110 protein-coding genes (1 of these 110 running past the window's edge) are annotated in these 112,742 nt (G+C 59.7%); 41 read left to right on the top strand and 69 right to left on the bottom strand.

What is annotated here, in order from left to right:
• The 6 genes from infB to pip all read right to left on the bottom strand — a co-directional run.
• Window positions 1-1,650 carry the 5' portion of a translation initiation factor IF-2 gene (infB, locus tag AC2FEE_RS12625; RefSeq protein ID WP_496865673.1) on the bottom strand. The gene continues 825 nt to the left of window position 1, outside the view, so 1,650 of the gene's 2,475 nt are visible here — the first part of the coding sequence; the start codon lies at window positions 1,648-1,650; its stop codon lies beyond the left edge, outside the window.
• A gap of 8 nt (window positions 1,651-1,658) precedes the next feature.
• Window positions 1,659-2,282 (bottom strand): RNA-binding protein, encoded by a 624-nt coding sequence (locus tag AC2FEE_RS12620; protein WP_496865672.1) that lies wholly within the window; start codon window positions 2,280-2,282, stop codon window positions 1,659-1,661.
• A gap of 23 nt (window positions 2,283-2,305) precedes the next feature.
• Window positions 2,306-3,919, bottom strand: coding sequence for a transcription termination factor NusA (gene nusA, locus AC2FEE_RS12615; protein WP_496865671.1), 1,614 nt, complete (start codon window positions 3,917-3,919; stop codon window positions 2,306-2,308).
• The gene (rimP, locus tag AC2FEE_RS12610) at window positions 3,919-4,509 is read right to left on the bottom strand and encodes a ribosome maturation factor RimP (protein WP_496865670.1); all 591 of its coding nucleotides are present in this window, start codon (window positions 4,507-4,509) and stop codon (window positions 3,919-3,921) included. The genes nusA and rimP overlap by 1 nt, the downstream gene beginning before the upstream one ends.
• Window positions 4,510-4,667: 158 nt before the next feature.
• Window positions 4,668-5,489 (bottom strand): ABC transporter substrate-binding protein, encoded by an 822-nt coding sequence (locus tag AC2FEE_RS12605; protein ID WP_496865669.1) that lies wholly within the window; start codon window positions 5,487-5,489, stop codon window positions 4,668-4,670.
• A complete protein-coding gene (gene pip / locus AC2FEE_RS12600; protein ID WP_496865668.1) occupies window positions 5,486-6,463 on the bottom strand; it encodes a prolyl aminopeptidase in 978 nt (325 codons plus the stop codon). The genes AC2FEE_RS12605 and pip overlap by 4 nt, the downstream gene beginning before the upstream one ends.
• A 48-nt stretch (window positions 6,464-6,511) precedes the next feature.
• Between pip and ubiG the strand changes: the two genes are divergently transcribed.
• Window positions 6,512-7,258, top strand: a complete 747-nt coding sequence (gene ubiG / locus AC2FEE_RS12595; RefSeq protein WP_496865667.1) for a bifunctional 2-polyprenyl-6-hydroxyphenol methylase/3-demethylubiquinol 3-O-methyltransferase UbiG — start codon at window positions 6,512-6,514, stop codon at window positions 7,256-7,258.
• A gap of 84 nt (window positions 7,259-7,342) precedes the next feature.
• The gene (locus AC2FEE_RS12590; protein ID WP_496865666.1) at window positions 7,343-7,603 is read left to right on the top strand and encodes a hypothetical protein; all 261 of its coding nucleotides are present in this window, start codon (window positions 7,343-7,345) and stop codon (window positions 7,601-7,603) included.
• A 54-nt stretch (window positions 7,604-7,657) separates the two neighbouring features.
• Here AC2FEE_RS12590 and AC2FEE_RS12585 read toward each other — a convergent pair whose 3' ends face one another.
• From AC2FEE_RS12585 to AC2FEE_RS12570, 4 genes are read right to left on the bottom strand one after another with little or no spacing between them, the layout of a single operon-like run.
• A complete protein-coding gene (locus AC2FEE_RS12585; RefSeq protein ID WP_475212401.1) occupies window positions 7,658-8,098 on the bottom strand; it encodes a MarR family winged helix-turn-helix transcriptional regulator in 441 nt (146 codons plus the stop codon).
• Window positions 8,095-8,943 carry a carbon-nitrogen hydrolase family protein gene (locus AC2FEE_RS12580; protein WP_496865665.1) on the bottom strand — a complete coding sequence of 283 codons (849 nt, stop codon included), beginning with the start codon at window positions 8,941-8,943 and terminating at the stop codon, window positions 8,095-8,097. The genes AC2FEE_RS12585 and AC2FEE_RS12580 overlap by 4 nt, the downstream gene beginning before the upstream one ends.
• Window positions 8,943-9,200, bottom strand: coding sequence for a glutaredoxin 3 (grxC, locus tag AC2FEE_RS12575; RefSeq protein ID WP_496865664.1), 258 nt, complete (start codon window positions 9,198-9,200; stop codon window positions 8,943-8,945). Before grxC ends, AC2FEE_RS12580 begins: the two co-directional genes overlap by 1 nt.
• A gap of 37 nt (window positions 9,201-9,237) precedes the next feature.
• A complete protein-coding gene (locus tag AC2FEE_RS12570) occupies window positions 9,238-9,966 on the bottom strand; it encodes a double zinc ribbon domain-containing protein (protein ID WP_496865663.1) in 729 nt (242 codons plus the stop codon).
• A 16-nt stretch (window positions 9,967-9,982) separates the two neighbouring features.
• On the opposite strand from AC2FEE_RS12570, the gene AC2FEE_RS12565 reads away from it, so the two are divergent.
• Entirely contained in the window at window positions 9,983-10,813 is an 831-nt protein-coding gene (locus tag AC2FEE_RS12565) for a methyltransferase domain-containing protein (protein WP_496865662.1), read from the top strand.
• Between the two features lie 57 nt (window positions 10,814-10,870).
• Window positions 10,871-11,920 carry a ferrochelatase gene (gene hemH / locus AC2FEE_RS12560; RefSeq protein WP_496865661.1) on the top strand — a complete coding sequence of 350 codons (1,050 nt, stop codon included), beginning with the start codon at window positions 10,871-10,873 and terminating at the stop codon, window positions 11,918-11,920.
• A 296-nt stretch (window positions 11,921-12,216) separates the two neighbouring features.
• On the opposite strand, the gene AC2FEE_RS12555 is transcribed toward hemH, so the two are convergent.
• Both AC2FEE_RS12555 and AC2FEE_RS12550 read right to left on the bottom strand, forming a co-directional pair.
• Complete coding sequence (locus AC2FEE_RS12555; RefSeq protein WP_480656504.1) at window positions 12,217-12,399, bottom strand: hypothetical protein; 183 nt, start codon at window positions 12,397-12,399, stop codon at window positions 12,217-12,219.
• Window positions 12,400-12,539: 140 nt separating this feature from the next.
• Window positions 12,540-13,139 carry a L,D-transpeptidase gene (locus AC2FEE_RS12550; protein ID WP_496865660.1) on the bottom strand — a complete coding sequence of 200 codons (600 nt, stop codon included), beginning with the start codon at window positions 13,137-13,139 and terminating at the stop codon, window positions 12,540-12,542.
• Between the two features lie 168 nt (window positions 13,140-13,307).
• On the opposite strand from AC2FEE_RS12550, the gene dalA reads away from it, so the two are divergent.
• From dalA to AC2FEE_RS12535, 3 genes are all read left to right on the top strand, one after another.
• Entirely contained in the window at window positions 13,308-13,823 is a 516-nt protein-coding gene (dalA, locus tag AC2FEE_RS12545) for a divisome-associated lipoprotein DalA (RefSeq protein ID WP_480594448.1), read from the top strand.
• A gap of 659 nt (window positions 13,824-14,482) precedes the next feature.
• Complete coding sequence (locus AC2FEE_RS12540) at window positions 14,483-14,827, top strand: hypothetical protein (protein ID WP_496865659.1); 345 nt, start codon at window positions 14,483-14,485, stop codon at window positions 14,825-14,827.
• Between the two features lie 144 nt (window positions 14,828-14,971).
• A complete protein-coding gene (locus tag AC2FEE_RS12535) occupies window positions 14,972-15,298 on the top strand; it encodes a hypothetical protein (protein ID WP_496865657.1) in 327 nt (108 codons plus the stop codon).
• Between the two features lie 199 nt (window positions 15,299-15,497).
• Here AC2FEE_RS12535 and AC2FEE_RS12530 read toward each other — a convergent pair whose 3' ends face one another.
• The 8 genes from AC2FEE_RS12530 to AC2FEE_RS12495 all read right to left on the bottom strand — a co-directional run bounded on the left by AC2FEE_RS12530 (window position 15,498) and on the right by AC2FEE_RS12495 (window position 22,788).
• Complete coding sequence (locus AC2FEE_RS12530) at window positions 15,498-17,435, bottom strand: pentapeptide repeat-containing protein (protein WP_496865655.1); 1,938 nt, start codon at window positions 17,433-17,435, stop codon at window positions 15,498-15,500.
• A gap of 568 nt (window positions 17,436-18,003) precedes the next feature.
• Window positions 18,004-18,468, bottom strand: a complete 465-nt coding sequence (locus tag AC2FEE_RS12525) for a PTS sugar transporter subunit IIA (RefSeq protein WP_496865653.1) — start codon at window positions 18,466-18,468, stop codon at window positions 18,004-18,006.
• 62 nt (window positions 18,469-18,530) lie between these two features.
• Entirely contained in the window at window positions 18,531-19,094 is a 564-nt protein-coding gene (gene hpf, locus AC2FEE_RS12520; protein ID WP_496865651.1) for a ribosome hibernation-promoting factor, HPF/YfiA family, read from the bottom strand.
• A gap of 252 nt (window positions 19,095-19,346) precedes the next feature.
• A complete protein-coding gene (lptB, locus tag AC2FEE_RS12515; protein WP_496865649.1) occupies window positions 19,347-20,105 on the bottom strand; it encodes an LPS export ABC transporter ATP-binding protein in 759 nt (252 codons plus the stop codon).
• On the bottom strand, window positions 20,105-20,563 hold the full coding sequence (locus tag AC2FEE_RS12510; RefSeq protein WP_496865647.1) for an LptA/OstA family protein: 459 nt from the start codon (window positions 20,561-20,563) through the stop codon (window positions 20,105-20,107). The genes lptB and AC2FEE_RS12510 overlap by 1 nt, the downstream gene beginning before the upstream one ends.
• 36 nt (window positions 20,564-20,599) lie before the next feature.
• On the bottom strand, window positions 20,600-21,181 hold the full coding sequence (gene lptC / locus AC2FEE_RS12505) for an LPS export ABC transporter periplasmic protein LptC (protein WP_496865645.1): 582 nt from the start codon (window positions 21,179-21,181) through the stop codon (window positions 20,600-20,602).
• A gap of 33 nt (window positions 21,182-21,214) precedes the next feature.
• Complete coding sequence (locus tag AC2FEE_RS12500; RefSeq protein ID WP_496865643.1) at window positions 21,215-22,177, bottom strand: KpsF/GutQ family sugar-phosphate isomerase; 963 nt, start codon at window positions 22,175-22,177, stop codon at window positions 21,215-21,217.
• Window positions 22,174-22,788: a ribonuclease D gene (locus tag AC2FEE_RS12495; protein WP_496865641.1), complete on the bottom strand. Its 615-nt coding sequence runs from the start codon at window positions 22,786-22,788 to the stop codon at window positions 22,174-22,176. Before AC2FEE_RS12495 ends, AC2FEE_RS12500 begins: the two co-directional genes overlap by 4 nt.
• A 198-nt stretch (window positions 22,789-22,986) precedes the next feature.
• Between AC2FEE_RS12495 and AC2FEE_RS12490 the strand changes: the two genes are divergently transcribed.
• From AC2FEE_RS12490 to AC2FEE_RS12460, 7 genes are all read left to right on the top strand, one after another.
• Entirely contained in the window at window positions 22,987-24,219 is a 1,233-nt protein-coding gene (locus tag AC2FEE_RS12490; RefSeq protein ID WP_496865639.1) for an MFS transporter, read from the top strand.
• Window positions 24,220-24,254: 35 nt separating this feature from the next.
• Window positions 24,255-24,683, top strand: coding sequence for an Lrp/AsnC family transcriptional regulator (locus AC2FEE_RS12485; protein ID WP_496865637.1), 429 nt, complete (start codon window positions 24,255-24,257; stop codon window positions 24,681-24,683).
• Window positions 24,684-24,756: 73 nt separating this feature from the next.
• Window positions 24,757-25,449 carry a lytic transglycosylase domain-containing protein gene (locus AC2FEE_RS12480; protein WP_496865635.1) on the top strand — a complete coding sequence of 231 codons (693 nt, stop codon included), beginning with the start codon at window positions 24,757-24,759 and terminating at the stop codon, window positions 25,447-25,449.
• Between the two features lie 69 nt (window positions 25,450-25,518).
• The gene (flhA, locus tag AC2FEE_RS12475) at window positions 25,519-27,546 is read left to right on the top strand and encodes a flagellar biosynthesis protein FlhA (RefSeq protein ID WP_496865712.1); all 2,028 of its coding nucleotides are present in this window, start codon (window positions 25,519-25,521) and stop codon (window positions 27,544-27,546) included.
• Window positions 27,543-28,316: a flagellar biosynthetic protein FliR gene (locus AC2FEE_RS12470; RefSeq protein ID WP_496865633.1), complete on the top strand. Its 774-nt coding sequence runs from the start codon at window positions 27,543-27,545 to the stop codon at window positions 28,314-28,316. Before flhA ends, AC2FEE_RS12470 begins: the two co-directional genes overlap by 4 nt.
• Window positions 28,313-29,401, top strand: coding sequence for an EscU/YscU/HrcU family type III secretion system export apparatus switch protein (locus AC2FEE_RS12465; RefSeq protein WP_496865630.1), 1,089 nt, complete (start codon window positions 28,313-28,315; stop codon window positions 29,399-29,401). The genes AC2FEE_RS12470 and AC2FEE_RS12465 overlap by 4 nt, the downstream gene beginning before the upstream one ends.
• Window positions 29,398-29,781, top strand: coding sequence for a hypothetical protein (locus AC2FEE_RS12460; RefSeq protein ID WP_496865628.1), 384 nt, complete (start codon window positions 29,398-29,400; stop codon window positions 29,779-29,781). The genes AC2FEE_RS12465 and AC2FEE_RS12460 overlap by 4 nt, the downstream gene beginning before the upstream one ends.
• A 22-nt stretch (window positions 29,782-29,803) precedes the next feature.
• Here the strand turns inward: AC2FEE_RS12460 and AC2FEE_RS12455 are convergent, their stop codons facing one another.
• The 9 genes from AC2FEE_RS12455 to AC2FEE_RS12415 are packed head-to-tail and all read right to left on the bottom strand — an operon-like array spanning window position 29,804 to window position 34,362.
• On the bottom strand, window positions 29,804-30,319 hold the full coding sequence (locus AC2FEE_RS12455) for a flagellar basal body-associated protein FliL (RefSeq protein ID WP_496865626.1): 516 nt from the start codon (window positions 30,317-30,319) through the stop codon (window positions 29,804-29,806).
• A gap of 12 nt (window positions 30,320-30,331) precedes the next feature.
• Window positions 30,332-31,063 (bottom strand): flagellar basal body L-ring protein FlgH, encoded by a 732-nt coding sequence (gene flgH, locus AC2FEE_RS12450; protein ID WP_496865624.1) that lies wholly within the window; start codon window positions 31,061-31,063, stop codon window positions 30,332-30,334.
• Window positions 31,063-31,479 carry a flagellar basal body P-ring formation chaperone FlgA gene (gene flgA / locus AC2FEE_RS12445; protein ID WP_496865622.1) on the bottom strand — a complete coding sequence of 139 codons (417 nt, stop codon included), beginning with the start codon at window positions 31,477-31,479 and terminating at the stop codon, window positions 31,063-31,065. The genes flgH and flgA overlap by 1 nt, the downstream gene beginning before the upstream one ends.
• Window positions 31,479-32,264 (bottom strand): flagellar basal-body rod protein FlgG, encoded by a 786-nt coding sequence (gene flgG, locus AC2FEE_RS12440; RefSeq protein ID WP_496865618.1) that lies wholly within the window; start codon window positions 32,262-32,264, stop codon window positions 31,479-31,481. The genes flgA and flgG overlap by 1 nt, the downstream gene beginning before the upstream one ends.
• A 22-nt stretch (window positions 32,265-32,286) precedes the next feature.
• Window positions 32,287-32,997, bottom strand: coding sequence for a flagellar hook-basal body complex protein (locus AC2FEE_RS12435; RefSeq protein WP_496865617.1), 711 nt, complete (start codon window positions 32,995-32,997; stop codon window positions 32,287-32,289).
• Window positions 32,997-33,269, bottom strand: coding sequence for a flagellar biosynthetic protein FliQ (locus AC2FEE_RS12430; RefSeq protein ID WP_170405833.1), 273 nt, complete (start codon window positions 33,267-33,269; stop codon window positions 32,997-32,999). Before AC2FEE_RS12430 ends, AC2FEE_RS12435 begins: the two co-directional genes overlap by 1 nt.
• 4 nt (window positions 33,270-33,273) lie before the next feature.
• Complete coding sequence (gene fliE / locus AC2FEE_RS12425; protein WP_496865615.1) at window positions 33,274-33,564, bottom strand: flagellar hook-basal body complex protein FliE; 291 nt, start codon at window positions 33,562-33,564, stop codon at window positions 33,274-33,276.
• 12 nt (window positions 33,565-33,576) lie between these two features.
• The gene (gene flgC, locus AC2FEE_RS12420) at window positions 33,577-33,963 is read right to left on the bottom strand and encodes a flagellar basal body rod protein FlgC (protein WP_170405843.1); all 387 of its coding nucleotides are present in this window, start codon (window positions 33,961-33,963) and stop codon (window positions 33,577-33,579) included.
• A gap of 12 nt (window positions 33,964-33,975) precedes the next feature.
• Complete coding sequence (locus AC2FEE_RS12415; protein WP_496865711.1) at window positions 33,976-34,362, bottom strand: FlgB family protein; 387 nt, start codon at window positions 34,360-34,362, stop codon at window positions 33,976-33,978.
• 105 nt (window positions 34,363-34,467) lie between these two features.
• Between AC2FEE_RS12415 and AC2FEE_RS12410 the strand changes: the two genes are divergently transcribed.
• The 6 genes from AC2FEE_RS12410 (at window position 34,468) to AC2FEE_RS12385 (ending at window position 41,689) form a co-directional block, all read left to right on the top strand.
• Window positions 34,468-35,787: a FliI/YscN family ATPase gene (locus tag AC2FEE_RS12410; protein ID WP_496865710.1), complete on the top strand. Its 1,320-nt coding sequence runs from the start codon at window positions 34,468-34,470 to the stop codon at window positions 35,785-35,787.
• Window positions 35,788-35,872: 85 nt separating this feature from the next.
• Complete coding sequence (locus tag AC2FEE_RS12405; protein ID WP_496865613.1) at window positions 35,873-36,709, top strand: flagellar motor protein MotB; 837 nt, start codon at window positions 35,873-35,875, stop codon at window positions 36,707-36,709.
• 98 nt (window positions 36,710-36,807) lie between these two features.
• A complete protein-coding gene (locus AC2FEE_RS12400; protein WP_496865611.1) occupies window positions 36,808-38,103 on the top strand; it encodes a flagellar hook protein FlgE in 1,296 nt (431 codons plus the stop codon).
• A 33-nt stretch (window positions 38,104-38,136) separates the two neighbouring features.
• Window positions 38,137-39,588, top strand: coding sequence for a flagellar hook-associated protein FlgK (flgK, locus tag AC2FEE_RS12395; protein WP_496865609.1), 1,452 nt, complete (start codon window positions 38,137-38,139; stop codon window positions 39,586-39,588).
• Window positions 39,589-39,590: 2 nt separating this feature from the next.
• Window positions 39,591-40,598, top strand: a complete 1,008-nt coding sequence (locus AC2FEE_RS12390; RefSeq protein ID WP_496865607.1) for a flagellin — start codon at window positions 39,591-39,593, stop codon at window positions 40,596-40,598.
• On the top strand, window positions 40,595-41,689 hold the full coding sequence (locus tag AC2FEE_RS12385; protein ID WP_496865605.1) for a flagellar basal body P-ring protein FlgI: 1,095 nt from the start codon (window positions 40,595-40,597) through the stop codon (window positions 41,687-41,689). Before AC2FEE_RS12390 ends, AC2FEE_RS12385 begins: the two co-directional genes overlap by 4 nt.
• Before the next feature lie 47 nt (window positions 41,690-41,736).
• Here the strand turns inward: AC2FEE_RS12385 and AC2FEE_RS12380 are convergent, their stop codons facing one another.
• Genes AC2FEE_RS12380 through AC2FEE_RS12345 form a run of 8 tightly spaced genes read right to left on the bottom strand, consistent with a single transcriptional unit; the run spans window position 41,737 to window position 48,863 of the window.
• Window positions 41,737-42,384, bottom strand: coding sequence for a DUF1523 family protein (locus AC2FEE_RS12380; RefSeq protein WP_496865603.1), 648 nt, complete (start codon window positions 42,382-42,384; stop codon window positions 41,737-41,739).
• Between the two features lie 11 nt (window positions 42,385-42,395).
• A complete protein-coding gene (locus AC2FEE_RS12375) occupies window positions 42,396-42,662 on the bottom strand; it encodes a hypothetical protein (protein WP_480594416.1) in 267 nt (88 codons plus the stop codon).
• Window positions 42,663-44,000 (bottom strand): DUF6638 family protein, encoded by a 1,338-nt coding sequence (locus tag AC2FEE_RS12370; RefSeq protein WP_496865601.1) that lies wholly within the window; start codon window positions 43,998-44,000, stop codon window positions 42,663-42,665.
• A gap of 57 nt (window positions 44,001-44,057) precedes the next feature.
• The gene (locus AC2FEE_RS12365; protein ID WP_496865599.1) at window positions 44,058-44,411 is read right to left on the bottom strand and encodes a hypothetical protein; all 354 of its coding nucleotides are present in this window, start codon (window positions 44,409-44,411) and stop codon (window positions 44,058-44,060) included.
• Window positions 44,408-46,339 carry an AAA family ATPase gene (locus AC2FEE_RS12360; protein WP_496865597.1) on the bottom strand — a complete coding sequence of 644 codons (1,932 nt, stop codon included), beginning with the start codon at window positions 46,337-46,339 and terminating at the stop codon, window positions 44,408-44,410. Before AC2FEE_RS12360 ends, AC2FEE_RS12365 begins: the two co-directional genes overlap by 4 nt.
• A 22-nt stretch (window positions 46,340-46,361) precedes the next feature.
• Window positions 46,362-47,480, bottom strand: coding sequence for a hypothetical protein (locus AC2FEE_RS12355; RefSeq protein ID WP_496865595.1), 1,119 nt, complete (start codon window positions 47,478-47,480; stop codon window positions 46,362-46,364).
• A complete protein-coding gene (locus tag AC2FEE_RS12350; RefSeq protein ID WP_496865593.1) occupies window positions 47,480-47,764 on the bottom strand; it encodes a hypothetical protein in 285 nt (94 codons plus the stop codon). Before AC2FEE_RS12350 ends, AC2FEE_RS12355 begins: the two co-directional genes overlap by 1 nt.
• A gap of 19 nt (window positions 47,765-47,783) precedes the next feature.
• The gene (locus tag AC2FEE_RS12345) at window positions 47,784-48,863 is read right to left on the bottom strand and encodes a hypothetical protein (RefSeq protein WP_496865591.1); all 1,080 of its coding nucleotides are present in this window, start codon (window positions 48,861-48,863) and stop codon (window positions 47,784-47,786) included.
• A 272-nt stretch (window positions 48,864-49,135) separates the two neighbouring features.
• Here AC2FEE_RS12345 and AC2FEE_RS12340 point away from each other — a divergent pair, with 272 nt between their 5' ends.
• The 3 genes from AC2FEE_RS12340 (at window position 49,136) to AC2FEE_RS12330 (ending at window position 53,431) form a co-directional block, all read left to right on the top strand.
• On the top strand, window positions 49,136-50,611 hold the full coding sequence (locus tag AC2FEE_RS12340) for an NAD-dependent succinate-semialdehyde dehydrogenase (protein ID WP_496865589.1): 1,476 nt from the start codon (window positions 49,136-49,138) through the stop codon (window positions 50,609-50,611).
• Window positions 50,612-50,745: 134 nt separating this feature from the next.
• Window positions 50,746-52,929 carry an esterase-like activity of phytase family protein gene (locus AC2FEE_RS12335; RefSeq protein ID WP_496865587.1) on the top strand — a complete coding sequence of 728 codons (2,184 nt, stop codon included), beginning with the start codon at window positions 50,746-50,748 and terminating at the stop codon, window positions 52,927-52,929.
• 160 nt (window positions 52,930-53,089) lie between these two features.
• A complete protein-coding gene (locus AC2FEE_RS12330) occupies window positions 53,090-53,431 on the top strand; it encodes a hypothetical protein (protein WP_496865585.1) in 342 nt (113 codons plus the stop codon).
• A gap of 215 nt (window positions 53,432-53,646) precedes the next feature.
• Here AC2FEE_RS12330 and AC2FEE_RS12325 read toward each other — a convergent pair whose 3' ends face one another.
• The 6 genes from AC2FEE_RS12325 to AC2FEE_RS12300 all read right to left on the bottom strand — a co-directional run bounded on the left by AC2FEE_RS12325 (window position 53,647) and on the right by AC2FEE_RS12300 (window position 59,854).
• A complete protein-coding gene (locus AC2FEE_RS12325; protein WP_496865583.1) occupies window positions 53,647-54,114 on the bottom strand; it encodes an Hsp20 family protein in 468 nt (155 codons plus the stop codon).
• Window positions 54,115-54,236: 122 nt separating this feature from the next.
• On the bottom strand, window positions 54,237-55,052 hold the full coding sequence (locus AC2FEE_RS12320; RefSeq protein WP_496865581.1) for a trypsin-like serine peptidase: 816 nt from the start codon (window positions 55,050-55,052) through the stop codon (window positions 54,237-54,239).
• A complete protein-coding gene (locus AC2FEE_RS12315; protein ID WP_496865579.1) occupies window positions 55,049-55,840 on the bottom strand; it encodes a trypsin-like serine peptidase in 792 nt (263 codons plus the stop codon). Before AC2FEE_RS12315 ends, AC2FEE_RS12320 begins: the two co-directional genes overlap by 4 nt.
• A gap of 118 nt (window positions 55,841-55,958) precedes the next feature.
• Window positions 55,959-57,275 carry a glycolate oxidase subunit GlcF gene (gene glcF, locus AC2FEE_RS12310; RefSeq protein ID WP_496865577.1) on the bottom strand — a complete coding sequence of 439 codons (1,317 nt, stop codon included), beginning with the start codon at window positions 57,273-57,275 and terminating at the stop codon, window positions 55,959-55,961.
• 4 nt (window positions 57,276-57,279) lie between these two features.
• The gene (locus tag AC2FEE_RS12305; RefSeq protein ID WP_496865575.1) at window positions 57,280-58,380 is read right to left on the bottom strand and encodes an FAD-binding protein; all 1,101 of its coding nucleotides are present in this window, start codon (window positions 58,378-58,380) and stop codon (window positions 57,280-57,282) included.
• The gene (locus tag AC2FEE_RS12300) at window positions 58,370-59,854 is read right to left on the bottom strand and encodes an FAD-linked oxidase C-terminal domain-containing protein (protein WP_496865574.1); all 1,485 of its coding nucleotides are present in this window, start codon (window positions 59,852-59,854) and stop codon (window positions 58,370-58,372) included. The genes AC2FEE_RS12305 and AC2FEE_RS12300 overlap by 11 nt, the downstream gene beginning before the upstream one ends.
• Window positions 59,855-59,935: 81 nt before the next feature.
• On the opposite strand from AC2FEE_RS12300, the gene AC2FEE_RS12295 reads away from it, so the two are divergent.
• Window positions 59,936-60,646 (top strand): DUF599 domain-containing protein, encoded by a 711-nt coding sequence (locus AC2FEE_RS12295; RefSeq protein ID WP_496865572.1) that lies wholly within the window; start codon window positions 59,936-59,938, stop codon window positions 60,644-60,646.
• A gap of 35 nt (window positions 60,647-60,681) precedes the next feature.
• Window positions 60,682-61,029 (top strand): hypothetical protein, encoded by a 348-nt coding sequence (locus AC2FEE_RS12290; RefSeq protein WP_496865709.1) that lies wholly within the window; start codon window positions 60,682-60,684, stop codon window positions 61,027-61,029.
• 3 nt (window positions 61,030-61,032) lie between these two features.
• Here the strand turns inward: AC2FEE_RS12290 and AC2FEE_RS12285 are convergent, their stop codons facing one another.
• The 4 genes from AC2FEE_RS12285 to AC2FEE_RS12270 all read right to left on the bottom strand — a co-directional run bounded on the left by AC2FEE_RS12285 (window position 61,033) and on the right by AC2FEE_RS12270 (window position 63,911).
• Window positions 61,033-61,518, bottom strand: a complete 486-nt coding sequence (locus AC2FEE_RS12285; RefSeq protein ID WP_496865570.1) for a flavodoxin family protein — start codon at window positions 61,516-61,518, stop codon at window positions 61,033-61,035.
• 1 nt (window position 61,519) lies between these two features.
• Window positions 61,520-61,990, bottom strand: a complete 471-nt coding sequence (rlmH, locus tag AC2FEE_RS12280) for a 23S rRNA (pseudouridine(1915)-N(3))-methyltransferase RlmH (protein WP_496865568.1) — start codon at window positions 61,988-61,990, stop codon at window positions 61,520-61,522.
• A 44-nt stretch (window positions 61,991-62,034) separates the two neighbouring features.
• Entirely contained in the window at window positions 62,035-62,394 is a 360-nt protein-coding gene (gene rsfS / locus AC2FEE_RS12275) for a ribosome silencing factor (protein WP_496865567.1), read from the bottom strand.
• A 164-nt stretch (window positions 62,395-62,558) separates the two neighbouring features.
• Entirely contained in the window at window positions 62,559-63,911 is a 1,353-nt protein-coding gene (locus AC2FEE_RS12270; protein WP_496865565.1) for a mechanosensitive ion channel family protein, read from the bottom strand.
• 240 nt (window positions 63,912-64,151) lie between these two features.
• Here AC2FEE_RS12270 and leuC point away from each other — a divergent pair, with 240 nt between their 5' ends.
• From leuC to AC2FEE_RS12240, 6 genes are all read left to right on the top strand, one after another.
• Complete coding sequence (gene leuC / locus AC2FEE_RS12265) at window positions 64,152-65,555, top strand: 3-isopropylmalate dehydratase large subunit (protein ID WP_496865563.1); 1,404 nt, start codon at window positions 64,152-64,154, stop codon at window positions 65,553-65,555.
• Window positions 65,556-65,592: 37 nt separating this feature from the next.
• Window positions 65,593-66,138 carry an HdeD family acid-resistance protein gene (locus tag AC2FEE_RS12260; protein WP_496865561.1) on the top strand — a complete coding sequence of 182 codons (546 nt, stop codon included), beginning with the start codon at window positions 65,593-65,595 and terminating at the stop codon, window positions 66,136-66,138.
• Between the two features lie 42 nt (window positions 66,139-66,180).
• Complete coding sequence (gene leuD / locus AC2FEE_RS12255) at window positions 66,181-66,786, top strand: 3-isopropylmalate dehydratase small subunit (RefSeq protein WP_496865560.1); 606 nt, start codon at window positions 66,181-66,183, stop codon at window positions 66,784-66,786.
• Window positions 66,787-66,921: 135 nt separating this feature from the next.
• Window positions 66,922-67,101 (top strand): hypothetical protein, encoded by a 180-nt coding sequence (locus tag AC2FEE_RS12250; protein WP_496865558.1) that lies wholly within the window; start codon window positions 66,922-66,924, stop codon window positions 67,099-67,101.
• 44 nt (window positions 67,102-67,145) lie between these two features.
• Entirely contained in the window at window positions 67,146-67,976 is an 831-nt protein-coding gene (locus tag AC2FEE_RS12245; protein WP_496865557.1) for a hypothetical protein, read from the top strand.
• Window positions 67,973-69,001 carry an endonuclease/exonuclease/phosphatase family protein gene (locus AC2FEE_RS12240; protein WP_496865555.1) on the top strand — a complete coding sequence of 343 codons (1,029 nt, stop codon included), beginning with the start codon at window positions 67,973-67,975 and terminating at the stop codon, window positions 68,999-69,001. The genes AC2FEE_RS12245 and AC2FEE_RS12240 overlap by 4 nt, the downstream gene beginning before the upstream one ends.
• Before the next feature lie 6 nt (window positions 69,002-69,007).
• Here the strand turns inward: AC2FEE_RS12240 and AC2FEE_RS12235 are convergent, their stop codons facing one another.
• Window positions 69,008-69,898 (bottom strand): Rossmann-fold NAD(P)-binding domain-containing protein, encoded by an 891-nt coding sequence (locus tag AC2FEE_RS12235; RefSeq protein WP_496865554.1) that lies wholly within the window; start codon window positions 69,896-69,898, stop codon window positions 69,008-69,010.
• An 83-nt stretch (window positions 69,899-69,981) separates the two neighbouring features.
• Between AC2FEE_RS12235 and AC2FEE_RS12230 the strand changes: the two genes are divergently transcribed.
• Both AC2FEE_RS12230 and leuB read left to right on the top strand, forming a co-directional pair.
• Window positions 69,982-70,875, top strand: coding sequence for a LysR family transcriptional regulator (locus AC2FEE_RS12230; protein WP_496865552.1), 894 nt, complete (start codon window positions 69,982-69,984; stop codon window positions 70,873-70,875).
• Between the two features lie 121 nt (window positions 70,876-70,996).
• Window positions 70,997-72,100: a 3-isopropylmalate dehydrogenase gene (gene leuB / locus AC2FEE_RS12225; RefSeq protein WP_496865550.1), complete on the top strand. Its 1,104-nt coding sequence runs from the start codon at window positions 70,997-70,999 to the stop codon at window positions 72,098-72,100.
• 63 nt (window positions 72,101-72,163) lie between these two features.
• On the opposite strand, the gene AC2FEE_RS12220 is transcribed toward leuB, so the two are convergent.
• Entirely contained in the window at window positions 72,164-74,353 is a 2,190-nt protein-coding gene (locus AC2FEE_RS12220) for a transglycosylase domain-containing protein (RefSeq protein WP_496865548.1), read from the bottom strand.
• Between the two features lie 257 nt (window positions 74,354-74,610).
• Between AC2FEE_RS12220 and AC2FEE_RS12215 the strand changes: the two genes are divergently transcribed.
• The 3 genes from AC2FEE_RS12215 to AC2FEE_RS12205 all read left to right on the top strand — a co-directional run bounded on the left by AC2FEE_RS12215 (window position 74,611) and on the right by AC2FEE_RS12205 (window position 76,780).
• Entirely contained in the window at window positions 74,611-74,949 is a 339-nt protein-coding gene (locus AC2FEE_RS12215) for a P-II family nitrogen regulator (RefSeq protein WP_496865546.1), read from the top strand.
• A 34-nt stretch (window positions 74,950-74,983) separates the two neighbouring features.
• Window positions 74,984-76,309 carry an ammonium transporter gene (locus tag AC2FEE_RS12210; protein WP_496865545.1) on the top strand — a complete coding sequence of 442 codons (1,326 nt, stop codon included), beginning with the start codon at window positions 74,984-74,986 and terminating at the stop codon, window positions 76,307-76,309.
• A gap of 102 nt (window positions 76,310-76,411) precedes the next feature.
• Window positions 76,412-76,780, top strand: a complete 369-nt coding sequence (locus AC2FEE_RS12205; protein WP_496865543.1) for a hypothetical protein — start codon at window positions 76,412-76,414, stop codon at window positions 76,778-76,780.
• A gap of 22 nt (window positions 76,781-76,802) precedes the next feature.
• On the opposite strand, the gene AC2FEE_RS12200 is transcribed toward AC2FEE_RS12205, so the two are convergent.
• From AC2FEE_RS12200 to AC2FEE_RS12185, 4 genes are all read right to left on the bottom strand, one after another.
• Window positions 76,803-77,987, bottom strand: a complete 1,185-nt coding sequence (locus tag AC2FEE_RS12200) for an amino acid aminotransferase (RefSeq protein WP_496865542.1) — start codon at window positions 77,985-77,987, stop codon at window positions 76,803-76,805.
• Entirely contained in the window at window positions 77,987-78,841 is an 855-nt protein-coding gene (gene sseA, locus AC2FEE_RS12195) for a 3-mercaptopyruvate sulfurtransferase (RefSeq protein ID WP_496865540.1), read from the bottom strand. Before sseA ends, AC2FEE_RS12200 begins: the two co-directional genes overlap by 1 nt.
• Window positions 78,842-78,922: 81 nt before the next feature.
• Entirely contained in the window at window positions 78,923-79,192 is a 270-nt protein-coding gene (locus AC2FEE_RS12190) for a CBU_0592 family membrane protein (protein ID WP_496865538.1), read from the bottom strand.
• A 30-nt stretch (window positions 79,193-79,222) separates the two neighbouring features.
• Window positions 79,223-79,786 (bottom strand): helix-turn-helix domain-containing protein, encoded by a 564-nt coding sequence (locus tag AC2FEE_RS12185; protein ID WP_496865536.1) that lies wholly within the window; start codon window positions 79,784-79,786, stop codon window positions 79,223-79,225.
• A gap of 107 nt (window positions 79,787-79,893) precedes the next feature.
• On the opposite strand from AC2FEE_RS12185, the gene ilvD reads away from it, so the two are divergent.
• The gene (gene ilvD / locus AC2FEE_RS12180; protein WP_496865535.1) at window positions 79,894-81,726 is read left to right on the top strand and encodes a dihydroxy-acid dehydratase; all 1,833 of its coding nucleotides are present in this window, start codon (window positions 79,894-79,896) and stop codon (window positions 81,724-81,726) included.
• A 196-nt stretch (window positions 81,727-81,922) separates the two neighbouring features.
• Here ilvD and AC2FEE_RS12175 read toward each other — a convergent pair whose 3' ends face one another.
• Window positions 81,923-82,741, bottom strand: coding sequence for a sulfotransferase family protein (locus AC2FEE_RS12175; protein ID WP_496865534.1), 819 nt, complete (start codon window positions 82,739-82,741; stop codon window positions 81,923-81,925).
• Window positions 82,742-82,882: 141 nt separating this feature from the next.
• On the opposite strand from AC2FEE_RS12175, the gene AC2FEE_RS12170 reads away from it, so the two are divergent.
• Window positions 82,883-84,460 carry a DUF5928 domain-containing protein gene (locus tag AC2FEE_RS12170; RefSeq protein WP_496865533.1) on the top strand — a complete coding sequence of 526 codons (1,578 nt, stop codon included), beginning with the start codon at window positions 82,883-82,885 and terminating at the stop codon, window positions 84,458-84,460.
• 36 nt (window positions 84,461-84,496) lie between these two features.
• On the opposite strand, the gene amaB is transcribed toward AC2FEE_RS12170, so the two are convergent.
• From amaB to AC2FEE_RS12155, 3 genes are read right to left on the bottom strand one after another with little or no spacing between them, the layout of a single operon-like run.
• The gene (gene amaB, locus AC2FEE_RS12165) at window positions 84,497-86,008 is read right to left on the bottom strand and encodes an L-piperidine-6-carboxylate dehydrogenase (protein WP_496865531.1); all 1,512 of its coding nucleotides are present in this window, start codon (window positions 86,006-86,008) and stop codon (window positions 84,497-84,499) included.
• Between the two features lie 3 nt (window positions 86,009-86,011).
• Complete coding sequence (locus AC2FEE_RS12160) at window positions 86,012-87,169, bottom strand: saccharopine dehydrogenase family protein (RefSeq protein ID WP_496865708.1); 1,158 nt, start codon at window positions 87,167-87,169, stop codon at window positions 86,012-86,014.
• A 58-nt stretch (window positions 87,170-87,227) separates the two neighbouring features.
• Window positions 87,228-87,653, bottom strand: a complete 426-nt coding sequence (locus AC2FEE_RS12155) for a hypothetical protein (RefSeq protein ID WP_496865529.1) — start codon at window positions 87,651-87,653, stop codon at window positions 87,228-87,230.
• Between the two features lie 459 nt (window positions 87,654-88,112).
• On the opposite strand from AC2FEE_RS12155, the gene AC2FEE_RS12150 reads away from it, so the two are divergent.
• Window positions 88,113-91,703, top strand: coding sequence for a flavoprotein (locus tag AC2FEE_RS12150; protein ID WP_496865527.1), 3,591 nt, complete (start codon window positions 88,113-88,115; stop codon window positions 91,701-91,703).
• Here AC2FEE_RS12150 and AC2FEE_RS12145 read toward each other — a convergent pair.
• The 12 genes from AC2FEE_RS12145 to AC2FEE_RS12090 form a co-directional block, all read right to left on the bottom strand.
• The gene (locus tag AC2FEE_RS12145) at window positions 91,700-92,863 is read right to left on the bottom strand and encodes a hypothetical protein (RefSeq protein ID WP_496865525.1); all 1,164 of its coding nucleotides are present in this window, start codon (window positions 92,861-92,863) and stop codon (window positions 91,700-91,702) included. The two genes, AC2FEE_RS12150 and AC2FEE_RS12145, sit on opposite strands and share 4 nt — an antisense overlap.
• Window positions 92,864-92,873: 10 nt before the next feature.
• Window positions 92,874-96,143, bottom strand: coding sequence for an adenylate/guanylate cyclase domain-containing protein (locus AC2FEE_RS12140; protein ID WP_496865523.1), 3,270 nt, complete (start codon window positions 96,141-96,143; stop codon window positions 92,874-92,876).
• A gap of 117 nt (window positions 96,144-96,260) precedes the next feature.
• Window positions 96,261-97,970, bottom strand: coding sequence for an ABC transporter ATP-binding protein (locus AC2FEE_RS12135; protein WP_496865521.1), 1,710 nt, complete (start codon window positions 97,968-97,970; stop codon window positions 96,261-96,263).
• A 4-nt stretch (window positions 97,971-97,974) separates the two neighbouring features.
• Entirely contained in the window at window positions 97,975-98,925 is a 951-nt protein-coding gene (locus AC2FEE_RS12130) for an ABC transporter permease (protein ID WP_496865519.1), read from the bottom strand.
• Window positions 98,922-99,899: an ABC transporter permease gene (locus AC2FEE_RS12125; protein WP_496865517.1), complete on the bottom strand. Its 978-nt coding sequence runs from the start codon at window positions 99,897-99,899 to the stop codon at window positions 98,922-98,924. Before AC2FEE_RS12125 ends, AC2FEE_RS12130 begins: the two co-directional genes overlap by 4 nt.
• A gap of 83 nt (window positions 99,900-99,982) precedes the next feature.
• Complete coding sequence (locus AC2FEE_RS12120) at window positions 99,983-101,548, bottom strand: ABC transporter substrate-binding protein (RefSeq protein ID WP_496865515.1); 1,566 nt, start codon at window positions 101,546-101,548, stop codon at window positions 99,983-99,985.
• 102 nt (window positions 101,549-101,650) lie between these two features.
• A complete protein-coding gene (locus AC2FEE_RS12115) occupies window positions 101,651-103,231 on the bottom strand; it encodes an ABC transporter substrate-binding protein (protein WP_496865514.1) in 1,581 nt (526 codons plus the stop codon).
• Window positions 103,232-103,390: 159 nt separating this feature from the next.
• Window positions 103,391-104,674 (bottom strand): amidohydrolase family protein, encoded by a 1,284-nt coding sequence (locus tag AC2FEE_RS12110; protein WP_496865513.1) that lies wholly within the window; start codon window positions 104,672-104,674, stop codon window positions 103,391-103,393.
• A gap of 8 nt (window positions 104,675-104,682) precedes the next feature.
• Window positions 104,683-105,624 (bottom strand): ABC transporter permease, encoded by a 942-nt coding sequence (locus AC2FEE_RS12105; protein ID WP_496865707.1) that lies wholly within the window; start codon window positions 105,622-105,624, stop codon window positions 104,683-104,685.
• A complete protein-coding gene (locus tag AC2FEE_RS12100; RefSeq protein ID WP_496865706.1) occupies window positions 105,624-106,694 on the bottom strand; it encodes an ABC transporter permease in 1,071 nt (356 codons plus the stop codon). Before AC2FEE_RS12100 ends, AC2FEE_RS12105 begins: the two co-directional genes overlap by 1 nt.
• Complete coding sequence (locus tag AC2FEE_RS12095) at window positions 106,694-108,205, bottom strand: ABC transporter ATP-binding protein (RefSeq protein ID WP_496865511.1); 1,512 nt, start codon at window positions 108,203-108,205, stop codon at window positions 106,694-106,696. The genes AC2FEE_RS12100 and AC2FEE_RS12095 overlap by 1 nt, the downstream gene beginning before the upstream one ends.
• A gap of 39 nt (window positions 108,206-108,244) precedes the next feature.
• The gene (locus tag AC2FEE_RS12090) at window positions 108,245-109,234 is read right to left on the bottom strand and encodes a BMP family protein (RefSeq protein WP_496865509.1); all 990 of its coding nucleotides are present in this window, start codon (window positions 109,232-109,234) and stop codon (window positions 108,245-108,247) included.
• A 502-nt stretch (window positions 109,235-109,736) separates the two neighbouring features.
• On the opposite strand from AC2FEE_RS12090, the gene AC2FEE_RS12085 reads away from it, so the two are divergent.
• Window positions 109,737-110,423 (top strand): sugar transferase, encoded by a 687-nt coding sequence (locus tag AC2FEE_RS12085; RefSeq protein ID WP_496865507.1) that lies wholly within the window; start codon window positions 109,737-109,739, stop codon window positions 110,421-110,423.
• Window positions 110,424-110,519: 96 nt separating this feature from the next.
• Entirely contained in the window at window positions 110,520-112,655 is a 2,136-nt protein-coding gene (locus AC2FEE_RS12080) for a polysaccharide biosynthesis tyrosine autokinase (protein ID WP_496865505.1), read from the top strand.
• Window positions 112,656-112,742 lie beyond the last annotated feature (87 nt).

The raw sequence follows: 112,742 nt of genomic DNA, 5'->3' as shown, positions 1-112,742 counted from the left end.
GACGCGCTCACCCTTGTCGTTGATCAGCGCACGGACTTTACCGTACTGCTCACCCACAACGAAGATATCGCCCTGATGCAGCGTGCCGTTCTGAACCAGAACAGTGGCCACAGGGCCGCGGCCCACGTCCAGCTGCGCCTCGATCACGGCACCTTGGGCGGCACGATCGGGGTTGGCTTTCAGTTCCAGAATCTCGGATTGCAGCGCGATGGCTTCCAGCAACTCGTCCAGACCCTGACCGGTGATGGCGGACACTTCGACGTCCTGAACCTCACCCGACATTTTCTCAACGATCACTTCGTGCTGCAGCAGATCGGTGCGGACTTTATCCGGGTTTGCGTCCGGCTTATCGACCTTGTTGATCGCTACGATCATCGGGACCTCAGCCGCCTTGGCATGATTGATCGCCTCGATGGTCTGCGGCATCACTGCATCGTCGGCTGCAACGACCAGAACAACGATGTCCGTGACCTGAGCACCGCGCGAGCGCATTGAGGTAAAGGCCGCGTGGCCAGGCGTGTCCAGGAAAGTCAGCGTTGTGCCGCCATCGGTTTTAACCTGATAGGCACCGATATGCTGAGTGATACCACCCGCCTCGCCCGCCACAACGCGCGCATCACGAATCGCATCCAGCAACGAGGTCTTACCGTGGTCAACGTGACCCATGATGGTGATGACCGGCGGACGCGGCTGCAGATCGCCTTCGCTGTCTTCGACCTCTTTGATGACGTCTTCGACATCCGAATCAGAGACACGGGTGACCTTGTGGCCAAATTCTTCGATGATCAGCTCGGCGGTATCGGCGTCGATGGTCTGGTTCTGCGTGACCATCATGCCCATGTTCATCAGCGATTTGACCACATCAGCCACACGCTCGGCCATACGGTTGGCCAGTTCCGAGACCATGATCGCCTCGGGCAGCTGAACGTCGCGGATGACCTTTTCCCGCTCGACCGGGCCGCCCATGGCTTTTTGACGCGCACGCTCCTGCTTGCGCTTCATCGACGCCATCGAGCGTTGGCGGTTGCCTTCGCCACCGGTGGCCTGACCCAGTGTCAGTTTGCCGGAACGGCGGTTGTCATCACGCCCTTTGCCACGACCGCGCTGTTCGCGTTCACGATCCTGCTTGCGCGGCGTCGCCGCAGGTGCCGGCTTGCTGGCCGGTGCACGGGCGGCTTTGGGTTCTTCGGGGGCCGGAGCGGCAGCAGCGCGTTTGGCAGCTTCTTCTGCCTCTTGGCGCTTGCGTTCTTCTTCTTCGGCCTTGGCGCGGGCGCGTTCTTCGGCCTCACGCTGCTCACGTTCCTTGGCTTCCTGCTCGGCACGGCGACGGGCGCGTTCTTCTTCACGCGCCTTTTCAGCAGCCTCGCGGGCGGCGGCCTCTTCGACCTCGCGCGCTTTGGCGGCCTGCAGCGCCTTCATCCGGCGGGCCATTTCCGCGTCGGAAATCCCGGCAGGGCGACGCGACGGATCACCCGAGGGCGTCGCTCCGCCACCCGGTTTGCCGGCGCCCGGCTTGGGAACCACCACGCGTTTGCGTTTGGTTTCCACCACGACATTCTTGGTGCGTCCGTGGCTGAAACTCTGTTTCACATTACCGGGGCGTGCCCCGCCACGAAGACCCAATGTCTTTTTGCCGTCATTATCGCTCATAAAGCTTCTTACCCTTCCGCGCGGCCCCTGCCGCCGTCATCCGTTTCGCGCAAGCCACGCAGGCGCTGCGCTTCCTCTACAACACGTTTGGCGAGTCCACCAGAGGCCAAGGCCGCATGAATCACCGTTTGGCGCCCAAATGCCTGTCCTAACTCGTCCGCAGTAAGCCATCCGATGTATTTCCCGAAGTGCGGCGTGCTGAGTTTCGACTTGCCGCGCCCCGATCCATCTGTGGCCTGAATCAGCACCTGGGCCTCTTCCCGGTCCAGCCACGTCTTGACCTTTTCGTACCCGGCGACCGCGTCACCGGACTTGCGCGCAAGGCTCAACAACTCGATCACCCGGCGCGTAACCTGCTTTTCGACCTCGTCCACCAGGTCCTGCGGCACGTTCACCTGCGCCTTGAACCCACGGGCAAACAGTTTCTTGCCCACCGCCTTGTTCAGCGCAGCGCGGTCCGCCGCTACATAGACCCCGCGCCCCGGCAATTTCGCCGCGACATCCGGATAGACCTGACCGTCCGGCCCCGTCACAAAGCGGATCAACCCGTATTTTGGCTGAACCTCGCCCGTGGCGATGCACTTGCGCTCAGGTCCGTCAGACCGATCCTTATGGACGCCACCGCGACTCATATGCGCACCCCGAGGCCCTGAGATCAGGCCTCGGCCTCCTCTTCAGCGACTTCGCTGTTTTCTTCGGCTTGCTCCAGCTCGGCCGGATCAACCCAACCCAGCATGATGCGGGCGGTCATGACCAGATCCTGCGCCTCTTCCAGCGTTACGCCGAAAGGCTCAAGCACACCGTCATCCTTGATACGCTCACCGTCGACCGTGGTCCAGCCACCGGCCAGTTCCCAGTCGGCGCAAGTGGCAAAGTCTTCCAACGTCTTCACGTCGTCCTTTGCCAGAGCTTCTACCATTTGGGGTGTCAGACCTTCGAATTCAATAAGGCTGTCTTCGGCACCCAAGGCACGGGCGCTGTCCAGTGCCGCTTTGGCCTGAGCTTCCAGGAACTCACGGGCACGGGTCTGCAGTTCCTGCGCAGTGCCTTCGTCAACACCGTCGATGACCAGCAGTTCGTCGATCTCGACATAGGCCACTTCTTCCAGGTTTGTGAAACCTTCCGACACCAGCAACTGCGCGAAGAACTCGTCCAAATCCAAGCTGTCCATGAACAGCTTGGTGCGGGCTTCGAACTCTTTCTGACGGCGGGCCGATTCTTCGGCCTCGGTCATGATGTCGATATCCAGACCGGTCAGCTGGCTGGCCAGACGCACGTTCTGACCGCGGCGACCGATGGCGAGGCTCAGCTGCTCCTCCGGTACAACCACTTCAATCTTGCCGGCTTCTTCATCCAGAACCACCTTGGAGACCTCTGCGGGCTGCAACGCGTTCACCAGGAAGGTCGGCTGATCTTCGTTCCACGGGATGATGTCGATCTTTTCGCCCTGCAGCTCGTTTACGACGGCCTGCACGCGGCTGCCGCGCATACCAACGCAGGCACCGACGGGGTCGATCGACCCATCATACGAGATCACGGCAATCTTGGCGCGCGAACCAGGGTCACGGGCCACGGCCTTGACCTCGATGATGCCGTCATAGATTTCCGGCACTTCCATCTTGAACAGCTCGGCCATGAATTCCGGCGCGGTGCGCGACAGGAAGATCTGGTGGCCACGAACTTCGCGACGGACCTCTTTGATATAGGCACGCACACGGTCATTCGGGCGATAGCTTTCGCGACCGATCTTGTCATTGCGGCGCAGAACAGCTTCGGCACCGCCCAGATCGACGATGACGTTACCAAATTCTTCGCGCTTGACCGCACCGTTGATGATGGTGCCCGCACGATCCTTGAACTCTTCGTACTGACGATCCCGCTCGGCTTCGCGAACCTTTTGAAGAATCACTTGCTTGGCGGATTGCGCCGCGATCCGGCCCATTTCGACCGGCGGAACTTCTTCGACGAAGACGTCACCAACCTCGGGCGCTTCCATATACTGTTTGGCCTGCTCGACGGTCATCTCGGCCTGATAGTTTTCCAGCTCTTCATCCTCGACCACGGTGCGGACGCGGGTAAAAGTCGCCTTACCGGTCTTGCGGTCAATGCTTACGCGGATGTCCATTTCGGCGCCGTAACGGCTCTTGGCGGCACGCGCGAGCGATTCCTCCATCGCTTCGACAACCAGACCGGGGTCGATCATCTTTTCGCGGGCCACGGCCTCGGCGGTCTGCAGCAGCTCCAGCTGGTTGGCTGAGGTGATTGCCATCAGTTCGTCTCCTCTTCGGACCCTTCGGTCTCAATCTCGTCGAAAGCGTTTTCGTTCAGGGCACCGGCGTCCTTGCGCTGGCGCAGCATTTCCTTGATCAGATCATCGGTCAGGACCAGCTTGGCATCGCTCAGCCAGTCGAATTGCAGACCAATAGTGATCGTCTCGTCCCCTTCGGGGATGTTGATCAGAACCTCTTCGCCTTCTATCCCGGCCAGCTCACCCTTAAAGCGGCGGCGGCCGTCGATCAGCTCGGCGGTTTCAATCTTGGCCTCATACCCTTCGAACATCTCAAAATCCTTGAGACGGGTCAGAGGGCGGTCGATGCCAGGGCTGGACACTTCCAGCGTATAGGCGTCCAGGATCGGGTCCTCGACGTCCAGCGTGGCGCTGACCGCATTCGAGATTTCGGCGCAATCATCCACCTCAATCCCGCCATCGGGCTTGTCGGCCATGATCTGCAGTGTGGTCTGCTTACCGCTCATCAGGCGAATGCGGACAAGCTCATAGCCCAGATCCTCGATCACCGGGATCAGGATCTCGGCCAGTCGCCGGTCGATTGCTGCTTTGGCTATCAGGTCGTTTGTCATCTGGTCTCTACCCTGTCAGTCGGGCACAAAAAAACGGGCGCGCGGCCCGTCGAAATTTCCGGTGGAGCCCCGGACCGAAGCCCGACACGCCGCTGTTGAAACTGCATATACGCAGGGTTTTTCGAAACTGCAACCCCCGGCAGGATTCGTGAACGGATTTACACCCGCCACCACCGCTCGGCGATGCGTCCGTCATCCAGCGCGCGTCTTGCGCCGATCTGGCGCGGCATTCCCACATGCGGGGCCACGGCCAGCGCCAGATCTGATTCGCTGGGGTGATAGCGCAGACCGCGCTGCCCCTTCAGATCATCGCCTTCGGGCAGGGCCGCTACATCCACATAACCATCCCGCAAGGCCTCGGCCCGAACGCGGGCGTCCGGGATCACAATGATCTCGAAAGATTCGGCCCACCCGGCGGTGCCGTCCTTGTAGTGTCCGGCAACCTTGTGACCCAGGAAATGGCGATCATCCTCGGCCCGTTCGACGCGGTAACACCCGGTACCATTGGCCGCGTGCAGAGGTGTTACACCCTGCCCGTTGCGCGTTATGACAAAGCGGCTGTTGGCCAGCAGGAAGGGCAGTCCGGGGTTTGCCTCAGCCAGTTCCAGCCGCACCGAGTCCACTGTCAGCGCCTCGGCCTGCCCGACCTCACGCAGCACCGAGACCACGTCGGCCACATCCAGCGCCGCACCATCGTGGAACGCCACGTCGGTGCGCAGGTCAAAACGCCAGACGCGCGCGTCGGACTGGGTTTGCCAGCCAGTCGCCAACTCGCCCCGCAAGGTGCCGTCGGGCGCGATCTCGGTCAGGGTGTCGAACACGGCGCCACGGGCCACCTGTTCCAGACTGTCATCGCGCGGCACCGCCAGCCGCAGCGTGCCGCCCGCTTTTGGGGTATCCGAAAGTGACGCCCCGGTGGCCGCCAGCAGCGCGGCAGCAGCACCCGAGGCAAACAGAGCACGGCGGTCAATCCGGGTCATGCCACCCCCTCGGCCACGCGGTCCATGATACGGACCAATTCGGCACTGATACCGGGCTCAGAAAGGGCGTGACCTGCGTTGCGTACCATTTTCAACTCGGCGTTGGGCCAGCGTTCGGCAAGATTCCAAGCAGCCTGCGGCGGGCAGATCATATCATAACGTCCCTGCACGATATGGCCGGGGATATGGGCGATCTTCTCGACCTGGTCCAGAATCTGCCCGTCTTTCTCAAGGAAGGCCGCATTGATGAAGTAGTGATTCTCGAGCCGCGCAAAGGCACGCGCATATTCGCCGGGGCTTTCCCCTGTCGCACCGTTGGTGTGGATCGACGCCAGCGCGTTTTCCCATGCCGACCACGCCCGCGCGTAGAGAATTTCAGTTGCGCGATCCCCCGAGAACAGGCGCTTGTTATAGGCCCCGATGGTATCGGACAGCTCTGCCTCGGTCAGCAGGGCGGTGAATTTCGCCCACGGCTCGGGCCAGAACTTGCCTGCGCCGCCGCCATAGAACCAGTCCAGCTCTGCCTTGGTGGCAAGGAACACACCGCGCAGCACCAGACGGTTCACACGGTCAGGATGGGTTTGCGCATAGATCAATGCCAGGGTCGCCCCCCAGCTGCCGCCGAACACCGTCCAGTCGTCGATATCGACCAAAACCCGCAGCCGCTCGATATCCTCGACCAGATGCCATGTAGTGTTATCGGTTACTGATGCATGGGGCCGCGACCGGCCGCAGCCGCGCTGATCAAACAGAATCACCCGGTAAACGGCCGGATCGAAATAGCGCCGCATCGCGGGGCTGCAGCCGCCTCCGGGACCGCCATGCAAAACGACAACCGGCAGCCCATCAGGATTGCCGCATTGTTCCATATAAATTCGGTGCCCGTCGCCCACATCGACCATACGCTGATCGAAAGGATCGATCGGCGGGTACAGATATTGAACTGCGCGCTTTTGGTCCGGGTACTTGTCCATTATGGCCCTATATAGTCCTTAAACGTAAAAGAGCATACGGAGACAGGAATGCAAGCGCATCCGAACACGGTGGACCCATCCGAGATCGCAAAATTCGAAGCGATGGCGGCGGAGTGGTGGGACCCTCATGGGAAATTCAAGCCTCTGCACATGCTGAATCCGTGCCGCTTGGACTATATCACACAACAGATCGCGGGCGAATTTGACCGTGATCTGAAGGCCCCGCGTCCGTTAGATGGCCTGCGCCTGCTGGATATCGGTTGCGGCGGAGGGCTACTGAGCGAACCCATGGCACGCCTCGGCGCCGAGGTCGTAGGTGCCGACGCCGCCGAGGGCAACCTGCCCGTCGCCCGCATCCACGCCGAGCAATCGGGGCTGAACATCGACTACCGCCACACCACCGCCGAGGCGATGGCAGCCGATGGCGAGCAGTTTGACGTGGTGCTGAACATGGAGGTGGTCGAACACGTTGCCGATCCGTTGTCTTTTCTGACTGCGACACAACAGTTGCTGAAACCCGGCGGGCTGGAGGTTTGTTCCACCATCAATCGCAACCCAAAATCCTACGCCATGGCCATCTTTGGCGCCGAGGTCGTCATGCGCTGGCTGCCGCGCGGCACGCATGAATGGAACAAGTTCATCACGCCTGATGAACTCTTTGACCTGCTGCGCCAGGCCGGGCTGGAGCCGGTGGACCGTAAGGGATTCGTCTTCAACCCGATCCTGTGGAGCTGGTCGATCTCGGACCGGGATTTGAGCGTGAATTATGTGACAGCGAGTGTGAAGCCGGGTTAAACTCAACACACGACAAAAATGATAAAGAAATGGACAAATAAGTGGTTTCTTCCGCTCTATGATCGAAACCCGCTTCTCGGGAGCATGTTCGGTCTTGCAAGCATGCTTTTCACGTTCTTCCCAATTTGCGTTTTCATGCTTTTGCTTGAAGAGATCGTCGGAATACCACTTTCGATTATTGCATTTGTGCTTGCGCCTCTTTTCATCATGTTGATGAAACCAGTGATAATGATGATTTTCCTGGCAAGCGAGTTTCTGTGGGAAACTTTTGGAATTTACTCTCTTTTGAAAGTTGAAGGCCGCCCCATTCGAAACAGTTATGAGCCTGAAAAGAGTAGTGGATGATAAACTTTTGTTTCTTCAAACCTTTGCATGGACACTGAATTGCGTTTCTCGCCCCTATTCCCCCTCCAACTGCAATCGCAAATCCCGCAGCACCGGCAGGGTGCTGCGCACGCGCTCCAGCCCCAGTTCTCCGACCACGCGGTTGATCAGCGGCGCAATCGACGAAATTGCCTGATCGCGTGCCCTGCGACCGGCGGGGCTGATTGCGACCATCTTGCGACGGGCGTCGTCCCAGTCGGGGCGGATGTGGATGTAACCGGCCCATTCCAGCTTGGCCAAGGTATTGGTCATCGCTCCGCGCGTGACGTGGAAGGTGCTGGCCAATTGCGCCGGGGTGCGCTCATCGCCCACAAACACCAGATGGTTCAGCACCGAGAAATGCGAAATTTCCATGCCCTTGGGCAGCACCCGGCTGAGCCGGTTCCGCAACAGTTGGTCGGCGGTCAGGATCTCGCTGAACAGCGCGACCGCAAGGGCATTGTGTTCGTCAGTCATGTCTCGGTTCTGGATCCGGGCCCGTCGAAAGGCCGCACGTGAGTCACTGAGGGCACGCGGCGGCGCGCCTCTGTCACAGAACTATCATCCAAATCGAAAATGTGAATGCCCGGATCGGTGCCTGCGTCGATGACGACATCACCCCACGGGGCCACAACCATGCTGTGCCCGTAGGTGTGGCGGGTTCTGCCGCGGGTTTTCGGGTGTTCTCCGGTTTGCGCCGGGGCCAGTACCCAGCAGCCGTTTTCAATCGCCCGCGCCCGCAGCAGCGATTGCCAATGGGCCGCTCCGGTGACCGGCGAAAACGCCGCCGGGACGGTCAGGACACGCGCGCCCGCCTGCGCCAAAGCCGTATAGAGATGCGGAAACCGGATGTCATAACAGATCGTCATTCCGACCGCGCCAAAATCGGTCTGAGCCATCACCGCCTTGTTCCCAGCGCGATAGTTTTTGGATTCGCGGAAGGTCTCGGATTCCGAGACCTGTACGTCAAACATGTGAATCTTGTCGTACCGCGCCACGATCTGCCCCTGCGGGCCGATCATGAAAGAGCGGTTGGCAAAACGCCCATCGGCATCATGGGTCTTGATTCCCAATGAGCCGATCAGCAACCACACGCCCAGTGCGGCGGCCTGATCTCGCAGGCCGGCCAACGTCTGGTCATCCTCTTCGTGCTGTAAAACCTCACGCTGACGTGTCGTGCTGGTGGACACGCAGTTCGTCACCTCGGGCGTCAGGATGAAACGCGCACTCAGCCCGGCCGCCTCGGCCATCATAGCGCGGACAGTTGCCAGATTCTCGGCCGGATCATCCGACGAAGTGAGCTGCAGCAGCGCGGTTTTCATCAGGCCGCCAGCAGACGATCCAGCTTGCCCTGACGCTCCAGCTCATAGAGGTCGTCGCAGCCACCCACGTGCTGCGTGCCGATGAAAATCTGTGGCACGGTGCGTTTGCCGCCAGCGCGCTGGATCATCTCGGGCTTGCGTTTGGGATGCAGCAAGACATCGATCTCCTTGAATTCGACGCCTTTCTGTTTCAGCAACCGCTTAGCCGCGTGGCAGAAACCGCACAGCGGCGAGGTGTAGAGTTCAACCGGCTTCATATTCCGTCCCTTCGGGTTTCGCACAATCCTGAGCGAATTAGGCATCCTTGGCAACGCGCGCCAGAGCCAACACGAAAATATGATTTGCACCCGCGGCAAGACAAACACGCGCACAGGCCGCCAGCGTTGCGCCCGAGGTCATGACGTCATCCACCAGCAGCACATCCCGCCTCTGCATCCGTTGACGCCGTTTGGGGTGCACCACGATGGCGTCCGACAGCGTTTCAGCCCGTTCGGCAGCGGTTTTGCCATCCAGCACCGGGGTCCGCACCCGTCGCACCAGCAAGTCCGGGCAGACATCCAAACCGGTCTGATGCCCTAAATGCTGCGCCAGAAGGGCCGACTGGTTGTAACGCCGTTTCAGCAGCCGCGACCAATGCAGGGGCACCGGTGCGATCAGCATGTTGTCGCGAAACAAGTCCTGCCCGGCCTGTGCCATCCAGCGGGCCGCCGGTTTCGCCAGTTCCGGCCGGTCCCCGTGTTTCAGTGCCAGAACCAAGGCCCGCGCCTTGCCGTCATACAAAAGCGCCGCACGCCCATCCTTCCACGGGCGTGGCGTTTTCATGCAATCGTCACATTCGATCCGGTGACCGTCCACCTCGCCCGGCAGTGGCACGCCGCAGCTTTCGCACACCACCCCGCCGATAAAGGGTGTGTCGCGCCAGCAATGGCCACACAAACCGAAATCCGCTTCGGTCAACTCGCCGCATCCCAGACAGCGCGGCGGATAGATCAGTTGAACAGCGGTTTGAATCCGCTGCCACATGCGGTAATTGCGCCTTATGAAGTTGCCTGACTCCAACGCACCCTCTCTGTTCGACCGCCCGGCCCTGACCCGGCACCGCGCCCGCGCGCTGGATGACGCGTTGTTTCTGCACCATGCCGCCGTGGACGAGGTGCAGGATCGGCTCTCCATGGTTAACAAAACCTTTACGGCACCCGCAGCGGTGACGCCGTTTGCGCAGATTTGGCGGGATGTGCTGCCCGGGGCACAGATCATCGCAGATGACGAAGTTCTGGCTCTCACGCCCGGGGGACATGATCTGGTGATTCACGCCATGGCGCTACACTGGGCCAATGACCCAGTGGGCCAGTTGATCCAGTGCCACCGCGCCTTGCGACCTGACGGGCTGCTGCTGGTGGTTTGCCTGGGTGGTGAAACCCTGCACGAACTGCGCGCCGCCCTTGGGCAGGCCGAGATCGAAGTCACCGGAGGTCTCAGCCCGCGCATCGCACCGATGGCCGAACTGCGCGATCTGGGCGGCTTGCTGCAACGTGCGGGTCTTGCGCTGCCGGTGGCCGACACCGCGCGTCTGACGGCGGAATACCGCGACCTGACCCACCTGATGCGCGATCTTCGGGCGATGGGAGAGACCAACAGCTTGTCTGGCCGCGTAAGTCACCCCACAAGACGGCAGGTATTTGCCCGGGCGCAGCAGATCTATGCCGACCACTTCACCACCCCTCAGGGCCGTCTGGCCGCCACGTTTGATCTGATCTGCCTGACTGGTTGGTCACCCGACGAAAGCCAACAGAAACCCTTACGCCCCGGATCGGCTCAGGCACGTCTTGCCGATGCGCTGGGTGCAAAAGAAGGCAAACTGCCCGATTGACGGCCGGGTTTTTCCGGTTATCTCAGCTTGGCACAGAGAAATCTCAGGAAGTTCGACATGCTTGATGCCACTCGCCCATCCCACGCCCCCGCAGATCATCCCAAGGTCAAAATGGGCCGAATCGGCATTCTTCTGGCCAATCTGGGCACGCCGGACGATTACAGCTATTGGCCGATGCGTCGCTATCTGAACGAGTTTCTGTCGGATCAGCGCGTCATCGACTATCCGAAATGGAAATGGCAGCCGATCCTGCAGGGTATCATCCTGACCAAGCGCCCCTTTAGCTCGGGCGAGGCTTACAAGTCGATCTGGAATCACGACAAGGGCGAAAGCCCGCTGATGACGATCACCAAGGACCAGACCGCCAAGCTGCGAGATGCGATGCAGACCCGCTATGGAGATCGCGTGCTGGTCGATTTCTGCATGCGTTACGGCAACCCATCGACCAAGTCAAAAGTACGAGAGATGGTGGCTGCGGGGTGCGACCGTATTCTGTTTTTTCCGCTTTATCCGCAATACGCGGGCGCGACGACAGCCACCGCCAACGACCAGTTCTTCCGCGCATTGATGGACGAAGCCTGGCAACCGGCCTCCCGCACCGTGCCCGCCTATTTTGATGAGCCGGCCTATATCGACGCTTTGGCCGGGTCGGTGGAAACGGCCTATGCCGCGATGGAGACCAAGCCAGACATTCTGGTAGTCTCTTACCACGGAATGCCGGAACGCTATTTGAAGCAGGGTGACCCCTATCACTGCCAATGCGCAAAAACCTCACGGTTGCTGAAAGAGCGGCTGGGCTGGTCCGACAACCAGCTTGTTTCGACCTTCCAGTCCCGATTCGGCCCCGAGGAATGGCTAAAGCCCTACACCGTTGACCACGTGGCCGAGCTGGCAAAACAGGGTAAAAAGAACATCGCGGTAATCGCCCCGGCGTTTTCTGCCGATTGCATCGAAACGCTGGAAGAGATCAACGAAGAGATCAAGGAAAGCTTCGAGGGAGCAGGCGGCGAGAGCTTCACTTATGTCCCTTGCCTCAATGACGATGATTCGCATATCGCGGCTTTGGGCAAGGTGATCGAAGACAATTTGAAGGGCTGGCTGGACTAAGCTACCGAAAAAACTGTTTAGCCAGCACCAACTACAACCAACAGTAACAGTGGCAATAAAGTTCCTTGGGATGAACTCTGAGTATGGTCAACCAACAGAGGCCAACTGACCGTCGGTTCTTCCAAGTTTCCAGCGTATGAAGTTGTAGAGTCGTTCGTCAGAACAGCGGCGAGAACGAGTTTCTTCAAGAAACCTCCGGAATCTACGCGGCTTCTGAAACTGCTTTTGTCTGGAGCTAGACATGAAAAAAGGCGGTGGATTGCTCCACCGCCTTTTCTCTAGATAGTTCTGTCGAATTAGCTTGCTGCAACAGCTGCGGCAACCACGACCAGCAGGATCAGCGGCAGGATGATGCCCTGCGACGAACCTTGAGTCTCCTCAACAACAACCGGCGCTTCAACGATCGGCTCTTCCAGGTTACCGGCATAAGCGGTAGAAGCAGCAGCGGTCAGTGCAGCGGCGAGAACGAGTTTCTTCATATTAACCTCCAGAATTTGCACGGTTCCAAATAGCGAAACCGCACATCCAAGACTTACCTCGTAGGTTTTTTCTAATCAGCTATCCAACTGGAATGCAATTGCAACTTGCGCCGCAAGCGGGTTCGTGCGCGAAAATGTCGTCAAATAAGCAACACTTGCGTGCCGACCTGCGCCATCGAGAACAGTTCCGCGATATCTTCGTTGAACAGGCCGATGCAGCCGTTTGACGAGCGACGCCCGATTTTACGCGTATCATGGGTGCCATGGATGCGATAGTATTTCCAACCCAGATACAAAGCGTGTGTTCCCAACGGGTTATCCGGCCCCGGCGGGATATAGTCAGGCCATTCCGGGTTGCGCTTTTTCATCGACGGCGTTGGTGACCAGCTGGGTCCTTCAACCTTGCGAACCACACTGGTACGGCCACGACGGGTCAGCTCTTCGGTCAAAGGTACCGAAGACGGATATAATTTGTACATCCGCTGATCATCGGACCAGTAGTGCAGGGCGCGCGATACGGTATCGACCAGAATGGCTCCGTTGTTTGTGTTCGAAAAATAGGGCTGCCAGTCCAAGGCACGGAACCCCGAGATATTGCGGCGCACATCTGGTTCCGGTTCGGGTGCCGGGCGCAGCGGGTCGCCGGGAATGTACTGGGCAACCGCAGGCGAGGCCAGCAGAGCTGACGCTCCAGCCAGAAATCCCCGGCGGGAAGGCGCGAAGTTGATTTTTTTGACCATGCGGGCGGTCCTTTTCTAAGGCCAGTCTGAATTTCAGGCTTATTTTATGGCCAGAATGCTTCAGTCGCAAATCAAACCGGCAGAATCATGCGAAACTTGGCTATTGCACGTTTGCCCAAGGCGGTCTGTCGCGCTATGCCCTAGTTTAAACTAATCATCAGGTCGATCATGACGCGTATCCTTTCTTTACTAATTGCCTGCTTTGTCGCGCTGTCCGCATGTACCCCCGGCAGCACTCCGACATATGGATCTGACGGGCGGCCGCTGCCGACGGTCTACAAAATCCGAGGCAACCCCGAAAAGCTGCAGTTCCGCATGCTTGATTCGGTCAACGCGCTGCGCCAGGCACAGGGGTTGCAGGCGGTGCAGCTGAATTCGCAACTGAACGCCGCTGCGGCCACGCATGCCAAGGACATGGCGCGCCAGAACCGCCCCTGGCACTTTGGGTCGGATGGCTCATCGCCGATCGATCGGGCTCAGCGCGTGGGCTATTACGGCACTTTCCTGGGCGAAGCGATTTCCGAAACCTATGAAACCGAGACCGAAACTCTGGCCGCCTGGATGCAGGAACCAGGCCCGCGTTCGGTGATCATGGACCCCAAGGCTTCGCAGATGGGCTTTGCCTGGCATCAGGAGGGTGGCGGTAAAATCTGGTGGACACTGGAAATGGGCGCGGGCGGGTAACCGCAGCGCCATCAGAAAACACAAACACCCCGGAGAACCTGACGCAATCCCTGCGGTGGGGGTCTGGAAGACACAACCCTGTCGCACGACGCACAGCAGGTATTTTCTATTATTCGAAAAATCGCGGCAGTCATAGCCGGAGAAAGTTGCCGAAAACCCGAGAGTTTTATCGGATTTGGGACCTACGCGCCTGAACGAAGAGAATCCGAAATCTCAGCCATTTCTTCTGCTGTTCTCAGAAATGCGGCCAATATCCTTTGACCACGAGCTTGATCTTCGCGAACGGTGGAGATCGCGGACGAATGTCCGTATCGACTTCAATCCATGCAGCTTTTCTGGTTTTTTGGTCGGAAAACGACTCAAGGCAGGATTGCGAATATACGAGGTTCTGATGGCAGGCTTGGCGACCTTCGACTGCAAGCTCTCACAGCTCTAGCCGGGCTCGGGCAACATCGCACAACTCATGCGGGAACCCGGACTGAGCGAACTTTGGACAGCCGCTGACCGATCGTTGCACACGCAAGTCCGCATGCGAGAAAAGAGACCGGACCTGACGCCGGAACAGATGAAGCTCGTTGAAATGCACGGGCCGGGTGCCTGCAAGCTCGCCGGCACTAACGGGAAGCATCGCCGTGCCTCACGCGTATTTGCTTACCAGAATGATCCGCATGTCTGGTCCGATCAACGCACGGTCCAATGCCCGGGGTATTCCAGAGAAGCTCGGCAAGGTGAAGGAATACGGCAAGGCGCGGATGCAGATCCAAAACAACGGCATGTACGCCGGGCGCTTCGACCCAACGACGGATGCGCAGACGGTGACCGAGGTGTTTTTCATCGACCGTATGGAGCTACCCTCCGGGGAACCGCCGTGGCGTTCCGGATCTAGAATTATCAGTCCGCGGTCTTTCCTGCGCTCTGGGCTCGGTCCTCGACCGAGACGAGCGGAGAGATCGACAAAACTGTCGGTTTTCCCATCCTACCGCGACATCCACGCAGGACGCTGAAAAACTGCCCTTCGCCCAGAGAGAGCTGAGTCTGGACCTGGGCGAGAGGACGAGCGTACCGTCCGCGCCGACAGTGGAGGTGCCCGCGTAGGCGGGTCCCGCATTCAGGGCGCGATCTTCAATCCCAGGGAGCTGGCCGCGTTCGTGAACATTTATCGTGTTTACTACAACTTCTTCGAACGGCGGCCTTACACATGCCCCAACGCGAAGATCGGCGACCTGATCGATCCTCCGAAACCGACGCTGCGTGAATCGCGGATACCGGGGACGGACGGGTTCGTGGATCTACCGCCGCGGACACGGCGTTCTCGCGCCCGCATGATGCGGGCCGCGCGCCACGGCATGGGCGCTTTCACGAAGCGGAAGGATGGCTCACAGGACCCGACTGACATCTATCGTATACTGTGTGGTCCGTGGTTTTACATGGGCGCCAAGCTCGCGGGCGCGGTTCGAGCGGTCGAGAGGAAGTAACAGGACGGAAGCGACCAGTTCTCGATACGGGTAAGCCGGTTGAAAGATGAGCTTATGATCGCGCCGAGATAGTGGTGGCAAGGATCGACAAGACGTTTGTCTGCTCAGAGCACGAAGCGCTCGATGTTGCGGCTCGGGTGAATAGCGGGATTGGCATATGTTACGCTACCGAACCGCTCATTCGGCAGCCACACCTGACCTATCGTAGTTCTTCCGATACTTCGTCCAGTTTGGCCTGCCGCTGCTCAAAGAATGCGCGCTCCTCCGCTCGCCATGCGTTGTCATCGAAAGGGTGAATAACACAGTCCTCGGGAAGCGGCTCGGGAACGACATTCCTAAACTTCTCCGGAACGACGGCACTCCATGACGGTGTGTAGGGCATCGCGCCCAGGACGCCTCGCCAATGGCGCTGAAAATCCAACTCGGTCAAGACTTCATCCGGCCAATGGCACGGTCGCGCCATACCGTCCGGCAGGATGACACTGCCATCTGCGAACGTCTGGTCCAGTTGCTCGGGACCGTCAAAGGTAGCCTGCGAGAGATCGAGGTTGCGAAAGGTCACACCAAGCAGCACCGCGCCGGAAAAATCGACCTGCCCGACCGGCCAGTTGGCGCGGCCTTCAATGTAAGTCCAGCCGATGATTGCATCGACAAACTTTGCTGAGGTCAACTTGACGTCAGCGAGCCGCGCGAAATCGAGCCGCGCTTGCGTGAAGTCCGCGCCGTAAAGGCTGGCGCGTTCAAAAGCCGTTTCGCGAAGTTGGGTGTAGGCGAAACGAGCCCGTTCCAGCAGTGCGTCGTCGAAACGGGTCCGGTCCAGATTCGCAGCGGAGAAGTCCACGTTATTCAGAATGGCGTGGCGAAAGTCCGCCTCGCTTAGTGTTGCAAGGCGCAGGTCGCCCGAAAAGATATCAGAATTTACGGCCGTCAGATTGTAAGCAGTTGCGCCGACGAGCTTCGCGCGACGCAGCTTGGCCGTATCGAGCCTTGCATTAATCAGGACTGAACCCGTCATGTCGGCATCCCTGGCACTGATACCCTCCATCTGCGCGCTATGCATTCTGGCGCGTCGCAGGCGCGCGTCATCCAGCGTCACGCCGGGCAGGAACGCGGCGAAAAGGTTGGCATGATCCATATGCCGTCCGCTTAAGTCAGGCTTCGTCATTACCGCAATCTCCCGCGCACGTGCGGCGTCGAAGGCTCCGTTCAGCTCTTCATTCTCCAAGCCTTGCCCTAGGCAACCGGGATCGGGCACGTCAGCGCACCAGTCCCGCCGGAACATTCTGAGCGCCTCGTCGTGGCGGCGCCACGCCGGCGTCATTGTCGTCAGCCGGACACCCGACAAATCGGCCACAGCAGGTCGAAACCAATTCCCGACCCGCTGTATGGCTGTCGGGTTATCGGGATACCGGGTAACTGTAGGACCGAACGGATCCCACTGCGTCCGCGCCAGCGACACAGCAAACGTAACGCAGGCCACCACCGCAAATATGATTATCCATAAGTCCCGGCGCCGTTGCTGGGGTCCACGACCAAGACGGTCGCGCATTGAAGTCAGACTGATCGAGCCGATTACAAGGCATCCAAGCGCCATCATGCCTAAGCAGATGGTGAGCCAGGCCAGATGTACCGTTTGCGAGCGCAGCCAAAGCCCCCAGACAAGGAGCGGCCCGGCAAGAAACAGGAGCAGGAAGGACGCCACCATTCCCACCCTGCCCAGCATTCCCGCCTCTACGGGCGAAAGTTCTTCGCGGCGAAGCCGTCTACGCACTAAAAGCGCCGCGCCGACAACCAACCAAGGCGGTGTGCGGGTCGTCAGTGGCTCACCGTCGATCTGCGTCGGCACCTGACCCAACGCTGCCCACAACTGCTCCAGCGTAACGTGCATATAGGCATAGGTCATCGTGACCAGCGCCGCTCCAAAGAACAGGAAAGGGATCACGGGCACAGCAACACCGACAATCGGTAGATCGACGTTTCGGTCAAGCGCAAAGAAATCGGCGTCGTCGAGGCCAAGAAGCGAAATGCCGACCAAAGTGAGGACACTGAGATATGTGAACCAGATACCACGCGCTGCCTGTGTCAGCGTTCGGATACGTTCGAGATGCCGTTCAACGATGTCAGACCCTTGAGACATGATACGGATAGGATGCGCTGAATCGAACAATCTGGGCAAGTCAACTCCCGCCGCTTGCCACTGTACTGATCTTCGACTGGTTCCTTGTCATCGGCCGGGGCGGCTGGACTGTCCAAGAACCACCTCGCGGAGGCTCACCAGCACTGCGCCCTTCGTGCACGTGATCTTCCAGATCAAGTGGGCGTTGGCATCTGCGTCGAATGTTCCACGCAAAAAACTTGGCAAGGCTGAACGAGCCGATACTGACATATGCGATTGTGTCGTGGCCGATCCATGTTTGACCAGGCTTTTAAAACATGCGGGATAAAGCAGACTTTCGTGCGTGGTGCAGCGAAGGGCAGCGTCCTTGCGCACAGCCGACATCGCGTACAACAGCGCCCCGCAGGTTTCTGCGAGGCGCTACTCTGTCGATGAGCAAATGAGCGACAGTCTTACCCGACTCCTCCGGCAAGTACCTTGCCCAAAGGGTGGCAGCCTACGCCCCTTCGATACGGAGCACCTTGTCAAACTCCCACCGCACGGAATGCGTCACGGAGAAACGAGGGCTTATTTCTTAACCTACACAAACTTAGGCCGCTTGCATGGACTGCGCTTCGGTCAAAATCGCATACAGTTTGACCGGATCGGGATTGGCCCGCAATTTCGCGCAAACCGAGGTATCGCGCAGGGTTCGTGACACTAGCGCCAGCGCCTTCAGATGATCCACCCCGGCTTCTTCCGGCGCGAACAGCGCAAAGGCGATATCAACCGGTTGACGGTCGACCGAGCCAAAATCGATCGGTTTTTCCAGCATCACGAAGACGCCGGCAACAGCCTCAAGCTCGGCCATGCGGGCGTGTGGAAGGGCCACGCCATGGCCCACACCGGTGGGTCCCAGGCTTTCCCGCTCCAGCAAACCGTCAACAACGATCTGGGCCCCTAGACCCAGTGTCGCCTCGGCCACATCGGCGATTTCCTGAAACAGCCGCTTCTTGCTGGATGCGGCGGACAATACACGCACTGCTTCGGGCTTCAGTATGCTCGAAAGCTCCATGATCACGCTCCATGGCGAAGCCCCCGCAGGTCGCAGGGGCGTGCCTTTGCTATTCTTGCCTGTTACGGATCGATCCAGCCGATATTGCCGTCATCCCGGCGGTATACGACATTCAATCCGTCCTTGTTTTCATTCCGGAACACCAGCACTGGGGCGCCGGCCAGTTCCATCTGCATAACGGCTTCACCAACACTCAGCGATGGGATCTTGGTTTCCATCTCAGCCACGATCATCGGCTGCAGAGATTCCGGTTCCGCTGCCGACTCCGACTCGTCAGAGGCGAGGATATAAGAGGAAGCACCAAAGAGTTCAACCGGCTCGGAACGATCCTTGTGGTGATCCTTGAGGCGACGCTTATAGCGGCGCAATTGGGTTTCCATCTTGTCGCAGCAGCCCTCAAACGCTGCGTAGATTTCGGTTGCGTGGGCCTTGGCCTGCGCCGTCAGGCCAGTGGAAAGATGTACGGTGGTTTCGCATACATATTCATGCGCAGAACGGGAAAAGACGACATTGGCGTCGGTCGGACGCTGGGCATATTTGCCCACGACCTCGCCCAGTTCGGTCTGCACATGGGTCTGAAGTGCTTCGCCGATGTCGATCTGTTTTCCGCTGATTTGGTAACGCATGTGATCTCCTTCACAATTCACACCCATTCTGACGTCACGTAACGCGACGCGCTTGTTTTTATCGGGTGGGGGGTAGAGACATTTCCTGCGGTAGCCGCACCGTTTCCCCTTCGATGAAGGGGCATCCTGATCCAGACGGGAACCGAAGAAATGCCATGACCCAATTGAGGCAAGAGACGGCGGAAGAGTCAATCAAAACAGACGTGTATATACGTGATTTCCGTCATGCATGCGGCGCATTCCTGCGCAAGCTCATGAAATCCGGAAATTTTCGCCCAGATAGACACGGCGGACGTTCTCGTTTTCGACCACTTCGTCCGGGGTTCCGGACATCAACACCTGCCCGTCATGCAGGATATAGGCACGGTCCACAATATCCAGCGTTTCCCGCACGTTATGGTCGGTGATCAGAACGCCGATGCCGCGTTTTTTCAGATCCGCGACAAGGTGGCGGATATCGCCGACGCTGATCGGATCAACACCCGCAAAAGGTTCATCCAAAAGTAGATATTTCGGATCTGCCGCCAGACAGCGGGCAATCTCGACGCGGCGGCGTTCGCCCCCCGACAGGGCCAGGGCTGGCGCTCGACGCAGATGTTCAATCGAAAAATCCGACAACAACTCTTCCAGCCGTTCCTTGCGGCGATGGGCGTGACGCACCGTAATGTCCAGAACGGCAGCAATGTTGTCCTCGACGCTCATGCCGCGAAAGATCGACATTTCCTGCGGCAGATAGCCGATGCCCAAACGCGCACGGCGATACATCGGCAGGGTCGTCACCACGTGTCCGTCGATCGTGACCGTTCCGGCCTCGGGGAAGACAAGCCCGGCGACCGAGTAGAATGTGGTCGTCTTGCCCGACCCGTTCGGACCCAGCAGCGCCACAACTTCAGACCGGTTCAGCGTCATCGTCACATCCCGGATCACCGTCTTCTTGCGGTAGGATTTCCGCAGCCTTTCGATCCTGAGACCGGAATTGCCCTCGGCTACGGTCAGTTCGGGGGGCGCCATCAGTTGTTGCCCTGCTGCAGGATAGTTTTGACGTTGCCGGTCATCGTCGCGGTGCCTGCGGTCAGGTCGGCATTCATCTGATCACCGCTAATGGTGCTGGGGCCCTGGTTCAAAAGCACGTTGCCCTTCATCACGATCACACCGGAATCAATGGTGTATTCCGCCCAGTCGCCCTCGGCCGCGTCAGGCGGGCTGACCAGAACCACATCCTCGGTCGCTTCCATCCGCTCGATGCCCGAGCGATCCTGATTGTAGATCACCAGCACCCGTTCAGCGGTCAGGCGCATTTCGCCCTGAATGACGATCACATTGCCCAGAAACTCGGCCGATCCGTCCTCTTGATTGACGTTCAGCTTTTCCGAGGTCACCTCAACCGGCAGACTCGGATCGGCCTTGACCGCGCCGAACGCAACCTGAGTCTCCTGCGCCGCCGCGGAAAAGGCACCAAGCGTTAACATGAGGCAAAGTGGGGCAAATCGTAAATCGAACACAGGTTATCTTTCTTCTTTTTCAGGCTCGTATATCAGCTTCACGCCATCTGTAAAAAGAATATGCACGGGTCCGTCGGTTTTTTCGGTACCAAAACTCATGCTGCCCGCAGTGAAATTGCCGATAATCCCGGTTCCGTTGACCTGCCCCGGCGCGTCGCCACGGATTTCGTCCAGTGAAGTGTTCAGCAGGTCGGTCGTGATTTCCGTGCCGTCGGTCGAAGTAATGACGACATCACCGACAAAGGTGGCCGTGTTCTTATCGGGCCGGATCATTCCCGAGTTGGAATCCAGCGTGATGACGCCGCCAGTGGACAGGTTCATTCGGCCACGGAACTCGGCTGCGGTCGGAATTGAGCCTTCCCTTCCCTGCGTGGCCCGGATCGCCTCGATCTGGACCTCTTCGCCCTTGCGGGTGGTGCCACGATAATTCGGCTGCGTCACCACCTGATCGGCCAGCCGTTCATCAATGTCCTGCTGAGTAAACGGGACGTTGACATTGGTTTCGATACTGCGCGACAGAAGGAAAACGGTGGACAGCATCAGGATGGCCACCAATGGCAGCACCACCTTGAAGAACTGAACCATGCGTGAATGTCCGTCCACCGCGCGACCCTCCACCTAGCCCAAACCGACGCGCAGGCAGTCGTGGATATGCAGCAAGCCCTGTGCCGGACCATTTGTTTCGGGGTCGACCACAAACAGCGAGGTGATCTTGCGGTCGTTCATGATCGCCACCGCCTCTTCCGCCATGGCGTTGGGCGCGATGGTCAGAGGGTTGCGTGTCATGACCTCGTCGGTGGTCTTGTTCAACAACCCATCCATGTTCCGGCGCAAGTCGCCATCGGTGACGATGCCCATCAGGCGGCCCGCCTCATCAGTCACACCGACGACGCCAAAGCTCTTCTGGCTCATGATCAGCAGCGCCTCGCTCATGGGGGTTCCAACGGGCACCACGGGCAGATCGGCGTGCATCAGGTCACGCACGGTGGAAAGCTGCGCCCCCAGCTTGCCGCCGGGATGGAAGGCGCGGAAATCCTCGGGTTTGAAATCGCGATGTTTCATCAACGCGATCGCCAGCGCATCGCCCATCGCCAGTGTCAGCGTCGTCGAGATCGACGGCACCATACCAAAGCCGCAAGCCTCACCCAGTGACGGGATCAGCAGATGCACATCGGCCTGTTTCATCAGCGTGCTTTCTGGCTTGCTGGACAATCCGATTAGCGGAATGCCGAAACGGCGCGTAAAGGCCAGAAGGTTCACCAGTTCCGGCGCTTCACCGGAGTTCGAGATCGCCAGGACCACATCGCCTTTCGACACCATCCCCAGATCGCCATGGCTGGCCTCGGCCGGATGCACGAAATAGGCAGGTGTGCCGGTGCTGGCCAGGGTCGCGGCAATCTTGTGGCCGATATGGCCCGATTTGCCGATGCCACTGATGATAATCCGTCCCGGTGCCTGCAGGATCAGTTGCACAGCCTCGGCAAAGTGCTCGTCCAGACTGTCGGCCAGAACGTCCAGCGCGCGGGCTTCGTCGGTGACGACCTGCCGGGCAGTTTTCAGGAAAGCTTCGGTATCGGTCATGAGTGCGCAAAAATATCCGTTTCGGGCCAACCGGCGAGGTCGAGTTTCGCACGCGTCGGCAGGAAGTCAAAACACGCCTGCGCCATTTCAGTGCGCCCTTCGCGGGCCAGACGCCCGTCCAGCGCCTCGCGCAGTTGATGCAGGTACAGGACGTCCGAAGCGGCATAGTCCAGCTGCGCGTCGGTCAGGGTCTCGGCGCCCCAGTCGCTCATCTGCTGCTGCTTCGATATATCGACCCCGATCAGCTCTTGGCACAGGTTTTTCAGGCCGTGGCGGTCGGTATAGGTGCGTACCAGGCGGCTGGCGATCTTGGTGCAATAAACCGGCGCGGCCAATGCGCCAAAAGTGTGGTACATCGCGGCAATGTCAAACCGGCCGAAATGGAACAGCTTCAGCACCTCGAGGTTTTCCAGCATCGCACACAGGTTCGGGGCCTCTGTCTGACCCATTTCGACCTGTACGATATGGCTGTTGCCATCACCACCAGACATCTGGATCACGCACAGGCGATCCCGATGCGGGTTCAGCCCCATGGTTTCGCAGTCAATGGCCACAACAGGGCCCAGGTCCAACCCGTCCGGCAGGTCGTTTTTATAGAGATGGTTTGCCACGCGGGTCTTCCTTTGTCCGGTATTGTCCCCGAGATAGGAGGTTTGGTTCCCAAACTCAACGCTATCAATAGAATGCGGCCAAGTTGCGCGGATTTCTTGACCCTGAAGGTATTGACGGGAAAATGGTTTCGGGCACAACGCCTAGGGTCGCAAGAGGCTCCGGGACGAGTTCAAATTGTCAGAAGGTCCAACCTGCCGATGCTGAGTGTTCTACGAAACCGTGTCTACCGTCACTTGCTGGCTGCGCAGGTGGTGGCACTGATGGGGACCGGGCTGGCGACGGTGGCGCTGGGGCTGCTGGCCTATGATCTGGCCCGAGACGCAGCCGGTATGGTTCTGGGCACGGCACTGACGATCAAGATGGTCGCCTATGTCACCATCGCCCCCATAGCGGCGGCCTTAGCCGAACGGCTGGATCGCCGTCGGATGCTGGTGGCACTGGATCTAATACGCGCGCTGGTTGCGATCTTTTTGCCCTTCGTGACCGAGATCTGGCAGGTCTATGTGCTGATCTTCCTGCTGCAATCGGCATCGGCCGGATTCACCCCTGCCTTTCAGGCCACCATCCCGGACGTGCTGACTGATGAACAGGACTATACCAAGGCCCTGTCCCTGTCGCGACTTGCCTATGATCTGGAAAGCCTACTGAGCCCGGCGCTGGCCGCCGCGCTGCTGCTGGTCGTCAGCTTTGACAGCCTGTTCTGGGGCACCGGTCTGGGCTTCATCGCCTCGGCCCTTCTTGTGGTGTCGGTCGCCCTGCCCTCACCTAAACCAACGCAACGCCGGGGTATCTATGACCGAACTACGCATGGCATACGCCTCTATTTGAAGACGCCGCGTCTGCGCGGGTTGCTGGCCCTGACATGGACAGCGGCGGCGCTCAGCGCGATGATCATCGTCAATACCGTGGTACTGGTCCGCGCCGATCTGGGCCTTTCCGAAAGTGCGGTGGCCATTGCGCTGGCCGGGTTTGGCGGCGGCTCGATGCTGGCCGCGTTCGTCCTGCCCAAGGCGCTGAGCACCTACGAAGACCGCAGCATCATGCTGACCGGAGCCACGTTCGGAACCCTCGCCATGGGAATAGCTGCGGTTTTTTTTGCCTTCACCGAGGTTTCGCTGCCCGTACTGACGGCGCTTTGGGCCTGTGTCGGGTTCGGTTATTCCGCAACGCTGACGCCTTCGGGCCGTCTTCTGACCCGCTCCGCCAGCTCCGAGGACAGACTGGCAGTGTTCGCCGCCCAGTTCACGCTGTCCCACGCCTGTTGGTTGGTGCTGTATCCGTTCGCGGGCTGGATGATGACGGCGTTCAGCGCCGCTGTCACACTTGTCTGCATGGCTCTGATCGCGTCACCGGGACTTGTGGCTGCAACCCTGATCTGGCCGCGCCCTGGCCGGAAAGTCATTTCTAAAGAACGCACTGACACGCCTTGAGCCACCCGGCTCCTGTGCATTACACCTTGGGAATCATGGATCAGTTAGACCGCCGCATCATCGCCGCATTGCAACACAACGCCCGCGAAACGACCTCGAAAATCGCCGCGAAACTGGGCGTGGCCCGGACCACCGTGCATGAGCGTATTCGCCGGATGGAAGAAAACGGCGTGATTGCCGGATACTCGGTGATCCTGAACAGCTCCGAGGATGCTCCGCGCGTTCAGGTTGTCGTGCTGCTGGAAGTGCAGCAAAAGGAGACAACGCGCATAATCAAAAGGCTCGAGGCCTATCCCGAGGTCAAGCTTTGCCTGTCGATCAATGGCGAGTTCGACCTCCTGCTGTCGGCCGAGGCCCCAAGGATTGAGGATCTGGACATTCTGGTAGATGATCTGGCCAAGATACCCGGCGTTCTGCGCACCAATACCAGCGTTGTCTTCGGTCGCCGGATCGACCGAAAATAGATGGCCGATAACCCTCTGTAAACCGAAGCGGGACTAGCTTGGCCGGGACTGATCAGAATCCCGGACCGGCAGAATGCCCCATCGTTTGATCTTTGGCCTGAGTTTTCTTGCACTCTGCGTGGCGCAACAGGGTTTTGCCATGCCCGATGCCCGTGTGGCTGGGGTTTGCGACTCAGCCGCTCGACGGGCCGCGCAGTCTGAAGGCGTACCGCTGAACGTTCTGCGCGCAATTGCACGGGTGGAAACCGGGCGCCTGCGGGACGGGCGTCTGGAACCCTGGCCCTGGACCATCAATGTTGAGGGACAGGGGTTTTGGTTCACTTCGGAATTTGAGGCCAAGTCCTACGTTTTCAACATCTTCAAGGCAGGCAAGCGCAGCTTTGACGTTGGCTGCTTCCAGATCAATTACCGCTGGCACGGTAAGGCGTTCCGGTCCATCGACGCCATGTTCGACCCGGATGAAAACGCCACCTATGCCGCACTGTTCTTGAAAGACCTTTACGCTGAACTTGGGTCCTGGCCCGCCGCCGTAGGCGCCTATCACTCCCGCACACCGTCTCTGGCTAAGGCCTATTCCGGCCGATTTCAGACCGTTCTGGCGCAACTGGACCAGACCCTGCCCGCCACCCCGGAAGGAGTGGCACGCGACCCGTTCACCACCGGCGCGACCCCTCTCATCCCGGTCAACCTGCCGCATTCCGGCAGCATTTTGGGGTCGCTGGTTCCACCCTCCGACACCGCTACCGCCTTTATCTCGTTCAACTAGGAGACCCGCGTGCCCAAAATCGACGCCCGTTCCCTGTTCTCACCCACCGTTCTGCTGGCGCTGGCACTGATGACGGTCATCGTGATGATGATCCTGCCAATGCCCGCCTGGGTGCTGGATGTGGGGCTGGCGGCGTCCTTCGCGCTGGCGATCCTGATCTTTACCCTGACGCTATTCATCGAACGTCCGCTGGATTTTTCGTCTTTCCCGACGATCCTGCTGGCCTCGCTGATGCTGCGGCTGTCGCTGAACGTGTCCTCGACGAAACTGATCATCGGTCAAGGTCATACCGGACCAAATGCCGCCGGGGACGTGATCGAAGGTTTTGCCGAGTTCGTCATGGGCGGCAGCGTCTTTCTGGGGCTCGTGGTGTTCGGCGTGCTGCTGATCGTGAACTTCATGGTCATCACCAAGGGGGCCGCCCGCATGGCCGAGGTTGGCGCGCGGTTTGCCTTGGACGGCATGCCCGGCAAACAGCTGGCCATCGACAGCGACATGTCGGCCGGCGCCATCGACCACCAGCAAGCCAAGGAAAGGCGCGAACGTGAACAGCAGGAGACGACGTTCTTCGGCTCGCTTGATGGCGCATCGAAATTCGTCAAGGGCGATGCGGTTGCGGGGCTGTTGATCACACTTTTGAACCTTGTGATGGGTCTGATCATGGGCGTAATCGTGCATGGGATGCCGATTTCGTCCGCGTTTGAAACCTATGCAATCCTGACGGTTGGCGACGGGCTGGTCTCGCAAATTCCGGCGGTGATCATCTCGATCGCGTCGGCCTTGTTGCTGGCACGTGGCGGCACGCAAGGGGCGACCGACAACGCGATCTTCTCGCAGCTTGGGCGGCACCCTGCGGCGCTGGCAACGGTGGCCATGCTGATGGTGCTGTTTGCGCTGGTGCCGGGCCTGCCGTTTTTGCCGTTCATTCTGGGGGCGGGTGTGCTGGGCTATGCGGCCTATAGTGTGCACCGCAAACAGAAAGCCGAAGAGGATGCGGCACTGACCCCAGAGCCGCAGGAGGACACGCCGGTCTCGCAGGCCATCGGCGACATTCTGGATCTGGACGACGTGCATCTGGAGTTCGCCCCCGATCTGGTCAGCATGGTCCTGAACCCCGGCACCGGGCTGGACGCGCGCATTGCCAATATGCGGACCTATGTGGCCTCCAGCTTTGGTCTGATCCTGCCCGATATCCGCCTGACCGACCGCGCCGATCTGCCCATGGGCACCTATGTGGTCAAGGTGCAGGGCGTCGAGCAGGCGCGCGGCGTGTTGAACCCTGATCTGGTGCTGGCGTTGGTGCAGGACGATCGCGATATGCTGCCCGAAGGCAAAGACGTGACCGAACCGGTCTATGGTGCCCCAGCCCGCTGGATTCTGCCCAAGGATCAGGAGGCTGCAGCGATGAGCGGGGCAACCATTGTCTCTCCGCCCGAGATTCTGGCGACCCACCTGCTGGAGATCATCAAACAGAACTTCTCGCGCCTGCTGACGCTGAAATCCCTGCGCTGCCTGCTGTCCGAGATGACGCGGCTCAGCGATCCGGTTCGCGCCGAAGCCAACCGCAAACTGCTGGACGAGTTGATCCCAGACAAGGTGCCGATCGACACGCTGCACGCGGTGCTGCGGCTGTTGCTGGACGAGCGCGTTTCAATCCGCAACATGGCCCTGATCCTGGAAAGCGTGGCCGAGGCGCGCCTGACCACAACCCAGCCCGAAGGTATCTGCGAACTGGTCAGGCAACGGCTGGGGTTCCAGCTGGTGGCCGAGATGAAACGCGAAGATGGTTCAATCCCCCTCGTCCAGCTGGCGCCGGAATGGGAAGACACCTTCACCACTTATCAGATCGACGCGCCGAATGCCGGTCTGGACGTCGCATTGCCGCCGAACCTGTTCAACAAGCTGGCCGATGGCGTGGTCGACAGTGTCGCGCAGTCCGCCGATCACGGGGTGTTTCCAGCCGTCGTTACCTCGACCCGGCGGCGCAGGCTGCTGCGCACTATCATGCACGCGCGCGGTATCGCCAACCCGGTCCTGTCCTTCGAGGAAATCGGGCTCGAGGCACGCCCTGCGCTGGTCGGAACGGTGCCCGCGTGATCGCGCTGCCGCCAGAGCTTCTGCCCCAGTTGGGCGAGGGTCTGTGGCACCTGTTTGCCATTTTCCTGCGCGTCTCCGCCATGGTCTCATTGCTGCCCGCGTTCGGAGAGCGCAGTATCCCGACCCGCGTCAAACTTGGGATCGCAGTGGCATTTACGCTGATCGTGGCGCCTGCAGTGCAGGTTGTGGGCGCTGCGCCCGACCTGTTTCCAATGGCGCGGATGATTGTGGTTGAAGGTCTGATCGGCGTGGTACTGGGCCTGGGCCTGCGCTTGTTCGTGCTGGCCCTGCAAACGGCCGGGTCGATCGCGGCGCAGGCGACTTCGCTGTCTCAAATTCTGGGCGGAGCTGCAGCCGACCCGGTCCCTGCGATGGGATATTTACTGACCTTGGCGGGCCTGACCTTGGCGGTGCTTTTGGGCCTGCACATTCGCGTCGCGCAGTTTCTGATCCACAGCTACACCCTATTTCCGATGGGTACGGCCCCGTTGGCGCCTGACCTGTCACAATGGGGCGTGCAGCAGATCGCGCGCAGTTTCGGCATGGCCTTTGCGCTGGCCATGCCGTTTGTCATCGCCTCATTGATCTACAACCTGGCGCTGGGCGTCATCAACCGAGCGATGCCGCAGTTGATGGTGGCCTTTGTCGGTGCTCCCGCCATCACCTTTGCAGGCCTGTTCCTGTTATTTGCGGGCACCCCACTGATCTTGTCGGTTTGGTCCGACGCACTGTTCGCCTTCATGTTGAACCCGCTTGAGGGCACACGATGAGCGAAGCAGACGATGACAGTGACAAATCCTATGACCCGACACCGCAGAAGCTTCAGAAAGCGCGGGAAAAAGGTGAAATTGCCAAATCCAACGACTTGTCCGTTGTGGCCGCCTATACCGGTTTTCTCATCGCATTGTTCGCGGCGGGCCAGTTTGGCGTGCAGCACATGGGAACCCTGTTTGTCGTGTTGATTGATCAGGCCGATACACTTGCCCCTTTGGTGACCAACGGCCCGGCCACCAGCCCGGTTGGCGGAATGCTGAAAACCGCATTGCTGTCGGTCTCGGTCCTGTTTGCCTTGCCCGCCAGTGCCGTTTTGCTCAGCCTGATCGCCCAGCGCGCGCTGATCTTTGCGCCCAGCAAGCTGAAGCCGAAGCTGTCCCGCATCTCGATCCTTTCGAACGCCAAGAACAAGTTCGGACGCGGGGGCCTGTTCGAATTTGCCAAGAGTTTTGTGAAACTGGCGATCTACGGGACCTGCCTGGCCCTGTTCCTGCGCGCGAATCTGAGCGAGATCCTTTCGGCCAGTGCGGCCCCCGCACGATCATCGGTGATGCTGATGATGAACCTGCTGTTTCGCTTTCTGTTCATCGTCATCGCCGTGGCCTTGGCGATCGGGGTGGTGGACTACCTGTGGCAATATGCCGAACACATGCGCAAAAACCGGATGTCGCGCAAAGAGATTCAGGACGAAACCAAAGATGCCGAGGGCGACCCGCATATGAAACAGCAACGTCGCCAGCGGGCGCAGGATATCGCGACAAATCAGATGATGTCGGATGTGCCATCGGCGGATGTGGTGGTCGTCAACCCGACCCACTATGCGGTGGCGCTGAAATGGGCCCGAACGGCGGGCTCGGCGCCGGTCTGCGTTGCCAAGGGTGTGGACGAAGTGGCTGCCGCGATCCGTGAACGGGCTGCCGAGTCCGGAGTTCCCATTCACTCCGATCCGCCCACTGCGCGTGCGCTTCATACGACCGTCGAGATTGGTCAGGAGATCACCGAAGAGCACTATCGCCCCGTGGCTGCCGCGATCAGGTTTGCCGAGGCGATGCGCGAGCGGGCAAAGGGGCAGATCAGATGAAACCGGACGGGCTTTCAGACCTCGAACAAGTCACCGAAGCCGCGTTCCAAAAGGAATACAACGCCCTGCGCCCGCTGATCGAAGCCGAGGCAAGGGTGCAACAGCAACTGGCGCGGCTGAATGCTCAGGTGCAGCAATCCCGGGAGGACAGCGCCTTGGCCGAAGGATATCGCGTCACCGGCACTGATGTCCTGTGGAATGGATGGGAATCGGCCACACGCCGCCAACTGAACATGGATCTCGCCCGGCTGCGGGCCCAAAAACTGGCGGCGATGGCAGCGTTGCGCACGGCATTTGGCCGCCAGCAAGCTGTGGCGAACCTGTCAGCGACCCAGAAAGAAGCGTGCAAACGCGCGCTGAGCAAAAAACTATCAGTGTAATCGCCTGCGGCTAGCGCCCAAATCAGACGTCCTGACGGCTGACACTCATGATTAGGACCTGTGAGACGTCATCTCCCAGATCCCTCCGCGCCGTCTCCAGCAGCGCCTTCCGTAACATTTTCAGGTTATCGGATTCGGTGAAAGCTCCGTCGAAACCGCCCGTGTTGGCGTGGTCGAACATGACCTGCAGGAACCCATCACGCAACTTTGGCTCAACCGCATAAAAGGCTTCGGTCATGCCGGGGGTGATCTCAAGGCTCAACGACATGGTGACCAGCGCCTCGATGCGCTCAGAGTCTACGACTGGAACTACAAACTGCTTGGTCAGCTTGAGGTACTCATAGTCGCTTGGCGTGTCCTTTTTCCCTACCTTGCCATCCTTGGCCTTGGCGGAACTCTCCTTGGGATGTTCCGCCTTAGAGTCCGACTTTTCCTGGTTTGCGGTCTCTTTCGTTTCCGACGGTGGCAGCATGACGCCAGCACCGATACCGGCCCCCAGACCGAGCAGCAGAAAAACGACGGGCAACAATTTCATCATCACATCTGCTCCTTAATATGGCAGCACGGCATCCAGGATCTGCTGGCCATATCGCGGCTGCTGCACGTCGGTGATCTGTCCGCGCCCGCCATAAGACACGCGGGCCGAGGCGATTTTGTCGTAGGTAATCTCGTTCTGGCGCGAGATGTCCTGTGGCCGCACATAACCTGCAACCAATAGTTCGCGCAGCTCGAAATTGACGCGCAGTTCCTGCGAGCCCGAGATCGACAACACACCGTTCGGCAGCACATCGACCACAGTAGCGGCCACGCGCAGGGTCAGCTTCTCCTTGCGTTTCACCGATCCTTCGCCCGTGCTTTCCGAGGACGAGTCGATCTCGACCGCGTCAGCAAGAGACGCGCCTTCCGGAAGATGATTGGCTGCGCGCTGCGGCAGGCCGAACAGGCCGACGATCCCCAGGCTTTCCGAAGCCGAACGCGAGCGTTCCGTGTCATTCGAAAACTCGGCTTTCTCGTCCAGCTCTATCACGACCGTCAGGATATCGCCCTTCTTGATCGCACGCTGATCACCCAGCAACGATTGCTGACCACCGCTCCACAGCGAGGACCGGTCGACATTGCGCTGCGGTTGCGTGTGCAACGGCAGACCCGGCCACAACATAGCAACATGTTCCGGCGAGTCTTCATTCGGAGTGAAACTGGGTGGTTTTCCAAGGTGATCCACCCGACCGCAGGCCGAAACGGCAAGAACCGCAAACAACAGAGATTTCAAAAGTCCTGACATCATTTCACCTCGATTTGGCCGTCGGGCCGGATAAGACCGGTCACGGTCGTGCGGGACGACAGGTTCATGACCCGGATGCGATCCCCGGCGGCGCCGCGCCCCAGCGCGCGACCTTCTGTTGTGATCGAAAGCGGATTGCGGTCGAAGATCAGGACGACCAGATCGTTACGATCCACCAATGCCGGCGCACCGACATCCCCGTCGCGGATCGGACGCCCGGGATAAAGGGCGACACGGGCCTCTTGCCCGATCAGTAACTCGGGATCGGTCACCGCTCCGGGCACTTTTTGTGCCTTGATTTCAAGATCGGTGGCCGAGATGATTTCCTTGGCGCGGATGGTGCGGGTTGGCACGACAATATCGGCCAGCGCGAACACCGGCATCAGCAACCCCAGTATCAGGATCAGGACTCGCATCACCGCACCTGTGTCGTTGCGCCCATCATCTGATCGACGGCGGAAATGACCCGGGCGTTCATCTCATATCCGCGCTGTGCCTCGATCAGTTCGGTCACCTCACGGATCGCATCGACCGAGCTGTCCTCAAGGTAGCCCTGCCGCAAGGTTCCCAGCCCGTCTTCGCCCGAGGTTCCGACCACCGGCGAGCCCGAGGCTTCGGTTTCCTTGAACAGGTTGCTGCCGATCGCCTCGAGCCCCTTTGCGTTCGAGAAACTCGCCAGCGTGATTTCCCCTAACAGCTGCCCCTCGGGCGCGTCGTCGAAATAGGCATAGACCTCGCCCGAGGCGTTGATGGAAATCGAGTGCGCGTCGTCGGGAATGGTGATCTCGGGCGCCACCGCATATCCATCCGACGTCACGATCAGCCCCTCGGCCGAGCGCTTCAGACTGCCATCGCGGGTAAAGCCGGACTGACCGTTTGTCAGCGTCACCTCAAGATAACCGCGCCCTTCGATTGCGACGTCCAGATCATTGCCGGTGGCCGACAGCCCGCCTTGCGCCAGTTGCACCGTGACGGCCGCCGGACGCACGCCCAGTCCCAGCTGAATGCCGGTGGGCAGAACCGTGCCGTCATTGGCATTTACCGTCCCCGCCCGCGCCATCTGCTGATAGTGCAGATCCGCAAACTCGGCCCGACGCGCGTTGTAGCCGGTGGTGTTCGTGTTCGCCAGATTGTTCGAGATCGTCTCGACCCGCATCTGTTGCGCAGTCATGCCCGTTGCAGCAATTTTCAAAGCCCGCATGTTCAAATCTCCTTTTCACAAATCAGCGCATCAGCGCCTTGAGCGCTCCGCGCAGACGTTCGTCTTCGGTTTCCAGATAGCTCTGGCCCAACTCATAGGCGCGCTGGATTTCGACCAGCCGGGTCACCTGATGAACCGCGTTGACGTTGGAACCTTCGAGGAAACGATGCACAACCACCGGGCTGTCCACTGGTTCAATCTCGCCCTCGGCGCGGAAATGCGTGCTGCCCTCGCGCACCAGCGTGCTGGGGTCAGCCACGCGGTAGATGCCGATCTGCCCCAGCAGCTGCCCTTCGATACTGAGCGTGCCGTCGCTGCCCACATCAATCGAGGCGGCATCCGGAGGGATGAAAACAGGCGCGCCGTTCACATCCAGCACTCGGTGGCCGTCCATCGTGACCAGATCGCCCTCGGCGCTCGGGGAAAAGGCACCTGCCCGCGTCAGACGGTTGCCCGACGCGGTTTCGACCATGAAAAATCCGTCCCCTTCGATGGCGAAATCGAACTGGCCTCCGGTCTCGGTCAAAAGGCCCTGCTGCAGCGAGGTATTGCGTGCTTCGGCCCGGCTCATCGAAAGGGACGGGTTACCCGGCAGATCGCGGACGAATTCGGAAAAAACCAAACCCTGTGCGCGATAACCGGTGGTATTGGCATTGGCGATATTGTTCGCCACCAACCGCATTTCATTCATCAGTCCGGACTGGCGGGACAGGGTGACATAGGCGGTATCCATCAGCGACCTCCTGCGATTAGCGGGATTAGAGTTGTGGTGAAAAAGGTCACCAGTGTCTGGGTCATGAATCCCATCGAGATCCAGAACACGACAACGATGGCGATAAGCTTGGGTACGAAGGTCAGCGTCATCTCCTGCACCGAGGTCAGCGCCTGGAACAGGCCGACGATCAGGCCCGACACCAGCGCCACCGCCAGGATCGGGACCGAGGTGATCACCGCGACCCACAGCGCCTGACGCACAATGTCATAGAAAAGACCTTCGCTCAGCATGTCGTCAGACCGGCATCCGCAGGATTTCCTGATAGGCTTCGACCACCTTGTTCCGCACGACGACGGCCGTTTCCACGGCCAGCTCAGTCTGCGCCAGCGCCTGCACCAACGCATGCGGGTCGGCCTGCCCGGTCATGGCAGCCTGCGACATTTGCTCGGAATGATTCAGCGTCGCAGCAAAGTCCTGAAACGTGCTGCGCAGCCCTTGCGCCAGTCCGGCGTGATTGGGATCGGCTTGGGTGGCCGGGCGCGCAACGGCATAGTTTTGGGCTGCGGTCAGGGATCGGATTTCCATTCTGGTGTCCTTTTATCTTCTGAGGAGTTCCATCAGGCTCGACGACATCTGGCGTGTCTGGTCGAACATTTTGAGATTGGCTTCGTAGCTGCGCTGCGCCTCGCGGGCATCGGCGATTTCGATCATCAGATCGACATTCGAGCCGCGATAGTGGCCGGTTTCATCGGCCATCGGGTGGCCAGGGTCATAGATGCGTGTTCCGTCCCGACGATCCAGCTTGACGCGCCCGGCCTGCACAACTTCGCGCCCGTCCTTCTGCACCGTCTCAAACGGCACGGTTTTGCGGCGATACCCCGGAGTGTCGGCGTTCGAGATATTCTCTGACACATGCCGCAGCCGGGCCGACTGCGCGCGCAGGGCGCTGGTCGAGGCGGCAAGGGAATGGGAAAAATCACTCATCTTTCAACCTCCTTATGACCGGCCAAGGCTGCTGCGTAGAATGTTCATCGAGGATTTGTAGATGGTCAGCGCGCGGTCATGCTGGCGTTTGACCTCAACCGCTTTGAACATCTCTTCTTCAATGGACACGCCGTTGCCGTTGGGGTCGCCCGAGGGCGTAACCTCAAACTCAGCCCAGGATTGCGGGCCAGAGGCGCCGTTCAGGTGGCCCGCCCGCGTGGCGGTCATGGCGACCTCGCGGTCCGAATTCTCGAATGCTTTCTGAAAGGCCTCGATATCGCGCGGCTGATAGCCCGGCGTATCCGCATTGGCCATGTTGCGTGCGATGACGGCCTGCCGCTGCCCAGCATGGGTTGCCATTGCGTACGCTGTCTTAAAGACGTTCAGGTCATAGAACATCGGGGCTTCTCCCTCGATCAATTTCAATCAAGGCTTAACCCCGATTCCTTTAGAAAGCGTTTTCAGAAACCCGTTGGAGAACCCACGATGTCCGATCTCGACCCGATGCTTCTGAAATGCGAATTCGACCGTCTGTCCGCCGTGCGTCATATGGGCCGCGTGTCCGGCGTGGCGCGGGGAGTCATTGAAATACAGGGACTTGAGGAGCAGGCGCGGATTGGCGACCACCTGACCCTGCGACGGCGCAGCGGGCCGGATCTGCCGGGCGAAGTGCTGCATGTGGAGGCCGAGGTGATTCACATGATGCCGACCACCGCCCCCGACGGGGTCTGTCTGGGTGACCGGGTGATTCTGGACCAGACGCCCGCTTTTGCGCCGGGGACGCACTGGCTGGGGCGTGTGGTTGATCCGTTCGGCAAACCGCTGGACGGAAAGCCCCTGCTGTCGGGCGTGCAGGAGCAGGACATCATGCGCACACCACCCCCGGCTGTGGCGCGCAAACCGCTTGGTGTACGGATGGAGACCGGGCTGGCCATGCTCAACACCATGCTACCCGTAGTGCAGGGGCAGCGGATTGGCCTGTTCGCGGGGTCGGGTGTCGGCAAGTCTACGCTGCTGGCGACGCTGGCGAAATCGATGCAGGCGGATGCGGTCGTGGTGGCGCTGGTGGGCGAGCGCGGGCGCGAGGTGAACGAGTTTGTCGAGCAAGCGCTGGGGGCTGAGGGGATGAAACGTTCGGTCGTGGTGGCGGCCACATCGGATCAATCTGCGCTGGCGCGCCGGCGCTGCGCCTGGTCGGCGATGTCTGTGGCGGAGTATCTGCGTGATCTGGGTCTGAACGTGCTGTTTCTGGCTGACTCGGTGACCCGCTTTGCCGAAGCGCATCGGGAGATTGCCGTCGCGATGGGCGAAGCGCCCTCGTTGCGCGGCTTTCCCCCGTCAGTCACACCGCTGATTGCCGGGCTGTGCGAACGCGCCGGCACCGGCACCGCCGATCAGGGGGATATTACCGCCGTGTTCAGCGTTCTGGTCGCCGGGTCGGACATGGATGAACCGGTCGCCGACATTCTGCGCGGCGTGTTGGACGGCCACATCGTGCTCAGCCGCGACATTGCCGAGCGCGGGCGGTTTCCGGCCATCGACCTCAGCCGCTCAGTCTCGCGCAGCCTTCCCGGCGCGGCGTCGGACGAGGAAAACCAGATGATCTTGGAAACCCGGAAGCTGGTCGGCAGCTATGAGCAGTCCGAAGTGATGATCAAAGCCGGGCTTTATGCCGAAGGCGCGGACCCGCTGCTGGATCAGGCCGTGCGCGTTCACGAGGATCTGGACGCATTCTTCGGAAAAGCCGAGCCGGACGGTATCAAGAACAGTTTCAACCGCCTGCAACTTATCCTGCGACGGGTCAGCGCAAACCTGCCGCGCTAGTGAAGTCCGGACAGTTTTAAGTGTTAAGCCCACCTTAAGACCTGCCGGGCTACCCCTGTAGTCGGGTGATAAAAAGGTGGTGGAGATGGGTGCGCAATCCAATGCGGCGCCAATCATCATCAAGAAGAAACGTGTGTCAGGTGGCGATGGCCACCACGGTGGCGCGTGGAAGGTCGCATATGCCGACTTTGTCACGGCCATGATGGCGTTCTTCATGTTGATGTGGCTGCTGAACGCAACGACAGAAAAACAACGCAAAGGGCTGGCGGATTACTTCTCGCCGACGATCCCGGTGAATCCTGTTTCCGGTGGGGGTGACGGCGCCTTTGGCGGCAACAACATGTTTTCCGAAAAGACCATGGTTATGGATGGCTCGGGGGCGGCGAAACGGCACCCCACGGTCGCCCGTCAGGCGCGCGGGTCGATCGGGGTCAATCCGGATGGCGGCCAGGAGATGTCCGAGGATTTCTCGACGCTTGAGGCCCAGCTTCTGGGACATACCGGCGAAAGCATGGTCTCGGACAAGGTTCTGAAACACATAGTCACACGCGTCACCGACGAGGGTCTGGTGGTCGAGCTGTTCGACACCGAGGATCAGCCGCTGTTCGAATCGGGTACGGATGAACCGACACCGATGATGCGAGCGCTGGCGCTGCTGGTGACGCGGTCTTCGGATCTGGTGACCAATGATGTGGCGGTCGAAGGCCATGTCAGCGCCTCGCCCGTGGTTCTGGCGCGTGATCCGTCCTGGGATGTGTCGACTTCACGCGCGCAGGTGGTGCGTCAACTGCTTGAAGATAAGGGGTTTACGACTTCGCGGCTGGATCGCGTCACCGGACACGCCGACCGGGAATTGTCAGATGAAAACCCGATGGCAGTGCGCAACAACAGGATCGAGATCATCTTTCTGCGCGAGACCTGAAGACCAGAGGATAGAGCGCATTTTACCTGTTAGCGCGCTGTTAAGGGGCAGTGCGTTAGCTGTTGCATCGAAGATTGACGCAACAGAAGGGCGTGCCAATGACGATTTCCTCCTCGCTGAATGCCGGTGTGGCCTCATTGAAGGCCAACGCCAACCGGCTGGCCACCATTTCGGACAACATCGCGAACTCTTCGACCTTCGGCTACAAGCGGGTCGAGACGGATTTTCATTCGATGGTTACGTCAGGTCAGGGCGGCAGCTATTCGGCGGGCGGGGTCAGAACAACCAGCCAGCGCCTAATCGAACAGCGCGGATCGCTGGTGACCACCAACAACTCGACCGATCTGGCGGTGCGCGGCCGGGGCATGTTGCCGGTGCGCCCAGCCTCGCAAATCGCGGGCGGTTCGAATGAGATGCAGCTGACCACGACCGGATCGTTCCGAACCAATGAAGAAGGGTATCTGGTCACCGAATCCGGCCTGGTCCTGCTGGGCTGGCGCGCCAATCCAGACGGAACGATTCCGGCGGTACCGCGGGATACCCCCGCAGCGCTGGAGCCCGTACAGCTTAGCGTCAACCAATTGTCGGGCGCGCCGACCACGCAGATGAATCTGCGTATGAACCTGCCTGCAACGGCCACCGAAGCCGGATCGCCTGGGGATACGCAGCCTCTGTCGGTTGAATATTTCGACAACCTGGGCAAATCCGAAAGCGTGGATATCGAACTTGTGCCAACCGTTCCCGGCGCCGGCAGCAACAATGAATGGACTATGGTTTTGCGCGATTCAGCGTCGGGCGGTGCGGTGATCGGAGAATATACCCTGACCTTCACCGACAGCCGCACCGCGGGGGGCACGCTGGCCAGCGTCGCCACCGTCTCGGGCGGGACTTTTGATCCGGCAACCGGCAGCCTTGTGGTCAACGTTGCGGGCGGCCCGATGGAGATCAATATCGGCCAGATCGGCGATGCGGACGGTATAACGCAGCTGTCCGATACATTCGCGCCGGTTTCGATCACGCGCGACGGCTCGGCGGTTGGTACGATGACCAGCGTTCAGGTTGATGAGAACGGTTATGTCTACGCGTTCTACGACACCGGCGTCAGCCGCCGCATGTTCCAGATTCCGCTCGCGGATGTGCCCAATCCCAACGGATTGACCGCGCTGGACAGCCAAACCTATGCGCCGTCACGGGAAAGCGGCACTTATTTTCTGTGGAACGCTGGGGAAGGTCCAACTGGTGAGCTTGTGTCTTTCGCGCGTGAGGAATCGACCACCGATATCGCGACCGAACTGACCTCGTTGATTCAGACCCAGCGCGCCTATTCCTCAAGCGCCACGGTGATCCAGACCGTCGATGAGATGCTGCAGGAAACCACCAATATCAAACGCTGATTTGGGTTTTGACCCGGAAAGGGGGGCTGTCCGATGAATATGTCGACGGCATTCAACAACGCAGTAAGCGGTCTGACGGCTGCGGGTCGGAGTACATCTGTTGTGTCGGACAATATCGCCAACGCGCTGACCCCCGGCTTTGCCCGCAGGTCGCTAGAGTTGACGACCAACGTGATCTCGGGGCATGGGGTGCGAACGGTCGGCGTGGTTCGGAACCAGGATCCGGTCCTGACCGCCAATCGCCGTGCCACCGACGCCGATCTGGCGTTCCATTCCGCCGTGTCCAGGTTTCACTCCGGGGTCGAAGACTTGATTGGAAAGGTTGACGATCTGTCATCGCTTGCCGCCCGGCTGGCTGATTTCGACAGCAGCCTGATCACCGCGGCCAGCCTGCCCGATTCATCCGAGCGGCTGGATCAGGTCGCCCACTCCAGTCGGGATCTGGCCAACAGGATCAACTCTGCCTCCGAAGGCGTGCGGCAGCTCCGCTCGGACGCGGACAGGACCATTGGCAAACAGGTGGACAGCTTAAACCAGACACTGAAAGATATTGAGAAGCTGAATGCCAGAATTCCCTCGGTGAAACACTCAGGTGGTGACATCGGGGGATTGCTGGATCAACGGCAAGTTCTGATCGATCAGGTCAACGAATTGGTTCCGGTGAATGCTGTGCCGCGGGCGAACGACCAGGTGTCGCTGTATTCCGATGGTGGCCTGATCCTGCTGGAAGGCACGGCGGCGCAGTTTTCCTTTACCACCACGGGCGACACCAAACCCCATATGACGGTGGGTAACGGGCTGCTGTCAGGGTTGCAGATGAACGGCAATCCGGTGCGCACCAGCGGCGACAACGCCCAGATTCGCGGCGGCGCGCTGATGGCGCAATTTCAGATCCGCGACGAGTTGGCCGTTGAAGCACAGGCCAACCTGGACTCGGTCGCCCGGGACCTGATCGAACGGTACGAAACCCCCGGTCTGGACCCCACCGCGCTGCCCACAGATGCAGGCCTGTTCACCGATGCCGGTAGCCGGTTCGATGTGTTGGCACCGGCTGGGCTAGCCTCGCGCATCAGCCTGAACATGATCGTCGATCCCGACAATGGCGGTGACAGCTGGCGGTTACGTGAGGGGCTGGGTGCGGCAGCCCCCGGCGATCCGGGCGATGCCACACAGTTGCAGGCCTTCGGCGCCATTCTCAGCGATGCCCGCCCGGTTGCTGGATCGCCTTTTGGCACCGGCGCCATGCGCGCCTCCGATCTGACTGAGGCGCTTTCGTCCAAAGCTGGCGTAAACGCCCACACAGCCAGCCAGCGCCTGACTTTCGCCAACAGCGCCCAGCTGGAAATGGCCCGGATCGAAGCCGAAGATGGCGTCGATACGGATCAGGAATTGCAGCGCCTGATCGAGATCGAGCAGGCCTATGCCGCCAATGCCCGAGTCATCTCGGTGGTGGATGAATTGATGAATACTCTGTCGAGGTTGTGATGATGAATTTGACGTCTATCGGCGATCTGGCGAGGGGCATGACATTGAATACCCGTGCGACCGAGCTGAAAACCCAGATCGAGTCCCTGTCGTACGAAATGTCCACCGGTAAGGTTCAGGATGTGCCCGGGCGACTGGATGGCGATTACTCGCACCTGCTGGACTTGGATCGCAGCCTGTCACGTCTGGACGCCTACCGGGTTTCGGCGGCCGAGGCCGGGCTGTTCACCGACGCCATGCAGCTGAGCCTGACGACGATTGATGGCTCTGTCGGCGAATTCACCGCGTCCCTGCTGTCTTTTGGCACGTCAAATCAGGCGGTCAGCCATGAAAACGCTTCCGTGCAAGCGCGCAACGAGTTGGACACAATCATTTCGGCGCTGAACACGCGAGCCGGCGGGCGCAGCCTGTTTTCCGGAGTGGCCACGGACATTTCCCCCCTGCCCCCAACCGACACGCTGCTGGCTGCATTAGAGGTTGAGCTGATCGGACACACCACAGCGTCTGATATCCGGCAAGCGGCGGAGGATTGGTTCAACGACCCGGCCGGGTTTGACGCGGTGATCTATCAGGGATCAGACACCGCTTTGGCGGCAATGCAGGTCTCAGAAAATGAAAGCGTCCGTCTTCCCATCACCGCGACGGACCCTGCAATCAAGGACGCGTTGCGGGACATTGCCGTTGCGGCGCTGGTGTCGGATGACACGCTGAACCTTCCGCGCGATCTACGAACGGCGTTGTTCACGCAATTGGGCGTCGATCTGGCAAATACCCAGAACGAAATCGTTAACCTGCGCGCGCAGGTGGGGTCGGCCGAGTCGCGGATCGAACAGGCCGCCACGCGAAACAGCGCGGCGCAGACCAGCCTGGAATACAGCCGGAACACACTGATTGCCGCAGACCCGTATGAAACTGCCGCGCAGTTGCAAACCGTGCAGTTCCAGTTGGAAAGCCTTTATTCCGTCACCGTTCGCAACGCGAACCTGTCGTTGGTGAATTTCCTGAGATGAGACTCCTTGTTTTCCTATTGATGCTACTACCCGGGATCGCCTGCGCTGGTGCAATCCGCCTGAAAGACCTTGTGGATTTCGACGGGGTGCGAGGCAATGATCTGGTGGGCTATGGTCTGGTTGTGGGGCTGAACGGCACCGGCGACGGGTTGCGCAACTCGCCCTTCACCGAAGAGATCATGTCGAACATCCTCGAAAGGCTTGGCGTCAATGTGAACGGAGAGGATTTTCGCCCCAAGAACGTTGCAGCCGTGTTGGTGACCGCCAGCCTGCCGCCTTTTGCCCGGGTCGGTGGGCAGATCGATGTGACGGTGTCGGCCATTGGCGATTCCAAAAGTCTGCTGGGCGGCACCCTGATCATGACGCCGTTGAATGCCGCCGACGGGCAGATCTATGCGGTGGCGCAGGGCACGGTTCTGGCTGGCGGCGCCGTGGCCGAGGGCGAGGCCGCCTCGGTCGTGCAAGGTGTGCCGACCTCTGGCGTGATCCCATCCGGTGCCCGGGTGGAACGCGAGATTGACTTCGACCTCTCGACACTTACGCAAATGCGGCTGGCCCTGCGCGAGCCGGATTTCACCACCGCCAGCCGAATCGAAGTTGCGATCAACACCGAGTTCAACCGGGCAGTGGCGATCATGCGCGATTCCGGGACGATCGAACTGAACATCGCGGCAACGCAAGCGATTTCGACGGCGCACGCTCTGGGCCGGATCGAAAACATTCTGGTCGAGCCGGAAACCAAGGCCCGCGTCGTCGTCGATCAGCGTTCGGGTACCATCGTCATGGGGCAAGAGGTCCGCATCTCGCGCGTGGCGGTATCCCAAGGCAATCTGACCCTGACGGTTGAGGAATCTCCGATCGCGGTCCAGCCCAATCCGTTTGCGCGCGGCGAAACGGTTGTCGTCCCCCGCACATTCGCCGGGATCGAAGAAGAAGAAGGTACCGGACTGGCCGAAATCCCCGAGGCCACCACCCTGTCTGAGGTTGTGGCCGGTCTGAATGCGCTGGGAGTCTCGCCCCGCGACATGATCGACATTCTGAAAACGATCAAGGCTGCCGGGGCGCTTCACGCCGAGTTTATTGTCCGCTAACAACCTGGCTGCAAACGGATGGCCAGATCAAAACAGTCGCACCATCGTCACTTTGATTTCCAGCTGTCCAGCCACCGGCGCAACCCGGTGCGCCTTTCTTCAATCGCGTCACCCGCCGCATAAAGGCTGTCTTCAACATTCTCGAGCATCGGGTCGATGCGGCGCTGTCGGAACCTGCGCCAGCGCACCCAGATCGCCCAGACGATGGCAAAGAAAACCGTCAGGAAGATGATGTTGAACCAGGGGATCAACCGCACATCAGGGCTGTCCACCGGGCGCACCGACACCACGTTGGGAAAGATCGACATGAGCTGATTGCGCCAGCCATAATGGCGTATCACCACCCATTGCGGGTCCGCGTTAGTTGACACGAGATTGGTCAGTTCAGCCTGCAAATTCGAACTGTCGAGCTTGAAATAGGGCGGCCAGCCCCAGCCGGTATCCTCGTTACGATAGACGCGCGGCTTTCCATTGGGGCGGAAGGTTTCAACGAAACGCACATCGCGATTGGTCGTCTGCGCAGTTTCCTGTCCGGTGTCCTGCTGCGCCCAGAAAATCGAATTCTCACCGAAATCGACACGCCTCACTTCGGTTTTGACGATCCGCACCACATCCTGCTGCGGCAGGGTGTATTCCAGCACTGAGGCGACCAAGCCCCAGAAAAGTATTATGAACGCCCACTTGACATAGACCATCTATCCGGCCCTCACATAAAATTCGTAATATAGATCAGCAGGGCTATTGCCCCAAGCGGAACGACATAGACGCCCAGCAGCAGTTTCCTGCGAAAGGAGCTGTCGTATTTCTTCAACCCTCGCGCGACAAAGGCGTCGCGATCCCCGGTCAGCCCTTTCTTTTCCCAATGCGCAATCAGCTTGCGCCGCCGCACCAGGCGGGAATAGATCGACAGTCCGACGTAGATCACCGTCAAAATGATCAGGAGGGGAATTAGAAAACGAATTGCGACGATCATTCAGTTCCTCCCAACAACGCCCCAGGGTCCGACGCGCGCGATGATGTCATCGCTGACCCGGTCAGTGCCGCTCATGTCCGGTTCATGGCCGAACAGCGCGGCGCGGGCGCCTGCCTTGTCCACCTGATACTCGCGTTCCAGAAAGTCGGCAACATAGGCTTTCTTAGCCTCAGGCCAGGTGGAATAGGTGCTGTAGAACAATTCCTTATGGCAGATGAACATCTGACGCGGGTCCAGCGGGGCCAACTCGGCCAGCAACATGTTGACCAGATCACGGTTCGGCGTTTCCGCCGCGCGCAGGGTGTAGAAATAGGCCGGATGATCCGAGGTGATGCGCGGCCATGGCCCGCCGTCGCTGGCCCAGCGCAGCAATTGGGCAAGGCCGTGAAACGCCTCGGGCAGGCGATCCGCGTGGTTTCGGGCCAGACGGCGCATGTCGCTGCGGTCCAGCCCGGTCAGGTCAACGCCCGCGTCGGCGGCGGCGTGGACGGTCAGAAAATCCATCTTCTGCTGCAGAACGGCGGCCGAGTTCACGCCGCGCGCCTCGATGATCGTCTCGACCAGATTGTTGTCGTTCAGAAAGGATGCAATCCGGTGCCGTTGCGTGGGATCAAACACCTGATCGATCGGCATCTCATCGGGTCGGTCGCCCATGCAAATCACCGCCGGGTCATCAAGATCGGGGAACAGGTAGAGCCCGCCGAAATGCGCCGTCCAGAAATTGCGTTGCTCGAACGCGGTGTGGCGCAGGTGAACCGGGTTGCGGGTGACGTCGCCGGTTTCTTTGGCCGTTTCGATCATCTTGGCGATCAGCACATCGTCGAACCAGGCGTCCTCTTCGGTCTTGAATCGCTCGACCATGCCCGCCAGTTGCTCGGCCTTGCGCAGGGTGCCGCCAACCGTGTCGGCCTCGATCTCGATCTTGCGCAGGTTCAGCAGATCGCGCGGTGTGGTGAGTTTGATGACCGAGTTCACCAACTCTCCGGCCACGGCATCGGTGGCGGTCAGGGCGAACAGCTGCGCCTCGTTCATCTCGATGAACTCGCGCAGGATATCGCGCGAGGTCGAGAATTTGACGTTCAGCAGGGGCGCGCGTTTCTGTTCGGTCGTCAGCAGGATGAACTGCCGGTTGACCCCGTTGGGGTTGAGGTAGAGATCGTCCTCCAACTCGATCCCCACCTCGGGCGAATAGCCCGAAATATCGACATGGAAATCGGTCAGCGCCGTGGTCTTGCCCGCCAGATGCTGCAGCGCACGGTTATACCGCTCGACCAGAGCCGGGCTGGAGATGTGGACGAGGTTGCCGAACATCAGGCCTTTTTCGATGAGACGGATCATTTACGCTCACCTCTTGTGAACAACGAATTTCTTAAGAAAAAAGGCACCTGCGCAATGTTACTCTGCATTACAAACAGCCTTACGATTTCTTTTTATCGTCGTCGCAATCAAATAAGTTACAGAAACGAAAAGCGTAGTTGGCGTGATCCACCACATTAATTCAATGGTACCCCTTACCATCCAAGTGAGAAACGAATGAGGGTAATGAGGGCCCGGTTCTCTCAGGCCAATAAGAACAATTGTCAAACAGATCACACTTGAGGCCGATAGCGCGGCAAAAAGTACAACAATAGCTTTAAACGCCAAATGGGTTTTTTGCATTTTTACAGCTACTGCGCGAACGAGAGGCAACGCGATAGCTAGCGACAAACACGATCCAATTAATACGAATACCAAAACTGCAATAATCACCCCTTCTCCTCCAGATACCGCCGCTTGGCCTCTTCCATCCGGCCCATCTCACGGACGGCGTTTTCGATGGCGACCTCGTCGCTCTTGTCGGCATAGCGGAATTCGCTGTCGGCGTAGCGGTTGATTTCCTGAATCACCATCTCAACCGTAATTGGCTGGCGCAGGTCCTCGATCATCGCTTTCTTGGTGTCGTAGTCGCGGAACAGGAACAGGTCGGGATTCTCCATCCATTCGTCGGGCAGTTCGAAATCCATCGCGCGGACCTTGACCGCGTCGGTGATGTTCTTGATCGCGCGGCCGGTGAACCGCTCATCCGCCTGCTGGATCGCCTTGAGGTAGGTGCCCAGCTTGGCGATCGTGTCCATCTGGCCGATATCGCCGGACACCCGGTCATAGACCTGCAGCAAAGCGTCCTCATGCGGGCGGGCGTGGCTTTCGAAACTGGCGGCGACGGCCTTTTTGATCTCTTGCGCGGCATAGGCTTCGTGTTCGCCCAGCGGGATGTCGTGGTTGCGGCCCATCAGCAGGTGCAGGATGTCGATGTAATCCTCGCGGGTCTGTGGCCCGTCCACCAGGAACCGCGCGCCCGCCCGCTGGCGCAGGGCGTCGTCCACATTCTCGGGGTAGTTCGAGAACATGCCAAAGGTGCAGTTGCCGCGCACGACGGTGTTGGCGCCCGCAAAGCTCTCCATCAGCACGGCGGTGATTTCCAGTTGGCCCGCGCTGGACTGCCGGTCGCCACGCTTGCCCGCCAGTTGGTCGATATCGTCGATGGTGCCAAAGCCGATGACCGAGGGGTCGATGATCGTGTTGATGAAGGCCTTGGCGTTCTGACCGGATTTGCCCTGATAGCTGTCGATATTGTCGGTGCTCAGGTTCTGATAGCGGAACGGATAGCCCGCGTTCTGGCAATAGTCGTTGATCAGCCCGGCCATCATCTGGATCAGAGTGGTCTTGCCGGTGCCCGGTTTGCCGTCACCCATGAAGGTAAAGATGAACCCGCCAAGTTCGGCAAACGGATTCAGGCGGCGGTCGAAGTCATAGGCCATCACCATCTTGGCCAGCTTCATCGCCTGATACTTGGCGATATGGTTGCCGACCACCTCGTTCGGTTTCTTGAACGTCATGGTGAGGGTAGTGGATTTGGCCTTCGAGGCGGGCTCAAACCCTCGGATCGTCAAATCGTCGGCTTCGATATGCCAGGCGGCGTTGTGGAACGGGGCCAGATGGCCTGCGGACTGCGCGCGCAGGGCGGCCTTGTCCAGCAGTTGCTCGGCGTAAGCGCTGGTGGCAGCGATCAGATGGGCGTCGTCGGGGGCATGTTTGGCAAGCGTCTGGTCCAGCTCCCATAGCGCGCCGTGCAGGGCAAGTTGGCCATTGTCGGTCAGGACCTCTTCGATCTCACCGATATCGGCGGTGGTCTCACCCAGATGCGAGGACATCAGATAGGCCAGCGCATTGCCAAAGGTATGGGATGTGATCAGCGCCTCTGCCGTCAGCAGTTCCGAGAACTCGGTCTTGCGCGCGGCGGGCAGGTCACCGGCGAGGTTTGCGCGTTTCAGATCAGCCAGCGGGGTTTGCTCGGCATAGGCCTCAGCGACGGCCAGAGCGATGGCAATTGCGCGACGGATGGACTGTTGCGTGGTGGCCTGAGGCGGCGAGACCAACGCATCGCCATCATCCGAGGCTTCGATCCGTTCGACCAGATGCACCCCATCCGCGCGCACAGTGCGACGGGTCACAAGCCCGGGTGTGGTGGACCGGAACCGACGCCCTGTAGACACGCCCGGAGACCGTTCAATGGTGACCTCGACGGGTTTGGCAATCCGTGGCGCGTGCTCGAACCCGTTCAGCAAGGCGGTCGCAGCCGGATAGTGTTTGCGAATGTCTTCTTCGCGCAATTCCATCTGATCTGACGTCAAACTCATTTCAAAATCGCCTTTGCTGTCTTCAATATCTCAACACCTGCCCGGTCTTGCTGACGACGAACTTGCGCACATCGGCAAAACCCGGCGGGTTACGTTCGGCCAGAACCTGAAACGGGCGCTGCGGCAGGATGATCGACCGCTGGGTGCGTGTGGCCCCGGTCTCGGCCCCTTGCCCGCCAAACGGGTCCAAAGCGAAAACCTCGCGCTCGACGGTAGAAAACCAGCCGGCGCGTTCTTCGATGACCTCTTCGCTTTCCAGTTCTTCCGTGGTCCAGGCCAAAGCCCAGTCCTGCCCCTGCGGAGACTGTGCGTCCTCCAACACCTGCCGCAAAGGGCCGGATTGCTCGGTATAGGCCGAGGAGTACATCGGCCCCACATGGATGCGGCGCAGGTGTTTGGGGTGCAGGTCGCCGAAATCCTGATCGAAGCCTTTGGCGATGGTCACCAGCTTCAATCCCCCCAGAGCTTGCGCCATCAGATGCGCCTGCACCTCGGGCCAGCGGCGTTGGTCCTTGGGCAAGGCGGTCTTACCGCTGTCCTCAAGCTGCATCAGGTAGATCACCGGCAGGTTGATCTGGCTGTCATAGACCGCCCAGTGGATCAGGAATTTCCGCCTCTCGCCTTCGTTCCCGATCCAGTGGCATTCGGGATCATTGCGGGCCCAGAACAGCTGACCTTTTAGCAGTTCTTCGTAATAGAGCCTTTGGGAGAGAGCGAATTGCAGCTTGGTGGGGATTTCCTGATCGCCGATGATGGTGCGAACCATGTCGGTTTTCAGCTCGTCCTCGGATGGCATATTCGCCAGATGCACCTGCGCCTGCTGCGCGTCATTGGCCATGGTTAACAACTCGGCCGCGACCGGAAAGCCGCTGTCGCGCTTGTCCATGGCGAGGCTGCCAAAGAACCGGCCGGTATCGCGCCCGACCAGCAGGTACTTCATGCTCAGCGCGCGGAAGGTGTAGAGCAGTCCCGAGAGGTAGCGCGATACGATCCGCACCTCTTGCTTGCTGATCGCGCCCTCAGCCTCCATCGTCGCGGCCACGCGCAGAAGGTGAACGGTGATCACCTCGAATTTGCGGAAATAGCGGCGCGAGGCGAACGTGTCGGTCAGGCCAACGTGGTCTAGGGTGGGATCAGTCATCAATCACTGCTACCGCTATCACTTGAGCCCGATTTTGGCGTTGGATCAACTCCACGATTACCAGAAAATGGATGACCACTGAGCCCTTGCGCTGTCAAAAAACGATCCAAACCCTTTCTCGCCCAAACCAGCCCTAAAAAGCCAACCACGGCCAAAAAGTACCAACTATTAATCGCCATCGTCACCGCAAAGACGAAAAAGGCTAGTCGCAATTCCTCCCAGACAAGATCACCATTTCGCTCAGCCCAAGTCGCATTTTGGTCTTTGTAAGGAGGCATTGGCATTTTCGCACAAATTCTCCGCTCACCCGCCATACAAATTCTTATCATGCTTCTCGACAATCGAGGCAAACCGACGGGCAAAGCGTTCGTCCGCCTTGGCCTTTTTCTCCAACACGTCGCGGGCAAAGACCATGTGGTCCTCATGCGCCTCAAGCATGTCGGCCATTTTCTGGTTGGTCGCGGTGCCGATGGCGGCCATTGCGGTTTGCGCCTCCTGGTCGGTCTGCACGCCGATCTCGTTGATGCGGTGGGCCACGTCCTGCTGCTGCGCGGTTTTCAGCGATTTGGTCAGGGCGTCATACAGCACCACGCGCTGCTGCGTGTCTGTCTGCAGCTTGTTGATCAGCACCATCTGCGTCGCCGCCTGGTTCTGCAGGGAATCGACCCAGGTTTTGCCCTTTTCGATATAGCGCTCCAGCGTTTGGCTTTTGGCCAGCTTGACTTGCTCTTCCTGAACCTTGGCGTTGTATTGCTTGTTCAGCTCGGCCAGTTCGGTCTCCAACTGGGTGCGCGCGGCGGCGTCCTGTTCGACGCTGATCTTGTTTTCCAGAGTAATGATCGTTGGGTCCATACCCTGAATCTCGGCGCGCAGCGCCTCAAGCTCGGCCACGGTCGCCTCACGGTCGTCCAGCGTGCCTGTCAGGTTCTCTTCGACCTTTACGCGCTGTTCCTCCAGCACGGATAGCTGGCCTTCCAGCAACTTCACGATCACGTCGGACTTGGCGATCAGGTCCTGCAGCTTGTCGTCGATATTGGCGGTGCGCATCCGCTCCTGCCGCATCGACTCGGATTTGCCTTTGGAGAAGATGCCGACAAAGGTCTCCCACCCGGATTTCGAGCGCATCTCGTCGAAATCCTTGGAAAACGCGCTGGTGACATCGTCCAGACCCATGATCAGCTCAGCAATATTGGCGTTCATCACCTCGGTATGGGCGTGCACGTCCTCAAGCGTGGCGTTCTCGATATCGATATCCGCTTCAGCGGTTCCAATCTTGGCCCGAGCGGCCTCGATCCGCGAAGTCAGCCCTTCGATCTGCGACTGGCTTTCCCGGACTTTGGTCTGAGTCTCTTCGATCAAGGCGTCAAATTGGTGGTTCGACATCTGCACTATCCCCTTTTTTTGTTCATTTACCCAATAAGATAGGGAATGTTACGTTCATTTACATCCCCTCGGGTCCAAAAATCATCCAGACTTTGGCAAACTCATCACAAAAAAGATAGCGCCATGATGCCGCCGGTTGCGATGTGTTGGGCATCTGCAATTCCGGCCTTTTGATCAAATCTGGATTGATCCGCGAGGCACAGTGGACATAGACAATCCAGACCCCACCTGCTTGGGTGCGCGTGAACCATATTCCTGCCGGAGGCCGACCTATGCTGGACGCAACAACCGACCTGAAATCGATCCTGAAAAATCCCGATCTGCTGGTGACCAAAGCCTATATCGGCGGCCAGTGGGTGGATGGCAACAATGGCACCTTTGCCGTGACCAACCCGGCCCGCGGCGATGTGGTGGCCGAGGTCGCCGATCTGAGCCGCGCGCAGGTCGCTGGCGCGATTGCGCAGGCCGAAGCGGCGCAAAAGGAATGGGCCAAGCTGACCGGCAAAGAACGCGCCGCGATCCTTCGGCGCTGGTACGATCTGATGATGGAAAACGCCGAGGATCTGGGCAAGATCCTGACTGCAGAACAGGGCAAACCGCTGGCCGAAGCGATCGGCGAGATTGGCTATGGTGCGTCCTTCATCGAGTTTTTCGGAGAAGAGGCCAAGCGGGTCTACGGTGAAACCATTCCCGGCCACCAGCGCGACAAGCGGATCACGGTGCTGAAACAGCCCATCGGCGTGGCGGCCTCGATCACGCCGTGGAACTTCCCTAACGCGATGATCACCCGCAAGGCCGCCCCTGCACTGGCTGCCGGCTGCGCGTTTGTGGCCCGTCCGGCGGCAGAGACCCCACTGTCTGCGCTGGTGCTGGCTTTGCTGGCCGAACAGGCTGGCGTGCCCGCAGGCGTGTTCAACGTGGTGCCATCCTCGCAGGCCAGCGAGATCGGCAAGGAATTTTGCGAGAACCCCGGCGTGCGGAAACTGACCTTTACCGGCTCGACCGAGGTGGGGCGTATCCTGCTGCGTCAGGCCGCCGATCAGGTCATGAAATGCTCGATGGAGTTGGGCGGCAATGCGCCCTTCATCGTGTTCGACGATGCCGATCTGGATGCGGCCGTCGAAGGCGCGATGCTGTGCAAGTTTCGCAACAACGGCCAAACCTGTGTCTGCGCCAATCGCATCTATGTGCAGGCCGGTGTCTATGATGCCTTCGCCGCCAAGCTGAAGGCAGCGACCGAGGCGCTGCAGGTTGGCGATGGCCTGACGCAGGGCACCACCACCGGTCCGCTGATCAGTGATGAGGCCGTGGCCAAGGTGCAGGAACATATCGCCGATGCCACCGAAAAAGGTGGCGTCGTCCTGACCGGTGGCCTACCGCATGATCTGGGTGGCACATTCTTCCAGCCCACCATCGTCTCCGGCGTCACGCAAGAGATGAAGGTTGCGCAGGAGGAAACTTTTGGCCCACTTGCCCCGCTGTTCAAGTTCGAGGACGAGGATGACGTCATTGCCATGGCCAATGACACGATCTTTGGTCTGGCCTCGTATTTCTATGCCAAGGACCTGAGCCGCGTCTACAAGGTGGCCGAGGCGCTGGAATATGGGATCGTCGGCGTGAACACCGGCATCATCTCGACCGAGCTTGGGCCGTTCGGCGGCGTAAAGCAATCCGGCCTGGGTCGCGAAGGCAGCCATCACGGCATGGAAGATTATCTTGAGATGAAATACATCTGCATGTCGGTCTGATCCGATCCGGCCACCGCGTTTGGGCGGTGGCCATTCTTAATGCGTTTGTCATCAAACTGAGTCGCAAACGTCACAAAAGCGCAATGAACGGCGGTCATCCCTCTCGCATCCAAGTAAGAAGGGGATACCTACCGATGTCATTGCGCCTTGTCTGCCTGACATCTGCCCTTGCCCTGACCGCCGGTCAGGCCATGGCAGAGATGAACTTCAACCGAATTGCGTCCTTCCCGGTCGTCAAGAACATGGCCGAAGGGGCCGACACCAACCGTGAGACCTCACCCGAGATCATCGCGGCGACTGCGGATGGCATGACGCTGGTCTATACCGACAGCCCGCTGGGCGTGATCGGCATGGTTGACATCACCAATCCTGCGAACCCGGCACCTTTGGGTGCGATGGACGTGGGTGGTGAGCCGACATCCGTGGGGACCCTTGGCGCGACGGCCTTTGTGGGTGTCAATACATCCGAAAGCTACACCGCACCGTCGGGCAAGCTGATCTCTGTCGATATCGCGGGCAAGGCGGAAACCGGGACCTGTGACTTGGGTGGCCAACCGGACAGCGTCGCCATCGCTCCGGATGGCAGCTTTATCGCCGTCGCAATCGAGAATGAACGTGACGAAGACCTGAACGACGGCATCATCCCGCAACTGCCCGCCGGGTCGTTGGCTCTGGTGCCGCTGAAAGCCGGCGCACTGGATTGCGCAGGTATGAAAATGGCCTCGCTTACCGGTCTGGCAGACGTTGCCCCAACCGACCCCGAACCCGAGTTCGTGGACATCAATAGTCTGGGCGAAACTGTCATCACTCTGCAGGAAAACAACCACATCGCGATCGTCGACAAAGACGGCAACGTGATCAGCCATTTCTCGGCAGGTAGCGTTGACTTGGATGGCATCGACGCCACCGACGAACGCGGTGCGCTGATCTTTACCGAAAGCCAGCCGGGCCGCCTGCGCGAGCCGGATGCGGTGAAATGGATCGACGACAACCACTTCGCCACCGCCAACGAAGGCGACTACCAGGGCGGTTCGCGTGGCTGGACGATCTTTCACAAGGACGGCGCCGTTGTTTACGAAAACGGCACCGAGTTCGAAAAGGCCATCATCCAGATCGGTCACTACCCCGACAAACGCTCGGACAGTAAAGGCGTTGAGCCCGAAAGCGTGACCGCAGCAACCTTTGGCGGCACACCGATGATCTTTGTGGGTGCCGAGCGCGCCTCGGTCGTGGGTGTCTATGACGCTACTGATCCGGCGAACCCGGTTCTGAAGCAACTGCTGCCCTCGGGTGTTGGCCCGGAAGGCTATGTTGCAATCCCGGACCGCAACCTGCTGGTCTCGGCCAACGAAAAAGACCTGATCGAAGATGGCGGCCCGCGTGCGCATGTGTCGATCTTCGAATACCAGGACGCCCCCGCAGCCTACCCGCATTTGACCTCGGAAGGCGCGGATGAGCTGATCGGATGGGGGGCTCTGTCCGGTCTGGTCGCGGATGAAGACGGCATGATTTACGCGGTCAACGACAGCTTCTATGGCTTCCAGCCTTCGATCTTCAAGATCGACCCAAGCCAGCAACCTGCCCGCATCGTGGACGTGATCCGCATCCACCGTCAGGACGGGAACCCGGCGCAGAAGCTGGACCTTGAGGGCATCACGCTGGACGGTAAGGGTGGTTTCTACGTCGCCTCCGAAGGCCGCACCGACCGTGTCATCCCGCATGCGATCTACCATGTGTCCGCAAATGGCCTGATCAAGGACCGCAAGGATGAGATCGGCCTGCCTCCGGAGCTGTTGGCGGCCGAAAAGCGCTTTGGCTACGAGGGTATCACCAAGGTTGGCGACACTCTGTGGATGGCCGTTCAGCGCGAATGGAAGGACGATCCGGAAAACCTCGTGAAACTGGTGGCCTATAACCTTGAGACCAAGGAATGGGGCGCCGTGCACTATCCCAAGGCAGACCCGGAAAAAGGCTGGGTTGGCCTGTCGGAAATCGTCGCCTTTGGTGACCACGTCTATGTCATCGAACGCGACAACCAGCACGACCACCGCGCGGTGACCAAGAAAATCTACCGCATCCCTCTGTCCGAGATGACCCCCGCCCCGCTGGGTGGCACCCTACCCGTGGTCAGCAAGCAAGAGGTCCGCGACCTGCTGCCTGACCTCACTTCGACCGGCGGTTACGTTCTGGACAAGATCGAAGGCCTGGCCATCCTGCCTTCGGGCGAGGCGTTTGTTATGACGGACAACGACGGCGTCGACGATGCCTCGGGCGAGACGATGTTCTGGTCGATCGGATCGGTGACGGTTGGGAATTGAGCCTCATAAAAAGTTTCCCCGCACGGCAAAGTACGGGGCCGCCATTATGAGCGATCCAGTTTCATCAACCTTACCTCCGAAAAGTTCACAAACATAGAGTCTTGACTCACGCCTAAGGCGCGGAGTTTCCTAACTGCACTTTGTTGTTAAGGGGGAAATTATGAAGTTTATCAGTATTCTTGCGCCTGTTGCCGTACTTGGTTTCAGCGCATGTACAGAAACCAGTGTCGAGGATCCGCTGGTTGCAGCCCTTTCCGGGAAAACGATATCGAACAGCGGTACGGTCATTGACGTATTGGAAGACGGTACGTTTACCGGCACGACCAAAAACGGAAGTACGTTTAGCGGGGTTTGGGAAATCATCGGCGGTCAATGGTGTCGTACGCTTAACCCGCCATCGCCTCTTGCTGACCAGGGTCAGGTTTGTCAAGAAACGGTTCTGGGTGAAGAAAGCGTTACCATTGCGGGGGCCAATGGTCCGCTTGTTTGGGTAATTGAATAATCTCTTCCAGGCATTCTTTTTGGTTGGTCTGTGCCACGAACTGGCACTTTCTGCCCACCAAACACGGTCTTTTTATCTAATCGCATACTAATTGATTACCAGCCTTCGATCAGATTCCAAGACTTTGCAAAACAACGCCCCGCGCCTGGAGGTGCGCGGGGCGTGCAGTCTGCGACAGTCCAGAGAGGCTGACTGTCGCCTGTTGGTCAACGGCCTTAGTTTACGGCTTTGGCGTCAACCACGTCCTTTTCGATGGCCTTGGCCGAAGAAATCTCGATCCGGCGCGGTTTCAGAGCCTCGGGCACTTCGCGCTTCAGGTCGATGTTCAGCATGCCATTTTCGTGGCTCGCACCAGTGACACGCACGTGGTCGGCCAGCGCAAAGCGGCGCTCGAACGCGCGGGTGGCGATGCCACGGTGCAGGTAGCTGCGCTCTTTGTCCTCGGCGGCTTTCTTGCCGGCGACGATCAGCGCGTTTTCTTTCACTTCGACCGACAGGTCCTCTTCCGAAAAACCGGCGACAGCGACCGAGATGCGATAGGCGTCGGCATCGGTTTTTTCGATGTTGTAAGGCGGATAGCTGGGCTGAGCCACGTCATTAGTCAGGACGCGGTCCATCATGTCGGCGATCTGGTCGAAACCAATGGTGGCGCGGTGCAGCGGTGCAAAATCAAACGTACGCATGTGTCATATCCTCATGTCTGAGCGATCTGTGTTTTGCCCTCCGTTCGGACGGGCGGTTCAGTATGCCGGGCCCCGTTTGTGGCAACCCGGTACAGTTCACATGGGGAGCATTTTGACCGAGTTCAAGACCCGCCGGAGGAGATGAATTTCGCGCCCGAACTGGACTTGCCCGATCCCACCTGCAACCGACGGATCGTGGCTTTGGGTTTTGGCGCATCCCGGCGCATGTCGGCCTTGAGTTCCGAAACGATTCCAGCCAGTTCCATCCCGAAACCTACCTTCTGGCGCCCGTCGGTTCCAACCGCGGAAACGACCGAGAGAATCTGCCAGCGCGGACCTTTTCGCGCCAGCAGCGCCGAGCCGGATGACCCGAAGGTAATGTCACAGTTGAACGTGATCAGCCCCTGCTGCCGCTGAAGAATTTGGCAGGACCGTTCCCGCGTGATCGCCTCGGACCGGCCGCGCCCGTATGAGGCAATACTGACTTCTTTTCCCGCCACGCCGCCGTTGTAGAGCACAAAGGGATCGGCCACGGAATAGGGAATGGGCTCTTCCAAGCGCATCAGGGCAACATCTGCCCGCACGGCCGCAGCGGAAAGCTCGGGGTGGTTGAGGTAATCCGGATGCGCCACGATCTGAACAACCTTGCGGTCGGCCAGCGATTTGCCATAGCTCAGCCCTGCCCGAAAGGTCACCTCCCCCGGGGCATAGGTCTTGCCCGTATCCTCGTCGATCGCGCAATGGGCGGCGGTCAGGACCAGATCCTGCGCGATCAGGGTGCCCGTACAGAAACCGTGCTTGCCGATGTCCAGGCGACCGATGGCTTCCCAGCCAAACAGGTCCTCGCGGTCGGTCAGTTCGCGCTTGCTGCTTTGTGCAAGAGACGTGGTCGACAGGACCGACAGGCACAAAAGGGCGCTCAGCAAGTATCGTGTCATGGCTTGATGAATCTCGCGCCTATGTTCCTGTTACGCGCGCCTTTGGGTGTGGCGGCAAGAAATCCGCGACCGGCCGACAATTCGGCCTGCAACAGCGGCAATGATCCCTCGACTGCGGTGCCGACCGAGACCCGCTGACCGTTTAACTCTGCCTTGGCGGCCACCACCGACACGATGCGCGGGCGGTCGCCTTCGAAGGAAAAGACCGGCGCGCCGGATGAGCCGAACTCGACATCGCAGGACATCACCAGCACATCGGACCGGCGGGTCATGACCGAACAGACCTCTTGCAGGGACGGGGCCTCGGCCCGGTCCCTCGCATAAGACACTACCCCTACCTCGGCGCCCCGGCGCGGCCGGTCGCCAGTTTCAAATGGAATCACGGTGGTATTGCGTATGGGTTGCCATAGCTCGATCAGGGCGATGTCACTACCCAGCCGCGCCGTCGGAGTTTCTCTGCTGTAGCGGTAGTCCGGATGAATCACCGCCTGCCGGGCCGCACGGTAAGCCGAGGCCCGGCCCAGGCGCCACGCGGCCAGAAACTCGACCTCGGACAGATCGACCCGCCGACCCGTCGCTTTGTCAAACAGGCAATGGGCGGCGGTCAGAACCAAAGTCGGTGAGATCAGCGTTCCGGTGCAGAAGCCCGCACCGTTGATATCCAGACGGCCCACAGCCATCCACGCCCGCCCGGCATCGGTGGTGTCCAGGCTTTTCAGCCCGCTGTCCTGCGCCATGGCGGCCATCGGTGTCAATGCCAGCGCGATTGCCCTGATCCAGTTTCGCAAGCGGGTCTCCGGCGTTGCTGTTGGCTTACCTTCCTACGGCCCGGGTGGGGCGAAAATAGGGCGGTAGCGCCGGGCGCGGTTTCCTGTGGAACCTGATGCACCGCTGCATCATCCGCGCTTACCTGAGGATCGGAACCTCTGGCACGGTGCCCGCTTGCAGGGCTTGCGGCTTGGGGCCTCCGGTCGCCCAGTCCAACAGCTCAACCGTGTGCAGAACCGGAACATCCGTGCCCGATCCGATCTGCATCATGCAGCCGATATTCCCCGCAGCGATCACATCGGGGTTTTTCGCCTCGAGCGTTCTGACCTTGCGCTGCTTCAACTGGCCCGAGATTTCAGGCTGCATCAGGTTGTACGTTCCCGCGCTGCCGCAGCACAGATGGCTGTCAGCAGGCTCTAATACTGAAAAACCCGCCCTTTTCAGCAAATCCTTGGGATGGGTTTTGATCTTTTGCCCATGCTGCAGGGAACAGGCCGCGTGATAGGCGACAACCATGTCCTTGTGCGCGCCTTCGGGCATATCCAGCTGCATCAGCAGCTCGCTGATGTCCATCGCAATTCCCGACACCCGGGCCGCATCCTCGGCCAGAGGATCATTGCGGAACATATACCCATAATCCTTGACGGTGGTGCCGCAGCCCGAGGTATTGATGACGATCGCGTCCAGACCCGCGCCGTCCATCTCGACAGTCCAGGTTCTAATATTGGCTTTTGCCGCTTTGTGGCTGTCCTGCACCTTCCCCATGTGATGGGTCAGCGCACCACAGCAACCTGCGCCCTCGGCCACCACGACTTCGCATCCCAGCCGCGTGAGCACGCGGATCGTTGCATCGTTGATGTCGGTGTTCAACGCCTTCTGCGCACATCCCGTCATCAGAGCCACGCGCTTGCTGCGAGGCCCCTTGGGCGCGAAGCTCTGCGGGTCGTCATTGCGACTGACCGGCGGGATACGTTTAGGCGCCATGTCCAGCATTGCCCGCAGCCGGGCATCCGGCATCAGAAAGCGGAACGGGCGGCCAAGTTTGGCCCCGATCAACGCCCAGCGGAATCGCATCGGATAGGGCAGGATCTGCGCCAGCACCCAACGCAACGCGCGATCCGTGAAAGGGCGCTTGTAGTTTGCCTCAATGTATTCCCGGGCGTGATCGACCAGGTGCATGTAATTCACACCCGAGGGGCAGGTCGTCATGCAGGCCAGACAGGACAGGCAACGGTCGATATGCTTGACGGTTTTTTCATCCGGCACACGCTCGTTTTCCAGCATGTCCTTGATCAGGTAGATACGCCCGCGCGGACTGTCCAACTCATCGCCCAGCACCTGATAGGTGGGGCAGGTGGCGGTGCAGAACCCGCAATGCACGCAACTGCGCAGGATTTCGTTCGAACGCTGGATTGCAGGGTCCTGCAGCTGCTTTTCCGTGAATGTCGTCTGCATCCGCCTACCCCATCAGACCCGGATTAAATATACTGCGCGGATCAAAACGCTGTCGCAATCCCTGTGTTAGAGCCTGAATTCCAGCAGACTCGGGTTGAAACCGCCCCAAGGCATTGGCTGTCTCGGTATCCGCTCGTACCAGCGTTGCATAACCGCTGAACACACCCAACCGGGCGCGCAGATCAGTGCTATGGGGGACCCGCGCCCAAATCAGACCTCCGCCCCAGTCGAACAATGTCTGGTCCGCCTCAAGTCGGGTTGCGATTTCAGGCGCATCGGTTGGCTTGACCGAAATCCGCCAGACATCACCCTTTTGCCCATGAAACGGCGTGACATCACGCAGACCCTGCCAAAGCTCGGCGGCGTCCGGTATCTCGGTGATCTCACCAAACTCCGACAGCTTGGATTTTAACTGTTCTGTCCGGTAAGTCACCGAGTCCGTGAACCCCTCAACCCGCAACAGTGCCCTTCCGTCCTGTGGATCATACGCAGCACCGCTGACCTCGAACGGGGATTTCAGCGCGGCAGACAGGACAAGAATCGCACCCCTGGCATCGGCAACGTGAACGGCAAGGGTCGCAACGGCCTCGGGCTTGGGCAGAACCTTCAGCGATACTTCTGTCAGAACCCCAAGCGTGCCCCACGACCCGGCCATCAGCTTGACCAGATCGTAGCCGGTCACGTTTTTCATCACCCGACCGCCATTCTTGATCACCTGCCCCATGCCATCGACATAGCGAATGCCCAACAGGAAATCGCGGCACGCCCCGGCCTGAATACGGCGCGGGCCCGAGATATTGGCCGCCACAACGCCGCCAATGGTCGGTGTCCCGCTGGCGTCTAGCAAACTCCGATGGTCCATCGGTTCAAAGGCCAGTTGCTGCCCTTCAGCTTCTAATGCGGTCTCAATCTCGGCCACGGGCGTACCCGCTTGCGCCACCAAGGTCAGTGCACCGGGCTCGTAAAGGGTAATTCCGCTCAATCCCGAGGTCCCTAACATGGCCTCCGGCCCGTCCACCCCACGCGTGCCGCCGCCGGCAATCCGCACCGGTTCCGTCAGCCCGGCCACCATCTCGGCCAGTTCGGCCTCTGTCTCAGGTTTCATCGCAAGTCTTCTTTGTTAGAGCCTGTTTTTCCGCGGCAACCCGCACATCCCGACGGGATTCGGACGCGTTCAAGGGAAATACTTTGGCCGGGTTCAGCAGCCATTTGGGATCGAACACGTCCTTGACCGCCATCTGTGCCTCAAGGTCCTCGGACGCGTATTGGTGGGTCATCAGGTCCCGCTTTTCGATACCCACGCCGTGTTCACCGGTCAGACAGCCGCCCACATCGACACAGAGTTTCAGGATATCGGCGCCGAACGCCTCACACTTTTCCAGATCACCAGGTTTGTTTGCATCGAACAGGATCAATGGATGCATGTTGCCGTCCCCCGCGTGGAACACGTTGCCCACGGGCAGGCCGTATTCCTCGCTCAGTTCTCCGATCCGGCGCAGGACTTCGGGCAGCGAAGACACGGGGATCGTGCCGTCCAGACACATATAGTCGTTCATCTGACCCATCGCACCAAAGGCCGATTTCCGCCCCAGCCAGATTTTGGCGCTTTCCTCGGCCGACTGGCTTTCGCGCAGTTCCACCGGGTTGTGGCGCTTGGCAATCTCGATGATTTTCGACAGTTGATGGTCGATCTCGGCCTCGGAGCCTTCGACCTCGACAATCAACAGCGCGTGGCAATCCGGATATCCCGCATGGGCGAAGTTCTCGCAGGCCCTGATGCAGAGCGTGTCCATGAACTCGATCGCCACCGGCAGGACACCCGACTTGATGATGTCGGACACGCATTGGCCCGCAACCTCATTGTCATCGAACCCCATCAGAACGGGCCGCGCCCCTTCGGGCTTGCGCAGGATGCGCACCGTTGCTTCGGTCACCACGCCCAACTGCCCTTCGGACCCGCAGATGACGCCTAGCAGATCCAGACCACCCGCATCCAGATGCGCGCCGCCGATCTCGACCACGCTGCCATCCATCATGACCATTTTGACGCCCAGCAGGTTATTTGTGGTCACCCCGTATTTCAGGCAATGCGCCCCGCCGGAATTCATCGCGATGTTCCCCGCAATCGCGCATGCCAGCTGCGAGGACGGGTCGGGTGCGTAGAAAAAGTCCTCCTCCTCGACCGCGCCGGTCACGCTCAGGTTGGTACGACCGGTCTGAACCCGAATAATGCGGTTGTCATAATCGGTCTCCAGCACCTCATTCATCCGGGCAATGCCCAGAATGACGCAATCGGCCGTTGGCAGCGCTCCACCGGCCAGCGACGTGCCCGAGCCGCGCGGCACCACTGGTACGCCCTCTTCATGGCAGATACGCAGTACGTCCGAGACCTGTTGCGTGGTCGACGGCAGGACAGCCAGCATCGGGGGGCAGCGATAAGCTGTAAGTGCGTCACATTCGTAGGCCCGAGTCTCAGCCGGGTCATGGATCACGGCGTCCGCGGGCAATGCCTGCAACAGGCGCGACAGAACAGCCTGCTTGTGCGCCAGGACTTCGGGGTTTGGCAGGGGCATTTCCATCGCTGATCCTCCGTTTGGTAAAATAATATTACCAATTTATCCATCTGGCAAGTTCCTATCTCTGACCCTACTGTCACCGACATGACATGGATCGACCGCGCCCTTTTGTTCTCATCACTGGATTATGCTGCCGTGCTGCTGTTGCTGGGCGCGTGGCAGTGGATCGGCTGGCGGATCGAGCATACCGCACCAGACAAACAATCGGTCACGATGATTATGGATGACTTCCGGCGCGTCTGGATGCACGAGATGGTCACGCGGCAGCCCCGAATGTTTGATGCACAGATCGTGGCGGCAATGCGGCAGGGCAGCACTTTCTTTGCGTCTACCACCATGATTGCCATCGGCGGCGGGCTGGCCCTGCTGGGAAACACCGAGCGGTTGGCCGGCGTGGCCAGCGATCTGGCCATCGGCAGCGCCCCGGCGCTGGTGTGGGAGATCAAGATTCTGGTGGTGATTTTGTTTCTGGCCAACGCTTTCCTGAAATATGTCTGGGCGCATCGGCTGTTTGGCTATTGCGCGGTGCTTATGGCCGCCGTCCCGAACGATCCGGAAGACTCGCACGCCTATCCACGCGCGGCGCAAGCGGCGGAAATCTGCGTCACCGCTGCGCGCAGCTTCAATCGCGGCCTGCGCGCCACCTATTTTGCGCTGGCCTCGCTGGCGTGGATATTAGGCCCGATTACCCTGATCCTCGGGACCGTCATCACTCTGGGCGTTCTGTATCGACGCGAATTCGCATCCCATTCCCGGTCAGTTTTGCTGACCCTACCACCTAACACGGAGTCGTGATGACGCAGCTGCACGTCACCCCGTATGGTCGCCTTATGCGATACCTGATTCTCAGCGCCGTTCTGGCCGTACCCGCTTTCGCCGACCCTGCAGTGATCGAGAATGTTTCGGCCAGTCAGAGTGGCGATACCTGGCGATTCGACGTGACAATCCTGCACCCGGACACCGGTTGGGACCATTACGCCGACGGATGGCGGGTGCTCGACATGGATGGCAAAGAGCTGGGGATGCGCGTCCTGCACCATCCGCATGAGAATGAGCAGCCTTTTACCCGCTCTTTGAGTGGTGTGGTGATCCCCGAAGGGGTTAAGCAAGTGCAGGTTCAGGCGCGCTGCAATGTCGATGGCTGGAACGACGGCACCACGGTTGTTGATTTGAATTGAGGATCAGAAAACGCCAAGGCTCAGCCCTGCGGCCAACGCAGCGCCTATTTCGCGACATTGATCAAGCTGATCATCGGGGATGGTCTTTTCGGCCAGAATCGCCTCGGGCGATTGGGCGTGGGTGCAGATGATCAGCGGTGGCTGCACTTCTTTCAAACGCCAACCAGTGGCAATCCGCGCCGTCTGGCGGGCCGCGTTTTCACCATCAGACCCGGCGCAGATCATCTGGGCATAAGGGCGCCCTTCGATCCTGCCCAGCACCGGATAGTAGCTGCGGTCGAAAAACTCCTTCATCAGACCCGAAATCGCCGCCAAATTCTCGGGTGCGCAAAAGATGTAGCCATCTGCTTGCAGCAAGTCATCAGGCCCGGCCTGGTCGGCGGATCTCAGGATGGTCTCGGCTTCGTCGCGCGCGGCTTCAGCCGCCGCTTCGGCCATTTGCCGGGCGCCGCCGGTACGCGAATGGTAAACGATCAGAAGCTGCGCCATGTCAGACCCGGTGATAGGGGCCGCCCGACAGGATGGTTGCGGCCCGATAGAGTTGCTCGGCCAACATCACACGGACCAGCATATGAGGCCAGACCATCGATCCGAACGAGATGGAGGAATCGACCTCGGCCCGCAGATTAGGGTCTATCCCGTCGGCTCCACCGATGATCAGCGCCAGATCCTGGCGCCCGGCATCGCGCCAACCACCCAGTTTCCTGGCGAAATCCGGCGATGACATCACCCGGCCCCGTTCGTCCAGCGTACAGATCACCGCGCCCTTGGGCAGTGCCTTGCGCAGCAGCGCGGCCTCGGCACCCATTCCGGCATTTTTCTTGTCTTCGACCTCGATCACACGTGCAGGACCAAGGCCTAAGTTGCGGCCGGTCCGGTCAAATCGGGTCAGGTAATCGTCAAGCAGGGTCTTCTCCGGTCCGGCACGCAATCGCCCGACCGCACAAATGCTTATACGCATATTTCTCTCGCCTCCGACCTCTCAATAAAGGCCGGGATGGCGCCTCAGTTGGCCGAGGCGCTGCTGCTCTGAGGCAGCCACATCTTTTCCAGCTGGTAGAATTCACGCACTTCGGGGCGGAAGATATGGACGATCACGTCGCCCGTATCGATCAGCACCCAGTCGCCGGCATCCTTGCCTTCGACCTTCGAGGTGAAACCGAATTCCTGCTTGATGCGATCCGTCAGCTTTTCCGCCATGGCAGCAACCTGACGGGTCGACCGACCCGAAGCAATCACCATGTGATCCGCAACCGAGGATTTGCCCTGCAGGTTGATCTGCACGACGTCTTCGGCCTTGTCATCGGAAAGTGAGGAAAGGATACGTTCAAGCAGCTTGTCGCTGATTGACTGAGAGTGGGCCATTACACCGGCCCCGTCATCGGCGGGCAAACCCGCCTGGGTATGTAGAGACAGGACATAGTCCTCCTTTGCTGCGCGCCGCCAAACCCCGGCGCAGGGGTACTAATAAGGTAACAAGAGGAATGCAACATTTCAATGAATGGCCGCCGGGCCGGGCGCACGGCGGGTCACTCTTTGGCGACCTGTTGCGCGTCTGCGCTGTCTGACAACAGCCGAACCTCACGCTGCGGGAAGGGGATTGAGATGCTTTCAACCTTAAAGGCGTCCCACAGCGCCAGGTAGACATTGCCACGGATATTGGTCAGCCCCTTGGTCGGATCACTGATCCAGAACCGCAGTACGTAGTCCACGCTGCTGTCACCGAATCCGGTGATGTGGCAGACCGGTTCATGACCCCTGCCGCTCAGCACTCGGGTCACGGTTTTCACCGCCTTTATGGCCGTTGCCCGCACAAGATGCGGGTCGTCGTCGTAGCTGGTGCCAAACTCCAGATCCAGCCGCACGAATTTGTCCGAATGCGACCAGTTCACCACCTGATTGGTGATCAGATCCTCGTTCGGGATCAGGTATTCGCGCCCGTCCCGCGTCACCACCGAGACGTAGCGCGCGCCCAGCGCGTTGATCCACCCGAACGTGTCTCCCAGCGAGATCACGTCGCCCGGCTTGATCGACCGGTCCATCAGGATAATGATCCCCGAGATCAGGTTCGACACCACCTTTTGCAGACCGAACCCGATCCCCACACCGATTGCACCGGACAGCAGCGCGATTCCGGTCAGGTCGAACCCAAGCGTGCGGATGGCAGCCAGAAAGACCGCCCCATACAGCAGCACCTGGATTCCCTTGGCCAACAAAACCTGCATGGATGGGGTGATATCGTCATTTCTCATCAACCCCCGTTCGGCGGCGCGGGTGCCGACCCGGGCCAGCGTCAGCAGGACGCCGATCAGCAGCGCCGCCTTGAGAATCCCCAACGCCGAGATGTGCAAATCACCAATGGAAATCGCCACCCCGTCCAGAAATTCGGCCACGTCATCGGTCAGATTCAGGGCAACCAGCGTTGCATAGACCCACATCGCCCATTTGAAGATGCGCCGCAGGGTCCGGTTGCGCACCAAACGCGCCACCAAAGCAATCGCCAGCCACGCCAGGGCCAAAGTTGCCACAACCCCTATGATATAACTGCGCGAGGGCCATGTGATCTGCTGCATCAACAGATACAGGGCCCATGACAGCAGCACGAAATAGACCAGCGTCAGGCGCTGCATCAGCTGCACCAGAATCCGCAGCCGCCATTTCGGCCAACCTTCGCGGGCACGGGCCCAGGCCTCCCATCGGCCTTGCGTCGCCAGTTTCAGGACATAGGCCAGCGCCCACAGGCCCAGAATGATGACCAGTTGGTGCTGGCGCCAGCCCGGCGTGACGATCAGCTCGACAAGGTTTTCGAATTGCACGGAAAAGCCCGCGACCATGTTTTCATAGAGGTCCGACAGCGAGCTGGGGATCAGGTCTTGGTTCATGACCTCAGATTGGACAGCGTTTCCGCGCGATGCAAGCCTGTCCGGGGATTGAACCTTGATTGACGGCCAGACGCGATATATCTGGTGCGCATGAGACTCACCCTGACCCCAGCACCAACGTTGCAAGACCGCACGCGCCTGCGTGAACGGTTCTTTGGGGCCGCCCGCACGGTTTTGGCGCGCCTATAAGGGCGTCCAGCCACTCGCCAGCTATTTCTCATTTAATACGGGAGAGGACCAATGTCCCCCAAAACACTCTATGACAAGATCTGGGATGCCCATATCGCGCACGAAGCCGATGATGGCACCTGCCTGCTGTATATCGACCGCCATCTGGTCCACGAGGTGACCAGCCCGCAAGCCTTTGAAGGATTGCGCATGGCCGGTCGCCCGGTGCGCGCGCCGGAAAAGACCATCGCCGTACCGGACCACAACGTACCGACCACGCCGGACCGTGCGAACGGGATCGAAAACCCCGAATCGCGCATTCAGGTCGAAGCGCTGGACAAGAACGCCAAGGATTTCGGCATTCACTATTATCCGGTGCATGACGTCCGTCAGGGCATCGTCCACATCGTTGGCCCGGAACAAGGCTGGACTCTGCCCGGCATGACCGTTGTGTGCGGCGACAGCCACACCGCCACCCACGGCGCCTTTGGTGCGCTGGCCCACGGTATCGGTACATCCGAGGTCGAGCACGTTCTGGCCACGCAGACACTGATCCAGAAGAAATCCAAAAACATGAAGGTGGAAATCACCGGCAAATTGCAGCCGGGCGTTACCGCCAAGGACATCACTCTGGCCGTAATTGGTGAAACCGGTACAGCCGGCGGCACCGGCTATGTCATCGAATATTGCGGCGAAGCGATCCGCGATCTGTCGATGGAAGGCCGCATGACCGTCTGCAACATGGCCATCGAAGGCGGCGCCCGCGCTGGCCTGATCGCGCCCGATGAGACCACCTTTGAATATGTCAAAGGCCGCCCCCACGCACCGAAAGGTGCCCAGTGGGAAGCGGCGATGGACTGGTGGAAGACGCTGTTCACCGACGAAGACGCGCATTTCGACAAGGTCATCACCCTTCGCGGCGAAGACATTGCGCCGGTCGTGACCTGGGGCACCAGCCCAGAGGACGTGTTGCCGATCACTGCAACCGTTCCGAACCCGGAAGATTTCGAAGGCGGCAAGGTCGATGCGGCCCGCCGGTCTATCGAATACATGGGTCTGGAATCCGGTCAAAAGTTGAGCGATGTGGAAATCGACACCGTCTTTATCGGCTCGTGCACCAATGGCCGTATCGAAGACCTGCGCGCAGCGGCCCAGATTTTGAAGGGTAAAAAGATCAAGGACGGTCTGCGTGCCATGGTCGTGCCCGGTTCGGGTCTGGTTCGCGCACAAGCCGAGGAAGAAGGTCTGGCCGACATCTTCAAAGAAGCAGGGTTCGAATGGCGTCTGGCTGGATGTTCGATGTGTCTGGCGATGAACCCCGACCAGCTGCAACCGGGCGAGCGCTGTGCTGCGACTTCGAACCGCAACTTCGAAGGCCGTCAGGGCCGCGGTGGACGGACCCACTTGCTGAGCCCGGCAATGGCTGCCGCAGCGGCAATCACAGGACGGCTGACAGACGTCCGTGAATTGATGTAAGGTCCCCTCATATCTAGATATTTGAGGGATTGAAAACATGAGTGACTGGGTCAAATGGCTCTTGCTGGGGCTTCTGTCCATCGCGTTCGGTATCTTTGTACTGGGCGCGCCTGTTGTGGCGTCTGTGGCCGTGACGGTAGTAACCGGTGTGTTGCTGCTGATCTCGGGGGCGCTGCAGTTTGTCGGCGGCTTCACGGTTGAAGGCACCGGCAACAAGATTCTGTCACTCATCATGGGTGCGGTGATGCTGTTTCTGGGCTGGTCCTTTCTGGATCACCCGCTGCAGGGAACCCTGACCCTTGCGACGGTGGTGCTGATCCTGTTCATGGCAGGCGGCATTGCGCGGGTCTTTCTGTCGTTCCAGATGAAAGGAACGCAGTTTTTCTGGCCCACGATGATTTCGGGCATCTTGTCGATCATCCTCGCAGGGATCATCTGGACGTATGTAGGAAGCGAACCCCAAGTGCTGCTGAGCATTCTGGGGATCTTCCTGGGCATCGAGATGCTGTTCAACGGGTTCGGATTGGTCTTCATGGCGTTCTTCGTCAAGAACGCACCCGATGGCGAAACGAAAGAAGCTTAAACGCGGGGCACGGGCGCGGCCCTCTCCCGCAGGAGTGTGAACATGGAAAAGTTTGAAAAAGTCCACGGGGTGGCCGCCCCAATGCCGTTGATCAATATCGACACCGATATGATCATCCCCAAAGTGCACCTGAAGACCATCAAACGGTCCGGCCTTGGCGTCGTACTGTTTGACGAGATGCGCTATCATGATGACGGGCAGGAGAATGAAGAGTTCATCCTGAACAAACCCGCCTACCGTCAGACCGAGATTCTGGTCGCAGGCGACAATTTCGGCTGCGGCTCGTCACGCGAACACGCGCCATGGGCGATCAAGGATTTCGGTATCAAGGTCGTGATCTCGACCAGCTTTGCCGACATCTTCTTCAACAACTGCTTCAAGAACGGCGTCCTGCCCATCGTGGTCGGGGAAGAGCATCACGCGGTTCTGATGGACGATGCGCATAAGGGTGAAAACGCCCGCATGACAGTGCATCTGGAAGATCAGCAGATCACCACTTCGGATGGTGTCGTGATCGCGTTCGATATCGACCCGCACCGCAAGCACTGCCTGCTGAACGGCCTGGACGATATCGGCCTGACCATGGAAAAAGACCACCACATCGACAAGTTCGAGGATCACGCCAACCAGGCGCGCCCTTGGGTGTGATTCTGTAAACGAATCTGGGAATGCACAACTTTATGGGGTCGCCAAGGCGGCCCCGTTCGCATTCTTGGGGTTGAAAACCACCAGACCACAACATCTAGGTATCACATTGATACACACGTCGGATTTGCGTCCAAAATGATGCAATCCCGCACCAGTTGCGCCATCATTTTGCCCGAAATCACGTGTTTTCTGCGCCTTGGCTTGAGCGAAATGTCGCTTATCGCCAATGTGGCGGGGACAGGCACCCACCAGTTAAACATTGGTGACTTAAGACATCCGCCACAACTTAAAGTGGCGGGCACAAGTTGGAAGTGAAGTCGGCGAAGAATCGACTAATCCAGTTTGAAAGGGTTCGGATAGTGATTGCGCGCACAACAGGGGCGGCGATTCGGGGAATATTGGTCGCACTGATGGTGCTGACCCCCGCGTTGTACCTGCCCGTATCGTCAACGAATGGGACCGAGATTGTCGTCTTTCTCGCCATTCTCGCATTCTTTCTGACTTTTGCCGAATACAACTCGGCCTTTCCCAGCTTTATCGAATTCCGCGACGCGCCGCCGGTGAACCGACTGCGGTTTGTTGGGCTGATGTCGATGATCATGTTCCTGACGCTGATCTGCAAGAACGCCTATGCGCCCAGCAACCTGACCACAGTTTTCTATTCACTTGGACTGGGCGTCGCCAATGTGGTCGACTTTCCCTATTCTCCGGTCCGGCTGGTGGTTCTGATGCTGCCCGCAGACGCCAATGCGCCGCTGATCGAGCTGGTGCGCATCGCGGCCAGTGTGGCCTATGTCGCCGCGCTGGTGACCATCGGCAGCTTTGCCTACGCGGTGAAGATGCGCGGCTGGCCGACAGGCAACGGCGCGTTCAACGTCTGGACCAACCTGCCGCTGTTCGACCCGACCAAGGGTGGGGACGTCGTCACACGCCTGCAACGGGACGGACGACTGAACATCTCGATCGGGGTGCTGCTGCCCTTCCTGATCCCGGCACTCATCAAAATGCTGACCGACTACGCCAGCCCAATCTCGCTGAGCAACCCACAAACCCTGATCTGGACCATGAGCGCCTGGGCCTTTCTGCCCGCCAGCATGATCATGCGCGGTATGGCTACCTTGCGTATCGCCAATCTGATCGTCGAAAAGCGCCGCGCCTATTCCACCGCCGAGTCTACGCAGACCGCATGATCCGCATCCTCCTGCTGCTGCTGTTGCCGGTGATGGCGCAGGCACAGACGGTACGAATCGCCTCTTACAACACGGAACTCAGCCGCGACGGGCCTGGCCTGCTGTTGCGGGCCATAAGGCGCGGTGATCCGCAGGTGCAGGCGGTGGTTGAGGTGCTGGTGGGCGCGCAGCCGGATATCATCACGCTTCAGGGAATCGATTGGGACCTGAACGCAGAGGCTCTGATCGCGCTGGCCGAAAACTTGCGCGCCGCAGGGCTGGACTACCCCTATCACTTTGCCGAGCGGCCCAACGCCGGGCTCGAAACCCTACTGGACCTGAACGGAGATGGCCGCACCCATGGGCCCGCAGACGCGCAGGGCTGGGGCCGGTTCACCGGTCAGGGCGGGCTTGCGGTGCTGTCGCGATATCCGATTCACTCCGACAGAGCACAGGTGTTCACCGATCTGCTATGGCGCGACTTGCCCGGCGCGCAGATGCCGGTCACGGGCGACGGCCCTTTCCCGTCGGAAGAGGCGCAGAACATCCAGCGCCTGTCCGCCGTGGCCCATTGGATCGTGCCGGTGGACACGCCTATCGGCGCACTGGACCTGTTGACCTTTCACGCTGCCCCGCCGGTGTTTGACGGCCCCGAAGACCGCAACGGGCTGCGCAACCGCGATGAAATCCGCCTTTGGTCCGCGGTACTGGACGGTCAGTTGGGGCGCAGGCCCGAAGGCTCATTTGTGATCGCCGGGGACGCTAATCTGGACCCCGAACAAGGAGAAGGCCGCAGGGAAACGATTCAGGCGCTGCTAGCGGACCCCCGCCTGCAAGACCCGCGCCCCACTGACGTGTCTGGAGAATTGACAACCGTAGAATGGAAAGCGGTGGGAAAGATGCGGGTGGATTACGTGCTGCCCTCAATCGACCTGAAGGTGACAGGCGCGGGCGTGTTCTGGCCTGCCTCGAGTTCGCCTTTGCGCGCTGCCGCTGATCAGGCCAGCAGGCACCGATTGGTCTGGGTCGATGTAAACGCGCCCTAGTGGTGGTCAGGCGTGGGCCAGAACCGCATCCGATCGCAACGCACCGGGAATCGTCTGTTTGAGCGCGTCGTCCAGATCCGTGCGCTGAAAATCCCCGACCAATTCTCTGAAAAACGAGCCCTCAAGACTGTGCGGAATATCCCACAGGTACCGCATCTCAAGCAGATGGGGCGCCAACCGCCAGAAGGGACGGGCTAGCTGAATCGGTAGCCAGTTCATCCGGTGCACAGACACGTGCCGACCCGTGACCTGCGACAGCGCCTGCGCCATTTCAGAACCGGTCATCGTATACCCTTCGTAAGGCACATCGCAAAAACGGGGCAGTCTGCCTCCCATCTCGGCAAGGACAACCGCCGCACGCGCCAGGTCGGGCAAAAATGCCCAGGCATGGGCGATGTCGGGATTTCCGGGATAGATGAAACGCCCCCGCGCCAGGGATTTGGTCATCACCCGGTCAAACCAGTTCCCTGACGCACATGTATCAAGATAGTCGCCTGCCCGCAGGACGATCGTGCGCACAGACGAGGCGCGGTAAGCCTCCTCCATCCCGATCCGAATTCGGCCCAGGGGGTTTTGGGCCAGATGTGGCGTAGCTGCGGACCACGGCCCCGGCAGGTCGGCCCCGAAGACATAGACATTGCCTGGGAGGATGACCGTTGCCCCTGTGTCCCGCGCGACCGAAATAACCCGCCGGTTCAGTTCCGGCACCTGCGCCTGCCAATCCGGATAGGGCGGGTTCCAGGCGTTGACGATTACATCCGCGCCCCGCGCAGCCTGCGCCAACCTGTCGGTGGTGCGGTCAAAGGTGCGAACGGTCCAACCTGCGTTTCGAAACGCAGCCTTGGCGTTTCGTCCAAAACGGCCGGTTGCACCGAGGATAAGAGCGGTTTGGGTCATGAGTAGCTCCTTTCAAATCGAAACTACCAATTCAATTCAATCGAGCAATTGCCGGGGAATGCAGAACGTGTATTCATATTTGAATGGACAAATCACTCACCCATGCCGACTGGTCCCTGATTCAGAGCTTTCTTGCCGTGGCCGAAACCGGCTCACTGTCCGCAGCAGCACGGCAACTTGACCGCAGCCAGCCAACGCTGGGCCGCCAGATTCACGCGCTTGAGGACGAGCTGGGCGTGTCGCTGTTCGACCGTCACGCGCGCGGCCTCAGGCTAAGCGAAGTGGGCGCGCAACTGCTACCGATGGCGCAGCAGATGCATTCCGCCATGACGTCGTTCAGCCTTGCGGCGGCGGGGCAGTCGCAACAGTTGGAAGGGTCGGTGCGCATCACGGCCTCGGTCTTTGCGTCGCATCATCTGCTGCCCCCAATTCTGGCACAGATCCGGGAACGGGAACCGGCCATTCAGTTGGAACTGGTCGCCACGGACGCCATCGAAAACCTGCTGTATCGCGAGGCCGACATCGCAGTGCGCATGTACCGCCCCGAGCAGATGGACATCATTTCGCGCTATCTGGGCGATGTGCACCTGTGTCTCTGTGCCGCCCGGTCCTATCTGGACCGTTCCGGGTGGCCGCAACGCCCCGAGGACCTGTTCGACCACGATCTGGTCGGCTTTGACGCCAATGAATATATCATCACCCGGATGCAGGATCGTGGCTGGCCGGTCAGCAAGGACAGCTTTGCCACAAGATGCGATCTTCAAAGTGCTTATTGGCAGCTGGTCCGGGCGGGGTGCGGCATCGGCTTTTCACAGGTTCAGGTGGCTGAGGCCGACCCGGATGTCGAAATACTGAACCTGGATATCGAGATTGCGTCGCTTCCGGTCTGGCTGGCCGCGCCGCAAGCGATGCGCCAGACGCCCCGAATCCGGCGCATCTGGGACTTGCTGGCCGAGGGGTTGAAGGCCGGACTTTGACCAGATGGCGGTGGTTTCGGCCCGGAAACCGGATTTCCGGCACACAAAGACCGGTTCGTCTCATTGACCCGATGCGGCGCAGGCGCTAGGGCCATTGCGACGAAACGCAAGGAGATCCTTCATGTCCAACCCCTCGCTCCTCATCCTGCCCGGAGACGGAATTGGCCCCGAAGTCATGGCCGAAGTGCGCCGCGTAATCGACTGGTTCGGTGCGAACCGCGGCCTGGAATTTGACGTGAGCGAGGATCTGGTCGGCGGTGCCGCCTATGACGCCCATGGCAAGCCTCTGTCGGATGAAACCATGGCCAAGGCGCAAGAGGTGGACGCGGTTCTGCTGGGGGCCGTGGGCGGCCCGAAATACGACGATCTGGATTTCAGCGTAAAGCCCGAGCGCGGCCTGTTGCGCCTGCGCAAGGAAATGGACCTTTATTCGAACCTGCGCCCGGCTCAGTGCTTTGACGCGCTGGCCGATTTCTCGTCGCTGAAGAAAGACATCGTCGCGGGCCTCGACATCATGATCGTGCGCGAATTGACCTCGGGCGTCTATTTCGGCGAGCCGCGCGGCATCTTCGAAGAAGGCAACGAGCGTGTGGGTATCAACACCCAGCGTTACACTGAATCCGAGATCGAACGCGCCGCGCGCTCGGCCTTTGAACTGGCAATGCGCCGGAATAAGAAACTGTGCTCGATGGAAAAGGCCAACGTTATGGAGGCCGGTATCCTGTGGCGCGAGGTCGTGGATCGTGTCGCGCAGGACTACCCCGAGGTCGAAGTGACCCACATGTATGCCGATAATGGCGCGATGCAGTTGGTGCGCGCACCCAAGCAGTTCGACGTCATCGTCACCGACAACCTGTTCGGCGACATCCTGTCAGATTGTGCTGCGATGCTGACAGGTTCGCTGGGCATGCTGCCATCCGCATCCTTGGGCGCACCGATGGCCAATGGCCGCCCCAAAGCGATGTATGAACCGGTCCACGGCTCGGCCCCGGATATCACCGGTCAGGGCAAGGCCAACCCGATTGCCTGCATCCTCAGCTTTGCCATGGCGCTGCGTTACAGCTTTGATCAGGGCGCCGAGGCCGACCGTCTGGAAGCCGCGATCGAGAAGGTTCTGGCCGATGGCGTCCGCACTGGCGACCTGCTGGCCGATGAAGGGGTTCAGCCGGTCTCGACCACCGAAATGGGCGACGCGATTCTGGCAGCTCTGGACGAGAGCCTCTGATCGGGTTTCAGGCTTCAACAGAAAAGGCGGCGCACAATGCGCCGCCTTTTTTCGTTTTTCACCTCAGTTGCCGAAGATATTGTTCAGCAGGTTGTTGATGGCCCTGTCCAGACCGGTCTGTTGTTTGCGGCGCTGTTGCCGGGGCTGTGCCGTCCGCACCGGCGGATCGGGGGCCACCATCGGCAGCGGCGTGGGGGTCATCCCCTCGGTCACGCGCAGCATGGTTTCCTTCCATATCTCAGCAGGCAATCCACCGCCGGTCACACCGGACAGAGGTGTATTGTCGTCATAGCCCATCCAGACACCCGCCACGTAGTCTGCGGTGAACCCTATGAACCAAGCGTCCCGAGCAGCCTGGGTGGTGCCGGTCTTGCCCGCCACCTGCCATCCGGGCAGCTTGGCGCGCCCGCCAGTGCCTTCGGACACCACGCGCTCCATCATCCATGTCAGCTGCTTGGCGGCCTTATCGTTGATCACCCGCTCACCAATGCCCGTGCTGGTTTGGATCAAGGGCGTGTTATCCCCCAGCAGTTTCAGTTCGGACAGACCGAAAGGTTCCACAGCCGAGCCGCCGTTCAGGATTCCGGCATAGGCCCCGGTCATCTCGATCAGCGTGCTTTCCGATGCGCCCAGCGCCAGCGCCGGACCTTCGGCCAGGTTGCTTTCGATGCCGAACTCGCTGGCCACGGTGCGCACGTTGTCCAACCCGACAAATTCGGCCACTTTCACGGCCGGGATGTTCAGCGAGTTCTTCAGCGCATCCGCCAGCGTCACCCGGCCATAGAACTTGTGGGTATAGTTCTTGGGGCACCACTGGCCCGATCCGGGGATGTTGACGCAATAGGGTTCATCCACGACCGTATCCAGCGGTGAATGACCAAGCTCCAGCGCGGTGGCATAAACGAAGGGCTTGAAGGAAGACCCGGTCTGTCGCAACGCCTGCGTGGCGCGGTTGAAGGCGCCGGATACCCGCGTCTTGCGCCCGCCGACCATGGCCCGCACGGCGCCATCCGCCGACATCACCACAATCGCGGCCTGCGCCTTGGAGCCTTCGCGCACCTTTTCCTGGAAGATGTATTTCAGCGCCTCTTCCGCCGATTTCTGCAGCCGCTGGTCCAGTGTGGTTCGGATCACCACATCATCTGTGGTGTCGGTGCCAAAATAGCTGGGCAACTCGGTTATCACCCAATCGGCAAAATAGCCGCCCGCCCGCGCCGCCGCGGCCTCGGACAGTTGCGCCGGGTTGCTGCGGGCGCTGCTGGCCTGCGCGGTGGTCAGATAACCCTGCGTCTCCATCAGCCCGATTACCAGCTTTGCCCGGTCCTGCGACCGTTGCAGGTTGTTTGTGGGCGCATAGCGCGTCGGCGCCACCAGCAGACCGGCCAGCATCGCCGCCTGGGCCGGGTTCACTTCGGCGGCGGAAATACCAAAGTAGCGCTGGCTCGCGGCCTCGAATCCGCGGGCGCCGGCCCCAAGAAAGGCGCGGTTCAGGTAGATGGTCAGGATCTCATCCTTGGAGTATTTCACCTCCATCGCCATCGCATAGACCGCTTCCTTGGCCTTGCGCCACAGCGACCCCTGACGGCAATCCGCCTCATAAGCAGCCTCGGAGTCCCACTCGCTGGGGACATACGGCACACCCAGGCACAACAGCTTGGCGGTTTGTTGCGTAATGGTCGAACCGCCATGGCCCGACAGCGGCCCGCGGCCTTCGCTCAGGTTGATCCGAACGGCACTGGCGACACCCCGAGGACTGACACCGAAATGGCGATAGAATCGCTTATCCTCAGTAGCGACCACGGCGTTCTTCAGATGGGGCGAGACGGTGTCGGCGGTGATTACCCCGCCAAACTGATCCCCGCGCCAGGCAAAGACCTTGCCATCGCGGTCCAGCAACGTCACCGAGCCCCGCGCCCGTCCATCCAGCAAGGCATCGAGGTCGGGCAGCGAGGTATAGACAACCCCCACAGCCAGCGCCAGCAGCAGGGCGACCACCGCCCCCACGCGCCACGTAACCCCCCAGATCAACCGCCAAATCCAGCGGAACAGCCGACGGAAAAACCCGCCGCCTCCGCCGCCACCGGACTTCCTGCGTGTCTTCTTTCGCGTGGTCTTGCGGGTCGTCGTCTTGCGCGCGGTCGCCTTCTTTCCAGCGGGCTTTGCAGCCCGCTTGGTCGCCGTGGGTTTGCGCCCTTTCGACGGGTATCTCTTGTCCGCGACAAGCGGAGCCTTTCGGCGCCTGGACTCAGTCATGCTCAAACTCTGCCCGGTTATCATTTTGACGCACCATACCCTGACATACCGGTGAAGTAGAGGTCTGAATTTCCGGAAGTCGGCCTCCCCAAACTGACTAATTTTTAATCATCAAGCCAAGTTTGTGCAAAAATTGTGCACCTAGCCACTATTTCCCCCAGCGTTTCATCACTCAAACCGTTCCTTACAACGCTCAGGCGCGCTTTTTTCTGCAGGTGCAAACAAACCGGGCAGACCGGGAAGCAGAGGGGAAGAACGTGAAACTGATCATTGCGACAATCAAGCCGTTCAAGCTCGAGGAGGTGCGCGAGGCACTGACCGAAGCGGGCATACGCGGCATGATGGTGACCGAAATCAAGGGCTTCGGCTCGCAATCCGGTCACACGGAAATCTATCGCGGCGCCGAATACGCCGTGAACTTCGTACCCAAGATCAAGCTCGAAATCGTGGTCCCTGCCACGATGGCCGACCAGATCGTCGAAACCATCACCAACACCGCCAAGACCGGCAAGATCGGTGACGGCAAGATTTTTGTCCTCGATGTCGAGCAGGCCCTGCGCGTGCGGACCGGGGAAACGAACGAAGAGGCGCTGTAAGGCGCCCCCATTCACAAACATTCGAGGACTGACAATGAACCTGATGAAATCTCTCATCCCTGCTGCCGCGATCGTCGCGCTGCCGCAGATGGGTCTTGCGCAAGAGGCCGCTGGCGGCGAGACCGCGCAACACACGCAATTTATCCTGACCTCACTGCTGTTCCTGGTTGGCGGTTTCCTGGTGTTCTGGATGGCTGCGGGCTTTGCCATGCTCGAGGCCGGTCTGGTGCGCTCCAAGAATGTCGCCATGCAGCTGGTCAAGAACATGGGCCTGTTTTCGTTTGCAGCCATCATGTACTGGCTGGTCGGTTATGGCCTGATGTATCCCGGAGACGGCTGGATGATCAGCGGTGTTCTGGGCGCTATCTCGCCTGCATCGCTTGAGGCCGTAGGTCTGGACGGCGTGAATGCCGACCTGTCCTATGCAACCGTTGGCTCGGACTTCTTCTTCCAGCTGATGTTCTGCGCCACCACCGCGTCCATCGTGTCGGGCACCGTGGCAGAGCGGATCAAATTGTGGCCGTTCTTCGCCTTCGTGATTGTCCTGACCGGCATCATCTACCCGATCGAAGCGTCCTGGCAGTGGGGCGGCGGCTGGTTGTCCGAGATGGGCTTCAGCGATTTCGCCGGCTCGACCCTGGTGCATGCCGCGGGTGGTTTCGCAGCGCTGGCCGGTGCCATCGTTCTGGGCCCTCGTATCGGCAAGTACAACAAGGACGGCAAAGTGGTTCCCATCCCCGGTTCGAACCTGGCGCTGGCAACCTTGGGTACGTTCATCCTGTGGCTGGGTTGGTTCGGCTTCAACGGCGGTTCACAGCTGGCCATGGGCACCATTGGTGACATCGCCGACATCAGCCGAATCTTCGCCAATACCAACATGGCCGCTGCTGCCGGTGCCGTCGCCGCACTGATCCTGACGCAGGTGATGTTTGGCAAGGTCGACCTGACCATGGTTCTGAACGGCGCGCTGGCCGGTCTGGTGTCGATCACCGCTGAACCGCTGGCTCCGTCGCTGTTCCAGGCGCTGATCATCGGTGCAGTTGGTGGTGTAATTGTAGTCTTCGCTGTCCCGATGCTGGACAAGATGAAGATCGACGACGTTGTCGGCGCAATCCCGGTTCACCTGATTGCAGGCTTCTGGGGCACCTTCATCGTGGCCTGGACCAACGGTGACGCGTCCTTTGTGACCCAGATCATTGGCTTCGCAGCCATCGGTATCTTTGTCTTCGTGGTCAGCTTCATCCTCTTCTCGATCCTCAAGGCAACTGTTGGCCTGCGGGTTGGCGAGGAAGAAGAGATCAACGGTCTGGATATGGGCGAGCTGGGTATGGAAGCCTACCCTGAGTTCTCGAAAGGTTGAGATCATTGAATAACAAAACGGCCCCGGCCCTGTGCTGGGGCCGTTTTTGTGCGGCAGTCATTTTTGGGTTAAAATCAGAGTGTCAAAATAGGGGGGAGTGCAATGCCGGACGCACCGCACACGCTTGTTGGCACAAGCCTGGAATGGACTGGAGTTCACCACTCCGGGCATGGCGATTTCGAAGACTTATCGACACACACGGTCAGCTACGAAACCGAAAACACCTGTTATGTCACCGCGAACGGCATGCTGGTAGGCGAAGCGGACTACACATATCGCCGCCTTGATGAACAGGTCGGCATATGTATCTACCACCCTCGTGAGTATCAGGGCAGAACCAATGTCGTGCTACATGCCATTTTTGACTTTCGCGCGATGAAAGATCGGGCCGTGATAACCGCAGACGGAAATCCTTTCGCCGTGGCGGACGGAGATATGCAGTTCGTCAAAACTCCGCCACGCCCGGGCTGAACCGGGCGTGACAGCCGTCCGATCAGACGCCGACGTCGACAATTGCCTTGGCAAGGATCGGCACAGTGTCTGCATTCAGCCCCGCGACGTTCAGGCGACTGTCGCCGACCATGTAGATGCCGTGATCGGCGCGCAGCTTTTCGACCAGTTCCGGTGCGGCGCCCAGTCGCGAGAACATGCCGCGGTGCTGTGCGATAAAGCCGAAACGGTCAGATCCACTCAGGCGCTGAAGCTCGTCTGACAGTTGCTGGCGCAGACCCAGCATGGACAGGCGGACCTCTTCCAACTCGGCGGCCCAATCGGCGCGCAGGGCATCGTCGGTCAGGATCGTGGTCACGACGCGCGCGCCGTGATCGGGCGGAAAGGAATAGTTCTGGCGGTTCAGAAACGCCAGAGTCGCCTGATTCAGAGCTGTTTGCGCCGTATCATCGCTGATCGCCATCAGCAAACCGGTGCGTTCACGGTAAACGCCGAAATTCTTCGAACAGGACGCCGCGATCAGGCAACGCTTGACCGACGAGGCCACCAGACGGGTCGCCTGCGCGTCTTCCTCCAGACCATCGCCAAAGCCCTGATAGGCAATGTCGATCATCGCCACGAGGCCGAGCTCGTTGATGATGTTCACGACCTCTTGCCACTGCACCATGTTCAGGTTGGCACCAGTGGGGTTGTGGCAGCAGCCATGCAACAGCACCACGTCGCCTGCCCTGGCGGTTTTCAGGTCCTCGACCATGCCGTCGAAATCAACGCCACGGGTCTCGCCGTCGAAGTAACGGTACTGGACCGTCTCCATTCCCAGATAGTTCAGGATCGACAGGTGGTTCGGCCAGGTCGGGTTCGACACGAAAACGCGCGCCGACGGGTTGGCCATCCGGATCATCTCGAACGCTTGCCGGCACGCGCCGGTGCCGCCCGGAGTCGCCACGGCGGCGATGTTGCTGCGCGGCACAGACGTACCGAGGATCAGGCTGATCATCGCATCTGCATAGGCGGGATCACCCGCCAGACCGGTATAAGCCTTGGTCTCCTGCTCTTCCCAGATGCGTTTTTCGGCGGCTTTGACCGCGCGCATCACCGGTGTGATGCCCTCGGCATTCTTGTAGACGCCAACACCCAGGTCGATCTTCTGATCACGCGGATCTTCGCGGTACATCTGCATCAGCGCCAGGATCTTGTCGGCGGGCTGCGGTTTGAGGTTCTCGAACATCAGTTCTCTCCGGTTGCGACGGGCAGGGTCGGGAAGGCACCCCATTCAGCCCAGGAGCCGTCATAAAGCGAATGATCTTTCTTGCCCAAGCGCTCGAGCGCAAGGCTGAGGATGGCGGCGGTCACGCCCGACCCACAGGATGTGATGGCCGGTTTCGACAGGTCCACGCCTGCGGCCTCGAACACGGCACGGCACTCGTCGGGCGACTTCATCGTGTGGTTTTTGTTCAGCAATGTACCGAATGGCACGTTGCGTGATCCGGGGATGCGGCCTGATCGCAGCCCTTCGCGCGGTTCTGGGTCTGTCCCCGCGAACCGACCAGCCGCGCGGGCGTCGATGATTTCATGATCGCCCAGCTTGGCGGCGGCAGAGACCTGCGTGACATCGCGCACAAGGTGGTTCTGAACCCGCACAGTCATATGGCGATCACGGATCACGGGGGGCAGATCCTCGATCTCACGCCCTTCGGCCTGCCATTTCGGGAACCCACCGTCGAGCACGGCAATGTTGTCCTGCCCCATCAGGCGGAACATCCACCACACCCGCGCTGCCGAAGACAGGCCCGAGCCATCATAGACCACCACCTGATGGCCATCGCCCACGCCCATCGCCCGCAGACGCGACATGAATTTCTCGACCGGTGGTGCCATATGCGGCAGGTCCGACCGGTGATCGGCGATATCATCGATATCAAAGAAACGGGCACCGGGGATATGGCCAGCGTCATATTCAGCCTTGGCGTCGCGCCCATGCTGCGGCAGGTACCACGACCCGTCAAGAACCCGCAGGTCAGGGTCCTTGAGATGGGCGGCAAGCCATTCGGTTGAAACGAGGGTTTTCGGATCGTCCTGCATCAAAGCCTCCCCAAAAGCGCGCTTGGTTTTTCCCTATACGCGCTCGCATTGGGGTTCAAGGCTGGATGGGGTGTTGTCTGTCTAACGCAGGCGCCTGAGGCGGAAAAACTGTATTATCCCGATCATGCTGATCAGAATCCAGAAGGATTCGATCAACATTGAGGCCAGGTTGAAGTTCTGAAACAGCGAATAGACGATCAGGATCGACCCCGCCAGATTCAGCACTGGAAACGCCAGATCATCCGAATTCATCATCCGCATCTGCGTGGCAAAGTACGCAGCCACAACGACCAATGCACCGAACGAGCCGACTGCATCAGCCAAGGTTAGAGATTCAAGAATACTGGCCATGGTTTGCCCTCAAACTTAGCGGGTTGAGTTTCAGCCGATTGCGGCCAGCGCATCGAGCTGTGCGTAGTGGTGCATGTTCAGAAACGCGGCCCCCTGATCGCCTGCTCGGTAGCCATGCGGCAGGTCTGCAGCAAACCGAAGGCCCTGACCGGCCTGCAGCGGCACCCACTTACCATCCCGCAGAATCTCAAGCGAGCCGTTCAGGACAAAGACCTCTTCGGTCACGCCTGTTGCGTGGGCGGCGGATTCGTGGCTCTGGTTCGGCGCGAGGTCGACGTGAAAGGTTTCAGCCCGCAAAGCAGGATCAAAGGGAAAGACGATCTTGACCTCGATGCTGCCGGGAAAAGTCACAGTTCGAAACACGTCCGGCGTGGCTGTATCGCGCAACGCCGCCGGGCCGATCAGAGCGCTGAGGGGCAGTTGAAACCCCTTTGCGATTTTCCACAGCGTCGCGATGGTTGGACTGGATTCGCCGCGCTCGATCTGGCCCAGCATGGCTTTGCTGACGCCGGTCATCTCGGCCACTTTGGACAGGCTCAGCCCCGAGGCCGCCCGCACATCCCTTAGTTTCAGCGTAATTTCGTCCGGTGCCATATCAATCGTCTTTCGAATCCCCTTGTGCGTTATAGCGCACATGTGGTACGTGCGCTATAACGCACATATCCCGCATATCGCAACCGGGGCAAAAGGGAAACAGCATCATGCCAATGTACCGATCCAGAACCTCCACTCATGGCCGCAACATGGCCGGTGCCCGCGGCCTGTGGCGCGCCACAGGCATGACCGACGGCGATTTCGGCAAGCCGATCATCGCCATCGTCAACTCGTTCACGCAATTCGTACCGGGCCACGTTCACCTGAAGGATCTGGGCCAGATGGTCGCGCGCGAGGTTGAGGCCGCAGGCGGTGTGGCCAAGGAGTTTAACACCATCGCGGTGGATGACGGCATCGCCATGGGCCATGACGGGATGCTGTATTCGCTGCCCTCGCGCGAAGTGATCGCGGATTCGGTCGAATATATGGTCAACGCGCACTGCGCCGATGCGATGGTCTGCATTTCGAATTGCGACAAGATCACCCCCGGCATGCTGATGGCCGCGATGCGCCTGAACATTCCCGCGATCTTTGTCTCGGGCGGCCCGATGGAGGCTGGCAAGATCGACATCGCCGATCTGGACGTCAAGAAAATCGACCTTGTGGATGCGATGGTTGCCGCCGCCGATGACAAGTACACCGACGAACAGGTGCAGCATATCGAGGAAAACGCCTGCCCCACCTGCGGGTCCTGCTCGGGCATGTTTACCGCCAACTCGATGAACTGTCTGGCCGAAGCGCTGGGTCTGGCGCTGCCGGGCAATGGCTCGACCCTGGCCACCCATGCCGACCGCAAGGAGCTGTTCCTCGAGGCCGGCCGTCGGATCGTCGAGATCACCAAACGTCACTACGATCTGGACGAAAAAGGCTTCCTTCCGCGCGAGATCGCGACCTTCGAAGCCTTTGAGAACGCGATGAGCCTGGATATCGCCATGGGCGGATCTACAAACACCGTTCTGCATCTGCTGGCCATCGCCCATGAGGGTGAGGTTGATTTCACCATGTCCCACATGGACCAGCTCAGCCGCAAAGTGCCCTGCTTGTGCAAGGTCGCGCCCAATACTGAGAACGTGCATATGGAGGACGTCCACCGTGCCGGTGGCATTTTCTCGATCCTCGGCGAGCTCAGCCGCGCCGGATTGCTGCACGAGGGCTGCGGCACGGTTCACTCGGGCACCATGGGCGAAGCGATTGCCAACTGGGATATCAAGGTCGCCAACAACCCCAAGGCGCAGGACCTGTTCAAGGCGGCCCCCGGCGGCGTGCGCACCACGCAAGCCTTCAGCCAGTCGAACCGCTACAAGGAATTGGATACCGATCGTGAAGGCGGTGTGATCCGCTCCAAGGAACACGCCTTCAGCCAGGATGGCGGTCTGGCGGTTCTGTTCGGCAACATTGCCCGCGATGGCTGTATCGTAAAAACCGCAGGTGTTGATCCGGCCAGCCTGACGTTCACCGGCACGGCCTATGTCTGCGAAAGCCAGGATCAGGCGGTCAACGATATCCTGACCGGCAAGGTTAAAGCGGGTGACGTTGTGGTAATCCGTTATGAAGGCCCGCGCGGGGGTCCAGGGATGCAAGAGATGCTGTACCCGACCTCGTATCTGAAATCCAAAGGCTTGGGCAAAGCCTGCGCCCTGCTGACCGATGGCCGCTTCTCGGGTGGTACGTCCGGCCTGTCCATTGGTCATGTCTCGCCCGAAGCTGCCGAAGGTGGTGAAATCGGGCTGGTGCGTCAGGACGACAAGATCGAAATCGACATCCCCAACCGCTCGATCCACCTGGCCGTGTCTGACGAGGAACTGGCCACACGGCGCAAAGAGCAGGACGAAAAAGGTTGGGTGCCGGCCGAACCACGCAAGCGTAAAGTATCAACCGCGCTCAAGGCCTATGCCAAGCTGACGACCAGCGCCGCCAAAGGCGCCGTGCGTCAGGTCTGAGTAATGAGAACCGGTCCTGATTGGGACCGGCTCTTTCCGCCCTCAAAAGGCTCCCGCGCCCGAAACGCACCATCGGCTGCGCCGATGTCACATTCGCCCTTGGGCCCGGCGCCGCGTTTTGCGCGGCGCCGGGCCCAACCAGAGGAAGTGTCTCGTCAGAGACATTGACGATGGGCGAGAGTTCCCGGGAATTGCGTCAATCGCCCAGTTTGGCGTGGACCTCATCCAGATCGATTTCACCAATCGGCATCTTGTTCGCCGGGTTTTCGAAATCGTATTTGAACAGTTCGAAATCCTGTTTGTAGATTTCATACACCAGATGCATCGACAGATCGTCGAAATAATCTTCAACCGGGTGGACGCGTTTTGGTCCGTGGCCTTCGGACTCATTGAACCGAGGGATGTCTGACAGGTTCACCGCGTGCGGTGTTTCGAGATTGTCCAGAACACCCTGCATCCCGTCGTTGAATTTCTCGGTCCAGAATATCCGGTCATAACACCCACCATTTGCGATGAAGGTCGAGACGTGCCCTGACATCGCCGACCAATGGATGTCGGGATCCATCGGCCTACGCCAGCGGATCGTATCCCGCGCGAACAGAAGAAAGCGGCGGAAGCTGGCGATCTGGTCGAACTCTCCCTTGCCGTCATCGCCACCCACTTCGATCCCGTAATTGTAAATCAGCGTCGGGACCAGATTGCCCCGGTAACGTTTTCCGTTCCGCTGAATGCCGCAGATCTTGTCGAAGAACGAGCTTAGAATCCGCGTGTAGGGATTGCGCACGCAGGTAAAGGAAAAGGACGCGTGGTTGCGGATATTGACCGAGATGCGGTCCTGGCTATTGTCGAATGCCCATTTGTGCATCCCGTCCTTGGCGTCGTGGATATCGCCATCAAAGAACCGGCCATGGTCCGAGTAGTACATGATCTGTCCGATGGTCGAACAGGCGCATTTCGGAACAACACGGTACACCATGCTTTCACTTTCGGTCATCCATGTGCCGGGAAAACCCATATACTGCGCCTCCTTAAAAGATCAGAACTCATTAAACTTGCCTGCTTTTGCGCCCAAAAAACCAAAAATATTCTGTTTATTCAATCGCCCATCCTCAGTATCACGGAACAAACAGCCTAAAACGGATATCATAGATTCGATATGGCAAAGATTGCCTATATTCTTTTGTGCCACAAAGACCCCGAGGCAATCATTGCACAGGCCGAGCAATTGACCGCTGCCGGGGACTGTATGGCCATTCACTTTGATGCGCGGGCCAACGCCGCGGCGTATGACAGTATCCGCGCCGCTCTGAAGGACAATCCGAACGTCGCTTTCGCGGCAAAACGCATCAAGTGTGGCTGGGGCGAATGGTCTTTGGTTCAGGCAACGCTGAATGCCCTGCAGGCTGCCGTTGATGCCTTTCCCCGCGCCACGCATTTCTACATGCTGTCCGGCGATTGCATGGCGATCAAAACGGCTGAATACGCCCATTGGTTTCTGGACGAAAACGACAAGGACTTTGTCGAAAGCCACGATTTCTTTGCCAGCAACTGGATCAAGACCGGCATGAAGGACGACCGGCTGATCTATCGCCATTTCTTCAACGAACGCACCCAGAGCAAACGGTTCTACACCTCATACGAGTTGCAGAAACGCTTTGGCCTGACCCGCGACATACCGGCGGATATTCAGGTCATGATCGGCAGCCAATGGTGGTGCCTGCGCCGTCGCACGGTCGAGATGATCCTAGACTTCCTGCAGCAGCGCCCGGATGTGAAGCGCTTTTTCTCGACCACCTGGATCCCGGATGAAACCTTTTTCCAGACCCTCGTCCGCCACCTGATCCCGAAGGAAGAGATCGAAAACCGCACCCCCACCTTCCTGATGTTCTCGGATTACGGGATGCCGGTGACCTTCTACAACGACCACTATGACATGTTGCTTGGGCAGGACTACCTGTTCGCCCGCAAAATCAGCCCCGAGGCGCATGAGCTGAAAGAGCGTTTGGGCAAGCTCTACGCCAGCGAAGGGATCGAGTTCAAAATCTCGGACGAAGGTCGCAACCTGTTTGGTTTCTTGACTGGGCGCGGGCGGGTTGGCCGCCGGTTCGGACAGCGGTTTTGGGAGGCCGGCAATACGTTGGGCCCCGAACGCGAAATTTATCTGATTGCCTGCAAAAAATGGCATGTTGCCAAGCGACTGGTCGATCAGATTAGTTCTGAGACGGATGTTCCTTGCGTCGAATACCTGTTCAACGAAGAAAACAGTCCGCTGCCTGATATGGGCGGAATCGAGACGAGCCTGCTCAAACGTTCGCGACACCGGCGCGCGGTGGTGCGTATGTTGTTCGAACATTTCGGCACCGACAAGCTGGTATTTTGCGTGGACCCGGCCAATCTGGATATCATTCAGGATTTCTGCGCCGATCAGGCCAAGACACATGTTTTGGAGATCGAATGTGAGTATTCCGACGACTACCTGATCGGTCACGCCCGCAGGGTCGGGCTGGCTGGAGAAAACAGCCCTACTGAAACGGTCGCGCGGCTTGTGCCGACGCTGCGCAATTCACTCAGCTACGAATCCGAACTGATCCGCGGGGCCGGGTTTGACGGGTATTTGCGTATCCGGGAAACCAGCCCGCGTGCCGAAAACGAGGCAGCCGTGGCCGAGTTTCTGGGTGTGTCACAAGACAAGGCACAAGCAGTGATGCGGCTGGATTACCTGTTTGCGGATTGACCCGGCGGGGCCTTCTTGCACCGCCGGGTCTTTCGATCAGATGTCGAATTTGACGCCTTGTGCCAGTGGCAGTTCTGACGAGTAGTTCACGGTGTTGGTCTGACGCCGCATATAGGCCTTCCAAGCGTCCGAACCGCTTTCGCGCCCGCCGCCGGTTTCCTTTTCACCGCCAAAGGCGCCACCGATCTCGGCACCCGAGGGGCCAATATTGATATTGGCGATACCACAATCGGACCCGGCCGCGGTCAGAAACTGCTCGGCCTCGCGCATGTTCAGCGTGAACACGCAGGACGACAGGCCCTGCGGCACGTCGTTCTGTATCTCGATGGCATCGTCGAAGTCATCATACTCCATAACGTAGAGGATCGGGGCAAAGGTCTCGGTCTTCACCGTGGCCGTCTGGCCGGGCATCTCGACGATGGCGGGTTGCATATAGACGCCGTCGGGCACGTCTTCGGTCACCCGGTCGCCGCCGAACACGGTGCCGCCTTCGGCCTTTGCAGCCTCCAACGCGGTGGTCATCGCCGCGCCCGAGGCCTCGTCCACCAGCGGGCCGATCAATGTGCCCTCGGTCAGCGGGTTGCCGATGGGCAGACCGGCATAGGCCTTTTTCAGTCGGCTCACCAGTTCGGCGCGGATCGATTTGTGCACGATCAGACGGCGCAGTGTTGTGCAGCGCTGACCGGCAGTGCCCACAGCCGAGAACACGATCGCCCGCACCGCCATTTCCAGATCGGCCGAGGGGCCAACAATCATCGCATTGTTGCCGCCAAGCTCAAGAATGCACTTGCCGAACCGCTGCGCCACGATAGGCGCGACAGCGCGGCCCATACGGGTCGAGCCCGTCGCCGAGATGACCGGCACATCCTCACTGGCCACCAGCGTCTCGCCCAGCGCGGCGCCGCCGATCAGGGTTTGCAGCAGGTGGTCGGGCGCATCGCCAAACCGGGCCAGTGCACGTTCGAAAATCTTCTGGCAGGCCATCGCGGTCAGCGGGGTCTTTTCAGATGGTTTCCAGATCACCGTGTCCCCACAAACCAGCGCAATCGCCGCGTTCCACGACCAGACCGCAACCGGGAAGTTGAAGGCCGAGATCACACCGACAGGACCCGCCGGGTGCCAGGTCTCCATCATCCGGTGGCCGGGACGTTCCGAGGCGATGGTCAGGCCGTATAGCTGCCGCGACAGGCCGACAGCAAAGTCGCAGATGTCGATCATCTCCTGCACTTCGCCCAGACCTTCCGAGGTGATCTTGCCTGCCTCCCAACTGACCAACGCACCCAGATCCTCCTTGGCGGCACGCAATTCTTCGCCCAGCAGGCGGATTAACTCACCCCGACGCGGGGCCGGAACCGTGCGCCAGGCTTTGAACGCCGCCTTGGACCGGTCGAAGATGGCGTCCATCCCGGACGCGGGTGTCTCATGCACCTCGGCCAGCAGGCTGCCATCAATCGGGGATCGTACTGCCAGGGTTCCGCCGGTCAGTTCCGCCTTGGTCAGGTCCAGATTGGCAAGGGTGGTTTGTGCAGTCATCACGATGTCTTTCATATCTCAGGCCGCCTTGTTCTGTTCGGTTGCGTCGCCAGCGCGATAGAGCCGGCCAAATTCAGTGTTGAGGAAATCGGACAGGTTCACCTGTTCCTGCCGGACGAAGCCTGTGCTGGGCAGAGACCCCGCCCGCATCAGATCGACCACGCCCAGAACACCTGCGGCAGTGGTGACCTGAATGGCGCTCCAGACCTGTCCGTTGATCGTGCGGGCAAAGCTCTTGTTGATCAGGGATTTCTCGCGAAGAGAGCCGTCGATCAGGCCTTTGGCGGTGCAATAGACCAGAACCACATCCTGATCGGTGCGTGGCAGGGCCGTTTCGAAAATGTCCTTCAGCAGATCCCGGCGGCGTTCCAGCCCGAGGTCCTTCAGCAACAGCTTCAGGATATCGCAATGACCCGGGTACCGGATCGAGCGATAGGAGACAGCCCGCGCCTTGCCCTCAAGCGTTTCCGGCAACGTGCCCAGCCCGCCCGAGGTGTTGAAGCACTCGTATTCCACTCCGTCGTGGCCAAGCACCTCATAGTCTTCCAGCGGCGCGGTTTTCACACGCTCACCATTCACGATGGCATCGCAGGGGTTGCAATACTCGTTGATCAGCCCGTCGGTGGACCATGTCAGATTGTATTTCAAGGCATTGGTCGGATAGAGCGGCAAGGCCCCGACCCGCATGTGCAGACTGTCCAGTTCGTCGAATTCCGACGCCAGTGCCGCCCCGGTGATGCCGACAAATCCCGGAGCCAACCCACATTGCGGCATGAAGGCGGTGGCGCTGTCCTCGGCGAGTTCACGCACGGCGTTGGTCGCGGCAACATCTTCGGTCAGATCAAAGTAATGCGCGCCTGCGGTCTTGGCGGCTTTGGCAATCTTTGGGGTCAGAAAAAACGGCGCCGCCGAAATCACGGCATCGAATCCGGCAAGCCCCTGCGCCAGTTGCGCTTCATCCGCCACATCGATCTGCCGGGTCGCAATCCCCTGCTTGTTGAGCCCCGACAACGCAGCCAGATCGCGGTCCGCCACGGTGACCGAATAGTTGGATGATGATTGCAGCAGGCTGGCGATCATCTGACCGATCTTGCCTGCCCCTATGACACAAATGTTCCAGCTCAAAACGCGCCTCCTCTTTCGTTTATTGAGAGTATGAGGCGTGGGCTGTTCAATTCGCAGGGGGTATCTTGACGAAAACACCGAAAGTTACATCATTATGACGATACTTTCGTCACTTTGTCTCAGGCGATCTGCGCCATGCGCGATGCAACCGCCTCAGCCGGGGGAGCAGCGCGGCGACGTTCATCTCGATCAACGCCTGTTTCGCGGCGGCAACCACGGTGTACATCACGTCCGCATCCATGCGACCGACGCAGCCAACCCGAAAGCTCTCCGCTTCGGTCAGCGCCTGCAGGAAGGCCGCAACCACAAGCGTGATCGCCAGGTCGTCGGCCAGAACAAGCGCCTTGCCATCAATCGAGATCAGCGAGGTCCGCATCGCCGCGATCGCGAAGGTGCCGGATCCCTGCACGGGCACACAGTCATAGGCTTCCTTGTCGTCGCCCAGCAGGTCCAGAAGCCGGGCGCGCAATTCGGCCGTCATGCCGCGAAAATCGCCGCACCAGCTACCCCAATCGCGCAGCATCGCCTGTTTCACGGAATAAGAAGTCGTCAGCGGCCCGGCAACAGCAGGAAGGGCTCTCCGAGTTCGGGGCCGGGGAAGGGTGACATGTCAGATGGCCTTGATCACGGAATCGGCATGGCCAACAGCAATTTGCATGATCCTGTTTTTACCGGACACAATAGCGTTTCCCTATGAAGAGGTGAGGTGTCAGAAATCTGACATCAAAGCTTGGAGAAGTGGGCAGGTTCGACCTTTGTTAATTCGTGCAGTCAAATCAGGAACATCCGTGATTTTTGGTTCCAATTAAGCTACGGTGCGGCCAATTGGGCCATTTTGTTCGCAAAATTCCTGCGGCCGCGTGGCCCGGCCAGCGCAGAATGCCCCATCGGGCCGGTCATGAGATTCCGTATGACCACTGCTGCCTAACGTAGGCGCAAGACACAGCGTTGGTTCCTTTATGCGTTTCACGGCTAAGTTCAGGGGGGAACAGACGTGCCTAAGGACCCGATTGAAAACACCATTTCCTTCACTCCAACCGAACCCGAATGGGTACTGATACAGGAGATTCTGCCTGCAGATGATCCAACCGCTATCCGATCGCATTTCGAATGTTTCGAAGTGGCTGAGGAAACGGTTCTGCCCTCGCAGGGCATGTATGTGGTGCTTGGCGGCGAAGTACATCTGCGCCAGGACGGGGCAGTACTGGCCACCGCCGATACGGGTGACTATTTCTACGAAGAACATCTTGAGATTTTCGACATTCCCGTCAGCCTCGAGGCGCTGGCCACACCCGGCACCAAGTTGGCCTACCTGTCCAGCAACCACTGGTTCGAAATACCGACCAAGGTGCGTGAGGCCTGTTACGCGACCCTGTTCGGCGATCTGGTCAGCGTGCATCTGCAGAATTTCCAGCAACCGATCAACTGCTGCAGCGTCACGGCGGCAGCGCTGAGCATGTCGGCGTTGGGGTTCAGCTGCGAAGTCAACGACATCTTCCGCGAATGCGCCTTGCCGACCTCATTCGTGGTGAATGACGGTATTTCGTTGGGCGAGCTATATGACGTCGCCTGTACCTTTATCCACTCGCAGGGCCTGCGCGATCGGGTACAGGTTCAGGCCTATTTCATGGATGAGGCCACCACCTCGGTCAAGCTGCTGTTGGAAGCGATTGACGAATCCAACCGGCTGGGCGGCGATAACGACATCCTGGTGGCGAATTTCCAGGTCGGCGTTGCCCATGGCAAACCAAATATGCCGGGCGGGCACTTTGCCATCATCGCCAAGTGCAACCCCAGCACCGGATTGGTGCACATGATGGACGTTCACCCCGAAAAATACGGCAAGCTTTGGGTCACCACAGTGGATCGCATCTGGGCCGGGATGTCGGACCGTGACGGAACCTCGATGCGGTCGCGGGGCATCCTGCGGTTCTCAGCCCGCGAGGCGGTGAAGACCAACCTGCAGACGCTGCAGCAGGACTGCAACTATGTCGACAGCACACAGTATCTGGCAAAGGACCCAAAGAAACGGCGCAATCTGTTCCGGCGGGCCAGCCCGAACATGAACTCGCTTGGAGTATTGGCCGAAAGCCTTGCGATTCTGGGCGATGCGCAGGTTGATGAAGACAAGCTGCTGATCGCAACGCAAACCAATTTCACGGACGCGCTCAGCCGGGTGTCCACCGCGAAAGAGATGCACGCACTGGCACAGCGCTATCTCAGCCAGTCACCGGACGTGCATCTGGGCAGCACATTCCACGGCTATGCCACCCGTAAGGGCGGCGAGGAAAAAGCGCCCGAGGATTGGTTCCGCGACAAACTTCGCAGTCTGAACGAAGAGCAGGACCGGCACCTGATGATCAATATCGACTTCAACCGCGTGCTGGGGTTCGAAGTCATCCGCCCGCCCGAGAATGTGTTTCGCGAGACCGCGTTGCTGGAAGAGTTCTGGTGCCTTTGCATTGCCTATGAAGAGGAAAACGATCTGGTGACCGTGGTGGACATGAGCCCTGCCACCTCGCAGGTCTGGCAGGCGCCGTGCGAACACATCTTCCGCGGCCTGCGCGACCTGAAAAACCCGGCGATGCTGGTGATCGAGGAACACGAGCCGCCCGAAGACCCCACCGACGTTGCCCGCATCGTGGCGAACAACCCGATCGTCATGTTCTATGCGGATGAGGACCCGTGGTCCTACATGCTGCGCAGTATTCTGGCCAATATCGGCTTAACCAGCGTCAAGCTGATCGACATCGAAGGTCATGGGGCCAATGTGATGAAGATGCGGCGGCAGCTGAACGTGCTTACGGGCAAGGAAAAGGCGCCGTATCTATTCTTTCAGGGCGAATGTCTGGGCCGACGCACGGATATTGTCGACATGATCCTGAAAGGTCACTTGCAGGAACGGGTGCACGAGGCCGGGCTGCCGGTTCTGCTGCGCCATGAATCCCCCAGTCTGGACAAGAACATCTTTGGCTACCCCAAGGGCGGCTTGACCGATGCGCCGACAGAAAAACGCAACGTGCTGCTATGCGCCTGCGGATCGTCGGCGGCCGACAAGGTGCCGGAACTGGTGGAAAGGATCACAGCGGCCGGGCACAACGTGAAACTGATCCCGTCGGTTTCGGCCGAGAAGTTCTTTCGCGATTTCGGCACCGAACGGATCGAGAAATGCATTACCCACAATGACTATTACCGCGATGATGACGAATGGAACTTCCGCTATATCGAGTTCGGCATGCCCCTGCGCGCCTCGCATCTGGCGCTGTGCGACTGGGCCGATTGCGTGGTCGTGGCACCGGTTACCTGCAACACGATGGGCAAGATCGCCAACGGGATTGCCGATAACCTGCTGACCTCGGTCTTTGTGGCATGGCAGTACCGGAACAAGCCGGTGATCCTCTGCCCTGCCTGCAACACGAACATGTGGAACAACGTCACCACTCAGAGAAACGTGGAAAAGCTGCGCGATCTGGGCATTGATCTGGTCGGCCCGCGCAAGGGTCGCCTGTCCAACGGCATGATGGGGATCGGCATGATGGCCACCCCGGACCAGATCATGGAGGTGCTGGACGAAGCCTTCGAAGAACTGGCCGATCAGGAGCACAACATCTGCAAATGGGCGCAGGAGGCCGCCGCCTCGGACGATATCGCGCAATGGGGCCGGGTATTCCAGGCCATCGACACCGGTATGGCCGGAATTGACATCGTCGATGACAGCAATGGCGACACGCTGCTGCATTATGCGGCGGGCGGCGAAGGCGAGCTGAACGATGAAGGCATTGATCTGGGCAAACCGGACCTTGAGGCCGCGCAGTCGCTGATCGACCGAGGCATCAACGTAAACGCCACCAACGATCACGGCTTTACCAGCTTGCATGTGGCGGTGATGAACAACTCGGTCGAAATGGTGGAAATCCTGCTGGGGGCCGACGGGATCGACGCCAGTTCCTGCATTCACTTCCTGCAAAACCCAAACAACACCAAGGACATCAAACTGGCGGAAGAAATCGTCGAGATGCTGGACGATTGGGCCAACACTCACACCCTGACCGAATTGGCGGAAGAGGACGAAAGCGATCTGGTCGAGGATCGGGAAAAGACTTACCTTTACTTCACTTATGGCTCGCTCAAGAAGGGGTTCCCGAACCACGATGCTCATGCCGAAGTGCTGGATGACTTCGTGGGCGAAGCAGTGACCCGCCAGCGGATGCCCCTGATTGTCCCGCACGAGCCGCATTGCGACAATCCCAACTGCGGGTTCCTGCATCGCATGGCCACGCTGGTCGACCAGAAAGGCCGTGGCAAAGCGGTGAAAGGCGAGGTCTACCGCGTCTCATCCTCCGGGATGAAAGAACTGGACAAGCTGGAAGGCTACCATGGTCCCGGCTCGCCAGAGAATGTCTATGTGCGCAAGCGGATCAACGTGTTGATCAACGGCGTGAAAAAACCCGCCTATACCTATGTGATCGCGCACCCCACCAAGTATCTGGATCAATGGGAACAGGGCACCTCTGGCATCGTCGCGGAATACACGTTGGATATGGCCACGGGAACGCCCAAGCCGGACTATCAGCCACCCGCCTAGTTCTGCATCTCGATCACGGCCTCATCGTCCGGATCAGCCTTGAGGCTGAGATTATAGGCCGTGATCGCCAGCATGCACAGCAGGACAAAGGGCCAGAACGCGGCTTTTGGGATCAGATTGTCCTTAAAGTGGATGACCCGCAGCGAGGGCACTGCCTCGGACGCAAAAAGATAGGTGTTGATCGAGACCGCCAGCAGCAGAAAATACATCAGGAAAAAGAACGATTCCATGTAGATCACCGGCGATCCGGCAAAGCCCTCGCGCAGTTGCACATGGGCCAGCAGGATCACGAAGAACAGGACCGAACAGGTGCCGATCACGCTGGAGGTGCTGAAATCGTGGCGCTCCACCAGATCGGGGCGGCGGGTGACGGTCATCACCGCGCCAAACAGCAGCATCGTCACCACGATCAGGGGGATCATGTGGACGATGAAGGCATTGCCGAAATTGCGCTTTATAACGAAGTTATAGTGCAGTTCCGGCCGGTTGGTCTGAAACTCGTTTTCGCCAATACCCAACGTGGTATCCAGATCGGACAGGCGATAGTCGAAATAGGTGTTCTCCCGCTCCCACGTGCCCATGACGATGCGGTTGTCGATGCCAAAGATATCCTCCGGACCGGTGGCCGGATAGGCCGAAAAGTCCGGTATTAGAGCCACATCTACGTCAAACTCACCGGGCCAGAACCGGACCCAGACAGTTTTGTGGTCAAACGGATAGCTGGTGTAGTCAAAGCTTTGCCGCAGCGTCTGTTCGAAATACCAGCCGATCAGTTCCGACCCGTCCTGGTCCATACGATAGACTTCTTCAATCAGGCCATTCGCGGCATCGGTGGCCTCGGGCAGGATAAACCCCACCTCGCCTTCGGGCGGTTTGATTGCGTCATGGATGCCATCTTCGTAGTGCTGCCAGATATAGCCGCTGACATGCACGTCGCTGGCGCCGGTAAAGCTGAAGGATTTGATGAAGATGCCGGTTCTGACGCGATAATCCGGCGCATTCCCCAGCTTTTGCAGGTAGTCATCAACCGAGGCCTGATCCGGCAGCTGCGTCGGATCGCCTTCGAAATGGTTCAGCGCGACCAGAAACTTGAACAGCAGCGCCGCCAGACCAAACGTCAGGGCGCCGGAAATCCACCAAACCTTCTTTTCGATGCTCATCCAGACCCTCTCATGCGTGGTCAAGCCGCCCGACCAGGGACTGTGTGATGCCCATCTCCGTAAACCGTGCGCCAAGCGCCTCGAAATCTTCATGCGCACTCATGGGAATGCCCCAGCCGCCGCACGCGGCCAGAACCCGCGCGTGTTGAATCGAAAGATCGACCATCGGCAGGGGTTCGTCAGCGGTGAACTTACCCAGAGCCTCGATGTATTCCGTGGCCCTGTCCCATTCCTGCCGCGCCAGCATGACAGCGCTGGCATCAGGGTAGAAATGCAGATGGCTATGCCCAACACAGCCTTCAGCGATGATCTGAGCGCCCAGCTTCAGGTGCTGATCTTGTTTGTTAGGGTCTGTTTCTGCCATGGCGAGTGCCGACAGCGCCTTTGGCCCGACAAAGTTCCGACCGTGTTCCAAGGCGATTTCCACGGCGCGCGCTCCTGTCTCGCGCGCATCCTCCAACTGCCCCGCGTAAACCTGCGTTCGCGCCAGATGCTCCAACGCCTGCGCCTCAAGCCGTTTGGCCCCGACGCGGCTGGCGATTTCGGCGGACACCGAGAAAGTGTCCAGCGCCTGATCCAGTTCACCCAGAAAGGTGTGCGCCACGCCCAGACAGGTCTGCGCCACGCATTCCGGCACGAAGGCGAAGTATTTCTGGGAAACTTCGATCGCCTCCTGCGCATCCCGCTTACCCCGCGCCACATCACCGGTATAGCTGCGCGCTACGCTGAGGTTATGCAGGTTCGCCGCCAGATCCCGCACCAGCCCTTTCTCACGCGCCCGCTCGACCGCTTGGGTATAGAACCCGGCGGCCGTCTGCATCGTCGCGTTCATGAAATTGGCATCACCAAACCCGCTGAGCGCACCAACCTCCAACCGGACCGATTCCAGCTTTCTAGCCAGTGTTAGAGCCTTTTCATTGCTTTGCAGCGCATCCTCGACCCGACCCAGCGGGAAATAGACATTGCCGCGCACATAGTTGATCTGAGCGATGTCGCGCTCGGACCCGCACCGCTCCGCCGCCTCTTCAGCAGTATCAAGGCTGTGCAGGGCGTCCTTGTACAGGCTGGCCTGCCGCGCCGCCTGCGCCAGCCCGATATGGGCACGGCTGATCTGTTCATCGGTCTCGGCCAGATCGGCAGCTTCCTTGAATTCGCGCAGCGCGTCATCCGACAATCCCTGCAAGCGGTGGGTCTCTCCACGGGCGCAGAACAGGTCAAACCGCACCCCGGACGGCGCCGGCAGTTCCAGTGCCCGCTCGATCAGCGGGCTGGCATCGTCGAACTGAAAACTCTGGATCAAGTTCTCGGCCGCCTCCAGATATGCCTGCGCAGCGTTGGTTGCGCCAGCCCGATCCAGATGCTGCGCCCGCAGGGTGGCGTCACGGTCTTCGTACCACTTCGCGGCCTGACGATGCAGCCGTGCACGTTCGGATTTGACCAGCGTCGCATAAGATCCGTCGCGGATCAGCGCGTGGGCAAACATCAGATCGGCCTCTGCCTCACGGATCAGAGCCGAGCGGATCAGCGTCGAGGTGTCCAGATGCCCTTCGCCTAGGATGAAATTCAGAACCTCGGGCGAGAACCGCTGTCCCAGCACCGAGGCCGCCTGAATCGCCGCCCGGCTGGACCGGTCCAGCGCATCCAGCCGCGATTGCACGATCCCCTGAATGCTGCCCGGAACGGATTCGCGTTTCAGCACGTCGATATTGCGTAACAATTGCTCCAGAAACAGAGGATTACCCCCGGCGCGCTGCACACAGGCGTCCAGCAGTTCGGGGTCGATGCCGGTGAATTCCTCGACCAGTTGCCGGACCTGATCCTCGCCCATCGGCGCCAATTCCAGTTTCGAGATCAAAGCACCATCCGTGCTCATCTGCCATTCGCGGTTGATCGGGTCGCCTTCAACGCGACTGGTCATCAGCAGCACACATGGCAGGTCGCGCGTGGTGGCGGCGATATGGGCACAGGCCGTCAGGATTTCCGGTGCGGCCCAGTGGATATCCTCGATCTGGATCAGCATGGGCGATTCACGGCTGCGTGCGGCAATCAACTCGTCGATCACCTGCCGACGCCCGCGCAGGCGGGTTGCATTGTCCATCACCGCATAGACCTCGGCCAGCCCGGGATCTTGTTCCAGTTCCAGCAGCGCGTTCAGGTGGGTGGCATTCGAAGGCAAAACCCAGCCCTTGGCCACCGCATCCTGTGCCATCGCCGCGCAGGCGGCAGCGTCATCTGCGACCTCGAGCCCCAGAATACTGCGTGCAACGGATTGAATGGCCGAGTGCCCCTCGCGCGTGCCGAAATCCATCACAACGCCATTGTGGATTGAGTAATTTAGACCAGCAGCCAACTCAGCCACTTGTTCGGACAGGTGAGTCTTGCCAATCCCCGGCTCTCCCAGAACGATGTGGACCTCGCCCTTGCCATGTTGCTGGCAGCGGTCGAACGTGGCCGAGAACAGCGACATCTCGCGCTCGCGCCCGACAAAGCGGTGCCGGCGCGACCGGATGTTGCGCGCCAACCGGTCCAAACGCCAAAGTTCAACCGGCTCATTCAGACCCTTGATCTCCTTCTCACCCATGGACTCACCGACAAAAAGCGGCCCCAAAGCGCGCTGAATATCGTGCGACACAAAGGTTTCGCCTGGCACGGCCATGTCGGTAATGCGCGATGCGAGGTTCACGCCATCGCCGGTCACCGTATATTCGGTATGGGCCTGGCTGCCCGTGTTGCTGGCAATCACCTGCCCCGAGGCGATGCCGATATGGCACGAGACAGGCGGGTTCAGGCTGGGCAGAACCGCGTGGATTTCCAGCGCCGCCCGCGCTGCACGTTCGGTATCATTGGTGTGGGAAATCGGCGCGCCAAAAACGGCCATCACCGCGTCGCCGATATGCTTGTCAATTCGGCCGCCGAATTTCTCGACCACATGATCGACCTTGGCGAAAAACGCGTTCAGCAGCGCATGCATGTCCTCGGCGTCCAACTCGCTGGTCAGGCGGGTAAAGCCGGTGAGGTCGGCAAACATTACCGTGACCTGCCGTTTGGCCGGCTCGGGCGAAGTGTCGGGTTCATGGGGTTGAACGGCTTCAACCGTCTCAAGCTCCGCTATCGCGCGCAGCAGCCTGCGGCGGTCTCCGACAGCGGTCACTCCGATTTCGATCAGGTCTTCGCCCGTCAGGTCGGGCAGAATTGCGAAATCAATTTTGTTGTCCAAAAAGGCTTGCGCGTATTCGGAAAGTCCAAGCGCGCACAGCCAGTCCCCAAGGTCCTGCGACATGTCGCCCCTCTGAAGCCCCCTTACTTCAGAGACAGACCTAGCACAGCAGACCCGCTTGAGTCTGCAATGCTTGACGAAATTAATGTTTATGTACGCCCATATGCCCGAAATGGGGCCTCAGACCTTAGCGCTGAGCCCTTCGGTCGACAGATCGTCCAGTCTGGGCATCAGACGCAACAATTCACTGGCGTAGTCGGTCTGAGGATTGGCGAACAACGCGTTGGTCTCTTGCAGCTCGACCACTTTACCCTGCTTCATCACCGCAACCCGGTCGCACATCTGGCGCACCACCGGCAGATCGTGGCTGATGAACAGCAGGGTCAGGCCCAGATGCTCCTGCAGGTCCTTCAGGATATTGAGAATCTGCGCCTGGATCGAAACATCCAGCGCGCTGGTCGGCTCATCACAGATCAGAAAGCGCGGTTGTGTCGCCAACGCGCGGGCGATGGAAATCCGCTGACGCTGGCCGCCCGAGAATTCGTGCGGGTATTTCAGCCCGGCCTCATAGCCCAGCCCCACCTGATCCAGCAATTCGTCCACGCGGCGCTTGATATCGGCCCCATCCATCAGACGGTGATGGCGGATCGGCTCGGCCACAATGTCGTCCACCCGCATCCGGGGGTTCAGAGACGAATACGGGTCCTGAAAGATCATCTGGATGTTCTTGCGATAGGCATCCAGCGCAGCCTTGTTGGTCAGATCGCTGACCACCTGCCCCTCGAACGTGATAGTGCCGCCATCGACCGGGTACAGCCCGGCGATCATCCGGGCAACTGTGGACTTGCCCGAGCCGGACTCGCCCACGACCCCGAACACCTCACCCGCGCGAATGTCAAAGCTGACATCATCCACAGCGGTGAAATAGGTGCGGTCCCACGGCAGCAGGCCTTTGCGCTGCAGGAACTTCTTGGTCAGGTTGCGAATCTCGAACACCGGTTTGGAGGTATCGTTGTCCACTTTCGGCCAGTGGCGGGCCATATCCTCGATGGCAAAGCGGGTTTCGCGCCCGCCATAGCTGATCTGGGGGAAGCGGTGCAGTTTCAGCGTCGGGCGCGGCACAGCAGCGATCAGTGATTTGGTGTATTCGTGGCTGGGCTGACCCATGACCTGCGCGGTCGGGCCGGATTCGACCACCTTGCCCGCATACATCACCGTCACCTTGTCGGTGGTGTCCGCGATCACGCCCATATCATGGGTGATCAGGATGACGCCCACCTGACGTTCGCGCGCCAGTTCCTTGATCAGATCCAGAATCTGCGCCTGAACCGAAACATCCAGCGCCGTTGTCGGCTCATCCGCGATGATCACGTCCGGCTCGGTACACAGCGCCAGCGCAATAACCACCCGCTGGCGCATCCCGCCCGAGAACTGGTGCGGGTACTGATCCAGCCGCGTATCGGGATCGGGAATGCCGACGCGATCGATCAGATCACGGGCGCGCTTGTTCGCCTCGGCGTCAGAGCCGCCCAGATGGGCCTGAATGGTCTCAACCAGCTGCTCACGCACGGTGAAAAGCGGGTTCAGCGAGGTCAGCGGGTCCTGAAAAATCATCGAGATCTTCTTGCCGCGCAGCCCGCGCATCGCCTCGGCGTCCAGACCGCTGATCTGATCGCCGCTGAGTTTGATAGTACCGCTGGCGATACGGCCGGGGCGGTCCAGCAGGCCCATAATGGCGGCGCCGATGGTGGACTTACCCGCGCCGGATTCACCCACAAGCCCGTGGATTTCGCCCGGTTCAACGGACAGGTCCACATGGTCCACCGCAGTGAACAATTGGCGGCGCGTCGGGAATTCGACCGTCAGGTCATTGATCTTCAGAAGGCTCATGTAATCACCGCAGCTTTGGGTTCAGCGCATCGCGCAGCCAGTCGCCCAGCAGGTTTACAGACAGTGCCAGCGCCAGAAGGGTGCAGGCCGGGAAGAACAGGATCCACCACTCACCCGAGAACAGGAAGCCCTGTCCGATGCGGATCAGTGTACCCAGCGACGGCTGAGTCGGAGGCGCACCCACACCCAGGAAACTAAGCGTTGCCTCGGCGATAATCGCCAGCGCCAGCGAGATCGTGGCAATCACCAGAACCGGGCTGAGGACGTTCGGCAGGATGTGGCGGAACATGATCGGGATCGAACCGCGGCCAATCAGCCGGGCGGCTTGCACATATTCCTTGTTTTTCTCGACCAGCGCTGCACCCCGCACCACGCGTGCAAATTGTACCCAGTCGGACAGGGCAATCGCGACGATCAGCACGTAGATTGCCATCGCATTGCGGTACTCGGGCGGTGTCACCCCCTTGGCGATGCCAAAGATCAACATCGCCACCAGAATGGCCGGGAAGGTCAGCTGCACATCTGCAATCCGCATGATGATGGTCTCGACCCAACCGCCATAATAGGCCGCCATCAGCCCCAGGATCACGCCGATGATCATCGCCAGCACCACCGCCGAGGCCCCGACGAACAACGAGATACGCAGCCCGTAGAGAATGGTCGAGAACACATCCCGCCCCTGATCGTCGGTACCCAGCAGGAAGGTTTCCTGCGTGAAGGCGTTCGGTGTACCCGGTGGAGTAAACCCGTTCATCAGGTTCAGCGTTGCCGGATCGAACGGGTTATAGGGCGCGATCAGCGGCGCGAAGATGGCCGCGAGCACAAGAACCACCACCACGACCGAGGCGATGATGGCCACCGGAGAATGCCGGTACGACCACGCGAAATCGCTGTCCCAGAATTTGGCGAAACGCGACTTGGGCGCGGTTGACGGAGTTTCGATCGTATCGGTCATGTAGCCCTCGCGTCGACACGCAGGCGCGGGTCAATGGCATAGTAGAGAAGATCGACAATCAGGTTGATCGTCACGAACATGACCGAAATCAGCATCAGGTAAGCGGCCATGACAGGGATATCGACGAACTGGATTGCGTTGATGAACAGCAGGCCGACTCCGGGCCACTGGAACACCGTCTCGGTGATGATGGCGAAGGCGATGATCGAGCCCAACTGCAGGCCAGTGATGGTGATCACCGGTACCAGCGTGTTTTTCAGCGCGTGACGAAAGTTGATCACCCGGTCCGATAGCCCGCGCGCTCGGGCGAAACGGACATAGTCGGCACGCATCACTTCCAACATTTCCGACCGCACCAGCCGCATGATCAGCGTCATCTGATACAGGCCCAGCGTAATCGCCGGCAGGATCAGCGCCTTGAGCCCCGAGGCTGTCAGGAACCCGGTGGACCAGCTGCCGATCATCACCGTCTCGCCCCTGCCGAAACTGGGCAGGACGCCCAGTTCAATCGAAAAGACATAGATCAGCAATATCCCGATCAGGAAGGTCGGCAGCGACACCCCAAGAAGAGACACGGTCATGATGATATTCGCAGCCACCCCTTGTCGTCGGATCGCCGTAAAGACGCCCAGCCCGATACCCATCGTGATGGCGAGAAAACCCGAGACAAAGGCCAGTTCCAGCGTGGCAGGCGCGCGTTCGATCAGGATCGTCGAGACCGGACGCCCCTGACGGTACGAGACGCCAAAATCACCCTGCACCGCGCCTTTCAAAAACTTGAAGTATTGAACCGGAAAGGGTTGATCGAGACCCAGCTCGGTGCGCAGCCGATCTATGTCGGCCTGCGTGCGTTCCTGACCCAGCATGTTGTCGATCGGATCACCGACAAAACGGAACATGGAAAAGGCCACCAGACCCACGACCAGCAGCACGATCACGGATTGGAACATCCTTCGGACGATATATGCGAACATGCGTTTCCCTCGTTGATCGGTCTTCCTAGGCCGCCTCTGACCAAGTGGTCAAGGTATCGCTAACAGGCAGACGCGACGTTCCGTTAGTTCACCGTCACCCAACGCAGCAGAAAGAAATTGTCCGGTCGCTGCGTCAGATCAACATTACTGCGCGTACCCCAGACCAGAGGCTGCACATACAAAGGCACATAGACCTGTTCGTCCTGAATGATTTGCGCCACCTCGTCCAGCATGGCCTGCCGTTTGCCTTCGTTCAGTTCCGACTGGATCACCGGCAGCAGCTCGTCGACACGCGCGTTCGAAAAGCCCCCAAAGTTCCAACTGCCCAACTTCTTTTCCTCATTGGGGGTCGCCACAAGGAACCGCACCGGATGCTCAGCGTCAAAGGTACCGGGGCTCCAGCCCAGCAGGTACATGTCGTAGTTGTCCTCGCGCAGTTCGGGCCAGTAATTGCGAACCGGCATGGCGTCCAGTTCGGCGGCAAGCCCGATCTGGGCCAGCATGGAGACTACGGCCTGACAGACGGCCTCATCGTTCAGATAGCGGTCATTGGGGCATTTCAGACCGAAGGAAAAGCCATCAGCATAGCCCGCCTCGGCCAGCAGGGCCTTGGCGGCTTCGACGTCAACGGCGGGGCGGTCGGCGTTGGTTGCGGAATAGCCGTTCATGGCCGGACTGACCAGTTGCGAGGCCGCCTCTGCATTGCCCCGCATGATGGTGGCCAGAATGGCATCGACATTCACCGCCTGCGCCACCGCTTTACGCACACGAGGGTCTTGGAATGGGTTCGGTTTGCCTGCGTCGTCGGTGTATTTCAGTGTTTCGGCCTGATGATCAAATCCCAGCATGATCACCCGCGCCTCGATGCCCTGAATGACGTTCACCTCGGCATCGCCTTGCAGGCGCGCCACGTCCTGAATGGGCACCGGGTTGATCATATCCACATCGCCGGACAACAGCGCTGCAACAGCGGTGGCGGGGTTCTGAATCGGGTTGAATTCAGCGCTCGTGATGTTGTGTTCCACCTCATCCCACCAGCCGTCGAACGGTTCCAGCACCGTGCGCAGGCCCGGCTCTCGCGCGATAACCCTGAACGCGCCGGTGCCATTGGCGTTCAGCGTCGCATGGTTGCCAGTTTCCTTGTCGGGGACGACAGCATCATTGGCCTCGGTCCAACCCTGATCCATGATCATCCAGTTGGCGATAGAAGAAGGGAACAGAGGGTTCGGGGCGGTGGTCATGAAATCAACGGTGTAGTCGTCGACCACGATCACCTCACTGATCGGCGCAAACCAGCTGCGGGTGTCGGCGACCTCGCCCGAAGCGCGCTGATAGCTGAACAGAACGTCCTGCGCATCGAACGTGCTGCCATCGTGAAAAGTCACGCCTTCACGCAGTTTGAACCGCCATCCCTCACCATCGCCGATTGGCTCCCAACTGACGGCCAAGGCTGGTTCGACCTGCATGTCCTTGTCGCGGCGCACAAGCCCTTCGTAGACATTGTTGAGAAATCCCAGAACCGGGGCCGAATTAACCGCGTGCGGATCCATCGTCTGCGGATCGGTGGTTGAGGCCCACGTGAACTCGGCGGCGTGCACGCCGGTGGCGCCAAGCATGGCCAGACCGATGACGCTGTGTCTGAGAATCATGGCGAAATCTCCCTGTGTCTTCCGCAGAAGAGCGGTGTTGAAGGATAACGCAAATGGCAGGGCGAGAAGGTCACGCCCTGCCAAGTCACTGATCTGAATGCTTTAATTCAGAGTGAAATACTTGATCTTGGGCGAATCTTCCGGCTCAACCACGGTACCCACGTTGGACTTCATGCCCCAGTTCAGCACCTGGTGGTGGATCGGGATGTACAGCTGTTCATCCTGAACCACTTGCCAGATTTCCGCGATCTGCTTGTCACGCTCGGGCAGGTTGGTTTCCGAGGCCAGACCTTGAATCTTGGCGTCCAATTCCGGGTTGCTGTAGCGGGTGCCGTTCCACGAACCGTACTTCTCACCCTTGGTGTGGGCGAGGAAGTTGAAGATGTATTCCGAATCGTAAGTTGGAACACCCCAACCCAGCATGTAGAAATCGGTTTCCAGGTTGTTGATCAGCGGGAAATGCTGCGCCTTGGGCTTGGCGTCCAGGTTCACGGTAATTCCGATCTGCGCCAACATACCGACAGCCGCCTGACAGATCGCCTCATCATTGATGTAGCGGTCATTCGGGCAATCCAGCTGGATGGTGAACCCGTCCGGATAACCGGCCTCGGCCATCAGGGCCTTGGCACCCTCAATATCGGTGGTTGAGGAGCCGTCCATTCCCTCATCCCAACCATTGACGAAGGGCGGTGCAATCATGCCGGCCGGTGCTGACTGGCCGCGCATAACGACCTGTTTGATCGCATCGCGGTTGATCGCCTTGGACATGGCCTGACGGACACGGACATCCGACAGGGGGTTCTTGCCGTCGACATTGTCATTGGCCAGATCGGCATCACCCATGTTCAGACCAAAGAAGATTACCCGGTTCTGCGGCGCAGTGCGCACGTCCAGACCGTCGGCGCCAGCAACGCGCTCAAGGTCCTGTACGGGGACGTCCTGAATGAAATCGACCTCACCCGACAGCAGGGCCGCAACACGGGTCGCTGCGTTCTGGATCGGGGTATAGATGATCTCAGTTACGGCCAGCGGGAACTCATCTTTGCCCCAGTAGTTTTCGTTGAGGGCCAGAACGGTTTTCACGTCCGGTTCGCGGCTTACCAGCTTGTAGGGGCCGGTGCCATTGGCGTTCTTTGCCGCGAATGTATCTTCACCACCTTCATAGTCCTGCACCTTCACGGCGTTGTTCGCCTCGGCCCAGCCCTTGTCCATCATGAACATGTTGGTCAGGTTATTGGGCATGATCGGGTTGGGGCCATCGGTTTCAATCTCGACGGTGTATTTGTCCGGCGCGCGCACCTCTTTCACCGAGGCCAAAAGTTCCTTGTAATCGGAATCCGGCGTCATCGCCCGGTTCAACGAAAACACGACGTCTTCGCTGTCAAACTCGGCACCGTCATGGAAGGTCACGCCTTCGCGCAGCTTGAACACCCAGATATTCGGGTTTTCTTCGGACGGCGCCCATTCAGTGGCCAGCGACGGCACCAGCGCGCCGGAATGGTCGCGCATCACCAGCGTTTCCATAATCTGGTGCGCCAAAGCCGACGTCGGGCCTTCGTTCTGGGCATGCGGATCCAGCGTCAGTGAGTCGCCCGCCCGCGCCCAGCGCAGGGTTTCAGCCGACGCGCCAGCCGCCATCAACGCGGTCGCGCTGGCAGCAATCATCAGGTTTCTTAGGATCATTATAGTCTCCCCGGTTTTATTGTTTGTGTCGTCATTGCGACGGTCGGCCGCTTGTTGCGGCCACGGTGCAACTGATCATCCAGATCATTTTGATCGTTGCAACAATAGATTGAGTTTACCCGTGACGACCAAAGGGAAACCCGGGGCACCAGACAAGAATCAGACAAACGGCACCCGCGCCTCATCCAATGATTTTTGCCCTGTGGGCAGACTCAGGTCACAGGTGACCGGATTTGATCGTGCAATCACGCGCCCTTTGCGCACCACGGCCAAACGATGAGCACGCAACCGGATCGCCTCAATCCGGTCGGTTGCCTGCAGCAGCACGAAATTGGCGGCACAGCCCTTGGCAACGCCATATCCCTCCAACCCCATGATACGGGCCGAGTTTTCGGTGACCGCGTCGAAACACCACGCCATATCGGCGCGGCTGGACAATTGCCCCACATGCAACCCCATGAAAGCCACATCCAACATGTCGGCCTTGCCCAGTGAATACCACGGGTCCATCATACAATCCGAGCCAAAGCCCACGGTGACCCCGGCATCCCGCAACTCACGCACACGGGTCTGGCCGCGACGTTTGGGATAGCTGTCGTGCCGCCCCTGCAACATGATGTTGATCAGAGGGTTCGGGATCGCGTGTACCCCGGCCTCGACCATCAGTGGGATCAGCTTGGACACATAGTAGTTGTCCATTGAGTGCATTGAAGTCAGATGCGATCCCGCGACCCGCCCATTCAGACCCAAACGTTGGGTTTCATAGGCCAAAGTCTCGATGTGGCGGCTCAGCGGGTCATCGCTTTCGTCGCAATGCATATCGACCATCAGCCCCCTCTCTGCAGCGATTTCACACAGCAGACGCACGGATTCGGCCCCGTCGGCCATGGTGCGTTCGAAATGCGGGATACCGCCCACCACATCCACTCCCATATCCAGCGCGCGGATGGTGTTCTGCATCGCTGTCGGATCACGCAGCACGCCGTCCTGCGGGAAAGCGACCAGTTGCAGATCAAGGTAATCCTTCACCTGTTCCCGCACCTGCAACAGGGCCTGCACGCCCTTCAGCTCATCATCGCAGGTGTCCACGTGGCTGCGGATCGCGCCAATCCCTTTGGCTGCAGCCAGTTCGCAATAGCGCAGCGAGCGGGTGGCGATATCATCGACCGACTGGATCGGCTTAAGCTCCCCCCACAAGGCTATTCCTTCCAGCAGGGTGCCCGAAACGTTCATCCGCGGCGTACCCAGCGACAGGGTCGCATCCATATGGAAATGCGGATCAACAAAAGGTGGCGAGACCAGTTGCCCCTCGGCGTCGATCACTTCACCCGCTTCGGCGGTGATCCCGGGCTCGATGGCGGCGATCCTGCCATCCGCACAGGCGATATCCACCCCGGTCTGGCCATCGGGCAGTGTGGCATTCTTGACGATCAGATCAAACATGGAGGCTCCTATCGTTGGCCTTTGAACCAAGGGGTGAGCAATGCGCGCGGATAATCCGCCGACCGCGCCGCAACCACAAGCGCTATGATGGACAGGATATAGGGCGCCATCAGGAACACCTGACCGGGCACCAGCGCGCCCATTTCGGTCTGCAGACGCACCTGCAACGCGTCGAAGGCGCCAAACAACAACGCGCCCAGCAACGCCTTGCCGGGACGCCAGCTGGCAAAGATCACCAAAGCGATACAGACCCAGCCGCGCCCGTTGACCATGCCGAAGAAAAAGGCGTCAAAGGCACTCATGGTCAGGAAGGCTCCGCCCAACGCCATCAGGGCCGAGCCCGCAACGATGGCGCCGATCCGTAACCCATAGACCGACAGACCCTGCGCATCGACACTGTCCGGATTGTCTCCGACAGCTTTGATCGCCACGCCCAAGGCGGTGCGATTCATCACGTACCAGACCACTGCCACCATCAGCAGCGCCAACCATGTCAGGGCAGTTTGCTGGAACAAAACAGACCCTAAAAATGGCAGATCGGACAATACTGGCAGATCCAAGGGTTGAAACGGCTCGATCCGGGGCGGAGAAGACACGTTCGGCAGCGCCGTACGATAGGTGTAGTAACTGACCGAGGTGGCAAACAGCGTGATGCCCAGCCCCGAGACATGCTGGGAAAGCCCCAGTGGCACGGTCAGGATCGCGTGAAGCAGCCCAAAGAACGCCCCGGCCAGAGCGGCAACCAGTACCCCGCCCCACAGGCCCGCGCCCAGCCAAACCGCCATCCAGCCACACATGGCGCCGACGACGAAGATCCCCTCAATCCCGAGGTTCAGCACGCCCGCCCGTTCGCAGATCAGCGCGCCCAGTACTCCAAAGATCAGCGGCGTGGCGATACGCAGGGATGCGGCCCAAAAGCTCTCGGACAGCAGGATGTTGAGGATATCCATCATGCCGCCGTCCTCGTGGTGCTGGCCCGGACGATCCGGTAGCGGGCAAAGAACCCGCCGACCAGCACGCAGAGCAGCGAAACGGACACCACCAGATCGGCCAGGAACGAAGATACGCCCATGGCGCGGCTCATGCTGTCGGCGCCCACGAAGACGGACGCAATGAACAGCGCCGCGATCACCACACCCACAGGCGACAGGCCCGCCAGCATCGCCACGACAATGCCGGTGTACCCAAAGCCGGGTGACAGGTCGGCGGTCAGATAGCCTTTCAACCCCGCGACCTCGCTGACACCCGCCAGCCCGGCCAGCCCGCCCGACAGGATAGCCACACCAAACAGCGAGCGGTTCACGTTGATCCCGGCATGGCGCGCAGCGGCGGCGTTCTCACCCACCGCTCGCAACCGGAACCCCCAAACCGAGCGTGCCAGCATAAATTGCGCCAATCCAGCCAGTATCAGAGCCAGAATCAACCCGGAATGCACACGCATCCGATCCATCAAGGGTGGCAGCATTCCCTGATCCAGAACCGGAGCCGATTGTGGCCAGCCGAGGCTCATCGGGTCCTGCAGCGGGCCTTCCAGCATCATTTGTACAAAGATCAGGATGATGAAGTTCAACAGCAGCGTGGTCACCACCTCATCCGCGCCAAAGCGAGTTTTCAGATAGGTCGGCGCAACCATCCCCGCTGCTCCCGCCGCCGCGCCCAGCAGGACGATCAGGGGTAACAACAGGACGCCCGAAACGTCCAACACCCCCGAGCCGATGGCTACGGCAGCCATGGCACCCAGATAGAGCTGCCCCTCGGCCCCGATATTCCATAGCTTGGCGCGGAACGCCAAGGCAGCGGCAAGACCGGTGAAGATCAGCGGCGTGGCACGGGTGAGGACCTCGGAAAAGGCAAAAACAGAGCCAAACACGCCGCGAAACATCTCGGCGTAAGCTGCAATCGGGTTTGCCCCGGCAGCCAGAAGGGGAATGGCAGCAAAGCCCAGAGCAATGACAGCGGACAGGATCGGAACGCCCAGCGTAAAGGTCCGCGACTGGGTTTGCCGTGGTTCGATGCGGATCATGCCGGTTCTCCTGCCATCATCAACCCGATCTGTTCGCGATCACGGCTGGGGGCCTCGTGCAATTCACCATCGCGGATCACAACGATCCGGTCTGCAAGGCCCAGAATTTCGTCGAGGTCTTCGGAAATCAACACCACGCCCGCGCCCCGTTCGCGCGCCTCAAGCAGGCGACGGCCAACCTCTGCTGCCGCCCCCATGTCCAGACCGCGGGTCGGTTGGTTGGCCAGGATCAGGTTCGGCGCGCGATCGAACACGCGCGCCAGAATGAGTTTCTGGATATTGCCGCCTGACAGAAGCCGCGCAGGGGCCTCAACGCCCGGACCGCGTACGTCATACGCTTTGGTCAGACGTTCGGCGTTATCTGCAATGGCCTCGCGCCGCAGTAGGCCGCGCGACTGCACATCTGCATCTTCCAGCCGTTCGATAATCATGTTCTCAGCCACGCTCATGGCGCCGACGATGCCTTCGTGATGGCGATCTTCCGGAATGCGACCAACGCCCGCCCGCACCATCGCGGCAGGGCTGGGGGCGTCGATTTCGACCTCATTGACCTTTATTAGGCCCTGATTTGGGCGCGTCAGACCTGAAATCACATTGGCCAGCCCGCTCTGCCCGTTGCCCGATACCCCCGCGATCCCGAGGATTTCGTGCGCGTTCACTGTCAGATCAACGCCGCTGAGCGTATCGCGCTTGGATCGGCCCGCGACCGACACACCCGACAGGGTCAGTACCGGCGCGCCCGGCGCCATCGCAGCGCCTGCCAGTTCCGGTGTATCCGCCCCAACCATCATCCGGGCGATGGATTTCTCATCGGCTTCGGACGTCGCCATCTCACCCACTTTCCGGCCGTGGCGTAGAACGGCGATGCGGTCGGAAAAGGCCAGAACCTCGCGCAGCTTGTGGCTGATGAAGATGACCGACAGCCCCTCGGCTGTCATCATACGGATGTTTTCGAACAGCGTGTCGGCCTCTTGCGGGGTCAGAACGGCGGTGGGTTCGTCCAACACCAGAATCCGCGCTTGCCGATAGAGCGCCTTGAGGATTTCAACCCGCTGACGCTCCCCCACCGACAGCCGTCCGACCTGTGTATCCAAGGGCGCGGTCAGGCCGCTTTGGGCGATGATCTCTTCAACCCTGCGCCGCGCTGCGCGCCGGTTGCGGCGCAGGGCAAACAGGGGTTCAGCCCCCAGGGTGATGTTGTCCAGTGCCGAGATATTCTCAGCCAGCGTAAAATGCTGGTGCACCATGCCCACCCCCGCAGCCAGTGCCACCTGCGGATGGCCCAGCGGCAGCGGCTGCAACGCACCGGTCTTGTCCGCCACCTCTATCGAGCCTGAATCGGGCAGATAGTGCCCAAACAGCATATTCATCAGCGTGGTCTTGCCCGCGCCGTTTTCGCCCAGCAATGCCAGAACCTCGCCCCGGTTCAGGGTCAGGCTGACATCATCATTGGCGATTACCGGGCCGAAGTGTTTGCTCAACCCGTTGAGCTTTAAAACTGTGGTCATTGGGGAAGCGGGCCGGCGCGAGGACCGGCCCGAATACGATCAGTTGTCCGAGACCGGGCGGTCATCGTTGACGTTCACGCGGAACAGCCCGTCCAGGATCTCGGCCTGACGCGCGTTCACCGCTTCAATCACCTCAGGCGGAACCAGCGCCTCATCCAGAACCATCGAGCCGCCGCCGTAAGCCATAAAGCTGTACTGGCCGTAATCCGCAGCCTCAAACGAACCATTGGCGACATTGGCGATGGCCTTGTCGATAGTCGGCTCCATGTGCCACAGGGCCGAGGCCATAATCGTGCCGGGATAGTCGCCCGACGTGTCGATGACATTGCCCACGGCCTTCACGCCACGTTCAACTGCTGCATCCGACACGCCAAAGCGTTCCGCATACATGATGTCCGCCCCCGCATCCATCATCGCGATGGCGCTTTCCTTGGCCTTGGGCGGATCGTACCAGCTGTCGATAAAGGTCACGAGGAAGGTGACATCCGGGTTTACCTCGCGCGCGCCGTCCATGAACGCGTTCATCAGCCGGTTTACCTCGGGTATCGCATAGCCGCCGACCATGCCGATCACGTTCGATTCCGTCGCCGCCCCGGCCACCATGCCGGTTAGGTAGGAGGGTTCGTGAATCCAGTTGTCGAAGACCGAGAAGTTGGGCGCCACCGAGCCAAATGACGAGCCCATCAGAAAGGCCGTATCGGGGTAGTCCTTGGCCACCTTGCGCGCAGCGCGTTCCAGGCCGAACACCTCGCCCACGATCAGCTGTGCACCCTGTTCGGCATATTCGCGCATTACACGTTCATAATCGGTGTTCGCTACGTTTTCCGAGAACACGTACTCAATGTCGCCCCGCTCGGCTGCGGTATTCAGGGCCTTGTGGATACGGCTGATCCATTGCTGTTCCACAGGCAGCGTGTAAATCGCCGCCACCTTGACTGTTTCTGCCGCCGCCAGCCCGGCGGAAAAAAACGTTGATGCAGCCGCGACCGCGGCCAGCAGCACTCTGCGCGTTAATGTTCTTTTGGTCATATCTCTCTCCTGTGTGGCGAGATGGCAGCATTTTTTTACTGTTCAGTCAATTTTTTCGTCTACGCCCACGAGGACCCCGGGCAATCCACAGCTTCTTCGAGCGTTATTTAGGCAACCCGGCTTACCGGCGTCCGCATGGTCGAGTGATCGAGGCTAACCTTCATCTGATACGAAATCCGATACGCAGTCTGAACACCTGATATGTAAAGGCGCCCTGCTTTTTTTGACGCAGGAGTCCTGGGCCCGGCTACCTGTGGCCCTGCGGTTTGGATGACGGAATTGCGCAGCGTGTCTCAACTTTTGGTTGTCTTGAGATGGATGGTTGTTTTATGCCCGCTGACGAATGATGCAACTGCGCAACAATTGTGCAAGCACTTGGGCTTTTTGCCCCAAAACTCTTTTTACATCTTAAATACCTTACGTCGTGGGTTTATCCGGAGCGCCGTTTGATTGCTTCTTTGGTGCATTAGCAGCTGCTCCCATGTTGTCAGGATAAATTTAGATGTTGGATTTTGCTTCCTCAACGACTTCGGAAAACAGATCAGCGGAACAACCGGTCCCGCACCGGGCACCTGTGGGCCTGTATTCGGGTCTTGGAAAACGAGCCTTTGACATCGTGTTTGCCCTGCTGCTGTTGCCGGCTGTTGCGCCGATCATCGCGCTGCTGTGGTGCCTTGTGCGCCTGGACGGTGGCCCGGGCTTTTTCGGCCATACCCGAGTGGGTCAGAATGCCAAGCCGTTCAAATGCTGGAAGATTCGCAGCATGGTGGCGGATGCCGAAGCGCGGCTGCAGGCCTATCTGGACGCCAATCCCGAAGCTGCGGCAGAATGGGAACGCGACCATAAACTGACCGATGATCCGCGCATCAACCGGCTGGGTCGCATCCTGCGCAAGACCAGCCTGGACGAGCTGCCGCAGATCTGGAACGTGCTGACAGGCGAGATGAGTTTTGTCGGACCGCGCCCTGTTGTGGCCATCGAACTGGTCAAATACGGCCGTTCCGCTTCGGCCTATCTGGCGCAGAAACCGGGGATCACCGGGCTGTGGCAGGTCTCGGGGCGCAACGATATCAGCTATGGCGAGCGGGTCGCGCTGGATGTCGCCTACCTGACCCGGCGCAGCTTTCTTAACGATATCAGGATCATCTCCCAGACCGCCTCAGCCGTGCTTCGCAGAACCGGCAAGTAACAGGCGCACAGACCTTTATTCTTGCTTTGGGACCATGTAGAGAGCAGCGGCACACGCGTTTCGCGTGTGTCAGGCCTTTTGGATCGTATTCTTGATATGAAGCAAACTCCGATACACGACGCGCAATTCAAATCGAACCGATCCCCGGCAAGTGACACGCCGCAAAATGACATTATCGACCTGGCCGCTTTGGCGGGAACTGTGTGGCGTGGCAAGTGGATCATCACCCTGACCACCGCCCTGGCCATTCTGGTCGGAGCCTTCTACGCCTTTGTCGTCGCTGTCCCGTTATACAAGTCCACCGCCGTGGTCATGCTGGAAACCGATCAGGCCAGCGTGGTTGACCTGCAAAGCGTGGTGGGCGGCCTGGCCGGAGATACGGCCGAGGTAAATTCCGAGCTGGAAGTTCTTCGGTCCCGCGGCTTGATGGGTAAGGTTGTCGACAGGCTGGAACTGGTGTCGGACCCCGAGTTCAACACTGACCTTCTCCCGGCCTCTGCGTTCGACGGGGTCAAGCAGTTTCTCAGATCAGTGTTCGGGGCCGGGTCCAACCCCGAGCCTGTCTCTGACGAACTGGCTGAACGGCTGCTGCGCGACGATGTGATCTCGGCCTTGCTCGAAAAGGTTTCGGTGCGCAACGTAGCGCAAAGCCTGGTGTTCGAGGTGACGGCCGAAACCAAATCGGCGCGCAAGTCGGCCCTGATCGCGGACACGATTGTCGAACTTTACGTTCTGAACCAGATCGAAGTGAAATTCGACGCCACGGAACAGGCGACCGCCTGGCTGACCGACCGCGTGGCCGAGCTGCAGATTGATCTGGAAACCGCCGAGGCAAAGGTCAACGAATTCAATTCGACAACAGCGCTGGTCTCGCCCGAAGCGCTGCAATTGCAGGAAGTGCAGTTGAAGGACCTGCGCGAACGACGCGAGTCGGCCGAGGCGACCCGTATCTCGGCGCAGAACCGGTATGACTCATTGGGCGCCGCCGACACCCGCGCGTCCCAGGCTGCGGCCAGTCAGGACCCGCAACTGCAAAGACTGCTTGACCAGATCGACGGATCAGGCACCGGTGAGGCCGATTTTGACACCGCCTTCCAGCGCCTGGTTGCGCGGACTGCGCTTGAAGCCCGGCGGGCAACGCAGCAGGTTCAGGCCCTGACGCTTTCAGCCGAAGAGCTGGGCCAGAAGATCGCGCAGCAGAGTGCGGATCTGATTACCCTGCAGCAGCTGGCACGCGAGGCAGAGGCCGTTCGGCTGCTTTACGAGTATTTCCTGGCCCGTCTGAAAGAAACATCGGCGCAGGAAGGCATCCAGAAAGCCGACAGCCGGCAATTGTCGAACGCCGTAATACCGGGCAACCCTTCGGAACCGAAAAAGTCTCTGATCCTTGCGCTTTCGACCATTCTGGGCCTTTTGCTGGGCGTCGGCATCGTGTTGCTGGCCGAGGCGCGGCGTAGGGGCTACCGTTCGGCGCAAGAACTGGAGCGCAAAACCGGTTACAGCGTTCTGGGACAGATTCCCGTCTTTCCCGGCCGCGGGCGCCGCAAGGTTCTGGAGTATCTCGCCGAAAAACCCTCATCTGCCACGGCCGAGGCGGTACGCAACCTGCGCACCTCCCTGATGTTGTCCAATGTGGACCGCCCACCGCAGGTTGTGGTGATCACCTCTTCGCTTCCGGGTGAAGGAAAGACAACGAACGCGTTGGCGCTGGCGCAGAACTTTGTCGGCATCGGCAAAAAGGTATTGTTGGTCGAAGGCGATATTCGGCGCTTGACCATGACCGAGCAATTGCAGGGTGTGCCGAAAAACGGGATCGTCTCGGTTCTGGCCGGGGACGCAACCGTGCAGGAGGCCATTTTTCAAGACCCGCTGCTGGGTTGTGACATCCTGGCCGGCGAGAAGACCTCGGCCAACGCGGCAGACCTCTTCGCATCCGAGCGATTCCGGTTGTTCCTGGAGGATTTACGCCAGACATATGACATCATCCTGATCGACACACCGCCGACCTTGCTGGTATCTGACGCGCGCCTGATTGCGCGTAACGCAGATGCGGTGCTGTTGACGGTCAAATGGAACGACACATCCGAACAGGATCTCGCCGAAACCATGCGGCTGTTCCACACCGACAATCAGCGCGTGACCGGGCTTGTGCTGGGTCAAATCAATGCTCGCAGCGCACGGCATTACGGCTATTCCTACGGCAGCTACGCCAACAAGTACTACAACAACTAAACTTGCTGCCCCGATTTTATTGGAGGGGTTGGCGCGCCAGGCAAGCGCGCCGTTTTTGTGGGTTTTATGCGTATCAGTTTGTGCTGA

The organism is Ruegeria sp. YTSC199, from assembly GCF_059609725.1.
This window is presented reverse-complemented; position numbering and strand designations above follow the sequence as displayed.

Excerpts from the sequence above, each read along its gene's own strand:
- AC2FEE_RS12370 (WP_496865601.1), bottom strand. The coding sequence starts at position 44,000 with ATGATCCGTCTCATCGAAAAAGGCCTGATGTTCGGCAACCTCGTCCAC.
- AC2FEE_RS12540 (WP_496865659.1), top strand. The coding sequence starts at position 14,483 with ATGATCCGCATGTCTGGTCCGATCAACGCACGGTCCAATGCCCGGGGT.
- AC2FEE_RS12300 (WP_496865574.1), bottom strand. The coding sequence starts at position 59,854 with ATGGAAATGCCCCTGCCAAACCCCGAAGTCCTGGCGCACAAGCAGGCT.
- AC2FEE_RS12235 (WP_496865554.1), bottom strand. The coding sequence starts at position 69,898 with ATGACCCAAACCGCTCTTATCCTCGGTGCAACCGGCCGTTTTGGACGA.
- AC2FEE_RS12345 (WP_496865591.1), bottom strand. The coding sequence starts at position 48,863 with ATGTCGAACCACCAATTTGACGCCTTGATCGAAGAGACTCAGACCAAA.
- AC2FEE_RS12510 (WP_496865647.1), bottom strand. The coding sequence starts at position 20,563 with ATGTTAACGCTTGGTGCCTTTTCCGCGGCGGCGCAGGAGACTCAGGTT.
- AC2FEE_RS12085 (WP_496865507.1), top strand. The coding sequence starts at position 109,737 with ATGTTGGATTTTGCTTCCTCAACGACTTCGGAAAACAGATCAGCGGAA.
- AC2FEE_RS12220 (WP_496865548.1), bottom strand. The coding sequence starts at position 74,353 with ATGACTGAGTCCAGGCGCCGAAAGGCTCCGCTTGTCGCGGACAAGAGA.
- AC2FEE_RS12250 (WP_496865558.1), top strand. The coding sequence starts at position 66,922 with ATGATGCAATCCCGCACCAGTTGCGCCATCATTTTGCCCGAAATCACG.
- grxC (WP_496865664.1), bottom strand. The coding sequence starts at position 9,200 with ATGAAGCCGGTTGAACTCTACACCTCGCCGCTGTGCGGTTTCTGCCAC.
- AC2FEE_RS12210 (WP_496865545.1), top strand. The coding sequence starts at position 74,984 with ATGAACCTGATGAAATCTCTCATCCCTGCTGCCGCGATCGTCGCGCTG.
- lptC (WP_496865645.1), bottom strand. The coding sequence starts at position 21,181 with ATGGTTCAGTTCTTCAAGGTGGTGCTGCCATTGGTGGCCATCCTGATG.
- ilvD (WP_496865535.1), top strand. The coding sequence starts at position 79,894 with ATGCCAATGTACCGATCCAGAACCTCCACTCATGGCCGCAACATGGCC.
- AC2FEE_RS12130 (WP_496865519.1), bottom strand. The coding sequence starts at position 98,925 with ATGACCGATACGATCGAAACTCCGTCAACCGCGCCCAAGTCGCGTTTC.
- AC2FEE_RS12550 (WP_496865660.1), bottom strand. The coding sequence starts at position 13,139 with ATGGTCAAAAAAATCAACTTCGCGCCTTCCCGCCGGGGATTTCTGGCT.
- AC2FEE_RS12490 (WP_496865639.1), top strand. The coding sequence starts at position 22,987 with ATGCTGAGTGTTCTACGAAACCGTGTCTACCGTCACTTGCTGGCTGCG.
- AC2FEE_RS12415 (WP_496865711.1), bottom strand. The coding sequence starts at position 34,362 with ATGTTCTATGACCTGAACGTCTTTAAGACAGCGTACGCAATGGCAACC.
- fliE (WP_496865615.1), bottom strand. The coding sequence starts at position 33,564 with ATGGAAATCCGATCCCTGACCGCAGCCCAAAACTATGCCGTTGCGCGC.
- AC2FEE_RS12355 (WP_496865595.1), bottom strand. The coding sequence starts at position 47,480 with ATGACTGATCCCACCCTAGACCACGTTGGCCTGACCGACACGTTCGCC.
- AC2FEE_RS12410 (WP_496865710.1), top strand. The coding sequence starts at position 34,468 with ATGCTTCTGAAATGCGAATTCGACCGTCTGTCCGCCGTGCGTCATATG.
- flgA (WP_496865622.1), bottom strand. The coding sequence starts at position 31,479 with ATGCGAGTCCTGATCCTGATACTGGGGTTGCTGATGCCGGTGTTCGCG.
- AC2FEE_RS12185 (WP_496865536.1), bottom strand. The coding sequence starts at position 79,786 with ATGGCACCGGACGAAATTACGCTGAAACTAAGGGATGTGCGGGCGGCC.
- AC2FEE_RS12135 (WP_496865521.1), bottom strand. The coding sequence starts at position 97,970 with ATGAGCCTTCTGAAGATCAATGACCTGACGGTCGAATTCCCGACGCGC.
- AC2FEE_RS12400 (WP_496865611.1), top strand. The coding sequence starts at position 36,808 with ATGACGATTTCCTCCTCGCTGAATGCCGGTGTGGCCTCATTGAAGGCC.
- AC2FEE_RS12435 (WP_496865617.1), bottom strand. The coding sequence starts at position 32,997 with ATGGATACCGCCTATGTCACCCTGTCCCGCCAGTCCGGACTGATGAAT.
- AC2FEE_RS12170 (WP_496865533.1), top strand. The coding sequence starts at position 82,883 with ATGGCAAAGATTGCCTATATTCTTTTGTGCCACAAAGACCCCGAGGCA.
- AC2FEE_RS12570 (WP_496865663.1), bottom strand. The coding sequence starts at position 9,966 with ATGTGGCAGCGGATTCAAACCGCTGTTCAACTGATCTATCCGCCGCGC.
- leuB (WP_496865550.1), top strand. The coding sequence starts at position 70,997 with ATGTCCAACCCCTCGCTCCTCATCCTGCCCGGAGACGGAATTGGCCCC.
- flgK (WP_496865609.1), top strand. The coding sequence starts at position 38,137 with ATGAATATGTCGACGGCATTCAACAACGCAGTAAGCGGTCTGACGGCT.
- AC2FEE_RS12465 (WP_496865630.1), top strand. The coding sequence starts at position 28,313 with ATGAGCGAAGCAGACGATGACAGTGACAAATCCTATGACCCGACACCG.
- AC2FEE_RS12500 (WP_496865643.1), bottom strand. The coding sequence starts at position 22,177 with ATGACCGATACCGAAGCTTTCCTGAAAACTGCCCGGCAGGTCGTCACC.
- AC2FEE_RS12290 (WP_496865709.1), top strand. The coding sequence starts at position 60,682 with ATGCGATACCTGATTCTCAGCGCCGTTCTGGCCGTACCCGCTTTCGCC.
- AC2FEE_RS12140 (WP_496865523.1), bottom strand. The coding sequence starts at position 96,143 with ATGTCGCAGGACCTTGGGGACTGGCTGTGCGCGCTTGGACTTTCCGAA.
- AC2FEE_RS12485 (WP_496865637.1), top strand. The coding sequence starts at position 24,255 with ATGGATCAGTTAGACCGCCGCATCATCGCCGCATTGCAACACAACGCC.
- AC2FEE_RS12080 (WP_496865505.1), top strand. The coding sequence starts at position 110,520 with ATGAAGCAAACTCCGATACACGACGCGCAATTCAAATCGAACCGATCC.
- AC2FEE_RS12590 (WP_496865666.1), top strand. The coding sequence starts at position 7,343 with ATGTTCGGTCTTGCAAGCATGCTTTTCACGTTCTTCCCAATTTGCGTT.
- AC2FEE_RS12530 (WP_496865655.1), bottom strand. The coding sequence starts at position 17,435 with ATGTCTCAAGGGTCTGACATCGTTGAACGGCATCTCGAACGTATCCGA.
- flgC (WP_170405843.1), bottom strand. The coding sequence starts at position 33,963 with ATGAGTGATTTTTCCCATTCCCTTGCCGCCTCGACCAGCGCCCTGCGC.
- AC2FEE_RS12605 (WP_496865669.1), bottom strand. The coding sequence starts at position 5,489 with ATGACCCGGATTGACCGCCGTGCTCTGTTTGCCTCGGGTGCTGCTGCC.
- sseA (WP_496865540.1), bottom strand. The coding sequence starts at position 78,841 with ATGCAGGACGATCCGAAAACCCTCGTTTCAACCGAATGGCTTGCCGCC.
- AC2FEE_RS12200 (WP_496865542.1), bottom strand. The coding sequence starts at position 77,987 with ATGTTCGAGAACCTCAAACCGCAGCCCGCCGACAAGATCCTGGCGCTG.
- AC2FEE_RS12360 (WP_496865597.1), bottom strand. The coding sequence starts at position 46,339 with ATGAGTTTGACGTCAGATCAGATGGAATTGCGCGAAGAAGACATTCGC.
- AC2FEE_RS12580 (WP_496865665.1), bottom strand. The coding sequence starts at position 8,943 with ATGAAAACCGCGCTGCTGCAGCTCACTTCGTCGGATGATCCGGCCGAG.
- glcF (WP_496865577.1), bottom strand. The coding sequence starts at position 57,275 with ATGCAGACGACATTCACGGAAAAGCAGCTGCAGGACCCTGCAATCCAG.
- AC2FEE_RS12340 (WP_496865589.1), top strand. The coding sequence starts at position 49,136 with ATGCTGGACGCAACAACCGACCTGAAATCGATCCTGAAAAATCCCGAT.
- AC2FEE_RS12305 (WP_496865575.1), bottom strand. The coding sequence starts at position 58,380 with ATGAAACCTGAGACAGAGGCCGAACTGGCCGAGATGGTGGCCGGGCTG.
- AC2FEE_RS12090 (WP_496865509.1), bottom strand. The coding sequence starts at position 109,234 with ATGACCAAAAGAACATTAACGCGCAGAGTGCTGCTGGCCGCGGTCGCG.
- dalA (WP_480594448.1), top strand. The coding sequence starts at position 13,308 with ATGACGCGTATCCTTTCTTTACTAATTGCCTGCTTTGTCGCGCTGTCC.
- AC2FEE_RS12145 (WP_496865525.1), bottom strand. The coding sequence starts at position 92,863 with ATGAGCATCGAAAAGAAGGTTTGGTGGATTTCCGGCGCCCTGACGTTT.
- AC2FEE_RS12175 (WP_496865534.1), bottom strand. The coding sequence starts at position 82,741 with ATGGGTTTTCCCGGCACATGGATGACCGAAAGTGAAAGCATGGTGTAC.
- amaB (WP_496865531.1), bottom strand. The coding sequence starts at position 86,008 with ATGAAAGACATCGTGATGACTGCACAAACCACCCTTGCCAATCTGGAC.
- hpf (WP_496865651.1), bottom strand. The coding sequence starts at position 19,094 with ATGCGTTACCAAATCAGCGGAAAACAGATCGACATCGGCGAAGCACTT.
- AC2FEE_RS12350 (WP_496865593.1), bottom strand. The coding sequence starts at position 47,764 with ATGCCAATGCCTCCTTACAAAGACCAAAATGCGACTTGGGCTGAGCGA.
- AC2FEE_RS12385 (WP_496865605.1), top strand. The coding sequence starts at position 40,595 with ATGAGACTCCTTGTTTTCCTATTGATGCTACTACCCGGGATCGCCTGC.
- AC2FEE_RS12330 (WP_496865585.1), top strand. The coding sequence starts at position 53,090 with ATGAAGTTTATCAGTATTCTTGCGCCTGTTGCCGTACTTGGTTTCAGC.
- AC2FEE_RS12325 (WP_496865583.1), bottom strand. The coding sequence starts at position 54,114 with ATGCGTACGTTTGATTTTGCACCGCTGCACCGCGCCACCATTGGTTTC.
- AC2FEE_RS12120 (WP_496865515.1), bottom strand. The coding sequence starts at position 101,548 with ATGATTCTCAGACACAGCGTCATCGGTCTGGCCATGCTTGGCGCCACC.
- AC2FEE_RS12430 (WP_170405833.1), bottom strand. The coding sequence starts at position 33,269 with ATGCTGAGCGAAGGTCTTTTCTATGACATTGTGCGTCAGGCGCTGTGG.
- AC2FEE_RS12375 (WP_480594416.1), bottom strand. The coding sequence starts at position 42,662 with ATGATCGTCGCAATTCGTTTTCTAATTCCCCTCCTGATCATTTTGACG.
- AC2FEE_RS12240 (WP_496865555.1), top strand. The coding sequence starts at position 67,973 with ATGATCCGCATCCTCCTGCTGCTGCTGTTGCCGGTGATGGCGCAGGCA.
- AC2FEE_RS12620 (WP_496865672.1), bottom strand. The coding sequence starts at position 2,282 with ATGAGTCGCGGTGGCGTCCATAAGGATCGGTCTGACGGACCTGAGCGC.
- AC2FEE_RS12285 (WP_496865570.1), bottom strand. The coding sequence starts at position 61,518 with ATGGCGCAGCTTCTGATCGTTTACCATTCGCGTACCGGCGGCGCCCGG.
- flgG (WP_496865618.1), bottom strand. The coding sequence starts at position 32,264 with ATGCGGGCTTTGAAAATTGCTGCAACGGGCATGACTGCGCAACAGATG.
- AC2FEE_RS12190 (WP_496865538.1), bottom strand. The coding sequence starts at position 79,192 with ATGGCCAGTATTCTTGAATCTCTAACCTTGGCTGATGCAGTCGGCTCG.
- AC2FEE_RS12095 (WP_496865511.1), bottom strand. The coding sequence starts at position 108,205 with ATGACCACAGTTTTAAAGCTCAACGGGTTGAGCAAACACTTCGGCCCG.
- AC2FEE_RS12585 (WP_475212401.1), bottom strand. The coding sequence starts at position 8,098 with ATGACTGACGAACACAATGCCCTTGCGGTCGCGCTGTTCAGCGAGATC.
- AC2FEE_RS12115 (WP_496865514.1), bottom strand. The coding sequence starts at position 103,231 with ATGATCCTAAGAAACCTGATGATTGCTGCCAGCGCGACCGCGTTGATG.
- AC2FEE_RS12335 (WP_496865587.1), top strand. The coding sequence starts at position 50,746 with ATGTCATTGCGCCTTGTCTGCCTGACATCTGCCCTTGCCCTGACCGCC.
- AC2FEE_RS12405 (WP_496865613.1), top strand. The coding sequence starts at position 35,873 with ATGGGTGCGCAATCCAATGCGGCGCCAATCATCATCAAGAAGAAACGT.
- AC2FEE_RS12480 (WP_496865635.1), top strand. The coding sequence starts at position 24,757 with ATGCCCCATCGTTTGATCTTTGGCCTGAGTTTTCTTGCACTCTGCGTG.
- flgH (WP_496865624.1), bottom strand. The coding sequence starts at position 31,063 with ATGTCAGGACTTTTGAAATCTCTGTTGTTTGCGGTTCTTGCCGTTTCG.
- hemH (WP_496865661.1), top strand. The coding sequence starts at position 10,871 with ATGCTTGATGCCACTCGCCCATCCCACGCCCCCGCAGATCATCCCAAG.
- AC2FEE_RS12525 (WP_496865653.1), bottom strand. The coding sequence starts at position 18,468 with ATGGAGCTTTCGAGCATACTGAAGCCCGAAGCAGTGCGTGTATTGTCC.
- rimP (WP_496865670.1), bottom strand. The coding sequence starts at position 4,509 with ATGACAAACGACCTGATAGCCAAAGCAGCAATCGACCGGCGACTGGCC.
- AC2FEE_RS12390 (WP_496865607.1), top strand. The coding sequence starts at position 39,591 with ATGAATTTGACGTCTATCGGCGATCTGGCGAGGGGCATGACATTGAAT.
- nusA (WP_496865671.1), bottom strand. The coding sequence starts at position 3,919 with ATGGCAATCACCTCAGCCAACCAGCTGGAGCTGCTGCAGACCGCCGAG.
- AC2FEE_RS12460 (WP_496865628.1), top strand. The coding sequence starts at position 29,398 with ATGAAACCGGACGGGCTTTCAGACCTCGAACAAGTCACCGAAGCCGCG.
- lptB (WP_496865649.1), bottom strand. The coding sequence starts at position 20,105 with ATGGCGCCCCCCGAACTGACCGTAGCCGAGGGCAATTCCGGTCTCAGG.
- AC2FEE_RS12270 (WP_496865565.1), bottom strand. The coding sequence starts at position 63,911 with ATGAACCAAGACCTGATCCCCAGCTCGCTGTCGGACCTCTATGAAAAC.
- AC2FEE_RS12110 (WP_496865513.1), bottom strand. The coding sequence starts at position 104,674 with ATGTTTGATCTGATCGTCAAGAATGCCACACTGCCCGATGGCCAGACC.
- AC2FEE_RS12205 (WP_496865543.1), top strand. The coding sequence starts at position 76,412 with ATGCCGGACGCACCGCACACGCTTGTTGGCACAAGCCTGGAATGGACT.
- AC2FEE_RS12320 (WP_496865581.1), bottom strand. The coding sequence starts at position 55,052 with ATGACACGATACTTGCTGAGCGCCCTTTTGTGCCTGTCGGTCCTGTCG.
- ubiG (WP_496865667.1), top strand. The coding sequence starts at position 6,512 with ATGCAAGCGCATCCGAACACGGTGGACCCATCCGAGATCGCAAAATTC.
- AC2FEE_RS12565 (WP_496865662.1), top strand. The coding sequence starts at position 9,983 with ATGAAGTTGCCTGACTCCAACGCACCCTCTCTGTTCGACCGCCCGGCC.
- AC2FEE_RS12295 (WP_496865572.1), top strand. The coding sequence starts at position 59,936 with ATGACATGGATCGACCGCGCCCTTTTGTTCTCATCACTGGATTATGCT.
- leuD (WP_496865560.1), top strand. The coding sequence starts at position 66,181 with ATGGAAAAGTTTGAAAAAGTCCACGGGGTGGCCGCCCCAATGCCGTTG.
- rsfS (WP_496865567.1), bottom strand. The coding sequence starts at position 62,394 with ATGGCCCACTCTCAGTCAATCAGCGACAAGCTGCTTGAACGTATCCTT.
- pip (WP_496865668.1), bottom strand. The coding sequence starts at position 6,463 with ATGGACAAGTACCCGGACCAAAAGCGCGCAGTTCAATATCTGTACCCG.
- AC2FEE_RS12455 (WP_496865626.1), bottom strand. The coding sequence starts at position 30,319 with ATGATGAAATTGTTGCCCGTCGTTTTTCTGCTGCTCGGTCTGGGGGCC.
- rlmH (WP_496865568.1), bottom strand. The coding sequence starts at position 61,990 with ATGCGTATAAGCATTTGTGCGGTCGGGCGATTGCGTGCCGGACCGGAG.
- AC2FEE_RS12230 (WP_496865552.1), top strand. The coding sequence starts at position 69,982 with ATGGACAAATCACTCACCCATGCCGACTGGTCCCTGATTCAGAGCTTT.
- AC2FEE_RS12380 (WP_496865603.1), bottom strand. The coding sequence starts at position 42,384 with ATGGTCTATGTCAAGTGGGCGTTCATAATACTTTTCTGGGGCTTGGTC.
- leuC (WP_496865563.1), top strand. The coding sequence starts at position 64,152 with ATGTCCCCCAAAACACTCTATGACAAGATCTGGGATGCCCATATCGCG.
- AC2FEE_RS12555 (WP_480656504.1), bottom strand. The coding sequence starts at position 12,399 with ATGAAGAAACTCGTTCTCGCCGCTGCACTGACCGCTGCTGCTTCTACC.
- AC2FEE_RS12125 (WP_496865517.1), bottom strand. The coding sequence starts at position 99,899 with ATGTTCGCATATATCGTCCGAAGGATGTTCCAATCCGTGATCGTGCTG.
- flhA (WP_496865712.1), top strand. The coding sequence starts at position 25,519 with ATGACGGTCATCGTGATGATGATCCTGCCAATGCCCGCCTGGGTGCTG.
- AC2FEE_RS12105 (WP_496865707.1), bottom strand. The coding sequence starts at position 105,624 with ATGGATATCCTCAACATCCTGCTGTCCGAGAGCTTTTGGGCCGCATCC.
- AC2FEE_RS12260 (WP_496865561.1), top strand. The coding sequence starts at position 65,593 with ATGAGTGACTGGGTCAAATGGCTCTTGCTGGGGCTTCTGTCCATCGCG.